General features: G+C 69.4%; 97 protein-coding genes and 1 riboswitch (1 of these 98 only partly in view). Of the genes, 38 read left to right on the top strand and 59 right to left on the bottom strand.

The features are described 5' to 3' along the window. Positions 1–256 precede the first annotated feature (256 nt). The 3 genes from rpmF to rpmG form a co-directional block, all read right to left on the bottom strand. The gene (gene rpmF / locus ACWGKS_RS06240) at positions 257–427 is read right to left on the bottom strand and encodes a 50S ribosomal protein L32 (RefSeq protein ID WP_358512398.1); all 171 of its coding nucleotides are present in this window, start codon (positions 425–427) and stop codon (positions 257–259) included. Positions 428–500: 73 nt separating this feature from the next. Then, positions 501–746, bottom strand: coding sequence for a type B 50S ribosomal protein L31 (locus ACWGKS_RS06235; protein WP_358512395.1), 246 nt, complete (start codon positions 744–746; stop codon positions 501–503). A gap of 28 nt (positions 747–774) precedes the next feature. After that, entirely contained in the window at positions 775–939 is a 165-nt protein-coding gene (gene rpmG, locus ACWGKS_RS06230) for a 50S ribosomal protein L33 (protein WP_067607916.1), read from the bottom strand. A 193-nt stretch (positions 940–1,132) separates the two neighbouring features. Between rpmG and ACWGKS_RS06225 the strand changes: the two genes are divergently transcribed. From ACWGKS_RS06225 to ACWGKS_RS06215, 3 genes are all read left to right on the top strand, one after another. Next, a complete protein-coding gene (locus ACWGKS_RS06225) occupies positions 1,133–2,761 on the top strand; it encodes a PhoX family protein (protein WP_452454903.1) in 1,629 nt (542 codons plus the stop codon). Positions 2,762–2,860: 99 nt separating this feature from the next. Continuing rightward, complete coding sequence (locus tag ACWGKS_RS06220) at positions 2,861–4,207, top strand: sensor histidine kinase (protein WP_452521938.1); 1,347 nt, start codon at positions 2,861–2,863, stop codon at positions 4,205–4,207. Next, positions 4,189–4,851: a response regulator transcription factor gene (locus tag ACWGKS_RS06215; RefSeq protein WP_452521936.1), complete on the top strand. Its 663-nt coding sequence runs from the start codon at positions 4,189–4,191 to the stop codon at positions 4,849–4,851. The genes ACWGKS_RS06220 and ACWGKS_RS06215 overlap by 19 nt, the downstream gene beginning before the upstream one ends. A gap of 90 nt (positions 4,852–4,941) precedes the next feature. On the opposite strand, the gene ACWGKS_RS06210 is transcribed toward ACWGKS_RS06215, so the two are convergent. The 7 genes from ACWGKS_RS06210 to metH all read right to left on the bottom strand — a co-directional run bounded on the left by ACWGKS_RS06210 (position 4,942) and on the right by metH (position 16,306). Next, positions 4,942–6,717 carry an ABC transporter ATP-binding protein gene (locus tag ACWGKS_RS06210; RefSeq protein WP_358512382.1) on the bottom strand — a complete coding sequence of 592 codons (1,776 nt, stop codon included), beginning with the start codon at positions 6,715–6,717 and terminating at the stop codon, positions 4,942–4,944. 48 nt (positions 6,718–6,765) lie between these two features. Then, a complete protein-coding gene (locus tag ACWGKS_RS06205; RefSeq protein ID WP_358512379.1) occupies positions 6,766–7,779 on the bottom strand; it encodes an ABC transporter permease in 1,014 nt (337 codons plus the stop codon). 95 nt (positions 7,780–7,874) lie between these two features. After that, the gene (locus ACWGKS_RS06200; RefSeq protein WP_358512376.1) at positions 7,875–9,623 is read right to left on the bottom strand and encodes an ABC transporter substrate-binding protein; all 1,749 of its coding nucleotides are present in this window, start codon (positions 9,621–9,623) and stop codon (positions 7,875–7,877) included. A gap of 98 nt (positions 9,624–9,721) precedes the next feature. Next, positions 9,722–10,759, bottom strand: a complete 1,038-nt coding sequence (locus tag ACWGKS_RS06195; protein WP_358512373.1) for an ABC transporter permease — start codon at positions 10,757–10,759, stop codon at positions 9,722–9,724. 604 nt (positions 10,760–11,363) lie between these two features. Further along, positions 11,364–11,870, bottom strand: a complete 507-nt coding sequence (locus ACWGKS_RS06190; protein WP_452521933.1) for a cellulose synthase — start codon at positions 11,868–11,870, stop codon at positions 11,364–11,366. 158 nt (positions 11,871–12,028) lie between these two features. Next, the gene (locus tag ACWGKS_RS06185; protein ID WP_452521931.1) at positions 12,029–12,745 is read right to left on the bottom strand and encodes an HAD family hydrolase; all 717 of its coding nucleotides are present in this window, start codon (positions 12,743–12,745) and stop codon (positions 12,029–12,031) included. Between the two features lie 87 nt (positions 12,746–12,832). Next, on the bottom strand, positions 12,833–16,306 hold the full coding sequence (gene metH / locus ACWGKS_RS06180; RefSeq protein ID WP_452521930.1) for a methionine synthase: 3,474 nt from the start codon (positions 16,304–16,306) through the stop codon (positions 12,833–12,835). 281 nt (positions 16,307–16,587) lie between these two features. On the opposite strand from metH, the gene ACWGKS_RS06175 reads away from it, so the two are divergent. Together ACWGKS_RS06175 and ACWGKS_RS06170 are read left to right on the top strand one after the other, a co-directional pair. Then, complete coding sequence (locus ACWGKS_RS06175; protein WP_452521928.1) at positions 16,588–17,427, top strand: PAC2 family protein; 840 nt, start codon at positions 16,588–16,590, stop codon at positions 17,425–17,427. Positions 17,428–17,702: 275 nt separating this feature from the next. Further along, a complete protein-coding gene (locus ACWGKS_RS06170) occupies positions 17,703–18,854 on the top strand; it encodes a glycosyltransferase family 4 protein (RefSeq protein ID WP_358512358.1) in 1,152 nt (383 codons plus the stop codon). A 19-nt stretch (positions 18,855–18,873) separates the two neighbouring features. Here the strand turns inward: ACWGKS_RS06170 and ACWGKS_RS06165 are convergent, their stop codons facing one another. After that, positions 18,874–19,299: an ABATE domain-containing protein gene (locus ACWGKS_RS06165; protein WP_358512355.1), complete on the bottom strand. Its 426-nt coding sequence runs from the start codon at positions 19,297–19,299 to the stop codon at positions 18,874–18,876. A 192-nt stretch (positions 19,300–19,491) separates the two neighbouring features. Between ACWGKS_RS06165 and ACWGKS_RS06160 the strand changes: the two genes are divergently transcribed. Continuing rightward, positions 19,492–20,031, top strand: a complete 540-nt coding sequence (locus ACWGKS_RS06160; RefSeq protein ID WP_358512352.1) for a nitroreductase family deazaflavin-dependent oxidoreductase — start codon at positions 19,492–19,494, stop codon at positions 20,029–20,031. A 61-nt stretch (positions 20,032–20,092) separates the two neighbouring features. Here the strand turns inward: ACWGKS_RS06160 and mshC are convergent, their stop codons facing one another. The 3 genes from mshC to ACWGKS_RS06145 all read right to left on the bottom strand — a co-directional run bounded on the left by mshC (position 20,093) and on the right by ACWGKS_RS06145 (position 22,074). Then, the gene (mshC, locus tag ACWGKS_RS06155; RefSeq protein ID WP_358512349.1) at positions 20,093–21,316 is read right to left on the bottom strand and encodes a cysteine--1-D-myo-inosityl 2-amino-2-deoxy-alpha-D-glucopyranoside ligase; all 1,224 of its coding nucleotides are present in this window, start codon (positions 21,314–21,316) and stop codon (positions 20,093–20,095) included. 98 nt (positions 21,317–21,414) lie between these two features. Further along, complete coding sequence (locus ACWGKS_RS06150) at positions 21,415–21,606, bottom strand: hypothetical protein (RefSeq protein ID WP_157091114.1); 192 nt, start codon at positions 21,604–21,606, stop codon at positions 21,415–21,417. Positions 21,607–21,759: 153 nt separating this feature from the next. Continuing rightward, positions 21,760–22,074, bottom strand: coding sequence for a hypothetical protein (locus ACWGKS_RS06145; RefSeq protein ID WP_358512346.1), 315 nt, complete (start codon positions 22,072–22,074; stop codon positions 21,760–21,762). A gap of 227 nt (positions 22,075–22,301) precedes the next feature. On the opposite strand from ACWGKS_RS06145, the gene ACWGKS_RS06140 reads away from it, so the two are divergent. After that, positions 22,302–22,427, top strand: a complete 126-nt coding sequence (locus ACWGKS_RS06140) for a hypothetical protein (protein WP_358512343.1) — start codon at positions 22,302–22,304, stop codon at positions 22,425–22,427. 45 nt (positions 22,428–22,472) lie between these two features. Here ACWGKS_RS06140 and ACWGKS_RS06135 read toward each other — a convergent pair whose 3' ends face one another. Beyond that, positions 22,473–23,303: an NRDE family protein gene (locus tag ACWGKS_RS06135; RefSeq protein ID WP_358512340.1), complete on the bottom strand. Its 831-nt coding sequence runs from the start codon at positions 23,301–23,303 to the stop codon at positions 22,473–22,475. A gap of 218 nt (positions 23,304–23,521) precedes the next feature. On the opposite strand from ACWGKS_RS06135, the gene ACWGKS_RS06130 reads away from it, so the two are divergent. The 3 genes from ACWGKS_RS06130 (at position 23,522) to ACWGKS_RS06120 (ending at position 27,754) form a co-directional block, all read left to right on the top strand. Further along, the gene (locus ACWGKS_RS06130; RefSeq protein WP_452521923.1) at positions 23,522–26,146 is read left to right on the top strand and encodes an HAD-IC family P-type ATPase; all 2,625 of its coding nucleotides are present in this window, start codon (positions 23,522–23,524) and stop codon (positions 26,144–26,146) included. A gap of 144 nt (positions 26,147–26,290) precedes the next feature. Further along, positions 26,291–26,863, top strand: a complete 573-nt coding sequence (locus tag ACWGKS_RS06125) for an NUDIX domain-containing protein (protein ID WP_452521921.1) — start codon at positions 26,291–26,293, stop codon at positions 26,861–26,863. A gap of 411 nt (positions 26,864–27,274) precedes the next feature. After that, positions 27,275–27,754 carry a nucleoside deaminase gene (locus ACWGKS_RS06120; protein ID WP_358512332.1) on the top strand — a complete coding sequence of 160 codons (480 nt, stop codon included), beginning with the start codon at positions 27,275–27,277 and terminating at the stop codon, positions 27,752–27,754. Between the two features lie 42 nt (positions 27,755–27,796). Here ACWGKS_RS06120 and ACWGKS_RS06115 read toward each other — a convergent pair whose 3' ends face one another. The 3 genes from ACWGKS_RS06115 to lnt form a co-directional block, all read right to left on the bottom strand. Then, complete coding sequence (locus ACWGKS_RS06115; RefSeq protein WP_358512329.1) at positions 27,797–28,120, bottom strand: nuclear transport factor 2 family protein; 324 nt, start codon at positions 28,118–28,120, stop codon at positions 27,797–27,799. A 144-nt stretch (positions 28,121–28,264) separates the two neighbouring features. Continuing rightward, positions 28,265–28,846 (bottom strand): FxsA family protein, encoded by a 582-nt coding sequence (locus tag ACWGKS_RS06110; protein ID WP_452454895.1) that lies wholly within the window; start codon positions 28,844–28,846, stop codon positions 28,265–28,267. A 114-nt stretch (positions 28,847–28,960) separates the two neighbouring features. Beyond that, positions 28,961–30,604 (bottom strand): apolipoprotein N-acyltransferase, encoded by a 1,644-nt coding sequence (gene lnt, locus ACWGKS_RS06105; RefSeq protein WP_358512323.1) that lies wholly within the window; start codon positions 30,602–30,604, stop codon positions 28,961–28,963. Positions 30,605–31,213: 609 nt separating this feature from the next. Between lnt and ACWGKS_RS06100 the strand changes: the two genes are divergently transcribed. Further along, a complete protein-coding gene (locus ACWGKS_RS06100; protein ID WP_358512321.1) occupies positions 31,214–32,434 on the top strand; it encodes an ABC transporter ATP-binding protein in 1,221 nt (406 codons plus the stop codon). 101 nt (positions 32,435–32,535) lie between these two features. Here ACWGKS_RS06100 and ACWGKS_RS06095 read toward each other — a convergent pair whose 3' ends face one another. Beyond that, positions 32,536–33,033, bottom strand: a complete 498-nt coding sequence (locus ACWGKS_RS06095) for a TspO/MBR family protein (RefSeq protein WP_358512318.1) — start codon at positions 33,031–33,033, stop codon at positions 32,536–32,538. 201 nt (positions 33,034–33,234) lie between these two features. Here ACWGKS_RS06095 and ACWGKS_RS06090 point away from each other — a divergent pair, with 201 nt between their 5' ends. Then, the gene (locus ACWGKS_RS06090) at positions 33,235–35,349 is read left to right on the top strand and encodes a prolyl oligopeptidase family serine peptidase (protein ID WP_358512315.1); all 2,115 of its coding nucleotides are present in this window, start codon (positions 33,235–33,237) and stop codon (positions 35,347–35,349) included. Positions 35,350–35,629: 280 nt separating this feature from the next. After that, complete coding sequence (locus tag ACWGKS_RS06085; RefSeq protein WP_358512312.1) at positions 35,630–36,832, top strand: JmjC domain-containing protein; 1,203 nt, start codon at positions 35,630–35,632, stop codon at positions 36,830–36,832. A 49-nt stretch (positions 36,833–36,881) separates the two neighbouring features. Here ACWGKS_RS06085 and ACWGKS_RS06080 read toward each other — a convergent pair whose 3' ends face one another. After that, on the bottom strand, positions 36,882–37,682 hold the full coding sequence (locus tag ACWGKS_RS06080) for a TetR/AcrR family transcriptional regulator (protein ID WP_358512309.1): 801 nt from the start codon (positions 37,680–37,682) through the stop codon (positions 36,882–36,884). Positions 37,683–37,881: 199 nt separating this feature from the next. Between ACWGKS_RS06080 and ACWGKS_RS06075 the strand changes: the two genes are divergently transcribed. Together ACWGKS_RS06075 and ACWGKS_RS06070 are read left to right on the top strand one after the other, a co-directional pair. Beyond that, positions 37,882–38,667 carry a DUF2306 domain-containing protein gene (locus ACWGKS_RS06075; RefSeq protein ID WP_358512306.1) on the top strand — a complete coding sequence of 262 codons (786 nt, stop codon included), beginning with the start codon at positions 37,882–37,884 and terminating at the stop codon, positions 38,665–38,667. Between the two features lie 181 nt (positions 38,668–38,848). Further along, positions 38,849–39,709 (top strand): (2Fe-2S)-binding protein, encoded by an 861-nt coding sequence (locus ACWGKS_RS06070; RefSeq protein ID WP_358512303.1) that lies wholly within the window; start codon positions 38,849–38,851, stop codon positions 39,707–39,709. 64 nt (positions 39,710–39,773) lie between these two features. Here ACWGKS_RS06070 and ACWGKS_RS06065 read toward each other — a convergent pair whose 3' ends face one another. The 11 genes from ACWGKS_RS06065 to ACWGKS_RS06015 form a co-directional block, all read right to left on the bottom strand. Then, positions 39,774–40,253, bottom strand: a complete 480-nt coding sequence (locus tag ACWGKS_RS06065; protein WP_358512300.1) for a hypothetical protein — start codon at positions 40,251–40,253, stop codon at positions 39,774–39,776. A 131-nt stretch (positions 40,254–40,384) separates the two neighbouring features. After that, the gene (locus tag ACWGKS_RS06060; protein ID WP_452522006.1) at positions 40,385–41,632 is read right to left on the bottom strand and encodes an MFS transporter; all 1,248 of its coding nucleotides are present in this window, start codon (positions 41,630–41,632) and stop codon (positions 40,385–40,387) included. Between the two features lie 52 nt (positions 41,633–41,684). Beyond that, a complete protein-coding gene (locus tag ACWGKS_RS06055) occupies positions 41,685–41,936 on the bottom strand; it encodes a hypothetical protein (RefSeq protein WP_358511692.1) in 252 nt (83 codons plus the stop codon). Positions 41,937–42,053: 117 nt separating this feature from the next. Then, positions 42,054–42,458, bottom strand: coding sequence for an aspartate 1-decarboxylase (panD, locus tag ACWGKS_RS06050; RefSeq protein WP_358511689.1), 405 nt, complete (start codon positions 42,456–42,458; stop codon positions 42,054–42,056). Between the two features lie 224 nt (positions 42,459–42,682). Beyond that, complete coding sequence (locus ACWGKS_RS06045) at positions 42,683–45,529, bottom strand: DEAD/DEAH box helicase (RefSeq protein WP_358511686.1); 2,847 nt, start codon at positions 45,527–45,529, stop codon at positions 42,683–42,685. A gap of 12 nt (positions 45,530–45,541) precedes the next feature. Next, on the bottom strand, positions 45,542–46,438 hold the full coding sequence (locus ACWGKS_RS06040) for a diacylglycerol/lipid kinase family protein (RefSeq protein ID WP_358511683.1): 897 nt from the start codon (positions 46,436–46,438) through the stop codon (positions 45,542–45,544). 95 nt (positions 46,439–46,533) lie between these two features. Further along, complete coding sequence (locus ACWGKS_RS06035; protein ID WP_358511680.1) at positions 46,534–46,959, bottom strand: DUF397 domain-containing protein; 426 nt, start codon at positions 46,957–46,959, stop codon at positions 46,534–46,536. 114 nt (positions 46,960–47,073) lie between these two features. Then, positions 47,074–47,913: a twin-arginine translocase subunit TatC gene (gene tatC, locus ACWGKS_RS06030; protein ID WP_358511713.1), complete on the bottom strand. Its 840-nt coding sequence runs from the start codon at positions 47,911–47,913 to the stop codon at positions 47,074–47,076. 181 nt (positions 47,914–48,094) lie between these two features. After that, entirely contained in the window at positions 48,095–48,436 is a 342-nt protein-coding gene (tatA, locus tag ACWGKS_RS06025) for a Sec-independent protein translocase subunit TatA (protein WP_358511678.1), read from the bottom strand. A gap of 66 nt (positions 48,437–48,502) precedes the next feature. Continuing rightward, the gene (locus ACWGKS_RS06020) at positions 48,503–48,688 is read right to left on the bottom strand and encodes a hypothetical protein (RefSeq protein ID WP_358511675.1); all 186 of its coding nucleotides are present in this window, start codon (positions 48,686–48,688) and stop codon (positions 48,503–48,505) included. Between the two features lie 60 nt (positions 48,689–48,748). Further along, positions 48,749–50,794, bottom strand: coding sequence for a helix-turn-helix transcriptional regulator (locus tag ACWGKS_RS06015; protein ID WP_358511672.1), 2,046 nt, complete (start codon positions 50,792–50,794; stop codon positions 48,749–48,751). Between the two features lie 96 nt (positions 50,795–50,890). Between ACWGKS_RS06015 and ACWGKS_RS06010 the strand changes: the two genes are divergently transcribed. Further along, complete coding sequence (locus ACWGKS_RS06010; protein ID WP_358511669.1) at positions 50,891–51,982, top strand: DUF3866 family protein; 1,092 nt, start codon at positions 50,891–50,893, stop codon at positions 51,980–51,982. Between the two features lie 19 nt (positions 51,983–52,001). Here ACWGKS_RS06010 and ACWGKS_RS06005 read toward each other — a convergent pair whose 3' ends face one another. The 6 genes from ACWGKS_RS06005 to ACWGKS_RS05980 form a co-directional block, all read right to left on the bottom strand. Then, on the bottom strand, positions 52,002–53,039 hold the full coding sequence (locus ACWGKS_RS06005) for a methionyl-tRNA formyltransferase (protein ID WP_358511666.1): 1,038 nt from the start codon (positions 53,037–53,039) through the stop codon (positions 52,002–52,004). 166 nt (positions 53,040–53,205) lie between these two features. Next, positions 53,206–54,309 (bottom strand): FKBP-type peptidyl-prolyl cis-trans isomerase, encoded by a 1,104-nt coding sequence (locus tag ACWGKS_RS06000; RefSeq protein WP_358511663.1) that lies wholly within the window; start codon positions 54,307–54,309, stop codon positions 53,206–53,208. A 157-nt stretch (positions 54,310–54,466) separates the two neighbouring features. Continuing rightward, positions 54,467–55,825 (bottom strand): Pup--protein ligase, encoded by a 1,359-nt coding sequence (gene pafA / locus ACWGKS_RS05995; protein WP_358511661.1) that lies wholly within the window; start codon positions 55,823–55,825, stop codon positions 54,467–54,469. 107 nt (positions 55,826–55,932) lie between these two features. After that, positions 55,933–56,709: a proteasome subunit alpha gene (prcA, locus tag ACWGKS_RS05990; protein ID WP_358511658.1), complete on the bottom strand. Its 777-nt coding sequence runs from the start codon at positions 56,707–56,709 to the stop codon at positions 55,933–55,935. An 87-nt stretch (positions 56,710–56,796) separates the two neighbouring features. Beyond that, positions 56,797–57,642, bottom strand: a complete 846-nt coding sequence (gene prcB, locus ACWGKS_RS05985) for a proteasome subunit beta (protein ID WP_358511655.1) — start codon at positions 57,640–57,642, stop codon at positions 56,797–56,799. Positions 57,643–57,824: 182 nt separating this feature from the next. Then, complete coding sequence (locus tag ACWGKS_RS05980) at positions 57,825–58,028, bottom strand: ubiquitin-like protein Pup (protein WP_304079557.1); 204 nt, start codon at positions 58,026–58,028, stop codon at positions 57,825–57,827. Between the two features lie 687 nt (positions 58,029–58,715). On the opposite strand from ACWGKS_RS05980, the gene ACWGKS_RS05975 reads away from it, so the two are divergent. Together ACWGKS_RS05975 and ACWGKS_RS05970 are read left to right on the top strand one after the other, a co-directional pair. Continuing rightward, positions 58,716–59,870 (top strand): S1 family peptidase, encoded by a 1,155-nt coding sequence (locus ACWGKS_RS05975; RefSeq protein ID WP_358511652.1) that lies wholly within the window; start codon positions 58,716–58,718, stop codon positions 59,868–59,870. Between the two features lie 509 nt (positions 59,871–60,379). Further along, positions 60,380–61,525, top strand: coding sequence for a S1 family peptidase (locus ACWGKS_RS05970; protein WP_358511649.1), 1,146 nt, complete (start codon positions 60,380–60,382; stop codon positions 61,523–61,525). A gap of 72 nt (positions 61,526–61,597) precedes the next feature. Here ACWGKS_RS05970 and dop read toward each other — a convergent pair whose 3' ends face one another. From dop to ACWGKS_RS05955, 3 genes are all read right to left on the bottom strand, one after another. Further along, positions 61,598–63,124: a depupylase/deamidase Dop gene (gene dop, locus ACWGKS_RS05965; protein WP_452521911.1), complete on the bottom strand. Its 1,527-nt coding sequence runs from the start codon at positions 63,122–63,124 to the stop codon at positions 61,598–61,600. Positions 63,125–63,403: 279 nt separating this feature from the next. Beyond that, on the bottom strand, positions 63,404–65,173 hold the full coding sequence (arc, locus tag ACWGKS_RS05960) for a proteasome ATPase (protein ID WP_358511644.1): 1,770 nt from the start codon (positions 65,171–65,173) through the stop codon (positions 63,404–63,406). A 289-nt stretch (positions 65,174–65,462) separates the two neighbouring features. Beyond that, entirely contained in the window at positions 65,463–66,416 is a 954-nt protein-coding gene (locus tag ACWGKS_RS05955) for a tRNA (adenine-N1)-methyltransferase (RefSeq protein ID WP_358511641.1), read from the bottom strand. Between the two features lie 199 nt (positions 66,417–66,615). On the opposite strand from ACWGKS_RS05955, the gene ppgK reads away from it, so the two are divergent. Next, positions 66,616–67,383, top strand: coding sequence for a polyphosphate--glucose phosphotransferase (gene ppgK / locus ACWGKS_RS05950; RefSeq protein ID WP_358511638.1), 768 nt, complete (start codon positions 66,616–66,618; stop codon positions 67,381–67,383). Further along, entirely contained in the window at positions 67,380–67,733 is a 354-nt protein-coding gene (locus ACWGKS_RS05945) for a ParB N-terminal domain-containing protein (RefSeq protein WP_358511635.1), read from the top strand. The genes ppgK and ACWGKS_RS05945 overlap by 4 nt, the downstream gene beginning before the upstream one ends. Before the next feature lie 244 nt (positions 67,734–67,977). Here the strand turns inward: ACWGKS_RS05945 and ACWGKS_RS05940 are convergent, their stop codons facing one another. Further along, positions 67,978–68,313, bottom strand: a complete 336-nt coding sequence (locus tag ACWGKS_RS05940; RefSeq protein ID WP_358511632.1) for a hypothetical protein — start codon at positions 68,311–68,313, stop codon at positions 67,978–67,980. A 165-nt stretch (positions 68,314–68,478) separates the two neighbouring features. Here ACWGKS_RS05940 and ACWGKS_RS05935 point away from each other — a divergent pair, with 165 nt between their 5' ends. After that, on the top strand, positions 68,479–69,786 hold the full coding sequence (locus ACWGKS_RS05935; protein ID WP_358511629.1) for a helix-turn-helix domain-containing protein: 1,308 nt from the start codon (positions 68,479–68,481) through the stop codon (positions 69,784–69,786). A gap of 34 nt (positions 69,787–69,820) precedes the next feature. After that, positions 69,821–70,294, top strand: coding sequence for a hypothetical protein (locus ACWGKS_RS05930; protein ID WP_358511626.1), 474 nt, complete (start codon positions 69,821–69,823; stop codon positions 70,292–70,294). Between the two features lie 92 nt (positions 70,295–70,386). Here the strand turns inward: ACWGKS_RS05930 and ACWGKS_RS05925 are convergent, their stop codons facing one another. Continuing rightward, on the bottom strand, positions 70,387–71,547 hold the full coding sequence (locus ACWGKS_RS05925; protein ID WP_358511623.1) for a site-2 protease family protein: 1,161 nt from the start codon (positions 71,545–71,547) through the stop codon (positions 70,387–70,389). A gap of 82 nt (positions 71,548–71,629) precedes the next feature. On the opposite strand from ACWGKS_RS05925, the gene ACWGKS_RS05920 reads away from it, so the two are divergent. From ACWGKS_RS05920 to ACWGKS_RS05905, 4 genes are all read left to right on the top strand, one after another. Next, positions 71,630–72,436, top strand: coding sequence for a RecB family exonuclease (locus ACWGKS_RS05920; protein ID WP_358511620.1), 807 nt, complete (start codon positions 71,630–71,632; stop codon positions 72,434–72,436). A 41-nt stretch (positions 72,437–72,477) separates the two neighbouring features. Then, entirely contained in the window at positions 72,478–73,173 is a 696-nt protein-coding gene (locus tag ACWGKS_RS05915) for a response regulator transcription factor (protein ID WP_358511617.1), read from the top strand. 183 nt (positions 73,174–73,356) lie between these two features. Then, the gene (locus ACWGKS_RS05910; RefSeq protein ID WP_358511614.1) at positions 73,357–74,784 is read left to right on the top strand and encodes a threonine/serine exporter family protein; all 1,428 of its coding nucleotides are present in this window, start codon (positions 73,357–73,359) and stop codon (positions 74,782–74,784) included. A 196-nt stretch (positions 74,785–74,980) separates the two neighbouring features. Next, entirely contained in the window at positions 74,981–75,169 is a 189-nt protein-coding gene (locus ACWGKS_RS05905; protein WP_358511611.1) for a DUF5999 family protein, read from the top strand. 146 nt (positions 75,170–75,315) lie between these two features. On the opposite strand, the gene ACWGKS_RS05900 is transcribed toward ACWGKS_RS05905, so the two are convergent. The 13 genes from ACWGKS_RS05900 to ACWGKS_RS05840 form a co-directional block, all read right to left on the bottom strand. Continuing rightward, a complete protein-coding gene (locus ACWGKS_RS05900; protein WP_358511608.1) occupies positions 75,316–76,560 on the bottom strand; it encodes a tetratricopeptide repeat protein in 1,245 nt (414 codons plus the stop codon). A gap of 214 nt (positions 76,561–76,774) precedes the next feature. Then, complete coding sequence (gcvP, locus tag ACWGKS_RS05895; RefSeq protein WP_358511710.1) at positions 76,775–79,645, bottom strand: aminomethyl-transferring glycine dehydrogenase; 2,871 nt, start codon at positions 79,643–79,645, stop codon at positions 76,775–76,777. A 122-nt stretch (positions 79,646–79,767) separates the two neighbouring features. Then, positions 79,768–79,860, bottom strand: a riboswitch (glycine riboswitch). Positions 79,861–79,987: 127 nt separating this feature from the next. Next, on the bottom strand, positions 79,988–80,476 hold the full coding sequence (locus tag ACWGKS_RS05890) for a MerR family transcriptional regulator (RefSeq protein ID WP_358511707.1): 489 nt from the start codon (positions 80,474–80,476) through the stop codon (positions 79,988–79,990). 468 nt (positions 80,477–80,944) lie between these two features. Further along, a complete protein-coding gene (locus ACWGKS_RS05885; protein WP_358511605.1) occupies positions 80,945–81,418 on the bottom strand; it encodes a bifunctional nuclease family protein in 474 nt (157 codons plus the stop codon). Positions 81,419–81,588: 170 nt separating this feature from the next. Continuing rightward, positions 81,589–82,134 carry an FHA domain-containing protein gene (locus tag ACWGKS_RS05880; RefSeq protein WP_358511602.1) on the bottom strand — a complete coding sequence of 182 codons (546 nt, stop codon included), beginning with the start codon at positions 82,132–82,134 and terminating at the stop codon, positions 81,589–81,591. Between the two features lie 607 nt (positions 82,135–82,741). Continuing rightward, positions 82,742–85,246 carry a mannose-1-phosphate guanyltransferase gene (locus tag ACWGKS_RS05875; RefSeq protein ID WP_358511704.1) on the bottom strand — a complete coding sequence of 835 codons (2,505 nt, stop codon included), beginning with the start codon at positions 85,244–85,246 and terminating at the stop codon, positions 82,742–82,744. A 212-nt stretch (positions 85,247–85,458) separates the two neighbouring features. Next, a complete protein-coding gene (locus ACWGKS_RS05870; protein WP_358511701.1) occupies positions 85,459–86,115 on the bottom strand; it encodes a CDP-alcohol phosphatidyltransferase family protein in 657 nt (218 codons plus the stop codon). Between the two features lie 226 nt (positions 86,116–86,341). Beyond that, positions 86,342–86,677, bottom strand: coding sequence for a DUF2795 domain-containing protein (locus ACWGKS_RS05865; protein ID WP_087096765.1), 336 nt, complete (start codon positions 86,675–86,677; stop codon positions 86,342–86,344). A 133-nt stretch (positions 86,678–86,810) separates the two neighbouring features. Further along, positions 86,811–88,202, bottom strand: a complete 1,392-nt coding sequence (locus ACWGKS_RS05860) for a flavin monoamine oxidase family protein (RefSeq protein WP_358511599.1) — start codon at positions 88,200–88,202, stop codon at positions 86,811–86,813. Between the two features lie 342 nt (positions 88,203–88,544). Then, positions 88,545–89,429: a PRC and DUF2382 domain-containing protein gene (locus ACWGKS_RS05855; protein WP_358511596.1), complete on the bottom strand. Its 885-nt coding sequence runs from the start codon at positions 89,427–89,429 to the stop codon at positions 88,545–88,547. Positions 89,430–89,796: 367 nt separating this feature from the next. Further along, entirely contained in the window at positions 89,797–90,594 is a 798-nt protein-coding gene (thyX, locus tag ACWGKS_RS05850; protein ID WP_358511593.1) for an FAD-dependent thymidylate synthase, read from the bottom strand. 275 nt (positions 90,595–90,869) lie between these two features. After that, positions 90,870–91,013: a GPGG-motif small membrane protein gene (locus ACWGKS_RS05845; protein WP_200816126.1), complete on the bottom strand. Its 144-nt coding sequence runs from the start codon at positions 91,011–91,013 to the stop codon at positions 90,870–90,872. Between the two features lie 143 nt (positions 91,014–91,156). Further along, on the bottom strand, positions 91,157–93,379 hold the full coding sequence (locus ACWGKS_RS05840; RefSeq protein ID WP_358511589.1) for an anthranilate synthase component I: 2,223 nt from the start codon (positions 93,377–93,379) through the stop codon (positions 91,157–91,159). Between the two features lie 351 nt (positions 93,380–93,730). Here ACWGKS_RS05840 and ACWGKS_RS05835 point away from each other — a divergent pair, with 351 nt between their 5' ends. From ACWGKS_RS05835 to ACWGKS_RS05795, 9 genes are all read left to right on the top strand, one after another. Then, positions 93,731–96,022, top strand: a complete 2,292-nt coding sequence (locus tag ACWGKS_RS05835; RefSeq protein WP_358511586.1) for a HelD family protein — start codon at positions 93,731–93,733, stop codon at positions 96,020–96,022. Between the two features lie 346 nt (positions 96,023–96,368). Continuing rightward, the gene (locus ACWGKS_RS05830; RefSeq protein ID WP_358511583.1) at positions 96,369–98,108 is read left to right on the top strand and encodes a hypothetical protein; all 1,740 of its coding nucleotides are present in this window, start codon (positions 96,369–96,371) and stop codon (positions 98,106–98,108) included. 2 nt (positions 98,109–98,110) lie between these two features. Then, positions 98,111–98,644, top strand: a complete 534-nt coding sequence (locus ACWGKS_RS05825) for a hypothetical protein (protein WP_452521902.1) — start codon at positions 98,111–98,113, stop codon at positions 98,642–98,644. Positions 98,645–98,654: 10 nt separating this feature from the next. Next, positions 98,655–99,434, top strand: a complete 780-nt coding sequence (locus tag ACWGKS_RS05820; protein WP_358511577.1) for a hypothetical protein — start codon at positions 98,655–98,657, stop codon at positions 99,432–99,434. Between the two features lie 199 nt (positions 99,435–99,633). Next, on the top strand, positions 99,634–100,116 hold the full coding sequence (locus tag ACWGKS_RS05815; RefSeq protein WP_452521900.1) for a hypothetical protein: 483 nt from the start codon (positions 99,634–99,636) through the stop codon (positions 100,114–100,116). A 301-nt stretch (positions 100,117–100,417) separates the two neighbouring features. Continuing rightward, entirely contained in the window at positions 100,418–101,467 is a 1,050-nt protein-coding gene (locus ACWGKS_RS05810) for a 2-keto-3-deoxygluconate permease (protein ID WP_358511571.1), read from the top strand. After that, positions 101,464–102,678 carry a four-carbon acid sugar kinase family protein gene (locus ACWGKS_RS05805; RefSeq protein WP_452521898.1) on the top strand — a complete coding sequence of 405 codons (1,215 nt, stop codon included), beginning with the start codon at positions 101,464–101,466 and terminating at the stop codon, positions 102,676–102,678. The genes ACWGKS_RS05810 and ACWGKS_RS05805 overlap by 4 nt, the downstream gene beginning before the upstream one ends. Further along, positions 102,675–103,706: a 4-hydroxythreonine-4-phosphate dehydrogenase PdxA gene (gene pdxA, locus ACWGKS_RS05800; RefSeq protein WP_452521896.1), complete on the top strand. Its 1,032-nt coding sequence runs from the start codon at positions 102,675–102,677 to the stop codon at positions 103,704–103,706. The genes ACWGKS_RS05805 and pdxA overlap by 4 nt, the downstream gene beginning before the upstream one ends. An 81-nt stretch (positions 103,707–103,787) precedes the next feature. Then, on the top strand, positions 103,788–104,687 hold the full coding sequence (locus ACWGKS_RS05795; protein WP_452521895.1) for a GntR family transcriptional regulator: 900 nt from the start codon (positions 103,788–103,790) through the stop codon (positions 104,685–104,687). 297 nt (positions 104,688–104,984) lie between these two features. Here the strand turns inward: ACWGKS_RS05795 and ACWGKS_RS05790 are convergent, their stop codons facing one another. The 3 genes from ACWGKS_RS05790 to ACWGKS_RS05780 form a co-directional block, all read right to left on the bottom strand. Beyond that, positions 104,985–107,264, bottom strand: a complete 2,280-nt coding sequence (locus ACWGKS_RS05790; protein WP_452521893.1) for a catalase — start codon at positions 107,262–107,264, stop codon at positions 104,985–104,987. Between the two features lie 271 nt (positions 107,265–107,535). Further along, complete coding sequence (locus ACWGKS_RS05785) at positions 107,536–108,438, bottom strand: SEC-C metal-binding domain-containing protein (RefSeq protein ID WP_452521891.1); 903 nt, start codon at positions 108,436–108,438, stop codon at positions 107,536–107,538. A gap of 214 nt (positions 108,439–108,652) precedes the next feature. Beyond that, a complete protein-coding gene (locus tag ACWGKS_RS05780; RefSeq protein ID WP_358513435.1) occupies positions 108,653–109,333 on the bottom strand; it encodes a DUF1028 domain-containing protein in 681 nt (226 codons plus the stop codon). Between the two features lie 421 nt (positions 109,334–109,754). Between ACWGKS_RS05780 and ACWGKS_RS05775 the strand changes: the two genes are divergently transcribed. Next, positions 109,755–111,608, top strand: coding sequence for a sigma factor-like helix-turn-helix DNA-binding protein (locus ACWGKS_RS05775; protein ID WP_452521889.1), 1,854 nt, complete (start codon positions 109,755–109,757; stop codon positions 111,606–111,608). A gap of 297 nt (positions 111,609–111,905) precedes the next feature. Beyond that, positions 111,906–113,126: an AI-2E family transporter gene (locus tag ACWGKS_RS05770; protein ID WP_452521887.1), complete on the top strand. Its 1,221-nt coding sequence runs from the start codon at positions 111,906–111,908 to the stop codon at positions 113,124–113,126. Between the two features lie 64 nt (positions 113,127–113,190). Here the strand turns inward: ACWGKS_RS05770 and ACWGKS_RS05765 are convergent, their stop codons facing one another. After that, on the bottom strand, positions 113,191–114,204 hold the full coding sequence (locus ACWGKS_RS05765; RefSeq protein ID WP_358513427.1) for an alpha/beta hydrolase: 1,014 nt from the start codon (positions 114,202–114,204) through the stop codon (positions 113,191–113,193). A gap of 309 nt (positions 114,205–114,513) precedes the next feature. On the opposite strand from ACWGKS_RS05765, the gene ACWGKS_RS05760 reads away from it, so the two are divergent. Continuing rightward, positions 114,514–115,343, top strand: partial view of a DUF4185 domain-containing protein gene (locus ACWGKS_RS05760; protein ID WP_358513425.1) — the 5' portion only. Its footprint extends 283 nt past the window's final position; 830 of the gene's 1,113 nt are visible here — the first part of the coding sequence; its start codon is at positions 114,514–114,516; the stop codon falls past the right edge of the window.

Below are 115,343 nucleotides of genomic sequence, written 5' to 3'. Positions count from 1 at the left end.
CGGCGAAGCCGACGAGCAGGTCGATGGGTCTGCGCGGAGCGCGGGCGGCGAATCGGCCGGGGGTGGTGGCCGAGGAGTCGGTCGGGGATGTCGTCACCCCACAAGCCTGCCCGATTCGTGGGGATGCGGTGATCAGGGGTGGGGGTGTTTCGTCGGTCGCCGGGTGGTGTGCGGGGTTCGGCGCGTGGGTCGGGGCCCGGGTGCGGGGAGCCGGGTGTGCGCCCGGGCCCCGACGGGTGGTGGACTTTCGGGTGTCCTACTCGGGCAGGGGCAGGAGTCCGCGTTCATAGGCGCGGAGCAGGTTGCGGGGGACTCGGTACTCGCGGCCCCGCAGACGCACCGTGACCAGTTCGGGGGGCGTCGCCTTCCACTGGGAGCGGCGGGTGCGGGTGTTGGCGCGCGACATCCTGCGCTTGGGTACGGCCATTGGTGCGTGCCTTTCCGTGCGGGTGGCGGGTCCGAATCGTGTCCGGGCCGCGCCGCCCGCGGATGGTTTCCCTTTACTTGCGCCCGTAGCGGCGCTGGAAGCGCTCCACCCGGCCGGCGGTGTCCACCACGCGGGCGTTGCCGGTGTAGAAGGGGTGGCTCGCGCTGGAGATCTCTACGTCGACGAGCGGGTAGGTGTTGCCGTCCTCCCATTGGATGGTCCTGTCACCGGTCACGGTGGACCTGGTGAGGAAGGCGAAGTCGGCGGCCTTGTCCCGGAAGACGACCGGTCGGTACTCGGGGTGGATTCCCTGTTTCATGCGGGCCTCTCTTCGGGGTGTGTCCGGGTCAGCGTTCCTCTCGGAACTCGACGTGGCGGCGCAGCTTGGGGTCGTACTTGCGCAGGACCAGGCGGTCGGGGGTGTTGCGGCGACTCTTACGGGTCACGTAGGTGGTCCCGGTGCCCTCGGTGGACCTGAGCTTGATGATGGGTCGTGCGTCGTTGCGTGCCATGTGGACCTCCTAGGCCGTCGATCTGCGTCAACCAAATGATAACCGTTTTCATTCCCACTCGGCGCCACGGCTTCGCACCTTCGGCCGGAAACCCGCCACGACCGCACGATCCACGCATTCGACTACTTTGCGTGATTACATCGGCACAAACCAACGAAGCCGGTGCTCGGAGTGCCCGGCGCCGAGGAGAGCCATGCCGCCCGTACACAGTCGACGCCGGTTCCTGGTGGCCACCGCGGCCATGAGCGCCCTGACCGGATCCACCCTCCTCGGTGACCTCCTCCGAGGCGGTTCTCCCGCGTCGGCCGACCCGCTCGTCGGCTCCTCCCCCACCTTCACCGAGGTTCCCGTCACCCTCGATGACGCCGTCACCGTCCCACCCGGCCACACCGCCCGTGTCCTGTTGCCCTGGGGTGCGCCCCTGCGCACCGATTCCCCCCGTTGGCGCCCCGACGCCGGGAACACCGCCGAGGAGGCGGCGCGCCAGGTCGGCACCGGCCACAGCGGGATCGGCTACCTACCCCTGCGTCCCGGACAGGCCGGAAACCGTCAGGGGCTCCTCGTAGTGACCCATTCCCAGGTCGACCGCGTGCTGCTGCGCACCGACGGAGGGCGGGCCGGCGACGCCGCCCCGACCGCCAAGGAGATGGCCTCCCTCGGCGCGACCATCGCGCGCGTCGAACTCGTCGACGGGCGTTGGCGGGTGCTGGGGGACGAACTCGACCATCGACTGACCGGCGACTCCCCCACCACCCCGAACGGACCCCTGGTCGGCCACCCCGCCCTGGACACCGGGGCCGACCCGGCCGGGGTCCTGAGCGGCCCCGGCCAGGCCACCACCCCCTGGGGAACCTGCCTGACCGCCGACGCCGCACTCGACCGGGAACTCACCCCGAACGAGGCGCGACGGTCCGGTTGGGCGGTGGAGGTCGACCCGTTCGACCCCGACTCCGCTCCCATGAAACGCACCGCCCTGGGCCGGATGGCGCACCACGGCGCCACCGTGACCGAGTCGCGCGGGCGCGCCGTGGTGTACCTGTGCGACGACTCCCACCTCTACAAGTTCGTCGGCGCCCACCCATGGCGCGAACGCCTGCGCGACCGGGCCCTCGGCCCCCTGGCCGAAGGCGCCCTGTACGCGGCACGGACGGGTTCGGACGGTTCGGGGACCTGGTCGCCCCTGGTCCACGGCGGGTCCGGGCTGGGCGAGGGCGAGGGCTTCACCGACCAGGCCGACGTTCTCCTTCGTGCCGGAGAGGCCGCCGAAGCTGTGGACGCGACGAGGCTCCGCGGGCCGGGCACGCCCGCCGTCCACCCGGCGACCGGGGCCGTGTACCTGTCCGAGGCCGACGGTCAGGGCGGCGGTCGGATCCTCTCCCTGAGCGAAGGGGCCGCCGACCACGGCGCGACCCTGTTCTCCTGGCGCGAGTCCACTCGGACCGAGGCACCCCCGGGTGGGCTGCACTGCGGTTCCGACGGCCGGCTGTGGATCCACACGGACACCACCCGGATCACCGACCCCCGAGCGTGGGAGCGCGCGGGCAACAGCGCCCTGCTGTGCGCCGACCCCGACGGCGGGCGGGCGCGGCGCTTCCTCACCGGGCCCCGCGGCTGCGCGATCGCCGGAGTGGCCGCCACCCCGGACGGGCGAACCCTGTTCGTGACGGTGCGGGGACCCGGGTCGGCCACCGAACACCTGGGCGCACCGACCGTGGACGACCCGCGCGCGGTGAGCAACTGGCCCGGGTTCGATCCGCGCGGGCGGCCGCGGTCGGCCGTGGTGGTGGTCCGCAAGGACGACGGCGGCGTCATCGGAACCTGAGCGTCCCGGCCTCGACCTCACCGGTGGTGGGGCTCGCCTGTAGTCGCAGGTGGGTCGTGCCCGCTTCACCCCGCTCCGCCGTTCCCGTAACTTGTCGGGGTGAGTACACCGGCACCGCTCCCCCGCACCACCTTGGAGGCCATGCGGAGCAAGGGCTTCCTGTGGTCGTCCTGGCCGTGGCGGGGCCTGGGTCACCTGGCCGGAACGATGGTGATGGGGCCCCTGGCCGTGTTGCTGCTGGCCCCCTTCTCGGTACCGCTGATCATGCTCGGCGAGCACGTGGAGGCGCTGGCCCGGGGAGAGCCGCAGGGGGCATGGACCCTGGCCGCCCTGTTGCTGTTCGGGGCGGTCCTGTTGCTGCTCGGCGGACCCTTCGTCGCCCTGGTGGTCGCGCCGATCGAACGGTGGCGGCTGCGCCTGGTCCACCCACCGATCGACCACGGGCACCGGGCCACCGGCCCCGGCCTGTGGCACCGGGCGCGGGTGCGCTACACCGAGGCGGCCACCTGGCGCGAGTTCGCCTACCTGCTCCTGCTGGTCCTGCTGCTGGACAACCTGACGTGGGCGCTGCTGTTCCTCTTCCCCGTCATGGGCCTGTTCCTGGTCGTCAGTCCGCTCATCCCCCTGTTCGGGGAGACCGTCACCCTCGGGTGGTGGCACTTCGAGGACCCGCTCACCGCCCTGCCCCTGGTGGCACCCGGGGCGCTCCTCTTGCTGCTCACGCCCTACGTGTGCACCCCGGCGGCGGGCGTGCACGCCCTGGTCGCACGGGTCCTGCTCGGCGGACGCGGGGAGACCGAGGAACTGCGCTCGGAACTGGTCGAGGTGACCCGTTCCCGCGCCCGCCTGGTGGACGCCTTCGAGACCGAACGCCGACGCATCGAACGCGACCTGCACGACGGTGCCCAGCAACAACTGATCTCCCTGGCGATGCGTCTGGACCTGGCCAGGATGGACGCGCCACCGGGCAGCGGGATGGAACGCACCTTGAGCGAGGTGCACGGCCAGGCCAAGGAGATCATCGGGTCGCTGCGCGAGATCGTGCACGGCATCCACCCCAAGGTGCTCAGCGACCGGGGGCTGGCCGCGGCCCTGCCGGAACTGGCCGATCGCTCCCCCGTCCCCACCCGCGTGCGCGTCGACCTACCGCGCAGGCCTCCCGCGCACCTGGAGAGCGCCGCCTACTACGTGGCCGCCGAGTCCCTCACCAACGTCGCCAAACACGCCGGGGCCACCGAGGTCCGGTTGAACACCCGATTGGAGGAGGACATCCTGGTGTTGGAGACCATCGACGACGGACGGGGCGGCGCCGACCCCGCGGGCGGCACCGGACTGACCGGTCTGGCCGACCGGGTCACCGTCGTCGGCGGCAGGATCCTGTTGTCCAGCCCACCAGGTGGTCCCACGAGATTGAGAGCGGAGTTCCCGTGTCCCCCATCCGAGTAGTCCTGGCCGAGGACGGCGCCCTGCTGCGTGAGGGTCTGTCCGACCTGCTGCGCAGGTTCGACTTCGAGGTGGTCGCGGCGGTCGGTGACGCCGAGGCGCTCAAGGCGACGGTCGCCGAGTACGCCCCCGATCTGGTGGTCACCGACATCCGGATGCCGCCCGACTTCACCGACGAGGGACTGCGCGCCGCCGTGGAGCTGCGCCGGGAACACCCGCGTCTGCCGGTGGTGGCGCTCAGCCAGTACGTGGAAGCCGGTTACGCGTCCGACCTGTTGGACTCCCACGAGGGGGTCGGTGTCGGTTACGTGCTCAAGGAACGGGTGGTGGACGTCGCCGAGTTCTCCGACGTGCTGCGTCGGGTGCACGCCGGGGGCACCGTCATCGACCCCGAGGTCGTGCGGCGACTGGTCCGGCGGCGCAGCACCCCACTGGAGCGGCTGTCCGAACGCGAACTGGAGGTGCTGGCGCTGCTGGCCCAGGGCGTCTCCAACGCCCGGATCGCCCGGGAGCTGGTGGTGTCCGAACCCACCGTGGGCAAGCACATCACCAACATCCTCGCCAAGCTCGACATTCCGCCCGAAGGGACCGACGTGGACCGTCGCGTCATGGCGGTCCTGACCTACCTGCGCGAACAGCCGGACTGAGAGGGCGACCGGACCGGGTGGGCCCACGCGAGGAGGGCGGTCACGGAACCGTGTCCATGACCGCCCTCGACGGGCATATCCCACTCGCCGTCAGGCGACCGCTCCGTCGCGCTCGGCGAAACGCTCGGCGCGCAGCCTGCGGGCCTCGTCGGGGTCCAGGACCGGGGCGGCGGTGAGCAACTGCTGGGTGTAGTCGCTCCGCGGGTTCTCGTAGACCGAGTCGCTGTCGCCCATCTCCACGACCTCGCCCTTGCGCATGACCGCGACGCGGTCACTGACCTGCCGCACGACCGCCAGATCGTGGGCCACGAAGATGTAGGTCAGACCGAAGTCGTCCTGCAACTCCGAGAGCAGACGCAGCACCTGGTCCTGCGTGGACACGTCCAGCGCGGAGACCGGCTCGTCGCAGATGATCAGCTTGGGCTTGAGGATCAGCGCGCGGGCGATGGCGATGCGCTGACGCTGACCACCGGAGAACGCGTGCGGGAACCGGTTGTAGTGGTTGGGCTCCAGGCCCACCCTCTCCAACAGGTCCTGCACCTGACCTCGGATCTTCTTGCCGTCGCGCTCACCCTGCACCTTCAGCGCGGTGCCGATGCTCTCACCGATGGTCAGGCGCGGGTTCAGCGAGGAGTAGGGGTTCTGGAACACCATCTGCACGTCGCGGCGGAGCGGTCGCAGCTCGCGCTCGCGCATGTGGGTGATGTCCTTGCCCTCGAAGTGGACCGACCCCTTCGTGGGCTCCAGCAGACGCATGATCATGCGCGAGACCGTGCTCTTGCCCGAGCCGGACTCGCCCACGATGCCGAGGGTCTCGCCCTTGTACAGGTCGAAGCTCACACCCTTGACCGCCCAGAAGTCGCTGGATCGGCCCCACATTCCCCCACGGACCTTGAAGCACTGGGCGATGTCGCGCACGCTCAGCAGCGGCTCGCTCTCGGAGGTGGCGGGGGTGAAGGCCTCGAAGTCACCGGGCTTGGTGACGGTGCCCTCGCGCTTGTCCCGATCGATACGGTCGGCGCGGTCTCGGGCACGGCGCTGGGCCCGAGAGACCTCCACACGCGGCACCGCGTCCAGCAGCGCCTGGGTGTAGGGGTGCTCGGGCTTGGAGAGGACCTTGCGCACGTCGCCGCGCTCGACGGCCTGACCGTGGCGCATCACCACGACCTCGTCCACCGAACCGGCCACGACGGCCAGGTCGTGCGAGACGAGGATGAGCGCCATGTTCAGGTCACGACGCAGCTCGTCGAGCAGGTCCAGGACCTGGGCCTGGACCGTGACGTCCAGGGCCGTGGTGGGCTCGTCCGCGAGCAGCACCTTGGGGTCGCACATCAACCCCATGGCGATCACCACGCGCTGGCGCATACCGCCGGAGAACTCGTGCGGGTAGGAGTTGATCCGCTTCTCCGGCTCGGGGATGCCGACCCGGCCCAGGGCCTCCACGGCACGCTTGCGCGCAGCGCTCTTGGAGGCCTTGGGGTTGTGCACCTGGTAGGCCTCGATGAGCTGGTTACCGATGGTGTACTGCGGGTGCAGCGACTGCATCGGGTCCTGGAAGACCATCGCGATGTCGTTGCCGCGCATCTGGCGCATCTTCTTGTCGCTCGCGGTCACCACGTTCTGCCCGGCCACCTCGATGGAACCGGTGATCTGGGCGCGGCTGCCCCGGTGCAGACCCATCAGGGCCAGCGAGGTCACGCTCTTGCCCGAACCCGACTCGCCCACGATGCCCAGGGCGCCACCGGCCGGGACCTCGAAGGACAGTCCCTTGACGGCGTGGACGTCTCCATCCATCGTCGGGAACGTCACCCGCAGGTCGTCCACGCGCACGACTGCGTCGGAGGCAGCCGATCCGGTCGAGGCCATGTCACTTTTCCTTCGGTAGAGCTGGTCTGGTGTTCACGCTGACACGCGTCACGCGGTGATCCGCACCCGCGGGTCGACGACCGGGTACAGGAGGTCGACGATCAGGTTGCACACCACGATGAACACGGCGCCCAGGAGCGTGACCCCCAGGATCACGGGCAGGTCCTTGGAGACGATCGAGTCGATCGCGTAGGCGCCCACACCGTTCAGGGAGAACACCTTCTCGGTGAGGATCGCGCCGCCCAGGACCATGCCGATGTCCAGGCCGAGGATGGTGAGGATCGGGGTGAGGGTGGGTCGCAGGGCGTGCTTGAAGATCACCTTGCGCTCGCTCAGGCCCTTGGCCCGCGCGGTGCGGATGTAGTCCTCGTTGAGCGTTTCCAGCATGCCCGCGCGAGTCTGGCGGGCGTACTGGGCGGCGTGCAGGAACGCCAGGGTGATCCAGGGCAGGAGCATGACCTGGTACCAGGCGACGGGGTCCTCGGTGAAGGGGACGTAGCGCGACACCGGGAACAGGCCCCACTGGTGGACCAGGAAGGCCAGGGCCAGCAGACCGGTGAAGTAGATGGGCAGGGACACGCCCGCGAGGGCGGCACCCATGGCCAGACGGTCGAAGATGCTGCCCTTCTTGACCGCGGAGAGGACACCGACGCCGACACCGCCGATGACCCAGATGACCGCCGCGCCCAGACCCAGGGACAGGGTGACGGGGAGACGGTCGAGGATCTGGGGCAGCACCGGAGAGTTGGTGCTGAAGGAGTAGCCCAGGCAGGGGGCCGCGCACTCGACGGTCTGACGGCCGAAGGTGAACTCCTGACCGAAGAGCAGAGTGCGGAGGAACTCCACGAACTGGACCGCGATCGGCTGGTCGAGGCCAAGGCGTTCCACGGTGGCCTGGATCGCCTCCGGGGTGGGCGCCTTGCCCACGTACATCGCCGCCATGCCCTGCGGGGTGACGCCCGCCCACCTGGGCAGGACGTAGAAGATCCAGAAGGTCACCGCGGTAACGACGACGAGAAGCAGAAGACCCGCCCCAAGGCGGCGAAGAATATAGTTCAGCATCGCAGTCGGCGGACGGGGCACCCAAGGGATCACCTCGGGTGCCCCGCCGCTCTCACCTGCCTTTTCGTACTAGTTCAGGCTGGTAGTGGGGACTGCTAGTCCCGGTCGACGCCCAGCGGCATCAGGTCGTACATCATGAACGCGGGCTGGTAGAACACGTTCGTCAGCTCGTCCGAGCGGTAGATCAGCGACTTGTCGAAGACCACCGGCAGGATGGCGGCGTTCTCCATGACGAGGGTGTCGATCTGCTCGTAGATGGCCGCGCGCTCGTCGGGGTCCTCGGTGAGCAGGGCGTCGTCCCAGAGACCGTTGATCTCGGGGTCGTCGAGCTCGGAGGTGTTGAAGTTACCGGTCTCCATGATCGCGTCGCCGTGGGTGATCTTGGAGGCGAAGCCGTAACCGCTGGGCCAGTCCGGACCCCAGCCGGAAAGGCTCAGGCCGATGTCGTTCTCACGGACGAAGTCCTGGGAACCGGCGTACTGACCGAAGAAGTCGGCCGTGGGGTAGGACTCGATGGTCACGTCGATGTTGACGCGAGCGAGGGCCTCCTTGACGGACTCCGCGGTCTGCACCTCGTTGTCGTTCTCGGCGCGGACGGCGAGCGTGGTGCTGAAACCGTCCTCCTCGCCGCAGGCATCGAGCTTGGTCTGGGCCGCGTCGAGGTCACCCTTGCCGTCCTCGGACGGGTACAGGTTCGACTCCGGGTTGGAGCCCGGGATCGCCGGCGGCAGCAGGTTGGTGGCGATGTCACCACCGGGCTCGCCGCCCCAGGCGCGCCACATGCTGTCGCGGTCGACCGCGTACATGATGGCCTGGCGGCAGGCCACGTCCTCAATGATCGGGGTGTGGATGTTCATGTAGCGCAGGGCGCCGGTGTACGGGTTGTCCAGGTTGCCCTGGACGGCCTCGTCGTCGAGCAGGGTGGAGCGCATGGCCGGGCCCACACCGGTGCCGCGAGCGTCGACGTCGATGTCGCCGTTGACCAGACGCTGGTCGATCTCGTCCTGGGCGACACCGATCTCAAGCTCGACGCGGTCCGGAAGAGCCGGACGGACATCGTCGGTCTCGGGGTCCCAGTGCTCGTTGCGCTCAAGGTGCAGCTGGACGCCGGGCTGGTAGTTCCCGTCGAACTTGTACGGACCCGAGGAGAGCACGTGCTCCTGGTAGAGCTCGCCCTTGTCGGCCTCGATCGGCACGGGGGCGGTCTGGAGCTGGGTCAGGACGTTCGGGAACTCGGAGAAGGAGTCCTTGAGGTGGAAGACCAGGGTGTGGTCGTCCGGGGTCTCGATGGAGTCGAAGCCCGCGAGCGGGTCCGAACCCTCGTAGACGTTGTGGTCGTCCTGGTCCAGGTGCGCGGCGAAGTACTGCGGGCCCAGAGAGAGCGTGCCACCGTTGAAGTTGGAGCGCGCGATGGCGTACTTGATGTCCTCGGCGACGATCTCGGAGCCGTCCTCGTACTTGAGGCCCTCCTGGATCTCGATGGTCCACTCGGTGAAGTCATCGTTGGGCTCGGGCATCGCCTTGGCCAGGTCGGGCATCAGCTCGGTCGCGGCCTCACCCGGCTCCGGGGTGAAGGACAGCAGTGTACGAGCGTAGTAGCGCTGGAAGTTCCAGCTCCACCCGTAGTAGGTGTTGCCCGGGTCGGCGGAGTCGAAGTCGGCCTCGATGGCGTACTTCAGGGTGCCACCGCTCTTGTCCGAAGCGTTGACGAGCTCGGTCGAGCCCTGGTCGAACTCGAACTCCGATTCGGCCGCGCCGCCGCCGGTGGCGGAACCGCCACAAGCGGACAGCAGCAGGGTGGCCGCCGCGCCGAGCGCGACGAAGCCGAAGGTGCGTTTCCTCAAGGAACTACCTCTCTGGGAACCTGGTGTGGGGATGATTGGACCCGCGGGTTGATCCACGCCCGCGCGGGGGGAGGATGATCGCCCCGCACGAGCGCGGGTCAATCGGAGGTCTTGGGGTCGAAGGCGTCACGGAGGCCGTCACCGAACAGGTTGAACGCGAGCACGGTGATGAAGATGGCCATACCGGGGAAGATGATGAAGTAGGGCGCCTCACGGAAGAACGGCACCGCTTCGGAGAGCATCTTGCCCCAGCTGGGAGTGGGCGGGTTGATACCGACGCCCAGGAAGCTCAGAGCCGCCTCGAACAGGATGTTCGTGGGGATCAGGAGCGTGGCGTAGACGATGACCGGCGTGATCAGGTTCGGCAGGATCTCCTTGAGGAGGATGTGCCGGTTGCCGGCGCCCAGGCTTCTGGCGGCCTCCACGAACTCCCGCTCGCGCAGGGCGAGGGTCTGACCGCGGACGATGCGCGCGATGTAGGGCCAGTTGAAGAAACCGATGATGAAGACGATGACGCCGATTCGGAGCCCGTTGCCGGTCAGCCCCAGGACCCCGTCGGGGATGACGCCGACCAGGGCGATGGCGAACAGCATCAGCGGGAAGGCCAGGAAGATGTCCATGGCCCGGCTGATGAGGGTGTCGACCCAGCCGCCCACGTAACCGGCGATGATGCCCAGGATGGTGCCCAGGGCGACGCAGACCAGGGTGGCCAGGAAGGCGACCAGCAGGGAGATCTGGGCGCCGTAGAGGATCCGGCTGAACAGGTCGCGGCCGGTCGTGGGCTCGACACCGAGCAGATGGTCGCCACTGATCCCGCCCCAACGGTCGACGCCCGCGTCGGGATTCTCGGGGTCGATGTAGGGAAGGCGTCGGCTGGGCTCGATCAGGTCCTGGTGGAACTGGGTGGGCGGATGCCCGAACCACTTGGCCAACAACGGCGCGAAGATCGCCGCCAGGATGAGCAGCACCACGACGATGCCGGAGATCATGGCGACCTTGTCGCGGCGTAGGCGCTGCCAGGCGATCTGCTTCAGGGACCGGTTGTCGGCGTCACTACGACCTTGGGTGGCCGCCGCTGCGACGTCCGCGGTGTCGGCGTCCTCCGCCGACTCAGGGACTTGCGAGGGCGCACTCATCAGGCCACCACTCTCCACTCTTGCGCTTCTGACCGAGAGGACAGAACCCACACGTGAGCACTCAGGGGGGTCGACCCTGCGAGGTCTCACGGTGGGGCCGGTCGGATCTCGACACTGGCTGGTTGGGCTTCACGCTCTGCGAGGAGGGAGGATCACCCACCCCACCGGCGCCGGATCACGGGTCCTGGATCACTTGGTGATCTTGGACACCCGGTGGCCCGTTTTGCCCTGGATGTTACACAACGACCAATTTACTCGCCTACGACGAGCTCACCGTCCAAACCAAGTCCATGTAGCTAAATCGTAACCAAAGCTAACAATGGATCTACATGGAGACTAAAGCACACAAAGTAGGACTCTACCGACCATGAGGCCTGAACAGGGGCGATGCGCCGCCACGATCCCCACACCATACGAGGAGGAACACGAGGAAGGGAACGCATAGCCGCGCACTATGCGAGATGCTATGAACCGGTAAGTAATCAGACGAATCCGGTACGTAATGGTAAAGAAATGAAAAACGGCGGCCCCGCCTCAGCGGAACCGCCTTCGTGATGCCGACCTGACCGACGCTTCGCCGATCGCGGCGTGCGTCGGCCCTGGGTCACTCGATGCCGTGCTTGCGCAGCAACGCCTCGATGTCGTCGAAGTCCTCGTCGCCACCGGACTTCTTCTGCGGTGGCGCCTTGACCTGACCGGCGGTGGGCTTGGCCGGTCCCGCCGCGGGAGCGCCCTGCCCTCCGGCCGGCGCGTCCCCGCCCTCGGAGGTCTTGTCCTTGGCCCCCGGCTGCTTCACGCCGATCCCCCGCGCCTTCATGAACCCGGAGGCCACGTACAGGATCACCATCAGCGGCACCAGCGCCACACCGGCCCACACGATCGGGTTGAACACCAGACCGGCCAGTACACCGAAGAGTCCGAGCACGAACTGCATGATGACGTTCATCAGGCCGAGCAGACCCGCCACCAGCGGGAGCATCGACCAGGCCAGGCCGCGCAACCCGAAGGCCAGGCCCTTGCGTCGCCACACGAAGAACGTGATGATCAGGCCCACCGCCGCGAGGGCCGCTCCCAAGGTGAGGCCGGAGGTCATAGTCAGTGTCTCAGGCATAGGGCCAGTCTCCCATCCCGGGCCCGAACACACATCCGGCTCATCCCCTAGGGCGGGTCACCCACCGCTCTCTCGGCGGGTACACGGCGTGCACGGGCGCGACTTCTCCTCGATTCACCACGCTACCGCGCGCCCCGCACGTCCACGGTCCGGGAGTGTCAGCGGTCGGCGACCAAGGACTCCAACCAGTCCAGGTCGACCCCGACCAGGCTGTCGCGGAACACCACGCCCTCGCGGGGCGGAACCTCGATGTGGTTCGGAATAGCGATGGTGACGCATCCGGCGTCGGCGGCCGAGGCCACCCCCACCACGGAGTCCTCCACGGCCACACACCGTCTCGGGTCCACCCCCAGGCGACGCGCGGCCCTGAGGTAGGGATCGGGGTGGGGCTTGTTGGCCTCCACCTCGTCACCGGCCACCGAGTCATCGAAGCTCTCCAGGCCGATCCCACCGATGGCGGTGGCCACCAACTCGCGTTCGGTGGAGGTCACCAACGCCACCGGAACGCCCGCCTCCGACAGCATGGTGACCAGTTCCTTGGCCCCAGGACGCAGTTCCGCGCCCTGCTCCAGTTTGGCGCGGAACCGGTCGTAGAGCCGATCGGCGACCTGTCTCGGTGTGAGGTCGGCCCCGGTCAACTCGATGATGTAACGCCCCACCGGGGTGGCGGCATTACCCACGTTGGCCAGGTGGTCCTTCTCGGTCCACACCCCGCCCAGTTCGGCGACGAGTTCCGCCTCCGACTCGTTCCACAGGTGTTCGCTCTCGATGAGGGTGCCGTCCATGTCCAACAGGACCGCCTGCAGACGGCGACCGGACTCCTGGGCGGCGGGGACTCGAAGGGACTCGGACGGTTCGGAACTCACAGTGCTCATGACTCTTCTCGACTCGTGGGTGTCGGACCCGACATGGGGAGAGGCCCCACCTGCGCCGGAACGCCGGTGGGGCCTCACCTGAGCCGGTCAGACGTTGAAGTATGTCGCCTCGGGGTGATGAATGACGATCGCGTCGGTGGCCTGTTCGGGAACAAGCTGGTACTCCTCGGACAACGTCACCCCCACCCTCTCCGGCGCCAACAGCTTCGTGATCTTGGCGCGGTCCTCCAGGTCGGGGCAGGCCCCATAACCCAGGGAGAACCGGGCGCCCCGGTAACCGAGCTTGAAGAAGGCGTCCAGCTCGGCCGGGTCCTCCCCCGCGAAGCCCAGCTCCGCGCGGACCCTGGTGTGCCAGTACTCGGCCAACGCCTCGGTCAGCTGTACGGACAGGCCGTGCAGCTCCAGGTAGTCGCGGTAGGCGTTCTTCTGGAACAACTCCGCGGTGGCCCGGCTGATCGCCGCGCCGACCGTCACCACCTGGAAGGAGACCACGTCCAACTCTCCCGACTCCTTGGGCCGGAAGAAGTCCGACAGGCACAGGTGCCGGTCGCGACGCTGACGCGGGAACGTGAAGCGGGTGCGTTCGGTGACCCCTTCGTCGTCGAGCACGACCAGGTCGTCACCCTCGCTGTAGCAAGGGTAGTGGCCGTGCACGACCGCGGCCTCCAGCAGGCCCTCGGTCTGGATCCGGTCCAACCACATCCGCATGCGCGGACGCCCCTCGGTCTCCACCAGCTCCTCGTAGGTGGGACCGTTGCCGCCTCGGGAGGCCTTCAGCCCCCACTGCCCCATGAACGTGGCTCGCTCGTCGAGGAAGGAGGCGTAGTCGGCCAGCGGGATGCCCTTGCTGATGCGGTCGCCCCAGAACGGCGGCGTGGGCACCTTGTTGGTGGTGGACACGTCACTGCGGGCGGGCATGTCCTCGGGTTCGGTGACCTTGAGGGTGGCGCCCCGCTTGACCCTGCGCTGACGCAGTTCGGGCAGTTTGGCGCCCTCCTCGCCGCGCTTGACCGCCATGAGGGTGTCCATCAGGCGCAGACCCTCGAAGGCGTCCTTGGCGTAGCGGACCTCACCGCCGAACATCTCGGCCAGGTCCTGCTCCACGTAGGAGCGGGTGAGAGCCGCGCCGCCCAACAGCACGGGGAAGTTCGCCGACATCCCCCGGGAGTTCATCTCCTCCAGGTTCTCCTTCATGACCACCGTGGACTTGACGAGCAGACCCGACATCCCGATGACGTCGGCCCGCTTCTCCTCGGCGGCCTCCAGGATCGCCGACACCGGCTGTTTGATGCCGAGGTTGACGACCTCGTAGCCGTTGTTGGACAGGATGATGTCGACGAGGTTCTTGCCGATGTCGTGGACGTCGCCCTTGACGGTCGCGAGCACGATGCGGCCCTTGCCGTCATCGTCCGTCTTCTCCATGTGCGGTTCGAGGTAGGCCACGGCCGACTTCATGACCTCGGCGGACTTGAGGACGAACGGCAGCTGCATCTGGCCGGAGCCGAACAGCTCACCGACGGTCTTCATGCCCGAGAGGAGGGTGTCGTTGACGATGGCCAGGGCCGGGCGCTCGGCCAGCGCCTCGTCCAGGTCGGCCTCGATGCCGGTGAGCTCGCCGTCGATGATGCGACGCTCCAGGCGCTCCCACAGCGGCAGCGCGGCCAGCTCCTCGGCGCGGGAGGCCTTCATGGACTGGGCGTCCACCCCGGTGAACATGTCGATGAAGGTGCCCAGCGGGTCGTAGTCGCCCTCACGCCGGTCGTAGATCATGTCGAGGGCGACCTTGAGCTGGTCCTCGGGGATCTGGTTGATCGGCAGGATCTTGGAGGCGTGCACGATCGCCGAGTCCAGACCCACCTGGACCGCCTCGTGCAGGAACGCCGAGTTCAGCACGATGCGGGCGGCCGGGTTCACGCCGAAGGACAGGTTGGACAGACCAAGGGTGGTCTGCACGTCCGGGTAACGACTCTTGAGTTCACGGATCGCTTCGAGGGTCTCGATCCCGTCCCTGCGGGTCTCCTCCTGTCCGGTGGTGATGGGGAAGGTGAGGCAATCGATGACGATGTCACCGGTGCGCATCCCCCACTCGCCGGTGAGCTGATCGATGAGACGGGAGGCCACCCGCACCTTGTGTTCGGCGGTGCGGGCCTGGCCGTTCTCGTCGATGCACAGGCCGACCACGGCGGCGCCGTGTTCGGAGGCCAACTCCATGATGCGGTCGAACCGGGTGCCGGGGCCCTCGCCGTCCTCGTAGTTGACGGAGTTGATCACCGCGCGACCGCCCATCGCCTCCAACCCGGCCTCCAGGACCGGCGGTTCGGTGGAGTCGAGCATGACCGGCAGGGTGGAGGCGGTGGCGAAGCGGGTGGCGAGCTCGTGCATGTCGGCGACGCCGTCACGACCCACGTAGTCGATGTTGAGGTCGAGGATGTGGGCGCCGTCGCGGATCTGGTCGCGGGCCAACTCCACGCAGTCGTCCCACCGCTCGGCCAGCATGGCCTCACGGAACTTCTTGGAACCGTTGGCGTTGGTGCGCTCGCCCACGGCCAGGTAACTGGCGTCCTGGCGGAACGGCACGCTCTGGTAGAGCGAGGAGACCGAGGGCTCCACCAAGGGCTTGCGGTTCTTGATCCCACGTCCCTGGACCCGCTCCACGACCTGACGCAGGTGCTCGGGGGTGGTTCCACAGCAGCCGCCGACCAAGCTGAGCCCGAACTCGGAGGTGAAGGTGTCGTGGGCGTCGGTGAGCGCCTCCGGGGAGAGGTTGTAGACCGCCCCGTTGGGCCCCAGCTCCGGCAGACCGGCGTTGGGCATGCAGGAGATGGGGATCGTGGAGTGGTGCGACAGGTAGCGCAGGTGCTCGCTCATCTCGGCCGGGCCGGTGGAGCAGTTGAGCCCGATGACGTCGATGCCCAGCGGTTCCAGCGCTGTCAGCGCGGCGCCGATCTCCGAACCCATGAGCATGGTGCCGCTGGTCTCGATGCTGACCTGGGCGATGATCGGGATGTCCTTGGCCAGTGCCTTGCGGGCCCGTTTGGCGCCCACCACCGCGGCCTTGACCTGCAGCAGGTCCTGACAGGTCTCGATGAGGATGGCGTCCGCACCACCGTCGATGAGTCCTCGTCCGGCCTGTTCGTAGTAGTCGCGCAACAGCGCGTAGGGGTTGTGTCCCAGGGTCGGTAGCCGCGTTCCGGGGCCGACGGAGCCCAGTACGTAGCGGGGTTGGTCGGCGGTGGAGTACTCGTCGGCGGTCTCACGGGCGATACGGGCGCCCGCTTCGGCGACCTCGTAGGTACGGTCCTGGATCCCGTACTCGATCAGCCCACCGAAGTTGGCGGAGAAGGTATTGGTCTCGACGCAGTCGGACCCGACCTCGAAGAAGGCGGCGTGGGTCTCCCGGATGATGTCAGGCCGGGTGAAGTTCAGGATGTCATTGCAACCCTCGTGCCCCTCGAACTGGTCGAGGTCGAGATCGTGCGCCTGCAACATGGTGCCCATCGCCCCGTCCGCAACGACCACGCGCTGGGACAGTGCTTCACGGAATGTCCGTCGATCTCTCATAATCGGCAACTCTAATCTCGGGGCCTCGTGGAACCCTGGCGAGTCGCTCGTGACGAACGGCACCGGCGGGGACCACGACGCACGACAGTGGAAGCGGCCTGGGACATCGGTGTCCTGGTCAGTCGCTGCTGCGAGGCTACCTCATCGCCTGTTTCGCCACGTGAGACCGGTGTCCCAAAGTCAGAGGCCCGAGCACCTCCCGCGAGGTCCGCGGAACGGTTTCTCGGTTCTGGCGCCACCCCATAGGGTAGGACGCGTCCGCGTTCAGGAAGGGGCCGTGCATGATCCAGCTCGACCGAGAGCTCGTCGAGCCTGTGATGGTGGCGGCGTTCGAGGGGTGGAACGACGCCGGCGAGGCGGCGAGCCTTGCCGTGGAACATCTGTCCGAGCAGTGGGACGCCCGCGAGCTGTGCTCCCTGGCTCCGGACGACTACTACGACTTCCAGGTCACCCGACCGCGCATGTCCGTGGTCGACGGGCGGCTGAGCGAGGTCGAGTGGCCCACGACCCGGGTGAGCGTGGTCCGCCCGCCCGGTTCGTCCCGCGACCTGGTCCTGGTGAGCGGCCCCGAACCCAACGTCCGATGGCGTTCCTACGCCGCCGACCTGTTGGCGATCGCCCGTGAGTTGGGCGTGCGGCGCGCGGTGCTGTTGGGTTCCCTGTTGGCCGACGCCCCGCACACCCGCCCCGTCCCGGTGACCGGCATGTCCTCCCCGCAGCAACTGGGCGAGCGCCACGGCATGGAGGCCTCCACCTACTCCGGCCCCACCGGAATCGTCGGCGTGGTGCACGAGGGGTTCAGCGCCGCGGGTATCGAGACGGTGTCGCTGTGGTCGGCCATCCCTCACTACGTGGCCCAGCCCCCGTGCCCGAAGGCGACCATGGCGTTGCTGGGCTGGGTGCAGGAGTTCACCGGGGCCCGGGTCCCGCTCGGCGAACTGCCGGAGGAGTCGGTCAAGTGGGAGGCCGGGGTCGACGACCTCACCGCCGAGGACGAGGACATCGCAGCATACGTGCGCGGCCTGGAGGAGGCCAAGGACACCGTGGAGCTTCCCGAGGCCTCCGGTGACGCCATCGCCCAGGCATTCGAGCGTTACCTGCGCCGCCACGACGACGATTGACCCCGGGGCACGCGTGGAACGACCAGCCGGACGAGCGACCTGTGAACGGCGACACGCCGGGCCCGGCCTCGCCGTTACGCGTATTTTAGCCCCCGGGCGATAGGTTCCGAGAACACGGCTCGCGGACCGGAGGTGACGCGAGTGGGGCACCCGTCGCGCCGGGGGGAACGACGGGACGTCTCCACATCCGCCCTGCCCCGATGGCGGCGCCTCCGGTTGGCCGGACCGATCATCCCTTCCTTCCGCGCGGGGAGGGAACGGGGGGTACAACACAGATGAAAATCGCCTTCGTCATCGCCAACGGCTACGCCATGGGTGGCACGGTGAGAACCGTGTACAACCTCGCCCGCGGGCTTTCCGAGCGGCACGAGGTCGAGATCGTCAGCCTGGCCCGCAGGCGCAAGGCGCCCTTCTTCAAGCTGCCCGACGGGGTGCGGCTGTGGCCTTTGCACGATCACACCACCGAGGAACCGACCCTCGGTGCCTTCGGTCGTCGACGCTGGACCCGAAGGGTGGGTTCGGTCGTGCCCGAGTCCGAACTGAAGCGCAACCAGAACTTCAGCCCCGAGGCCGTCTCGGGATTGCACCGGTACCTGCGCACCACCGACGCCGACGTGGTGATCGGTACCCGTCCCGGCATCAACCTGATGTTGGCCGCCTGGGCTCCCAAGCGTCTGTGCCTCATCGGCCAGGAACACCTCAACCTGAACGAGCACAAGCCGGACCTGGTCAAGGCGATCGAGCGGCACTACCGGAACCTGGACGGGCTGAGCGTACTCACCGAGACCGACCGGCACGCCTACCAGCGGCTGCTGGGCCCGGACACCGACTTCCTCACCGTGATCCCCAACGCCGTGGACCCGGGCGAGCCGACCCCCTCGACCCTGGACGAACCGGTGATCGCGGCCGCGGGACGCCTGTCCCCGGTCAAGCAGTACCCGAAGCTGGTGAAGGCGTTCAGCCGGGTGTCCGCCGAGCACCCCGACTGGAGCCTGCGCATCTACGGCAGTGGGGACAGGGCGAGCCAGATCGAGGAGGCCGCCATCAAGCACGGCGTCCAGGACAGCGTCAAGCTCATGGGCCAGACCCGCGACCTGACCTCGGAGCTGTCCAAGGCCTCCATCCTCGGGGTCAGCTCCAAGGTGGAGGGCTTCGGGATGACCATCGTGGAGGCCTTCTCCGTCGGGCTACCTGTGGTGAGCTTCGACTGCCCGCACGGTCCCGGAGAGATCATCGAGCACGAGCACACAGGACTGCTCGTGCCACCGCAGGACACCGAGGCGCTGGGCCGATCGCTACTTCGCCTGGTGGAGGACCGAGAGGAGCGCCACCGCATGGGCGCCCACGCCCTGGAGGCCTCCTCCCGCTACCAACTGGAGTGCGTCATCCCCCAGTGGGAGGAGTTCTTCGAACACCACCGCTCCTGAGGGACCCGAAGGACACTCCCTAGAGTCGCAGGCGGCGCCATTCCCCGCTGGCGAGGACCGCGGCCCAGGCTCCGGCGATGCGGGCCAGCCCGCGGCGGACCTCGTCGACCACGGCCGGGGCCAGCGGGGACTCGGAGTGTCCATCGGGTTCCAGGCGCACGGTCACGCGCAGCCCGTCCAGGACCTTCTGGGCCCGGGCCAGCGTCTCGGGGTCGGGTTCGGTGTCACGGTCCAAGATGGCGCGGATTCCATCGCGCAGGGTGAGGGTCTCGTCCAGGTCCGCCAGGGTGATGGGGATCGCGCCCTCGGTGACCAAGTGGTGTTCGCGCAGGAAGCCCGCGAGCTCGGCCCGGTCGCTGAGGCGACCTCCGGTGGAGACGAAGTCCGCGATGAGTTCCGCCGCGGCGCTGGGCCGCGTGGGGGTGTTGGTCGTGGTCGTGGTCATGCGCGACATCCCATCACGCGGGGGCGACCTTTGGGGGTGTTTCGGCCATGTCGTGGCCACAGGTGGACACGACGAATCCACATCGATCCCCGCATAACGGACGTCGGAGCCGGGTGCCGGCGTGGCACCCGTGCCAGAACGACCTCGCCTCACTACCATCGGGCCGTTCCGACCCCCGGCCCAGGAGGCACCATGACGCATCCACTACCGGCGCACGAGCAGGCACCGCCCGACACCCCGCTGGGGCGGTCCGTGCTGCGCACCCCGATCTGGCTGTACCGACTCGGGTTGGGCGGCCTGATGGGCGGCCGTTTCGTCCTGCTCACCCACCGGGGCCGCAGCACCGGCGAACCCCGCCAGGCGGTGTTGGAGATCCTGGACACCAACTCCGTCACCGGGGCGGTCCTGGTGGCCTCCGGGTTCGGGGACCGCGCGCAGTGGTTCCGCAACATCGCGCGCGAACCACGGGTGTTGTTCCAAGTGGGGCGGGAACGCAAGCGAGGCACCGCGGTTCCGCTGCCACCGGCGGAGTCGGGGCGGGTCCTGACCCATCAGGCGCAGAAGCACCCCGAGGCGGTCGAGGCGCTCATGCGGGCGCTGGGGCACGACGTCGACGGGGACCCGCACGTGTACGAACGGCTCGGCGCCGACCCGCGCCACGGGGTCCCTGTGGTGCGATTGCTACCCGAACAGCCGCCGGGCCCGCGCTTTCCCGATCATTGCGCGCCCTGAGGGACCGTTGACGGGTCCGGACCCTTCCGTGCCCGCCACGATCGGGCGGGCACGGAGCGGATCAGAGCTTGACGCCCAGGAGGGTGTCGACGGTGGCGCGGACCAGCGCCGGGGCACCGGTGTCGGCGCCTCCCTCCGTCAACGCGGCGGTGGCCCAGGTGTCCACCGCGGCCGATGCCGCCGGGGAGTCCAGGTCCTCGGCCAGGGCGGCGCGCACCGCGGCGAGCACGGGGGCCGCGTCGGGGCCCGCGCCCAGGGCGAAGGCGGCCCGCCAGCGCTCGGCGCGTTCGGTGGCGGCGGGCAGCTCGACATCGGTCCACTCCCACGCGTCGCGGTAGTGGTGGCCGAGCATGGCCAGGCGGATGACGGCCGGATCCACGCCCTGTCGGCGCAGCTTGGAGACGAACACGAGGTTGCCCAGTGACTTGGACATCTTCTCGCCGTTCAGACCGACCATGCCCACGTGCAGGTGGTTGTGGGCGTTGGGGCCGCCGGTGACGCAGCGGGTCTCGGCCGCGCCCATCTCGTGGTGCGGGAAGATCAGGTCGTTGCCGCCACCGTTGATGTCGAAGCCCGGGCCCAGCCGGTCCAGGGCGATCGCGCTGCACTCGATGTGCCAACCGGGTCGGCCGCGGCCCAAGGGGCTGTCCCAGGCGGGCTCGCCGGGGCGCTCGGCCTTCCACAGCAGCCAGTCGAGTGGATCCTTCTTACCGGAACGCTCGGGGTCGCCGCCGCGCTGCCCGAACAGCTCCAGCATCTGCGCGCGGTCCAGGTTTCCGATCTCGCCGAACTCCTGAGCCTTGGCCACGGAGAAGTACAGGTCGCCGTCGATCTCGTAGGCGGCACCGGTCTCCCGAATGCGTACGGCGAGTTCACTGATGAGGTCGACCGACTCCACCACGCCGACGTAGGAGGTCGGCGGGATGATCGACAGGGCCGCCATGTCCTCACGGAAGACGTCGATCTCGCGATGGGCGAGATCCCGCCAATCCACCCCGGTGGCCTTCGCGCGTTCCAGGAGCGGGTCGTCGATGTCGGTCGTGTTCTGGACGTAGTTCACGTCGTGTCCGGCGTCCCGCCAGACCCGGTTGACCAGGTCGAAGGTCAAGTACGTGAACGCGTGCCCCAGATGGGCGGCGTCGTAGGGGGTGATCCCGCAGGCGTACACGCCCGCGGTGGGACCCGGTGTGGTCGTCCGTATCCGGCCGGTCGCGGTGTCGCGGATACGCAGGGGGCCGCCGGTACCCGGCAGGGGGACGATGTCAGGCGCAGACCATGAACGCATGAGGGCAGACTATCCGCACGTCCGGTCGACGAACGCACCCATATCGGGTGGGGCCCCGGGTGATGATGACCGCAGATCGTGTGGGAATACCTCGCCGCTCACCGCTGCTGGGCGGCGAAGGGGAAGGATCCACGACCGATGAGGAGCGCGCTGAGAACGGCGGTGGCGCCACAGACCGCGGCGAGGATCTCGTTCCCCAGTCGCCAGTGCAACAGCGCTCCGCTGACGGAGACGACGTACAGCAACCAGTACGCACCCGACTCCAGATAGTGACCACTGCGGTCGGTCATGGACACCCCCCACCTGTCGGCTCGCGCCGCGACGACCGTCCGGTCCGTCACACAGAGAGACGCCTCGTCCGCACTGGCGGTTTACGTGTGCTTTAGGCGATGACTCACAGTCCCCTGGCCGCCCGCGCCCGGCGACCAGGGAGGAAGGGGTGCTCAGGGGTGGGCGGCCAATTGCAGGTCGAGGAGGTCGAGGTCCTCCGAGGCCGGGAACCCGGGGTCGTCCATCATCGCGCGCAGCCGCCGACGGACGGGCTTGGCCGGAGACCGCTCGGTCACCGGTTCGGCGGCCAGACGGCCCGTCCCGGAGCGGATCCCGGTGGGGGTGCGCATGCTCCAGAAGGTGTTGTCGGCGGCCAAGAGCAGGCCGACGGTGCCGTCGTCGTACACCCGGACCCACTGTCCCACCAGTTCGGCGGGCTCGCCCATGGGACGCAGGGCGGAAGTGGAAACGGGGCGGGCGCTCATCATGACTTGTTCCTCGAGAAGTGATCGGTGTTGACTGCTGTCTCAGAGGAGACTCTCCCGCACCTCACCTATGACGCGCTTTCGGAAAACTTCTACGAGAAGGATTCTCCTACCCGTCGACCCGGGCATGACGTCCCGCGATCGGTCGACCACCGAGGGCCCGTGAAGCGCCCCCTGTGGTTCCGCGACGGAACGTGACCGGACCCTTGGGGATGGGGCATAATGCGGCCATGGAAGACACTTTCACCCCCTTCAAGACCGGCGATGACCAGCGTTTCCGGTCCAACGCCCTCCTCGCGATCATCGCCTTCGTGACCGTGACCGTCATGGTGGCCGGGTTCTTCCTGGTCCTCTGACCGGGTGGAGCTCCACGGGAATCCGCGCCGCGGACGCGCCCGAGGTCAGGTCGGGATCATCCGCCAGGCCTCCGGCCGGTCCGGAGCGTCGGTGAAGGCGTAACGCACCCCGTCCCGGGCCAGGGCCAGCAGGGTGACCGATCCGGTCCCCCACACCTGGCCCTCGCCCAGGTCCGCGTGGGCGACGAGTCCCGACGGGTCACCCTGGTCCGGCCCCACACCCGGCGTCCTCGGCTTCGCGTGGGCGGCCTCGGTGACCAGCTCCGGCCACCGCCCCCAGATCCGCCGGACGGCCTCCTCCCCTGTGCCCGTAACGGGGGTGTCGAGTGCGGCCAGGTCGGGATCGGGGCGGGTCCGAGCGAACTCCGGCGTGTGCCGGGCGGCTCGCGGGTCGGCCGGATCCAGCCCCGTGTTGACGATGGTGGTCACCCCCGTGGGCAACGAGCGGGTGTCCGGACAACGCCCGTCCCAGCTGTGCAGCGTGGCGTGGCGCGCGTCGGCGTCCAGCAGGTGGAAGGGCGCGTACCGGGTGGGGTCCTCCCCCTCCAACGGGCCCCGGCCGCCCCTGGGATCGCGCGCACGGCGCGCGAGCGTGCGCAACGGCAGGTCGCCCCTGCTCGCCGGGTAGGCGCCCTCCCAGGGCATGCGACCGTCCCAGGGCCACCCGTTGAGCAGCGCCGCCGTTCTGGGCCCGGTGGGCTCGACGGCCAACCAGGTCCCGCCGGCGAGCCGGTCACGGCCACCGATCAGCGTGGGACGCTCGGGCCAGTGGTGGGCGGGCCCCTCCCAGGGACGCGATCGCATCTCGTCCCGCAACGCGACCACGACCAACGGTGTGGCCGCGTCCGGATCGAACCCGACGATGACGGTGCACATCCATCCCCCTGACGTCGTCTGCTCCAGGGCGAACCCCGCGAGCCCACGATGGTGGTTCCTCCCCCGCTCCGGTGGTGATCGCTCCCCCCGCGCGAGTGGGGCGCGCATCCCTTGGGATCGGGTGGCCGACTTTAGCGCCTTCCCACCGGGACTCTTCTATTCTGGGTCGTTCTACGCTCGTTCTCGTTGACAGAGGGACCGGTGGGACGGGGCGCCCGATGACGCCGTCACGGTTCCTTCGTACTTCCTTGCCCGACCAGGAGTCACGCGTGCCCGAAGAAGCAGACCCGAACCACCGGGGTCCGGCCTCCACAGCGACAGACCCGGGGCCCTCTCCGGGACCGCCGGGGTCGCCGTTGGCTCCCCCGTCCGAGCCCGGGCTCTCGCGACGGCAGGTCGCCGAACGCGTGGCCACCGGACGTACCAACGACGTCCCGGTCCGGGCGAGCCGCAGTGTCGGCCAGATCATCCGGGGCAACGTCTTCACCCGCATCAACGCGATGATCGCGGTGCTGTTCTCCATCATCGCGGTGATCGGCCCCGTCCAGGACGGCCTGTTCGCCATGGTCATCGTGATCAACACGTTCATCGGCATCGTCCAGGAACTGCGGGCCAAGCGGACCCTGGACAAGCTCGCCATCGTCAACGCCGCCCGGCCCCGGGTGGTCCGCGACGGGGCGACGGTCCGCGTGGCCACCCAGGAGATCGTCCTCGACGAGGTCCTGGAGATCGGTGTCGGTGACCAGATCGTCGTGGACGGCGAGGTGACCTGGGCCGGCGGGCTGGAGGTCGACGAGTCACTGCTGACCGGTGAGGCCGACCCGGTGCTCAAGCAGCCGGGCGACACCGTGATGTCGGGCAGCTTCGTGGTGGCGGGCACGGGCCGCTTCCGGGCGACCAAGGTGGGGCGCCACGCCTACGCGGTACGTCTGGCCGAGGAGGCGAGCCGCTTCTCCCTGGTGCGTTCGGAACTGCGTTCGGGGATCGACCTGATCCTGCGCTGGATCACCTTCGCGCTGTTCCCGATCGGCGCCCTGCTCATCTACAGCCAACTCTTCATGGGCGGCCACGTCACCCTGGACGCCGAACCCGTCAGCGGTGGGATCTCCGGTCCCCTGGCCGACGCCCTGCGCAGCATGGTGGCGGCGTTGGTGTCCATGATCCCCGAGGGGCTCATCCTGCTCACCAGCATCGCGTTCGCGGTCGGTGTGATCCGGTTGGGCCGGCACCGGTGCCTGGTACAGGAGCTACCGGCGATCGAGGGTCTGGCCCGCGTCGACGTGGTGTGCACCGACAAGACCGGCACCCTGACCGAGGTCGGGATGAGGCTCGCAGAGGTCCGCGACCTCGGCGGCACCTCCTCTGAGGCCGACGGCGAATCCGCTTCCACCCCCACCGTCGTGTTGGCGGCGCTGGCGGACAGCGACCCCGACCCCAACCCCAGCATGGCCGCGATCGCCGAGGGCCTCACCGCCCAGGGACGACCGGCCCCGGGATGGCGGGTGACGGCGCTGGCCCCGTTCTCCTCGGCGCGCAAGTGGAGCGGGGCGAGCCTGCTCGCCCCCACCGGCGAGGAACACTGGGTGCTGGGCGCGGCCGACGTCCTGGCCCCCTCGGACTCCCCCGCCGCGGCCGAGGCCGCCAGGCTGGGCGCCCAGGGGCTTCGGGTGCTGTTGCTGGCCCGGGCATCGGTACGGGTCGACGACGAGCTGGCCCCGGGCACCGTTCGTCCGGTGTCCCTGGTGGTCCTGGACCAGCGGGTGCGCGAGGACGCCGGACCGACCCTGGACTACTTCGCCGCCCAGGGCGTGGACGTCAAGATCGTCTCGGGCGACCACGCCGCCTCGGTGGGCGCCGTGGGCCGTGAGCTCTCCCTGCCCGGCGCGGACCGGCCGGTGGACGCCCGGGATCTGCCCGAGGACCCCGAGACGCTCGCGCGCGAGGTGGAGGCCTCTTCGTCGTTCGGTCGCGTGAGCCCCGAACGCAAGCGGGACATGGTGCGCGGCCTGCGCGACCGCGGGCGCACGGTGGCCATGACCGGTGACGGCGTCAACGACGTGCTCGCGCTGAAGGAGGCCGACATCGGGGTGGCGATGGGCGCGGGCAGCCCGGCGTCGCGTTCGGTGGCCCAGTTGGTGTTGTTGGACGATCGGTTCGCCGTGCTGCCGAAGGTGGTGGCCGAGGGTCGTCGGGTGATCGGCAACATCGAACGGGTGGCGAGCCTGTTCCTGACCAAGACCGTGTACACGATGACCTTGGCCATCGTCGTGGGTCTGTTGGCGGTCGCCTACCCCTTCTTCCCTCGGCACGCCACCCTGATCAACGCGGTGACGTTCGGCATCCCCTCGTTCTTCCTGGCGTTGGCGCCCAACACCGACATCGTCCGGCCGGGGTTCGTGCTGCGCACGTTGCGTCTGGCGATCCCGTCGGGGCTGGTGGCGGGGGTCGCGGCGGTGACGACGTACCTGCTGGTGCTGGGTGGGCGCACGGTGCCCGATCCCTCCGACCGCACCGCCGTGGTGATCACGCTGTGCGCGACGACGCTGTGGGTGCTGCTGTTGGTGGCCAAGCCCTATGTGTGGTGGAAGGTGGCGCTGGTCGGCTCCATGGTGGGGCTGTTGACGTTGGCCATGGTGACGCCGGTGGGTCGGTGGTTCTTCGACCTGGACGTGAGCGACCCGACCAAGGTGCTGACCGGGTTGGCCGTGGCCGGGGTGGCGATCGTGGCGATCACGGTGATCCGGGTGGTGGACGATCGGATGATGGCCAAGTCGCGGGCGGCGGCCGACGCGAGGGCCGCAGAGGAGGACGAGGCCGCCCGCGAACGCACTCCGGCCGCCTGAGCCACGTCTTCGAGGGCCCGTGACCGATCGGTCACGGGCCCTTTCCCGTTCCCGACCTGCCCTTCGGTCAGCGTGGGAACTGTTCAGCCACTTCTCTAGCGGCGATGCTGGTCACGCCCTGTGCATGCAAGGACTGGAGCGACTTTGAGCATCCCGAACACGCATATCCGCGCCGTGGTGAGCGACTACCTGGAGCGTTTCCCCAAGGAGGCCGACACGGCCGCTCCCCTGGTCCGGGCCCTGGCCGAGGGCCATGGGCCGGAATCGCCCCAAGGGTGGGGGGTCGAACACGTGACCACGGGAGCCGTGGTCCTGGACCCGTGCTGGCGGGTGCTGATGGTGCGGGACCGGGACCGTGGTCGGTGGATGTTGCCGGGCGGCCCCGTCGTCGAGACCGACGCGTCCCTGCGCGAGGCCGCGCGGGCCCGGTTGGCCGAGGTGGCGGGGCCGGTCGCGGGACAGGTGGAGGAGGCCTCCGGCGACCTGCCGCTCGACCTGGGACCAGGACCGGTGCGCGACTCCCCCGCCTCGGAGGGGTCCGAGCACCGAGGCCTCACCTTCCTGTACCTGTACCGGGCGACGGCCGCGATGATCCCGGCCGGTTCGGGAACCTTCGGCGAACTGGCCTGGCGCCCGCACACCGACGTGCCCTCGGCCCGTCTGGCGGCGAAGATCTCGCAGGCCCTGGCCACCGACCGGGCGACCGCCGGAGTCTGATCCCAAGGCCCGGGCGGCCACCGGCGGGTGGCCGCCGACCGCGTTCAGAGGTTCTTGAAGTAGCGGACGACGGGCAGCGGACCTCCCCGGCCCTCTCCTGTCGGTCGAGTTCGACGGTGGCGAACCCGGCGACCTCGTCCTCGACCACGGCCACACACACCGACTTCCCCGGCGTCCAGGTCGGCCCGCACGTCCCGGCTCTGTGTGGTGCGCCGGTCGCCGACGAGCCCGCCGTAGGGCGGTGTCCCCCAGGACTTGGGCCAGGGAGGCGTGGACGGGTTCCCAGGCCCGCGGGGAGAGGGGCACGACGGCCTCTCGGTCGTCGGGGCTGTACGGTCGGATGCTGATGTCCATGCGAGCGACCTGGCTTCGCGCGGGACCCACCGACAACGACGTTTTCCGGGGGCGTACATGGTGAACGAGACCGATCTGCGGTATCTGGAGCGTGCGGTGGAGCTGGCCGCCGAGGCGCTGGACAAGGGCGACGAACCCTTCGGGTCGGTCCTGGTGTCGGCCGCCGGCGAGGTGGTGTTCGAGGACCACAACCACGTCGCCGGTGGTGACCACACGCGACACCCGGAGTTCGCGATCGCCCGGTGGGCGGCACAGAACCTGACCCCCGAGGAGCGCGCTTCGGCGACGGTGTACACCTCCGGGGAGCACTGCCCGATGTGTTCGGCCGCGCACGCCTGGGTGGGGCTGGGCCGGATCGTGTACGCGAGTTCGTCCGCCCAGTTGACGGGGTGGCTGATGGAGTGGGCCGTGCCCGCCGGCCCGGTTCGCCCGCTGTCGGTGACCGAGGTGGCCCCGGGCGTACCCGTCGACGGCCCCGTGGAGCCCCTGGCCGACCGGGTCCGCACCCTGCAGGCCCGCTTCCACGGCCGGGTCTGACCCGGGCCGGGGCAGAGGACGCCCCCGGCCCGGGCGGGCCGGTCAACCTTCGCGGATGGTCATGCGGGTGATCGTGCCACCGTCCACCTCGAAGGTGAACGCGCTGGTTCCGTTGGCGTGGTCGGAACGCCAGTCTCCGACGACCTGGATCCCGTCGGGGGTGCCCACCACCGACTCCACGGTCAGTACGCCCTGGGATCCGATGAACTCCTGGTCGCTCCAGGTCCTGATCTCCTCGCGCCCGTTGAACTCCCGCCCCCAGTCGTCCACCACGGCGTCGTCGGCGAACAGGTCCAGGGCCCCCTGGTCCTGGGTGTTGACCCGGTCGAAGAACGTGCCCACCGGTTCGGGGATGCTCGTGCTCATGATCGTGGGTTCCTCCCTGTCGTGGCTTCTCGGGAAGGCTTCCCGTTTCCGGTGCGGTCCGGTGTCAAGGGAGGGCAAAGAACGAATTGACGGGGCCCGCCGTGGAAGGTTCCACGGCGGGCCCCGATGGTTCGTGGGACGGGCTCAGGTCTCGTCGTCGGGTTCGAAACGGCCCTGGATGACGCGACCACCCCGGGTCGGGCGGTCGGCGCTCGGGCCGGCCCCTCCCGAGGCTCCCGCAGTTGGCCCCGCCGACGGGCCGCCCGGGGTGAACCCCGGGCCGAAGGGACCACTCTGACCGGGGACGCCGACCCCTCGGGCGGTGAACTCCTCCGCCACCCGTTCCTGCATCTTCGCCATCCGACGGTTCGCCCACCCGGCGAACGCCCAGCGCAGCGCGGGTCGGGTGATCGGGGTGACCATCAGCACGCCCGCCGCCGCGGTGAGGAAGCCCGGGATGACCAGCAGGATTCCACCGGCCATGAGCATGAGGGGATCGAGCAGGCCCTTGCGCGGCTGCTCGCCGGTGCGCATGGCCTCGTCGGCCTGTTGCACGACCTCGCGGAAGGCGCGGCCGGTGTGGCGCAGCACGGCCATGCCCAGGATCATCAGCGAGACCAGCGCGGCCAGGGTCCACGGAACCCCGATCCAACCGCCGACGACGATCATCAGCCAGACTTCGACGAACGGCAGTGCCATCAACGCCAGCACCATCAGCAGCGGCATCGCGAAACCATCCTCAGGGTCGTGGTCCGGGATCGTTCGTCTCCCTGTCCAGAAGAACGTCCCCTCGGGGTGAATGGTTCCCCGGATCGGGTGTCCTCATCTTCGAGGAGGCGTTCAGGGACGGGCACGACGGGCGATCACCGCTGCGGCGATGACGGCGCCCAGGCCCAGGGCTGAGATGAGCGCCTCGGGGACGGCACCGACACGGGTGGCGACGGTGGGCCCGTCCATGGCGGTGAGCTCGGCGACGTGGAAGTCGGGTTCGGCCTCCGGTGAGCGGTAGTCCACGGTGCCGTCCGGCGCGACCACGGCGCTGATGCCGCTGGTGGAGACGACCACCGCGTTTCGGCCGTGTTCGACGGCGCGCAATTGGGTGATGGCCAACTGCTGGTCGGACTGGCCGGTGAAGTTGTAGTTGGCGTTGTTGGTGGGGATCACGATGATCTGGCCACCGGCGGCCACGGACTCGCGTACGGGCGGATCGAAGGCCACGTCGAAGCAGATCCCCACGGCCAGGGTCGTGCCACCGATGTCCAGGGCGCCGGGCTCGGTGCCGGGGACGGCGTCGGAGCTCACCTGCTCCAGCCGGGCGACGAACCGCGTGAAGAAATCACGGTAGGGGACGTACTCGCCGAACGGGACGAGGTAGCGCTTGTCGTAGTGCTCGCCCGGCCCGGTCTCCTCGTCCCACACCACGCTCTGCACGTAGCGGGTGCCGTCGTCGTTGAAGCGGCTCATGCCCCACAGCAGGGGGGCATCGACGTCGGCGGCGGCCGCGTCGATGATCTCGTCGGCCTCCTGGTCGCGGAAGGGGTCGATGTCGCTGGCGTTCTCCGGCAGCACGACCAGGTCGGGTTCGGGGTACTCCCCGGCTCGGACGGCCTCGGCTAGTTCGTGGACGCCGTCGGCGTGGTTGCGCAGCACCTGCATGCGCTCACCCAGGATGGACATCTCACCGACGTTGGGCACGTTGCCCTGGACCATGCCGACGGTGACGGTGTCGGCGGGGGCGGGGCGGCTGATCGCGGGGGCCACCAGACCACCCAGGACGATCGCCGCGCTCGTGGCCAGACCCACGGCGGGCAGCAGGACACGGGCGCGGCCGCGGGCCGCCACGGCGCGCAGGACGGTCCACACCAGCATGGCGCCGGTGAGGGCCACGGCGAAGGTCACCAGGGACGAGGATCCCAGGGCCGCGTAGCCGACGAAGGGGGTGTCGGGCTGGGCGAAGGCGAGTTTGCCCCAGGGGAAGCCTCCGAGGGGCCAGCGTGCCCGTACCGCCTCTTGGGCCACCCACAGGGCGGCGGTCCACAGCGGCCAGTAGGGCAGACGGGTGACGACGGCCAGTCCCATGGCCATGGGGAGGAAGTAGACGGTCTCGGCGGCGGCGATGGCGAGCCACACGTCGACGCCGAAGATGTCCTGCCAGCTCACCAGTGGGACCATGAGGGTGGCGCCGGCCAGGAGGCCCAGCCAGGCGGCGCGACGGGGTCGCGTGCCACCGACGGCGAGCAGGAGCAGGGCGGCGCTGAGCGGTCCGAGCCACCACAACCCGTAGGGCGGAAGCGCCAGGAGTTGGGCCAGACCGGAACCCACCGCGACCAGGGCCCGCCAGAACGGGTCGAGGCGACCCCACCGGTACCCCGGGGACAGGGGGGACCATGTGGTCGCCTCCGTCCTCGTCTCCGGAGCCGTGGCGTCCGCTGAGGATCTCTCGGGGGTCGGGGCGGTACCCGACCCCGTGTGCTCGGCAACCACGTGGGGTGCTCGCTTTCCGCTGGCCGTTGAGGGTCTGCGGTCAGCATATTGGGGGGACGCGGAAAAGGCCCGAGCCACCCTTCGGACCGGCTCCGTCCCGTCGGCGGCGAGCTCGGAAGACCGTTGTCTACTGGATGTTCGGGCCTTTTCCGGGTCCAACCCCCCGCCCGGTCGCGGTACACCGCCCCTCACCCGATCCCAACCGCACCTGGCGCGTGGTGCAGCGTCCAATCGGACGAGTGGGGGCCGCACAACCGGTCCGTCCAGTGCTGGACTGGTCGTTAGGTTACCCAGAGTCCCCGACCTGTTGTCTCAATCTGGAGACCGTGTCGTGGTCGCCGTTTCGAGTGACGGGAGGGGGAATCAGTGATGAACCGTCGGACAGGCTAACGCACCTGGGGCCGACACGCCAGCCGGTCACCGATGGTTTGCACATGACCGCAATCAGATCGAAATAACACTTCCTATGGACATTCCGATCAGGATCCTGTCTGATGTGATCAGCGAAACGACCTGATTCGATCAATTTCGAACATCAGGTCGGCGCGGGGATCACCGGCCACGTGATCCCCTCACCATTGGATATGCCACACCGAGCAGGAGAGTGCCATGGCGGAGATCGTCCTCGAAGGCATCGACAAGATCTACGGCGGCGACGTCAAGGCCGTCGACGACCTGAACCTTCGGATCGAGGACGGCGAGTTCATGGTGCTCGTCGGCCCCTCCGGCTGCGGTAAGTCCACGGCGCTGCGCATGATCGCCGGCCTGGAGGAGATCTCCGCCGGCACCCTGGTCATCGGTGACGAGATCGTCAACGACCGTCCGCCGAAGGACCGCGACATCGCGATGGTCTTCCAGAACTACGCGCTCTACCCGCACATGACCGTCGAACAGAACCTCGCCTTCGGTCTGAAGCTGCGCAAGGTCGCCAAGTCCGAGATCGCCCGCCGCGTCGGCGACGCCGCCGAGATGCTCGGCCTGGAGCCCTACCTCAAGCGCAAGCCGGGCGCCCTCTCCGGTGGTCAGCGCCAGCGTGTGGCCATGGGCCGCGCCATCGTGCGCGAGCCGCGCGCCTTCCTCATGGACGAGCCGCTGTCCAACCTGGACGCGAAGCTGCGCGTGCAGATGCGCGCCTCCCTCAACCAGCTCCACGAGCGTCTCGGTGTCACCACCGTGTACGTCACCCACGACCAGGTCGAGGCGATGACCCTCGGCGACCGGGTCGCGGTGCTGCGCGACGGCCGACTCCAGCAGGTCGACACGCCCAAGCGCCTGTTCGACTCCCCCGTCAACCTGTTCGTGGCCGGCTTCATCGGTTCCCCCTCGATGAACTTCGTCAACGCCGAGTTCAAGCGCGACGGCGACCGCGCCGTGCTGGCCTTCGCCGACCACGAGCTGCCCGTCCCCGACTCGATCCTGGACGCGCGACCGGGCCTGAAGGACTACCTGGGCCGGTCGCTGATCCTGGGCATCCGCCCCTCCGACTTCTCCGACGCCGAGTTCGACGGCAACGACGCCCCGCGTCTGGAGGTCACCGCCAACGTCACGGAGGAGCTGGGCACCGAGATCAACGTGATCTTCGGGGTCGACGCCCCTCCGGTGCGCCACGAGGACGCCACCGCCCTGGCCAAGGACGCCGCCGGCGACGACGAGGAGAGCGCCGAGGCCGCCCTGCCCCTGAATGACAACCGTACGCAGTTCACCGCCCGTGTGAGCCCGCGCAGCAACGTCAGGCCGGGCGTCACCATCAGCCTGTCGGTCGACGTCAGCCAGCTGCACTTCTTCGACGAGGTCAGTGGTCTGGCCATCGGGCACCCCGACAACGTCTGAGACCGCCGGTACCGGTGAGCGGCACGCCCACCGGCATCCAAGACACGAGTCGTGGCCGGCGCCCCGATCCCCCGGGGCGCCGGCCACACCCGTTCCGGCTTCTAGTTCAGCAGCCGGATCGCCAGGGTGAGCGCGGTGGCGAACAGGACCCACGCCAGGTAGGGGACGAGCAACCACATCGCCACCCGGCTGTGTCGCCGGGCCGCCCAGGTCGTCAGGGCCACCGCCACCGCGAGCATCGAGATGTCGACCAGCGCCAGGTCGATCAGTCCGAACCCGAAGAACAGCGGGGTCCAGGCGGCGTTCAACAGCAGTTGGACCGCGAACAGGGTGAGGAAGAGCGCCGAGCCGTCGGCGCCGGCCGCCCGCCACACCAGCCAGCCCGCGACGGCGATCACGACGTAGAGCGCGGTCCAGACCGGACCGAACAACCATGAGGGCGGGGCCCAGGCCGGCAGCTCCAGACCGGCGTAGACGGCACCGGATCCGGTGGCCGCGGTGCTTCCGACCAGCGCGGTGGCCAGCACGGCGGCGGCGAAACAGAGGGCTCCCACCACACTTCCGACAGTGGTGGGTTCCGACGTGGTCCTGCGCTCCATGGGTTCCTTCCCGAAGCGGGGGGCGGACTTCCTCGATCGTTCTCCAGTGGACTTCTCCAGAGTCCTACCCACTCGACCGCTCCTCGGAGGGGTGGTTCGAGCAGGCCCCGACGACAAACCTTCCTCTTGGGTGACAATCCGACCACCCGGGGGTCAGGTATCTGGTGCTTGACCGTCGTGTCGGCCCGCTTGAAACATGTGATGGTGCGTAACCGAACCCCCGGAGCCGCCCTCGCCCCCGATCCGGCGTCGGTCGTGGACACCCTGCATGGTCGTCCCGTCCCCGACCCCTATCGGTGGTTGGAGTCCGCGGACAGCCCGGAAACACTCCGTTGGTTGGAGGAGCGCGCCCGCGAGTACGAGCGCGAGGCCGTGGGCTGGCCCCTGCGCGAACGCCTGGCCGACCGGATCCGAGAGCTGGTCGCCACCGACCTGTGGAGCGTTCCGACGCACCGCCCCGGGGCGGTGTTCGCCACGCTGCGTCCGTCCGGAGGCGAGCACCCGAGGTTGGTGGTCCTGCCCGACCCCTCCGACCAGACCTCCGACCCTTCCGCCCCCGTCACCCCGCGCACCGTCTACGACCCCTGCGCGGAGGACCCGACCGGGCGCACCACCCTGGACGCCTGGGAGCCCGGTCCCGACGGCACGTTGGTCGCCCTGCAGACCTCCACCGGCGGGGTGGAGCACGGCCGGCTGCGCGTGGTCCGGGTGGCCGACGGCACCCCCGTGGGTCCGGTCGTGCCCCGCGTGCGCTACTCGCACGTGGCGTGGCTACCGGCGGACGAGCGCTCCTTCTTCTACGTCCGCCGCGACGGTGCCCAGGGCGTGCGCGGGGTGTGGCTGCGCCGGGTGAGCGACGGCACGGAGACCCTGGTGCACGCCTGCACCGGGCCGGGAACCGTCCCGGGGGTGAAGGTGCTGGACGGGCGTTGGCTGCTGGTGACCGAGAGCCACGGGACCGGGCATCGCACCGACCTGTGGTTGGCCGACCTGACCGCCGGGTCCCCGCGCCGACCCGACCTGCGCCCCCTCCAGGTGGGGCACGAGGCCGAGACCGAGGTGCGCGCGGGCCCCGACGGGCTGCTGTACCTGCGCACCACCCTGGGCGCTCCCAGGCGCCGTGTCTGCGTGGTCGACCCGGAGCGCCCCCTACCCGAGCACTGGCACGAGGTGGTCGCCGAGGACCCCGGTGCGACCCTGGACGCGTTCTGTCCCCAGCCGGGCGTCGACGGCGCGGAACCGGCCGTGCTGGTGGTGCGCACCCGGTTGGGGATCAGCGAGGTCACCGCGCACGACGCGGTCTCCGGGGCGCTGCGGTATCGGGTGGAGCCGCCCGGGGAGGGCATGGTGTCCACCCCCGTTCCCTCCCCCGACGGCTCGGTGTACCTGGGCTACGCGGACGTGTCCACCCAGCAGCGGGTGCTGCGACTGGCGCCGGGCGAACGCGTGCCCGTCCCCTGGCCGCCCGGCACCGGTCGGGCGGCGCCCTCCCCGAGGGTGGAACGCACCGTGGTGTGGTGCCGCTCCCAGGACGGCACCCGGGTTCCGGTCACCGTCTTCGACGCCTCCGACGGCTCCGGGCGGCGTCCGCTGCTGCTGCACGCCTACGGGGGGTTCGGCCGTCCCCGCCAGTTCGGGTTCGGCGCCACCGTGTTGGCCTGGCTGCTCAGCGGCGGCCGCTACGCGGTGGCCCACGTGCGCGGCGGCGGTGACGCCGGACGACGCTGGCACCTGGACGGGTCGGGCCGTAACAAACCACGGGCGGTCCAGGACCTGGTGGCCGCCGCCGACCACCTGGTCGAGACCCGGTGGTGCGCCCGGGACCAGTTGTGCCTGTCGGGCGGATCCGCCGGAGGGCTGCTCGTGCTCGCCGCGACCACCGCCAGACCCGACCTGTGCGCGGCGGTGATCGCCTCGGCCCCGCTCGCCGACATGGCCCGCTTCGAACGCATGGGGCTGGGCCGGATGTGGACGCGCGAGTTCGGCAGCGCGACCGACCCCGAAGACTTCGCCGCCCTCATGTCCTACTCCCCCTACCACCGGGCCCTGGAGAGCGCGCGCCGCACCCCGGGGCTGGGCCACCCCGCCGTGCTGCTCACCGGGTTCGCCGGGGACACCCGGACCGACGCCGCCCACCCGCGCAAGATGTGCGCGGCGCTACTCGCCACGGGTCGGTACGAACAAGGGCGTCCACCCGCCCTGCTGCGATACGAGCGCGACGTGGGACACGGTCCACGCTCGGTCGGCAGGGCCATAGCGCTGGCCGCGGACGCCCACGCGTTCGCGGCGCACCGGACGGGGCTGACCGGCTGCTGAGAGGCACCGGGACGGCCCTGGTCAAGAGGAATCGAACACTTCCACAGAAAGCGAGGTGCGGTATGGACCCCATCGAGGTCGAGGTCGAGGACCTGGCGGAGGTGACCTCCCGCGACATCACCGCGGGCGGCGACAATGACGGTACCGACTCCAGCTCCGACTTCATCTGATCAGGTCCGCCCGGCCCGGCCTACTCTTCCAGCCGGGCCGGGCGGGTCCCCCGCTCGCCCTTGGTGTCCGCGCGCCCAGAATCGTCTCCCCTCCCGTCGAAAGGACCGCCGTGACCGAGCCCGGCCGCCTGTTCAGCCAAGCCCTGTGCGACGTCGTGGGCCGCGACGCCCTGACCACCCGCCTGTCCGAGGAGTTCGTCTTCACCGACCTGGGCGAGGACGCCGTACGTTCGCTGTTCACCCTGGAGGACCTCAACCACGTGCTGGCCGCGTGCGCGCCCGAGCCGCCGCGGTTGCGGCTGCACCGGGAGGGCTCCCCGGTTCCGTTGGACCGCTACACCGAGACCGGCACCGCCTCACGCGAGGCCCGCCGGATCGTGCGCCCGGAGGCGTTGTACAAGGAGCTGCGGGGCGGTTCCAGCCTGGTTCTGGACGGGGTGGACCGGATGCATCCGGCGGTGGGCGCGGCCGCCGACGACCTGATGCGGCTGGTGCGCGAACGCGCGCAGGCCAACCTGTACCTGATCTGGGGCGACTCGCGCGGGTTCGACACCCACTGGGACGACCACGACACGATGATCGTGCAGCTGGCGGGGTCCAAGCACTGGCAGGTGCACGGCCCGGGTACCCGGCCGTTCCCGATGAAGAACGACACCGATCACACCCACACCCCGCCGCGCGACGCCGAGGGGCTACCGCACCAGGTGTGGGAGGGCGTGCTGCGGCCGGGGCAGGTGCTCCACGTGCCGCGCGGGTGGTGGCACACGGTGACCGGCAACGGTGAGATGAGCATGCATCTGACCTTCGGGTTCACCCGGGCGACCGGGATCGACTGGGCGGAGGCGTTGGTGCGCCGGCTCTTCGAGGAGGAGCCGTTCCGGCGCGACCTGCCGCGCTTCGCCGACCCGGAAACGCGCCGAAAGCACCGGCACGAGCTGACGGCCCGGCTGACGGAGCTGGCGGAGGAGGCGGACCTGGACGCCTTCCTGGCCGAACGGGACGCGCGCTTCCCACGCAGGACGTCGTTCTCGCTGCCCTGGCCGGTGGAGGACGTGGTGCCCGGCCCGAAGGCACGGGTGGGGTTCGTGCCGATCCTGCCACCGCCGATGGAACGTGAGGGTGACAAGGTCGCCCTCACGGTCGCGGGCAAGCGGTACCGGCTGCCGGCGGTCACCGAACCGGTGCTGGAGACGCTCGCCGAACACCGTGAGCTGACCGTGGCGGAGCTGGCCGCGGCGGCGGGTGTGGAGGTGGGTTCGTGTGGCCGGGTGGTGGCCGCGTTGGTCCGCCACCACCTGGTTCTGGTGCGTTGAGGGCGGCCGGGGTGTGGCATCCGCGTGCGGGTGCCGCACCCCGGCCCTGTCAGGCTCCGCCGGTGGTGCCGCGGGCGCGCACGTAGGACTCGATGCCGTCGAGTACCCGTCGGATTCCGAAGTCCAGTTCGTGGGTGGGCTCCCCCGCCCTTTCGGTGGCCTGGGCCGTGGGCTGTGGCTCCAGCACCTGTTCATGGAGCATGAGGGCGATGGTGGGGAACTCCTCCTCGGTGACCACCCTGCGCAGGCCCCGGCTGTAGTCGCGTTCGACCTCGGTCAGGGTGTTGCCCGTGGTTCGCGCGGCATCGGCCATTTCGGTCTCCAGCCGCACGTTCTCGCGCAGTGCCGCCGAGAGCAGCATGAGCATCTGGACCGCCTCCCCCACGTCCAGGCCCGAGCCCACCAGTTCGCGTAGCCCCGCCTCCATCCAGCGCAGACCGTTGGGGCCGCCGGGTGGTCCGGAGAAGGCGACCCGCACCACCCAGGAGCGGTGACGGTAGAGCTCCAGGACGCTGTGGCACCACTCCTCCAGTCCGGCACGCCAGTCACCGTCGGCGCGGGGCCCGGGGGGAGCCCCTTCCATCGCGGCGTCGAGCATCAGGACGAGCAGGTCCTCCTTGCTGTCCACGTGTCGGTACAGCGACATCGTCGTGTAGCCCAATTCCTTGGACACGCGCTGCATGGAGACGGCCTCGATGCCCTCGGCGTCGGCGACGTCGAGGGCCGCGCGGATCACGACCTCTCGGCTGAGCCTGGGTTTGGGGCCGCGCCTTCGAGGTGGGGAGTCCAGCCCCCAGAGCAGTTCCACGTCCCGCGCCATCCGGCTTTTGGGCGCGTCCTCTGTCGTCATGGGCCACCAGTCGTCGGGTTCGTCGTTGACACCATCCTAGAACTGTGTATTGAATACACTTATCAGTATGCGGCATACACAGTTCAGGGAGCGCACGCCATGAGCCCAAAACCCCTTGGCGTTCCCCGTCACCATGCTCTCGACCGGATTCTCGCCCGCGGACCCCGCGAGCACCCGAACATCCCAAGGAGACCCGACGATGGCACCCACCCCATCGACCCGCACGACCACACCGCCATCCCGGCGACGCCCGCCCGCGTCACCCGCTCCGTGGTGGCGCCGGCCCTGGATCCTGCCGTTGGCCCTGTTCAGCGTCACGTTCCTGCTCTACTCCGTTCCGCCCTACCTGAGCCTGGACCCGGCCGACTCACGACTTCCCTTACCGGAGAGCCCCTCCTGGTACTTCCCGATGCTCCTCACCCACATCTTCGGCGGAACGCTGCTGACGCTGCTGGTGATCCTCCAGGTGTGGCCATGGCTGCGCACCCGTCATCCGGCCGTGCACCGCTGGAGCGGGCGGGTGTACGTCTGGTCGGGGGTCCCCCTGGTCGGGGTTCCGGCGCTGCTCATCGCGCCGTTCAGCGGCACCGGCGGAAGCGCCCAGATCGGCAACACCGTGTGGGCGGTGTTGTGGCTGACCTTCACACTCTTGGGCTATGTCATGGCTCGACGACGGCGTTTCGCCGAACACCGCGAGTGGATGCTGCGCAGCTTCGCCCTCATCTACGGCATCGCGTTCAACCGCGTGCTCCTCATCGTCTTGATGATGATCATGTCGCCGCGTCTGGAAACGGTCTATGGCGGGGACCTCGACGCCTTGGGGCTGGACGTGGGCACGGCGTCGGGCTTCCTATCGTGGGTCCTGCCGCTGCTCTTCGTGGAGTGGTGGCTCAAGTACCGCCGCCGTCCTCGGCGCGAGCGCGGCCCGACACCGCGAGCCGATCTCGTCCGCCCCGGCGGCCGGAACCACCCACCCGGCCCCTGAACTGGGAACTCTGGTCCCACCTTTGGGCAAACTCGGGTCGCCGAGGATTGCTACCGCGACTTTCGTTAGGGTAGCCTCACTTCATAGGCGCAGATGTACCCGGCCCCGGTGGTAGCTGCGACCACGGCTTCCCCCGGACGAGACTTCGGCTTTCATCTTGCGACGAAGGGCAGGTTCCGCGGTGACCCAAGATCCGCTCAACGCGATCCGCGCCGTCAGTACACGGCTCAAGTTCGCGCCGCTGCCCGAGATCGTCGACTTCGAGACCCTCCAGCGGCGGCCGTTCGACGGCACCCAGTGCCACAGCGTCACGTCGATGGCCGCCGAGGGTTGGCTGCCCGTGCTGTTCGACAAGTTGCGTACCGAACACGGGCCCGGACACCGGCTGCCCGCCGCCACCAACTTCCTCCGGGTCACCCTGCGCGAGCCCCTCTTCCTGGTGGCGTCCTCGCTGTACCTGACCGGTCGCGCGCCCCTGCTCGACCCGGACACGCTACGTCTGCCGTGGGACACCGCCGAGGCCCGCTTTCGCACCCCGATCGTGGTCGACACCCACATGGTGGTCCTGCCCGACGACCCTGCCGCCGACCACCCCACCACCGTGGTCGCCCGCGACGAGGACGAACAGCTGCGGCTGACCGCCGAGGCGCTGTTCGCCACCCTCGAACCGCTCATCGACGCCCTGCAGGAGCACTCCCGGGCGGGCAAACGCACCCTGTGGGGCTGGGTCATGGACACCCTGCACTTCTACATGCTCAACCCGGCGCGCTACCTGGGACGGGACGCCGAACAGGCCTGGGACCTGGCCACCCGGCTGGGCGACGCGGTGATCGAGGCCGGCGCCATCACCCGCAAGCGGCCCCGCCTGTTCCCCTTCGCCCCGGGTCACCCCCGCGGCACCTGGGCGGTACGAGGCACCTGCTGCTTCGACTACAAGGGCGACCCCGAACACGGCTACTGCACGACGTGTCCGCTCAAGTGCGACAGCGAACGGAAGGAGGACCTGTCGGAGTGGCTGCGCGACCCCGCGCTGGCGCCCTGATCGGACCTTCGTGACCGCGGCCCGTCCCCGCCCTTCGGGGGGACGGGCGCTTCACGTTCCCGGCTCAAAGGAACGGGGCGGCCTCCACCGGGCCGACACCGTCCGGGGCGGGGGCCGTCGAATCGTCGGCCGCCGCGCTGAAGAGCAGCACCGACGCGCATCCGCCCAGGAGCAGGAGCAACAGGAGCAGCACGCCACAGCCGATTCCCAGGATCCTGCCCCAAGGTGTCGGCCGGACCGGTGGCGGCCCGGTCCCGGGGACGTAACCACCGGCGTTGCCGTAGTCGACCGGGCCACTGGGGTAATCGCCATAGCCGGGGGCGTAGCCGGCCTGTTCGGGTCCGGCCCACTCGGGGCCGCTGGGCCCCTGGGACAACTCCCCCGGCTCACCGGACCCTTCGGGTGTTCGGCGCGGCGGCTCCCCCGGTGGCCCATCACCGTCCCCCATCGGGTCTCCCGGCCGCCATTCCTCCGGCGGACGGTGGTTCACCGGATCCCGCTCCGGCCCCTGTCCCGGCCCGTCCCCGGGCTCCCGCTCACTCACTGAGAACACCCCTTCGTCCAACGAAGGTCGGCCCACCCATCGACGGTGGGCGCCCCGAATCCGCAGATTAACCGGGCGCGGGCGCGGGACGGGGAGGTTCGCGGGGTGTTTCCGGTAAAGGTCCGGGTGTCTCACCCACGGCCGGTCGCCCGCGCACGGATCGCGAGGACGAACACGGGGAGCGTGAACAGGGCGGCGAACAGGTTGAGCCCACCGAAACCGGCCACCGACAACACCACCCCGGACAGGGCGCCGGCGCCCGCCCCGCCCAGGTTCATCACCAGGTCGCTGAAGCCCTGCGCCGGGGGGCGGATCTCCGCCGAGAGCGACTCGGCCAACAGCGCGCTGCCCGCCACCAGCGATCCAGACCAGCCCAACCCCAACAGCACCAGGCCGATGGTCACCTGAACCTCGTCGTGCCCGGCCGTACCCGAGACCACGGCGGACACCAACAGCACCCCCTGCCCCACCAACATCACCGGGACACGACCGAAGCGGTCGGAGAGCCAGCCCACCACCGGTGAGAGCGCGTACATGCCGGCGATGTGCAGGGAGATCGTGAGTCCCACGACGGTGAGCGCGGACCCGTGATGGCTCATGTGGACCGGGGTCATCGTCATGACGCCGACCATCACGGCGTGCCCGGCCACGATCCCCACCACGGCCAACAGCGCCGAGGGGCTGCGACCGATCGCCCGTACCCCCTCGACCATGGTCGAGGAGGGGGACTTCGCACCGTTGACTGAATGGTCGGCGGTGGCCATCCGCAGCGGGTCGGGGCGCAGCAACACCGCGATGAGCGCGGCACCGCCCAGGAAACCCACCGTGGTGAGCAGCACCGGGCCCAGAAGTTCGCTCAACCCCAGCGCCCGGGCCAGACCTCCGGTCGGCCCGATGAGATTGGGGCCCACCACCGCGCCCACGGTGGTCGCCCACACCACGACCGACAGATCACGGCCGCGCGTACGTTCGGTGGCCAGGTCCGCGGCGGCGTGCCGGGACTGCAGGTTGGTGGCCGTACCCGCACCGACCAACATCATCCCCGCCAGGAACAGCGGGAACACGCTCCACACCGTGGCACCGATGACCACGAACCCGCCCAGGGCACCCAGCAGCCAACCCAGCGTCAACCCCGGGCGACGCCCTCGCCGCGCGGCGGTACCCGCCAACGGCAACGCGAACACGGCCGCGCCCAGGGTGATCATGGTCGTCGCCATCCCCGACCAGGTATCCGAACCGCTCAGGTCCAAGGCGATGAGCGCACCCACCGCGAGCATGGCACCCATGCCGATGCCGCCGACGACCTGTGCCGCCATGAGGACCAGGACCGTACGCCGCTGGATCCTGGCACGCTCCGACGCCCCCCGAGTGGTTTCCATGGACACGTGGCAAACTCCCCGATTCATCCCGTTAATGGACGAATCGTAGCCCTCATCGCACCGGGTGGGCGCGGCCGTAGCGCCAGCGGAGGAAATCGTGCTCGCGTTCGACGTAGCGCATCTCCGCGTACAGGCGGTCGGGCTCCTCGGCGTCGATCACCACACCGCCCTCCGGGATGACCGGCCAACACGCGAACGCCCAGAAGCGGCGGGTGTAGACGCCCCAAACGACGACCCACGCACCCTGCTTCTGCCACTCGATGTGTTCGGCGACCAGGCGCCGATCCTCGTCCCGCTCATCCATGCCGCCACAGGGCATACCCGAGACCGGGACACACCGATCCGGCCGGAATCGGCCATCCCGAGGGGGTTGCCATCACCCGGTCACGGGACACCCGTGTCGAGCACGGGCGTTGGGAGGTCAGCGACCGGCGACCTGGTCGCTACCGGGGACCGGCTCGGCCGGGTCGTTGCCCAGCGCGACGATCCTGTTGTCGCCGTCCACGTGCACGATGTGCTGGACGTGCTCGGCGCGCTCCTTCTCGTCGACCTGGGCGTAGCCGATGATGATGACGAGGTCGCCCGGGTTCACCAGGTGGGCGGCCGCGCCGTTGATCCCGATCACGCCGCTGCCGCGCTCGCCCACCAGGGCGTAGGTGACCAGGCGGTTTCCGTTGTCGATGTCGACGATGTGCACCTGCTCGCCGTCGACGATGTCGGCGGCCTCCATCAGGTCGGCGTCGATGGTGATCGAACCCACGTAGTGCAGGTCGGCCTGGGTGACCGTGGCCCGGTGGATCTTGCCGTTCATGAGGGTGCGCAGCACAGCTCAAGCCTCGTTTCAGGGTTTCTCGCGAAAACTACAGGCCCCTCGCGGGGTCCCGTGCCCTCCCATGATGACGCCCCCCGTGCACCGCTTCGTCCACCGGGGCACCACTACGAGCACCAACATCCGGTTCGTGAACGATGTTCCACTTCTTGGGCCGGGCGTGGCCGGGCTCCCCGTCGGGAACCCGGCCATGGCGGTCATCACGTGTCGTGGCCCCTCGATCAGTTGAGCGAGGAGTAGGCCACCACACCGCGCCGCACCAGGTCGGTGGCCTTGCGCGCGTTGGAGCGCAACCCGGGGTCACCGGAGGCGGCGGAGATCTGCCCGAGCATGTCCACCAGCATCTTGGCGGTGCGCACGAAGTCGCCCGCCGTCATGTCGGACCCGCGCAGGATGGCGTCGAGCCGGTCCCCGCGAGCCCACCGATGGGCGGTCCACACGAAACCCAGGTCGGGTCGACGCAGGAACGACACCCGGTGCCGGGACTCCACCTCGTTGAGGTCACCCCACAGCCGCACCATCTCGTCCAGGGTCTCCTCCACCCGCCCCTCGGGCAGACGCGGGTAGGGGTCGTCGTTGCGGCGCGCCTCATAGACCAGGGCGGCGGCACAGGCGGCCAACTCCTCCGGGTCGAGGTCGTCCCACAACCCGCGGCGCAGGCACTCGGCCACCAGCAGGTCCAGATCGGAGTAGATCTTGGCCAGCCGCCCCCCGTCGTCGGAGATCTCGTCGCCCGACAGGTAGTCCAGGTCCTCCAGTACCCCGCACACCCGGTCGAAGGTGCGGGAGATGACGTGCGATCGCCCCTCCACACGCCGGCGCAGCGCCTCGGCGTCCTTCTCGGTGCGCATGTGGCGTTCGGCCCACCGGGCGTGGTCCTCGCGTTCCGCGCACCCGTGGCAGGGGTGTTCTCGCAATTGCGCGCGCAACCGCTTGACCTCGGCGTCCTCCCGATCACCCCGGCTGCCGCCACGCTCATAGGTGGGCTCGGTGCCCTGCTCCTTGAGCTTGTTGCGCAGCGTGGAGGCCAGGTCCTGGCGCGAACGCGGAGACCGCGCGGAGAACGACTTGGGGATACGCATGCGCCCGGAGGCCTTGACCGGAATCGGGAAGTCACTGGAGTTGATCCGCTTGACCTGCTTGTCCACGGTCAGCACCAGGGGCGCCGGAAGGTCGTGCCTCAGGCCGGGGTCCAGCACCACGGCGTGCCCGGAGTAGCGCCCCGAGGGGATACGGATGATGTCACCGGGCCGGAGCATCTCCAGGCTCTCCAGGGCCTCCTCACGGCGGCGCGAGGACCGGTTCTTGGCCAACATGGACTCACGGTCGCTCAACGCCCGACGCAGCGAGGCGTACTCCATGAAGTCGCCCAGGTGGCACTCGGCGGCCTTGGCGTACCCCTCCAAGGCCTCCTCGTGCTTGCGCAGCTTCTTGACCAGACCCACCACGGCACGATCGGCCTGGAACTGGGCGAAGGAGGCCTCCAGCATGTTGCGGCTGCGTTGGCGACCCACCTGCCCGACCAGGTTCACCGCCATGTTGTAGGAGGGCTGGAAGCTCGAGTTGAGCGGGTAGGTGCGCGTGCCCGCCAGCCCCGCGACGGTCTCGGGGTCGGTCCCGGCCTGCCAGACCACGACCGCGTGCCCCTCCACGTCGATGCCACGACGCCCGGCCCGCCCGGTGAGCTGCGTGTACTCACCAGGGGTGAGCATCGCGTGCGTCTCACCGTTCCACTTGTCGAGCTTTTCGATGACCACGCTGCGCGCGGGCATGTTGATGCCCAAAGCCAGGGTCTCGGTGGCGAACACCGCGCGGATCAGACCCTGGGAGAACAGGTGCTCCACGACCTCCTTGAAGGTGGGCAGCATGCCCGCGTGGTGGGCGGCCACACCCGATTCCAGGGCGCGCAGCCAGCCCTCGAAGCCGAGCACGGTCAGGTCGGCGCGCGGGATGTCGGCGCAGCGCGACTCGGCGTACTCGCGGATGTGGTCGGCCTCCTCGGGCGTGGTCAGGACCAACCCCGAGGCCACACACTGCCGGACGGCGTCGTCGCACCCCGCCCGGCTGAAGACGAAGTCGATGGCCGGCAACAGCCCCTGGGCGTCCAACTCCTCGATGATCATGGGTCTGCTGGGCGGCGCGAACCGGGTGCGCGGGCGGATGTTGCCCCGGGCCCGCGACTGCGGGTGGCGGCGACGGTCGGCCAGTTGGGTGGTGCGCGCGTCGTCCTCCGCGGCCCGGGTCAGGAACGGGTTGATGTGCAGGGTCTGCCCGCCCACCTTGATCTCGCGGGGCCGCTCGTGCTGGGAGCGTCGGCGTTCGCGCTTGCGCTTGGAACGTCCGCCACCGCCCCGCTCGTCCTCATCGGATCCGGTGGACTCCACCTCGGTGTCGACGAACAGGTCGTGCAGACGCTTGCCGACCATCATGTGCTGCCACAGCGGCACGGGACGCTTCTCGTCGACGATGACGGTGGTGTCGCCGCGCACCTGCTGGAGCCACTCGCCGAACTCCTCGGCGTTGCTGACCGTGGCGGACAGTGCGACCATGCGCACCGACTCGGGCAGGTGGATGATCACCTCCTCCCAGACCGCGCCGCGGAAGCGGTCGGCGAGGTAGTGCACCTCGTCCATGACCACGTACGCGAGCCCGCCCAGGGTGGATGAGGACTCATACAGCATGTTGCGCAGCACCTCGGTGGTCATCACCACCACCGGTGCCTCACCGTTGACGCTGTTGTCCCCGGTCAGCAACCCGACCTGCTCGTTGCCGTAGCGCTTGACCAGGTCGTTGTACTTCTGGTTGGACAGGGCCTTGATGGGGGTGGTGTAGAAGCACTTGGTGCCCTCCGCGAGGGCGCGGTGCACGGCGTACTCTCCGACCACCGTCTTGCCCGAACCGGTGGGAGCGGCGACCAGCACCCCATGGCCGTTCTCCAGCGCCTTACAGGCCTTGATCTGGAAGGGGTCGAACTCGAAGCCGTAGAGAGCCTGGAAGGCCTCGATGGCGGCGCTGGACGCGCCCTGCCGCCGACGGAAGGCGGCGTACCGCTCAGCGTGACTACTCATAGACCTCTCAGCCTATGAGGTCGGGTCCAACATCTCGACCGCTTTCGGCACCACTTCGCACTTCAGTGTCGGCGCGCCCATGCGTTCACCGTCGGCGTAGGCCGCCCCGGCGTCACCACGGATGGTGACGCTCGCCCCGCGTTCGAGGCGCACCTCGTCCAGCTCCATGTGGCTTCCGTTGAACACCCGGGGGAACTGTCGGATGAAACGGCCCTTGGACCCCTCGCGCATGAGGACCACGTCGAGTAGTCCATCGTCGGGTTCGGCCCCCGCGCACACCTTCAGGCCACCACCGTAGGAGTCGGTGTTGCCGACCGCGACGAGCATCCCGGGTTCGGCGATGGTGCGACCGTCGATGTCGATCTCGAAGTCGATGGGACGGAAGGTGCGCAGCTCGGCGACGATACCGATCAGGTAGCCGAGGCGGCCCACCCCGAACCGGAAGTTGTTCACCCGCTCGTTGACCCGGGCGTCGAAACCACAGGCCAGGACGCTCAGGTAGTAGCGCCGGGTCCCATCCGCCAGGGTCAGGCGGACCACGTCGCTGGGACGGGTGCGTCCGGCCAGGATCGCCTGGGCCATCCCGCGTGCGGTGGCGCGGCCGGTACCGAAGGCGCGGGCGATGTCGTTGCCGGTGCCCGCGGGGACCACCGCCAGTGGCACACCACTGCCCACCACCCCCTGCAGGGCCTGGTGGACCAGACCGTCACCGCCCACCGCCACCAACGCGTCGGGGCGATCGGAGACGGCCAACCGGGCCAGACGCCTGCTGTCGGCGGCCGAGCGGCCCGTGTAGACGTGCACGCGGGCGCCGGACGCGCGCAGGGCCTCCTTGAGCCGCACCGCGAGAACGGCGGAGCGACGACGACCGGAGGCCGGGTTGACCAGAAGTGCGATGTGAGGGGACATGACCGGGTCCTTAACTACCCACGGTGCGGGGATTCGAGGGCGTGCGGGTCGGTGAGGTTCCCGCACACCCTCAACGCCCGGGTCTGCGGGCCGGTTCAGGCGTCCTCGGTCGTGGACCCCTGGGCGGCTTCCTCACGTTGGCGGCGATGGTACTCCTCCAGCGCCTTGGGGGTCAGCAGCGGGGAGGGCACCCAGGTGGCCTCCGCCTGACCCTGCCCGCGCTGGATCTCGACCTCCTCCTCGGAGAGGTACTCCTCGGGGATGTCGAACTCGCCATCGCGGGCCCCCAGTACGAAGGCCTCCCACTCGGCGGGGGTGAAGAACAAGGTGCCCTTCTGTGGCGACTTCCCGTCACGGACGGCGCGGAACCCGTCGTCGAACTCGGCGACCTCCACGATCGCCTCGGAGTCCGGGTTCGACAGGGAGGAGCGCAACCACACCGCGTCGGTGGTGTCGTGCCACTTCTCGTTCCCCATGGCCTCGGGTGGGAGATCCCGCTTGGCCTCGGTCTGCTCGCTCATCAACACTTCCCGGCTTCCCGCGTCCGATTCGGTGTGCAGGGACGACGAGGAAGTCGTCCCGCCCCGAACCCTAGCGTGTGGGAGACCCTCCCACACCCGCTTCGCGACGACCGCTCAGTCGCCCTTGCCCGAACCCTTGCCCGAGTCGGAGTCCTCGAGTTCGTCCAGGTCGGAGGGCTGGTCGTCCAGATCGGAGATCTCGTCGTCGCCCAGCTCCGAGGTGGGGTCCCGGCGCTTGCGACGACGATCGTTGAAGAAGCAGAACAACTCGGCGATCTCGAACAGGACCACCAGCGGAACGGCCAGGGCCAGCATGGAGATGGGCTCGGCCGGCGTGACGACCGCGGCGACCAGGAACGAGCTGAAGATGATGACCCGACGCCACTTGGCGATGGCCTCGTGGGAGAGTATGCCGACGATGTTGAGCAGCACCACCAGCAACGGCATGACGAAGCCGAGGCCGAACATGCCCATCATGATGAGCATGTAGTCGAGGTACTCACCGATGGTCAGGTAGGGGTCGGCGTCCTCGGGCAGGAACCCGAAGAGCATCTGCAGGGCCAGCGCGGTGATCATGTAGGCCAGGGCGGCGCCGGCGACGAACAGCGCGCCGGCCAACGGGGCGAAGATGTAGGCGTACTTCTTCTCGCTGCCGTGCAGGGCGGGGGCCACGAACGCCCACAGCTGGTAGAGCCACAGTGGGGCCGTGGCCAGCGCGCCGACGAACAGCCAGATCTTGAAGGCCACGAAGAAGGCGTCGAAGGGGCCGGTCACGATGAGGGAACAGCCGCCGCCCTCGACCACCTGTGAGGCGGGCAGGGAACAGTACGGCTTGGTGAGGAAATCCCAGATCTGGTCGTAGAAGACGAAGCCGAGCACCGCGCCCAGACCCAGGATGAGCAGTACCTTGGCCAACCTGTTGCGTAGTTCGCGGAGGTGGTCCATGAGCGGCATCCGGGCCTCCGGGTTGACCGCTCTGCTTCGGGACCTCATCGTGGGGTCACTCTCTTCTCATCCGGGTCCGCGCACCGCGGACTCCCCTGATACAGACGCGGAGCGCGGTGCCCCGAGGGCACCGCGCCGACAGGTTCGGGCCGTGGCCGCGCGCGACCCCGAACAGGTGGAACCGGCGACTCTACTGGTTGTAGGTCTGGTTGCTGGGTTCGCCGGACTCGTTGACGATGCGCTGGCCGGGAGGAAGCTGCGGGTAGCCCTGCTGCTGATTCTGCTGCGGGGCGGCGTCGGCACGAGAGGTCTGGGCCTGGCCCTGGCCCTGCTGTGCCTGTCGACCGTCCTGACCGTCGGCCTGTTCCTGTTCCTCGTTGTTCTCCTCATCGGCCAGGCCCTTGCTCTCGGCCTTGAGGATGCGGGCACTACGTCCCAGGGAACGGGCCAGGTCCGGGAGCTTCTTGGCTCCGAACAGCAAGATGGCAAGGATCACCAGGATGGCGATGGTAGGTCCGTTGAACGGTCCCATGGTTCTACCTCTCTGTGGGGCGCGACCAAGCGCCTTCGATGGTACGCGCGTCCGAGCCTTCGGTCATCATCGCCGTGACCCCTCACGTCGGACACGCTCACGCAGGTCAGCGCTGCTCGCCTGGTACCCGCCCGCCGCCCGTGTCACCTTTTCGGACAGCACGACGGCCTCGCGTCGGACCTTCACCAGAAGGAATCCGACGACGAGCACACCGACCAGAACCAGGCCGAAAAGGACAGCGAGGGCGATCACGAACTCACCATATCCTTTTCCGGAAGACCTACACCTCGACCCCCTGTGAACAGGTGGGCGTCACTCCGAGGACGAATCGATCTCGACCAGGTCGGGGGAGGTTTGCCCCCTCTGATAAAGATTCAAGGCCCGTTCGGCCTCCGCGCGCACTTCCCGCGCCAGACCCTCGGGAGCCACCACGCGCCCCCGTGACCCCAACGACAACACCAGTCGCGCCACCCACGCCGGCGCCGGGGTCCGCAGCGTGGCGCGCACCCCGCCGTCGGCCAATTCGGTGACCGACTCGCACGCGTAGTCCTCGGTGACCCAACGCGCCGACGGGTCCAGGTCCAACACGACCAGGGCATCGCGTTCGGAACGCTGGAGCACACCCTTGGACAGGTCACGGCGGCCCACACCCTCGGGCACCTCGGCCGCATAGGGCAGCACGGTCAGTTCCAGCACCCGGTCCAACCGGAACAGGCGCACGTCCTCACGCAGGTGGCAGTAACCCTCCAGGAACGGCTTGCCGTCCTGGACCACCAGACCCATCGGATCCACGTCACGTTCGGTGACCTGGTCCAGGTATCCGGACAGGTAGCGCAGATGCAGGCGCTGACCCGCCTCCAAGGCCTGGGAACAGCGCCGATGGGTCTGCGCCACCTGCTCGTCCATCTCCACCCGCACCTGGACGGCGTCGGCGAGCGCGCCCACCGCGCTGCCGGCCGCCCCGCGCAGCTTCTCCCCCACGCGCTTGAGCGCGCCGTCCTCCACGCCCTGGGCCACGGGCAACTCCTCCAACAACGACAGGCCCACGACCAGGCTGGCGGCCTCGTCCGCGGTCAGGCGCAGCGGCTGGGCCAGGGTGTCGGCGTTGGCGATGATGATCTCCCCGGTCTCCTTGGCCGCCTCCAGGTCCACGTCGATGAGGTCGCCGGGGGTGTAGCCGGGCAGACCGCACATCCACAGCAGGCTCAGGTCCTGGACCACCTGCTTCTCGCTGAGACCGAAGTGGCGGGCCACCTCCGGCACACGCACGTCGCGGCCCAGCGCGTAGGGCACCAACATCAGCAACCGACGCAGTTGGTCCGCCGAGCGCGGGCCGCGGGCCGGGGCGTCCTCCTCCTCGGTCTCCCGCACGGGTTCGGCCTCGGCCCGGGCCCGGCGGATCACCCCCGACATGTGGGCGGCCAACGCCTCGCGGGCCTGCTCTGGCTCGACGACCTCGGCCCGGGCACCCTGGGCGGCCACCCGACCGACCAGCGTGTCGGTATCGGTGTAGGGCAGGGTGAGGGTGTCCCACACCGGCCCGGCGGCCTCCCGTTCACCGGGGACCACGCGCAGGGCACTGCGGCGCAGGGCGTGCGCGGAGTCGACGAGCACCCGCACGGTGGCGGCGTGGTCGGGGTCGGGCCGCTGCGAGGAGACCACCGAACGCAGGTCCACACCCTCGGGCACCTCGACGTCGGGACCGGTGCGCACCACCGTCACCTGTCCCTGGATGCGTCCGAGTCGGAAGACCCGGCGAGCCTCGCGCAGCCGGTCGTGACCGACCACGTACCAGTGGCCGTCCTGGTTGACCACGCCCCACGGTTCGACCTCGCGACGCACCGCTTCGGTCTGGCCGGGCCGGCGGTAGGAGAAGACCACCGGCCGGCGGTCACGGATCGCCTGCCAGACGGGCCCGAAGGCGGGTTCGTCGGTGCGCATGGTCGGGGTCAGCCCGGGCGCGGCCTCCGCGTCCACCGGCACCCCGGCCGAACGGAGCTTGAACAGGGCGTTGGCGGCGGCCTCGCCCAGGGAGGCGTGCCGCCAGGCACGGGCCGCCAGACCCAACACCAGCGCCTCGTCCGGCCGTAGCTCGATCTCGGACAACTCATAGTCCGACCGCGAGATCCGATAGCCCTCCTCGCCGCTGAAGGCGTCACCGGTGCCCACCTGGATCGGGATACCGCTGTCGCGCAGTTCTCGCTTGTCGCGTTCGAACATGCGCTTGAACGCCGACTCGGTCTCGGCCTCCGCGTACCCCTGGACGGTCGCCCGGATCTCCTGGGCCGTCAGGTGGCGCCGGGTGGACAACAGGCAGATGACCAGGTTGAGCTGTCGTTCGGTCTTCCTGCGCGACATCGTCGCCACTCCTTCACCCTGGGATGATGCGCCGGGCGGGGCCGCGAGGGCGCGTCCTCCCACCTTCGGTTCAGCACTGACGGTACCGTGCCGACCATGATCCGGTGGCGTCGTGGCCAAGTGCGTTCACTCCTGCCCTCCTGGACCGGGGTCCACGTGTGCGCGGTCGATCTGGCCACCGGCCCCGACACCGCTCCCCCGTCCACCTGCCGAGCCCTGGCCTACACCGATCTGGTCGGTGAACCACGCGTGGGCGATGAGGTGCTACTCAACACCGGTGCCCTCGACCTTGGGCTGGGCACCGGCGGGTACGCGCTGGTGGTGGCCCTGCCCGACCGCCTACCCGCCGATCGGGAGGGCCCCGGCCACCTGGTCAAGGCCCGTTACACCCCGCTCCAGGCCACCGTCCAAGGCGCCGACGAACAGGGATCACCCCACCACGAGACACTGCGTACCGCTCGGGGGGTCGACGGAATGCCGGTGGTGGTCGCCGACCTGCACTCGTCGCTACCGGCCGTGCTGGCGGGGGTACGCGCCGAACGTCCCCGCGCCCGGGTCGTCAACGTGATGCTGGACGGCGGCGCGCTACCGGCGATGTTCTCTCAGAACCTGGGCACGCTGCGCGAGGACGGCCTCCTGGCGGGCTGTGTGACCACCGGCCAGGCGTTCGGCGGCGACCTGGAGACGGCCACCGTGCACTCGGGCCTGCTGGCGGCCAGGCACGTCCTGGGGGCGGACGTCACCGTGGTGTGCCAGGGACCGGGCAACCTGGGCACCGGAACCCCCTGGGGCTTCTCGGGTGTGGCCTGCGGCGAGGCCGTCAACGCCGTCGCGGCCCTGGGCGGCCTGCCCGTGGCCGCCCTGCGGGTCAGCGAGGCAGACCCGCGTCCCCGTCACCACGGGGTCTCCCACCACAGTCTGACGGCCTACGGCAAGGTCGCCCTGGCCCCCGCCGACGTGGTCGTACCCGTCCTTCCCGGAGAGTTCGGGGAGAGGGTACGCGGCCAGGCCTGGCCCCTCGGCGAGCGGCACACACTGGTGGAGGTCTCCACGACCGGACTGGAGGGCGAACTGCTCTCGTCGCCGGTGAGACCGTCGACGATGGGGCGCGGCCTGGAACAGGACCCGGCCGCCTTCCTGAGCGCGGCGGCGGCCGGACGGTACGCCGCCACCCTCCTGGCCCCCTGAACGACCGCGCACCCACCCTTCAACGATCGACGGTCCTGGGCAGCCACGTGGCGGGACGCCGGTGTTCGGCGTCGCCGTTACCGGGCACCGGAGTGCGACGGGTGGCCGCGAGCATGTGCTCGGACGGAGCGTCGAAGTACCTCCCGGGCCGGAACATGGCCAGGGAGGCCGGGTCGGCCACGACCCCCTCGTCCACGCTCACCAGCTCCGGCACGAACACGGCACCGTCCCCACACGTCACCCCCCATTTCCTGCCGGGACCGGCGGAGACGATCTGCCCGGGATCGCCGCCCACCGCCTCGGTGGACAACTCCCCCGAATGGAAGGTGATGAGCGCGCCCCCGAACATCGCGAACGCCCCCGGGTAGGGGGCCGCCAACGCCCGCACCATCCGGTCCACGTCGCGCCCGGCGGCGGCCAGGTCCAGGTGTCCGTCACTGGGACGACGACGGGGCCACACCGACACGTGTCCGGTCTGGGGACGTCGAGGAGCACGCCCCTCCAACAGGGCGTCCAGGTTGCGCACGATCAGTTCGGCCTGCAAACGCCCCACCCGCTCGTACAGGCCGGTGGCGGTGGCGTCGGCGGCCACCTCGAAACGGATCCGATCCACGATGTCACCGGCCTCGACCTCACGGGCCAGGTGGAACAGGGTCACCGCGCTGGCCCGCATGTCGCGCAGGATCGTCCAGGGAATGGGCGCACGTCCGCGCCCCACCGGCAACGGGGAGGGATGCATGCCCACGGCGCCCAACGGAAGCGAGGCCAGAACCTCCTCCTGGACCAGTTGCGACCACCCGGCCACCACCATCAGGTCGATGTGGTGCGAGGCCAGGGCGTCACGCGCCTCATCACCGTTGACGTCGGCCACGCGCAGGTGCGGCAGGTCCAGTCGACGGGTCACGGACTCGTAGTCGACATAGCCGCAACGGTGCGCCAACTCGGCAGGATAGGACACCACCAGATCCGGTGGACGCCCCTGGGCACAGAGTTCCTCCAACGCCGGCACCCCCAGGCGCAGACCGGACACATAGCAGAACCGCCGTCCCTCCGGCATGGCTCCCCCTCGCCAGAAATCACTCAGGGTGACGACTCTACGCAGCGATCGCCCCACTCCCCCGCAGATGTGCCCACCCCGCGTGTCAGGACCCCGAACACGACGACGCCCCCGCCGGATGACGGGGGCGTCGCAGCGCGAACGAACCGCGGGTACGTCGGGGCGGTTACTCCTCCTCGGAGGCCTCTTCGTCCTCGGCCTGGGCCTCGGGGTCGGCCGCCTCACCCTCGGCGCCCTCCGCCGGCTCGGGCGGCGGCGGGTTGTCGTAGGCGCCCAGGACGTCGATCACGAAGACCAGGGTGCCCACGGGACCGCCCATCGCCTCCTCCTCGGTCTCGCCGTAGGCCATGGAACCGGGGACGACCAGCATCAGGCGGTCACCGACGTTGGCTCCGACGATGCCCTCGTCCCAGCCCTCGATCACCGCGCCGTCACCGATGGTGGTGTCGAAGGGCGCGCCACCGCGATCCCAGGTGGAGTCGAAGACCTGGTGACCGCCATCCTCCTCGGGGTCCCAGCGCACACCCGTGTACTGGGCGATGACCTGCTGCCCCTCCTCAACCTCGGGGCCCTCGCCCTCGATGAGCGGGACGACCTCCAGGTCCTCGGGGGCGTCGCCCTCGGGGACCTCGATCTCGGGGCGGCTGTGGCCGTCCTGGGTGACCGTGGGCAGACCGTCGCCACCGTCGGTGACCGGCTCGCCCGGCACCACGGCACCCTGGGCGTAGCGGTCCATCACGTCGATGACGAGCACGCTGGCGCCCTCGGGAACCTCCTGGCCCATGCCCTGGGCCTGCTCGATCTCCTCCGGGGTCAACGGCGGGAACACGTACACCGCACGGCTGCCGAGCGGCTGGCTCACCAGCGTCTCGGTGATGTACTCGGGCATCTCGTTCATGCGTACGAGGTCGGGGGCACCGGACTCGTAGCTGGACTGGCCCTCCATCGCCTCGCCCTCGCCCGGGGCCGTCCACTGGTATTGGGCGACGTTGGCGACCACCAGGTCGTCCGCGCCCACCAGGACGTCCTCCCCCGAGCCCTTGCTGACGACGCCGGAGATCTCCTCCTCCGGAGGTTCCGCGTCGGGGAAGGTGATCTGCGGTTCCTCACCGACCTCGCCGGTGACGTCGGGCAGCCGCGGGTCCAGCTCCTCCGCGTTCATGCGCAGGAAGGCGGGAGTCTTCCAATCCTCCGGGATCGATCCGCAGCTTGAGACCACCAAGGCGATGGCGGTCAGTGGCACCGCGAGAGCGGCGGCACGTCGGTGCATGGGTCACAACCTCTGATTTCCGGCTCAGGACAGGCTCACACTACCGAAAAGCACAAGTCCGGCCACCCCTGGGAATGCACCGAAGGTCACGGGCCCCGTCGGGTGGCGCCGCGCACCTCCCGCCGGGGCCCGGATCGACCGTTCGGAGTCCGTCCGCTCACATGCCGGCGATCAGCTTCTCCACCCGCTCGTCCACCGACTTGAACGGGTCCTTGCACAGCACGGTCCGCTGCGCCTGATCGTTGAGTTTGAGGTGCACCCAGTCCACGGTGAAGTCGCGGCGTTGTTCCTGGGCTCTGCGGATGAACTCGCCCCTCAACCGCGCCCTGGTGGTCTGCGGTGGCACCGACTTGGCCTCGAAGATCTTCAGGTCGTTCACCACCCGATCCATCTGGCCGCGGTTCTGCATCAGGTAGAACAGGCCGCGATCGCGGTGGATGTCGTGGTAGGTCAGATCCAGCTGGGCCACCCGGGGCGAGGACAGCGACAGGTCGTGTTTGTCCCGGTAACGCTCCAACAGCAGGTACTTGGTGACCCAGTCGATCTCCCGAGAGACCATCTCCAGGTTCTGGGTCTCCACCGCCTCCAGGGTGCGCTGCCACAGGTCCAGGACCCGCTTGCCCACGGCGTCGGTGCCGTGCCGATCCACGTAGCTCTGTACCTTCTCCAGGTACTCGCGCTGGATCTCCAGGGCACTGGCCTCGCGCCCGTTGGCCAGACGCACCTTGCGCCGCCCCGTCATGTCGTGGCTGACCTCGCGAATGGCCCGGATGGGGTTCTCCAGGGTGTAGTCGCGCATGACCACACCGGCTTCGATCATCTGCAGCACCAGGTGGGTGGCGCCCAGCTTGAGCAGGGTGGTGGTCTCGCTCATGTTGGAGTCGCCCACGATGACGTGCAGGCGCCGGAAGCGTTCGGCGTCGGCGTGGGGCTCATCGCGGGTGTTGATGATGGGCCGCGAGCGGGTGGTGGCCGAGGAGACACCCTCCCAGATGTGCTCGGCGCGCTGGCTCACGCAGTACAGGGCGCCCCGAGGCGTCTGCAGGACCTTGCCGGCGCCACAGATGATCTGCCGCGTGACCAGGAAGGGGATGAGCACGTCGGCCAGGCGCCCGAACTCCCCGTGCCGACCCACGAGGTAGTTCTCGTGACAGCCGTAGGAGTTGCCCGCCGAGTCGGTGTTGTTCTTGAACAGGTAGATGTCGCCGGCGATGCCCTCCTCGTGCAGGCGCTGCTCGGCGTCGATCTGCAGCCCCTCCAGGATGCGTTCGCCGGCCTTGTCGTGGGCCACCAGGTCCAGGAGGCTGTCGCACTCGGGGGTGGCGTACTCGGGGTGGCTTCCCACGTCCAGGTACAGACGGGCCCCGTTGCGCAGGAACACGTTGCTGCTGCGTCCCCAGGAGACCACCCGTCGGAAGAGGTAGCGGGCGACCTCGTCCGGCGACAGGCGGCGCTGTCCCCGGAAGGTGCACGTGACCCCGTACTCGTTCTCCAGCCCGAAGATCCGTCGTTCCACGCGGCCTCACCAACTTCCGTCACCGGGGTGCCGACGACGGGGCCACGTCGTCCACACCCGCCCGGCCGGTGCGGCGCCCCGGTGGCGCCGCACCGTCGTCCCTAGCTTCAGTCCTGGTCGGCCTCGTCCCCACCGGCGCTCGTGTCCTCGGAGGCGTCCGTGCTCGTGGCGGCCTTCGTGGTGGCACCTCGCTTGCCCTCCTCGATGAGGGAGGTCAGGCGGTCACCGTGGATGCGACGGAACTTGCGGTGCTGTCGGGAGCGGTCCAGCACGGCGACCTCCAGGTTGGTGGCCTCCAGCTCACGCTCCTCCCCGTTCTCGTGCGCCAGCGCGTGGGTGGCGGCGTTGAGCGCCGCGCTGAGCGGGGCCCTCGCGTCGAAGCGGTCCTTGAGCTGGTTGGACACGTGCTCGGAGGAGCCGCCCACCGCGACGAAGCCCTGTTCGTCGACGATCGACCCGTCGAAGGTGATGCGGTAGATCTCGTCGTCGTCCGCGGTGTCGCCGACCTCCGCGACGACGATCTCGACCTCCCACGGCTTGAGGCTCTCACTGAAGACGGTGCCCAGGGTCTGGGCGTAGATGTTGGCGAGCTGGCGTCCGCTGACGTCACGACGGTCGAACTGGTACCCGCGAACGTCGGCGAAACGGACGCCCATCAGGCGTAGGTTCTCGAACTCGGGGTAGCGCCCGACCGCGGCGAAGCCGATGCGGTCGTAGAGCTCACTGATCTTGTGCAGGGTGCGGGACATGTTGTCCGCCACCAAGAGGATGCCGCCTTCGTACTGCAGGACGACGGCACTGCGGCCGCGCGCGATCCCTTTGCGCGCGTAGTCCGCCTTGTCCTTCATCTGCTGTTCGGGGGCGACGTAGAAGGGCATCGACACCGCGGATCGTTTCCTTACCTGGTCGGGAGAGGTCTGGTGGTGAGGGGCGCCCGGCCCGGATCGGCCGGGCCGGTCATGGCCCGCCGGTCAGTCGAGCCGGGCCCTTGGTCCGTCGGGGTGGACGGAGCGTCCCTGGACCACCTCCGTGGCCAAACGGGCGACCTCTTCGCCGGAGATACGGCGGTGGCCGTCCTCGGTGATGACGTCGACCAGGGGGAAGATCCCCCGATGCAGGTCGGGTCCGCCGGTGGCGGAGTCCTCGTCCGCGGCGTCGTAGAGCGACTCCAGGGCGACCTTGATCGCTGTCGTCTCGTCCAGGTCGTCGCGATAGAGCTTCTTGATGGAGCCCTTGGCGAAGACCGAGCCGGAGCCGATGGAGTGGTAGCGCTGCTCCTCGTAGCGTCCACCGACCGCGTCGTAGCTGAAGACCCGGCCTTCCTCGGTGACCTCGTCGAAGCCCACCAGCAGGGGGACTACGACGAATCCCTGCATGGCCATGCCCAGATTGCCCCGGACCATCTGGGCGAGCTTGTTGGCCTTACCCTCAAGGGAGAGGGAGCGACCCTCCAGCTTCTCGTAGTGTTCCAGCTCCACCTGGTACAGGCGGGCCAGTTCGATACCGATCCCGGCCGAGCCCGCGATGGCCACCGCGGAGAACTCGTCGGTCCGGTAGAGCTTGTCCATGTCCCGGTTGGCGATGACGTTGCCCTGTGTCGCCCTGCGGTCACCGGCCAGCAGGACACCCCCGGGGAAGGTCATGGCGACGATGGTCGTCGCGTCCGGGGTGAGGTGTTCGGTGACCCCTCCGGCGGCGTCCAGATGCCTTCCGGGCAGCAACTCGGGGTTGACCGCCCGGAGGAACTCGGTGAAGGACGAAGTACCCGCACTCATGAAAGCGGCCGGCATCCGTCCGCCCTCGAACCCTTCGAACACGCGACTCCCTCCACTGGCGCCCCACCCCGTCTCGGGGGCGGATGGGGCGCCTGCTCATCCGTTTGTTGTCGGCCTGCACGTCGGCCGGGCTTTCCCACCCCGGCCGACGTGTCGACCCTAACCCTGTGCGCCCGGGGGCCACCGGCTCCCGTGTGCGCTGTCAGCGAACCGTCCGATGACGGTCACTGACCGCCCTTCTGCACGAACTGCCGCACGAAGTCCTCGGCGTTGCTCTCCAGAACGTCGTCGATCTCGTCGAGGATGTCGTCGACGTCCTCATCCAACTGTTCGTCGCGTTCCTTGGCCTCCGCGGCGCCCTCGGTCTCCTCGACCTCTTCGTCGCGGCGGGTGCCGTGCTTCTGGCCGCCGGTGTCCTTCGTCGCCATTGCAACCTCCCGTTCGGAGCTCTCGCCCTTATCTTGGCCCAACGACCCCCGACTCAACCCCGTTCCCCGGGCCCGATACCCGCTAGTTACCTCTGGGCTCGGCGTCATCACCGCGCGTGCGCGCGAGAGGCGAACGGGTGCGGTCGGGTGCTCACGAATTCGACGCCGTCACGGGGTCGGGCGTGTCCCCGGGGTCGACCCCCCGCACGCCCACGAAGATCGTTTTCGCGACATGCGCACATGTATTCGCCTTGCGAACATGATCTTCACCCAGGACGGCGGCCTGACCACGCGGGTTACGTCTACGTGTCCGAACCATCGCTACTGGTACGCGGTTTCAGTGTCCGGATCCGGCCAACATGTATCCCTTGACTTACCGGCGAGTTTCTGATTCACATCCGATCTCTTCGGAAAAGTCAAGGTCAGATGGGTCGCCTCCCGATGACCAGAACTTCAAGACATCCGGTCATCGGATGACCCCTTTGTCCGCTCGCTGAAGTATCAGCTTTCCGGGGTTCCAGTTGTCCAAGATGTGCACTTATGGTGGGGAACCGTTTACCGAGTGTCTCGGTGAACGGAAGGGACCCGCCCCCATCGGGGTCCCGCCTCGGAGCGCATCGTCCACCCCCGAGCGGACGAGGCGCCTTCCGAGACCCCGCCCCATTCCCCCTAGGAGAGTAGGGATCAATGCGACCCTCCCCCGTTATCTCCGCGATCGGCACGGGAGCGCTGGCCTTCGGGCTGTCGCTCTCCGTGGCCCCGGGCGCCGGAGCCGCGACCGTGCCGACCGAGCCCGTCACGCAGGACGACTCGGTGTCCACCATGGAAGAAGCGCTTGAGCGCGACTTCGGCCTCACCCCGTTCGAGGCCGAGGAACTGCTCGACGCCCAGGCGGCCGCCTTCGGCCTGGACGAGGCCGCGGCCGACGCCGCGGGTGACGCCTACGCGGGCTCGGTGTTCGACACCGACACCCTGGAGCTGACCGTCCTGGTGACGGACACCTCCGCCGTGTCGGACGTCGAGGCCGCCGGAGCCGAGGCCGAAGTGGTCTCATACGGCACCGAGGGCCTGGCCGAGATCATGGACGAGCTCGACGCGGCCGGCACCCAGCCCGGCGTCGTCGGCTGGTACCCCGACGTCACTTCCGACACGGTCGTGATCGAGGCCCTCGATGGCGACGACGCACAGAGCCTCATCGAGGCCGCGGGCGTGGACGCCTCCGCCGTGGAGGTGCGCGGCACCTCCGAGCAGCCGCAGCTGTTCGCCGACATCGTCGGTGGAGACGCGTACTACATGGGCGGCGGCCGCTGCTCCATCGGGTTCGCCGCCACCGACGCCTCCGGCGGCGACGGCTTCGTGACCGCCGGTCACTGCGGCACCGTCGGCACCTCCGCCGAGAGCGAGGACGGTTCCGGCTCGGGCACCTTCGCCGAGTCGGTCTTCCCCGGCAACGACGGGGCGTACGTGTCGGCGAGCTCCAACTGGACCGTCACCAACCTGGTCAACATGTACAGCGCGGGTGACACCCAGACGGTGGCCGGTTCCGCTCAGGCCCCGGTCGGCTCGGCCGTGTGCCGTTCGGGTTCGACCACCGGTTGGCACTGCGGGACCATCGAGGCCCGCGGCCAGACGGTGAGCTACCCCGAGGGCACCGTCAACGACCTGACCCGCACCGATGTCTGCGCCGAGCCGGGTGACTCCGGTGGCTCGTTCATCAGTGACGACCAGGCCCAGGGCATGACCTCTGGCGGCTCGGGCAACTGCACCAGTGGTGGTACGACGTACTACCAGGAGGTCGGCCCGGTGCTCAGCTCGTGGAACCTCTCGCTGGTGACCGGATAGCTCCATCCGTCCGGCATCGCACCGACGCCCCCGTCCGCTTTCCAGCGGGCGGGGGCGTCTTTCGTTTCCAGGTGTCCGTATCCGGCCACCACCGATACCCGGCCGGCTCTCATCGAGTGCACGACCATCCGCACCCCGCACGCCCTGGGCACGCCCGTGACCAGAACGGTTACGGGAGTGTGTCCGATCGGCCACGACCGGTACCCGATACCGGCGTCCGTATGTGGCCATTTTGCCCCTCTTGTGGAATAACGACCATTTCGGTCTGTGACCGGCCGCCTGCGGTGATCCTGACGTGGCGCCGTGGACCGCGACTGACAGCGACCGGAACCGCCCCATCACCCCATCACCGGATTTCGTCTTGAATGCTTTTCCCGCCTGACGCTCTTTCCCTCGCCAAAACGTGCACTTATGGTTGGGCATTGTTTACCGGATGTCTCGGTGAACAACGGCGACCGAAGCGACTCGGTCACCGATCCCCCGCAAATCCCCCAAGGAGAGTAGGGACCATGCGACCCTCCCCCGTTGTCTCCGCCATAGGCACCGGAGCCCTGGCCTTCGGTCTGGCCCTGGGCACCACCCCCGCTGCCGCGACTCCCACCGCACCCGTCCCCCAGTCCCCCGACGCCGAGGCCACCACCATGGCCGAGGCCCTCCAGCGCGACCTTGGCCTGTCCCCGTCCCAGGCCGACGAACTGCTCGACGCCCAGGCCGAATCGTTCGAGATCGACGCCGCCGCCACCGAGGCCGCGGCCGAGGCCTACGGCGGCTCCATCTTCGACACCGAAGCCCTCGAACTGACCGTCCTGGTCACCGACGCCTCCGCCGTGGACGCGGTCGAGGCCGCCGGCGCCCGGGCCGAGGTCGTCACCCACGGCATCGAGGGTCTGGAGGAGATCGTCGACGAACTCAACGCCTCCCAGGCCGACTCGGGCGTCGTGGGTTGGTACCCCGACATCGCCGGCGACACGGTCGTCCTGGAGGTCTTGGAGGGTTCCGAGGCCGACGTGGACGCCCTCCTCGCCGACTCCGGTGTCGACTCCGCCGACGTCACGGTGCAGACCACCACCGAACAGCCCGAGCTGTACGCCGACATCGTCGGTGGTCTGGCCTACACCATGGGCGGACGTTGCTCGGTCGGTTTCGCCGCCACCAACTCCTCCGGCCAGCCCGGCTTCGTCACCGCCGGCCACTGCGGAAGCGTCGGCACCGCCGTCAGCATCGGCAACGGTCGGGGAGTCTTCGAGCGCTCCATCTTCCCCGGCAACGACGCCGCCTTCGTCCGCGGCACCTCCAACTTCACCCTGACCAACCTGGTCAGCCGCTACAACAGCGGCGGACACGCCACCGTGAGCGGCTCCAGCGCGGCCGCGATCGGCTCCCAGGTCTGCCGCTCCGGCTCCACCACCGGCTGGCACTGCGGCACCATCCAGGCCCGCAACCAGACGGTGAACTACCCACAGGGCACCGTTCAGGCCCTGACCCGCACCAACGTGTGCGCCGAACCCGGTGACTCCGGTGGTTCCTTCATCTCCGGAAGCCAGGCGCAGGGCGTCACCTCCGGTGGTTCGGGCAACTGCTCCTTCGGTGGCACCACCTACTACCAGGAGGTCAACCCCATGCTCAACACCTGGGGCCTGACCCTGCGGACCTGATCCGTCTCCTACACCGCACAAGACGTCCCCGTCCGCTTTCGCGCGGGCGGGGACGTCCGCTTTCGCGCGGGGTCAGTCCCCGCGTTTACCGCCGCCCAGTACCGCGACCAGGTCCTCGGCGGTGTCCGCGGCGGCCAGCAGGGCACCCACGTGCTCCTTGGTGCCCCGCCGCGGGTCCAGGGTCGGCACCCGCTGCAACGAGTCGTGACCGGGCAGATCGAAGATGACCGAGTCCCAGGAGGCCGCCGCCACCGAGTCGGCGTACTTGGCCAGACAACGACCACGGAAGTAGGCGCGCGTGTCCTCCGGCGGTTCGGTGATCGCCCGGGTCACCTCCGGCTCCTCCAACAACCGACGGACCCGCCCACGAGCCGCCAACCGGTTGTACAGGCCCCGGTCCTGGCGCACGTCCGAGTACTGCAGATCCACCATCTGCAACCGCGGGCTCGACCACTCCAGGCCATCACGCGAGCGATAGCCCTCCAACAGCTTGAGCTTGGCCACCCAGTCCAACCGGTCGGCCAGGTCCATCGGATCCCGCCCGAGCCCGGTCAGCACCGTCTCCCACTGGTCCAGCACGTCGGCGGTGTCGGGGTCCACGTCCGTGCCGTATCGCTCCTCCACGTACTTGCGCGCCTGGTCCAGGTACTCGCCCTGCAACTCCAGGGCGGTCATCCGCCGCCCGTCGCGCAACCGCACCCGGTGCGTCAGCCCCGGGTCGTGGGAGATCTCCCGCAGGTCCGCCACCGACGTCTCCAACGACAGGTCCTCCTGCAAGAACCCGTCCTCGATCATCGACAGCACCAGCGCGGTGGTCCCCATCTTCAGGTAGGTGGAGAGCTCGCTCATGTTGGCGTCACCGATGATCACGTGCAGACGCCGGTACCGGTCCGGGTCCGCGTGCGGTTCGTCCCGTGTGTTGATGATGGGACGCTTCAGGGTCGTCTCCAACCCCACCTCGACCTCGAAGAAGTCGGCGCGCTGGGAGAGCTGGAAGCCGCTGCCGTTCCCATCCGAACCGATGCCGACCTTGCCGGCCCCGCACATCACCTGCCTGGACACGAAGAAGGGGATGAGGTGGCGGACGATGTCCCCGAAGGGCGTCGACCGGTTCATCAGATAGTTCTCGTGGCACCCGTAGGAGGCGCCCTTGTTGTCGGTGTTGTTCTTGTACAGCTGGATCGGTTCGATGCCGGGCGTGGAACCGGCCCGCGCCGCGGCATCGGCCATGACCCGCTCCCCGGCCTTGTCCCACAGCACCGCGTCACGCGGATTGGTGACCTCGGGGGCCGAGTACTCCGGGTGGGCATGGTCCACATACAGCCGCGCGCCGTTGGTGAGGATGACGTTGGCCAACCCCAGGTCCTCGTCGGTCAACTGGGTGGGGTCGGCCACCTCTCGCGCCAGGTCGAAGCCGCGCGCGTCCCGTAGCGGGTTCTCCTCCTCGAAGTCCCAACGTGCTCGCCGGGCCCGCGCCGCCGAGGCGGCAAGGTAGGCGTTGACCACCTGGGTGGAGGTGACCATCGCGTTGGCCCCGGGGTTTCCCGGCACGGAGATCCCGTATTCGGTCTCGATACCCATAATCCGCCGCACACTCATGATGAGAGGTTATCCGCCCGGGCGGCCTCTTGAACGCTTCCGCGCCAATTGTGGCCTAAGCGCCGTCTTCCCGGGCGTTTCCAAAGACCTCCACCCGGCGTGTCCGCACAGGTCATGGAGCCTTTCGGCGGATTCGCCATAAAGTGACGACGGGGCGCGCGCAAAACACCGGACCGCGCCCCGGTAAGGGGCGAAGGTCCCGCAATCGCGCGCGTAGGGGCCCGCCGGAGAAAGACCTCCGGCGGGCCCCGAGGCGGTACGTGACCGCGGCGAGCGTTCTTACAGGTACTGGCCGGTGTTGGCGACCGTGTCGATGGATCGGCCCGAGTCGGAGCCCGTCTTGCCGGTGATGAGCGTACGGATGTACACGATCCGCTCGCCCTTCTTGCCGGAGATGCGCGCCCAGTCGTCCGGGTTGGTGGTGTTGGGCAGGTCCTCGTTCTCACTGAACTCGTCGACGCAGGCCTGCATCAGGTGCGAGACCCTGATGCCCCTGGACCGGCTGTCGATGAAGTCCTTGATCGCCATCTTCTTGGCCCGCGAGACGATGTTCTCGATCATCGCGCCGGAGTTGAAGTCCTTGAAGTACAGGACCTCCTTGTCCCCATTGGCGTAGGTGACCTCCAAGAAGCGGTTCTCCTCGCCCTCGGTGTACATCCGTTCCACGACCCGCTGGATCATGGCGTCCACCGTGGCCTTGCTGGAACCACCGTGCTCGGCCAGGTCCTCCTCGTGCAGCGGCAACTCCTCGGTGATGTACTTGGCGAAGATGTCGCGGGCCGCCTCGGCGTCGGGCCGCTCGATCTTGATCTTGACGTCCAAACGGCCGGGCCGCAGGATCGCCGGGTCGATCATGTCCTCGCGGTTGGAGGCGCCGATGACGATGACGTTCTCCAACCCCTCGACACCGTCGATCTCACTGAGCATCTGCGGGACGATCGTGTTCTCCACGTCGGAGGACACACCCGAACCACGTGTGCGGAAGATCGAGTCCATCTCGTCGAAGAACACGATGACGGGGGTTCCCTCGGAGGCCTTCTCCCTGGCCCTTTGGAAGACCAGGCGGATGTGCCGCTCGGTCTCACCCACGTACTTGTTCAGCAGCTCCGGACCCTTGATGTTAAGGAAGAAGCTCTTGCCGACGTCCTTGCCGGTGCGCTCGGCGACCTGCTTGGCCAACGAGTTCGCGACCGCCTTGGCGATGAGCGTCTTACCGCACCCGGGCGGCCCGTACAGCAGCACACCCTTGGGCGGGCGCAACCGGTGCTCGAAGAACAACTCCTTGTACAGGTAGGGCAACTCGACCGCGTCGCGGATCATCTCGATCTGTCCCGACAGACCACCGACGTCGCTGTAGGCGATGTCGGGGACCTCTTCGAGGATGAGCTCCTCGACCTCGGACTTGGGGATGCGCTCGTACACGTAACCCGACCGGGACTCCAACAGCAGTGAGTCCCCGGCCCTGATCGGCTCGTCGCGCAGCGGCTCCGCCAACCGCACGATCCGCTCATCGTCGTGATGCGAGATCACCAGGGCGCGTTCGCCGTCCTCAAGGACCTCCTTGAGCATGACGACTTCGCCGACGGTCTCGAACGACTCCACCTCGACGACGTTGAACGCCTCGTTGAGCATGACCTCTTGGCCCGGGCGCAACGCGTCCAGATCCACGGATGGACTGACGTTGACCCGCATCTTGCGGCCATTGGTGAAGATCTCGACGGTCTCGTCCTCGCGCGACCCAAGGTAGACACCGAAGCCCGACGGTGGCTGCGCCAGCCGATCGACCTCCTCCTTGAGTGCCACGATCTGCTCGCGCGCCTCCTTCAGTGTGGAGACGAGCCGTTCGTTCTGCCCGTTGGCGGCGGCCAGGTTGGCCTGGGCCTCCCGCAACCGCTCTTCCAACAGACGCACATGTCGGGGCGAGTCGGCGAGCTTACGCCGAACCACGCTGAGTTCCTTTTCCATGTAGGAGACCTGAGCCGTGAGTTCAGCGACTTCACGGTCCTGGTCGTTTTGACGCTCGTCTTCGCGCTCGGCCACGTCCGCCACCTCCCTATGAGAAGGACGACTACTCGGGAACCTACCTACCCCTGCCCCTTTCCTAACCTCCCAGCTTCGAGGAGTGTCCTGGGCCTCACTTTCACACCTGGCGTCCACGCAGGTCATGGCCGCAGCGGATGACCCGACGTAATGAGAAAGTAACCTCCGTGGCGGGGGTCGGGCAAGTGCATTCCAGACGTTTCCCCAGGCTTGGGCGGCGATAACACCACTTCGCGAAAAACAACGAAGCCCGCCCCGGACCATGTCCGGAAACGGGCTTTCACGAGTACCGAGAACGCTACTCGGCGGGTCGATCCGTCTCCTTCTCGGGCATGTCGGACACACCCTCGGCGGAACCGGCCGTGCCCTTGGCACCGGCCGCCCGAGCGGCCTCGTAGTCCTTGCCATAGGCGCCCTTGGCCGGACGACGACGCCGCTCGGGCGCCGCCACACCGTCGGCCAGACGACGCGCCACCACCAGGAAACCGGTGTGACCGATCATCCGGTGGTCCGGACGCACCGCCAACCCCTCCACGTGCCAGGTCCGCAACATGGTCTCCCACGAACGCGGCTCGTAGAACCGCTCGTCCTCACGCAGCTCCTCCACCACACGGGACAGCTGGGTCGTGGTGGCCACGTAGCAGCACACCAACCCACCGGGGATCAGGGCCTTGGCGACCGCGTCCAGGCACTCCCAAGGCGCCAACATGTCCAGGAACACCCGGTCCACGTCGGTCTCGTCGAGTTCCTCGACCAGGTCGCCCACGGTCAGCCGCCACGCCGGGTGCGGACCACCGTGGAAGTTCTCCACGTTCTTGCGAGCGATCTCGGCGAAGTCGGCCCGCCGCTCATAGGAGTGCACCATGCCCTTTTCCCCGACCGCGCGCAGCAGCCAGTTGGACATCGCACCCGAGCCCGCGCCCGCCTCCACCACGCGCGCGCCCGGGAAGATGTCGGCCTCCACCAGGACCTGGGCCGCGTCCTTGGGGTAGACGATGGTCGCCCCGCGCTTCATGGACAGCGTGTAGTCGATGAGCAGGGGGCGCAGGGCCACATAGGCCGTGCCGGTGTTGGAGACGACCACGCTGCCCTCGGGTTCACCGATGAGATCGTCGTGGTCGACCTTGCCCTTGTGCGAGTGGAAGGCGCCACCCTCACGCAGGGTGATCGTGTGCATGCGACCCTTGGGGTCGGTCAACTGCACGGTGTCGCCATCGGTGAAGGGGCCGCGGCGGCCATGGATACCGGTCAACGTCGCTCTCGTCTTCCCACATCGCGTTCGGGTCGGGCAGTCGTCCAGCGTATCGGCCTCCGGCACCGCGCCGAACCGTCCGGCGCGCCGACCACATCCGCCCCTTCGGCGTGCGAAACCCGACGCCGTTGGGCAGTATCAGGCATGTGGCCCGGCCACCGACCCCGACAGCACACGAGGACCACGGGAGACACCACCCATGTCACAGCCGAACACGGGCTTGGGAATCGACATCGGCGGCAGCGGCATCAAAGGTGCCCCCGTCGACCTGGACTCAGGTGAGTTCCTCCACGAACGGCACAAGGTGCTCACCCCCGAGGACTCGGGGCCCCAGGCCGTCGCCGACATCGTCTCGCGGATCGCCGACCACTTCCCCGAGACCGTGCGCGGTCCCGTGGGCGTCACCTTTCCGGGAGTGGTGCAGAACGGCACGGTCCACACCGCCGCCAACCTGGACAAGGCCTGGGTGGGCACCGACGCCCGTGCCCTGTTCACCGAAGCCGTGGGACGCCCCGTCCGGGTCCTCAACGACGCCGACGCCGCCGCCCTGGCCGAGGCCCGCTACGGCGCGGCCAAGGGCGTGCGCGGCACCGTCCTGATGACCACCCTGGGCACCGGCATCGGATCCGCCCTGGTCGTGGACGGCCGTCTGGTGCCCAACACCGAATTCGGGCACCTGGAGATCGACGGCCACGACGCCGAGTCACGGGCCTCCTCCGGCGCCAAGGAACGCGACGGCCTCTCCTACCCCGAGTGGGCGAACGAGCGCCTACAGCGCTACTACCGGGTGATCGAGGACCTGGTGTGGCCGGACCTGATCGTGGTGGGCGGCGGGGTGAGCCGCAAGGCCCACAAGTTCCTGCCCCTGCTCGACATCCGCACCCCGATCGTGCCCGCCGTCCTGCGCAACACGGCGGGCATCGTGGGCGCCACCCTGGCCGCCGCCCAAGGCCTGGAGGTGCCGTGACCCCCTCCCCCACGACGCCACTCCCCACGGCCCTGGTGACGCGCTACCGGGCCGTGGACCGCGAGGTCGTGGGTTCGGCCCTGCTGGACACACCACGCCACCTGGACGCTTTGACGGCCGACATCGCCCGACACGGAATCCGCACCCCACTACGACTGGGTTTCAACCCCGCCTTCGGCACGCTCGACGGCAACCACCGGATCGCCGTGGCCCTACGCCTGGGGCTGGATTCGGTACCGGTCACCTTGATCAGGACACCTGCGCTGCCGCGACCGGAGCACGCACGGACCATGAACGTCCACGACCTGGGTGTCCTACTACGGGCTTGGGACAACAGGACCCGTCCCTGAAGCCGGGGAAGGGAAAGGGGCGCCTGGCGAATTCGTGGGGACGGCACCGCCAGGCGCCCGGGGGTGGAGGCGGCCGCCCCGGTCACGCTCCGGAGCGGGTGATTCGGGTGTCGGGCGGGTTCGGAGCCCGCACAGAGGGAGAAACGGGTTCGGGCCACCACCCGAACACCACCCCACACCCGGGGTCGCACCGCTGTACGACCCGTCCAGCCACGTGAGACCTCTCCCACGTGAGTCTTCTACGTCAGCCGCCCTCGGCGGCCGACATGACGCCCATGATCCTGCGGGCGGCGTCGGAGGTCCGTGAGGCCGGAGAGAGCGGAACCCCGGGCAGGACCGCCGCGGTCCCCTCCTGGAGCGACCAGCGCATCCACCACCACAGGTCCCCCCGGTGGGGACGCAGCACCGCACGCCGACCCTGCGCGATCGGCCCGGCGTGCACGATCCCGCACACCCCGTCCTCCCACGCGTCGATCCCACGTGAACGCAGCTCGTCCGCCATACCCCGCAGCGCCAAGGACGCCGGACCATCATGGTCCGACACACCCGGGCTCTCCGCCGGCGACGTCCGCACCGTCACGTGTTCTCCTTCCTCACGGCCCCGGCGACCACCGCCGCCGGACCCAACGACAAGTTCACTCTGCCCCATGCCGAAGGGCCCGCATGACCAGTATGCGGATCACGCATCACACCTTCTTTTTCACACATAGCCACCAAGACGAGCCGAGATCCCTAACCTGGGCTCATGCCTCAACCAGACGGCCTTCCCCAGGACCTGTGGACCCGACCCCGCGTGGCCGACGCCCTCGCCGAATGCGACATGCCGACGGTCATCGAAAGCGTGCGCACCGCACGCGGCTGGTCCCAGGGCGACCTCGCGCGGGAACTCACCTACTCACAGAGTTGGGTCTCCCGAGTGGTCAACGGCCAGCAGTCGCTCACCATCAGCCAGGTCCAGGACCTGGCACGGCGACTCGACATCCCGTTGCACCTGATCCGCTTCGGCGGAGAAACAGTGAAGGAGGGTCCCACCACCAAGGCGATACCTCCCACCAGACGTCGCGACTTCGGAAAGGCCGTCGCCGCCGGCGGACTCCTGGCCTCCACCGCGCGACCCATCGTCGGACCGGAGGTCCACCACGGCATCGACGAGGACACCGCACCCTCCCTGCGGGCCATCACCGGCGGCCAACGACGCATGGACGCGACCTCGCCCGCGCGCCACCTGCTGCCCGGCGCGATCGCGCATGTGCACCTGGCCGAGCAGATGCTCGCGAACGCGCGCGTGACGCCCTTCCACACCGAACTCAGCGCCGCGGCGAGCGAAGCCTCCGGGTTCGCCGCCTGGCTCAACGCCGACCTCGGCGACATGGGATCGGCCCGCATGCACTACCGCACCGCCGTCGTACGCGCCCGCCAGGCCGGCATGCGCCTGCTCGACGTCTACATGCTCGGCTCCCTGGCCTCCTTCGAGATCGAGACCGCCGAGGATCCCGAACTCGGACTGGGGCTGGTCCAAGAGGCCGAACACGTCCTGGGACCCGACTCCCACCCCACCGCCCGCGCCTGGCTGGCCTGCGTCGGCGCCCTCGCCCACGCCGGCATCGGCGACCGCGCCTCCGCCGCGAACGCCATCCGCCGCGCCGAACGCGACGTCCACCGTCCCGACAACGCCCGACCGCCCTGGCCCTGGGTGTTCGCCTTCGACGAGGCCAAGGTCGCCGGCTACCGCGCCCTGGTGGGCGTACGCCTGCGCACCCCGCACGAGGCACGCGCCGCCTTCGCAGACGCCGTCGCCCCGCCCTCCCGCAACGTCAAGCAGTCCGCGGTGCTCAAGGTCGAACTGGCCTCCGCCCACGCCGAGGCCGGAGACATCGACGAGGCCTTCCGCCTGGCCCAGGAGGCCCTCGACACCGGGGTGCGCTTCGCCTCCGAACGCGTCGTGGCCCGCGTGCGTTCCTTCCGCCGGCGCTACCGCGGCCCCCACGCCGACCGTGTCAACGAACTCGACACCCGTCTCGCCGCCCTCGTTACCGGCCTCCCCAGTGGGTAGAAACGCGGCGAAAGCGAACGAACTGGGAGGTCATGTGATCCGCATCGGCATCACCGGGCACCGCAACCTGACCCCTGACGTGAACGAACACGTCGCCGCGCTGGTCAAGGACCATCTGGAGCCCTACGGACACGCCATGGTGGGCCTGTCCTGCCTCGCCGACGGCGCCGACTCCCTCTTCGCCGAGGCCGTCCTGGACGCCGGAGCCCCCCTGGAGGCCGTCATCCCCGCCGCCGGCTACCGCTCGGCGCTACCCGCCCGACACCACCCCGTCTACGACCGGCTCCTGGCCCGCTCCGTCCTGGTCCACGAACTACCGCACGCCGTCTCCGACCCCCACTCCCACATGGCCGCGGGTCGTCTCCTCGTCGAACAGAGCGACCGGCTCATCGCCGTCTGGGACGGACTACCCGCCCGCGGCCCCGGCGGCACCGCCGACGTGGTCGCCTACGCCCGGGCCCTGAGCCGCCCCGTCATCGTCCTGTGGCCCCAAGGCGCCCGTCGCTGACCCCACGGCGAAAAACCGACACCACTCCCGGCGCGGCGAGGCGAGGTGCCGTGCCGAACGCCGCGACGGGGTGAACCTCGGCCGTGGCGGACCTAGGTCCGCTCCCGTCCCGCCATCGCCGCGTTCACGTCCGAGGCCCGGATCACCCCGAACACCCCACCGTCCTCGGCCACCACCAGGTACTCCGGCAACCGGTGCCGGGTGAGTTCGGTCAAGAGCTCCTCACCCTCCAGCCCCACCGACACCACCGAATTCCCGGTCAACGCCCGGGACACGTCCGAGACCGGCACCCAGGCCCGCCGCGCCTTCGAGATCGCCTCGTCCGCGGTGGGATGGACCACCGCGATCGGCGTGCCCCCGGAGTCGGTCACCACCACCGCCTCCGTGCCCGCCTCCCGAGCACGCACGTCCACCTGCGCCAGCGGCAGGTCCGCGGGCACCACCACGGCCCGGCGCGCCAGGTCCCGGGCGCGCAGCCCCGGGACACGGGCCCGCACCCGCGCGTTGCGCAGGGCCTCCGTGGCGCCCATCCACATGAACCCGGCCAGCACCACACCCCACACGATGGCCCACGGACCCGGAGTGCCACCCGCGCTCCACGCGAACAGGAACGGCAAGGCCGCCACCACCAACGCCAGTACCCGACCGCCCCAGGCCGCCACCACGCTCCCGGTGTGCGGGCGCCCGGTCAGCTTCCACACCCCGGCGCGCAACAGACGACCACCGTCCAACGGCAACCCGGGCAACAGGTTGAACACACCCACCAACAGGTTCGCGATCCACAACTGGAACATCAGTTCACCGGGGATGCTGAACGGGTCCGCCAACAACGCCAACCCGAACGCGCCCCCCGCCAACACCAGCGACAACAACGGCCCCGAGAAGGCGATCCAGAACTCCTTGCCTGGGGTGGGCGCCTCCCGATCGATCTCCGAGACCCCGCCCAGCACGTAAAGGACGATCCGCCGCACCGGCAACCCGTACGAACGCGCCACCACCGAGTGCGCCAACTCGTGCACCAGCACCGAGGCGTACAACAGGATCGCGAAGACGAACGCCAACAGGTACGCCGAGGGCCCCAACGCCAACCGGGTCTGGACGATGCCCCCATAGACCAGGGTGATCAGCACCGCCACGATCCACCACGACGACGTCACGTACACCGGAACGCCGAACGGCCGTCCGAGCAGTAACCCCGCCTTCCGGGAACGGGATTCGGGCCGGGTCTCGGAGGATTCACTGCCGTTGCTCACAGGCCCCACACTATGACCCCACCGGCGACGGGTCCCACCACACCCGCCCCCACCGGGCGCCGGCTCTCATAGGCTGGCGGGTATGACCACCGTGCCGACGCTGCCGAGCGCCCTGTCGCCCTCGCGAGCATCCGACTTCCTCCAGTGCCCGCTACTGTTCCGCTTCCGCGCCATCGACCGCCTCCCCGAGGCCCCCAGCGCCGCCGCGCTGCGCGGCACCCTGGTCCACGCCTGCCTGGAACGTCTGTACGAACTCCCCGCCGAAACCCGCACCACGCGCACCGCGCTCGGCCTCGTCGACCCCCAGTGGAAGAAGATCCGCGACAAGAAGCCCGACGTCGCCGACCACCTCTTCCCCGAAGGAGAGGGCCTCGACGACTGGCTCCAGTCTTCCCGCGACCTCGTCCAGCGCTACTTCGACCTGGAGAACCCCGCCAACCTCGAACCGCGCGAACGCGAGATGCGCCTAGAGGTGTCCCTGCCCACCGGCCTGCGCCTGCGCGGCTACGTCGACCGCCTCGACGTCGCACCCGATGACCGGATCCGTGTCGTCGACTACAAGACCGGCAAGTCGCCCCACCCCCGCTTCGAGGACAAGGCCAAGTTCCAGATCTTCTTCTACGCCGTCATGATCTGGCGTGACCTCGGCGTGGTCCCCGCCCGGCTCCAACTCATGTACCTGGGCGACGGCTCCGTGCGCTGGTACGACCCCACCCAGGAGGAACTCGTCGCGGCCGAGGCCGAGATCGGTGACATCTGGGCGCGCATCGAGGCCGCCGGACGCGCGGGACGCTGGGAACCCAAGCGCAGCAAGCTCTGCGGGTGGTGCGAACACCAGGCCCTGTGCCCCGAGTTCGGTGGCACCCCGCCCCCGCTCCCCACCGCCTGAACCGACCCCGGCACTCCACCCCATACGGCAGAATCGGCCCCGTGCCCGTCTCAGTCCTGTTGGTCGACGACCAACCCCTCGTCCGTGCCGGCTTCCGCATGATCCTCGAATCCGTACCCCACCTGTCCGTGGTGGGCGAGGCCTCCGACGGCCGCGAGGCCGCACGAGCCGTGCGAAGCCTGCTCCCCGACATCGTCCTCATGGACATCCGCATGCCCGGCGTCGACGGGATCCAGGCCACCCGCGAGATCGTCGAGTGGGCCAAGGGCCTCGGGCACGGGGTACGCGTCCTGGCCCTGACCACCTTCGACCTGGACGAGTACGCCGTCGAAGCCCTGCGCGCCGGCGCCTCCGGCTTCCTGCTCAAGGACGTCCCGCCCACCGACCTGATCGCCGCCATCGACCTGGTCGCCGACGGTTCCTCCGTGGTCTCCCCCACCGTCCTGCGCCGTCTCCTGGACCGTTTCGTCCCCCTGATGCCCGCCCCCGAGTCCGAGACCGAACCCGAAACCGACCCCCTCACCAATCGCGAACATGAGGTGTTGGCACTGGTCGCCCGCGGCCGATCCAACTCCGAGATCGCCGGCCACCTCTTCCTCGGCGAGACCACCGTCAAGTCCCACGTGGGCAGCATCCTCACCAAACTGGAACTGCGCGACCGGGTCCAGGCCGTCGTGTATGCCTATGAGAACGGCCTGGTCACCCCGGGCGGGGACCCACCGCAGGCCGCCAGGTGACGGCGCGTCGACCGTAGAGCACGACCGCGGGCGTTGACAGGATGGCCGGGGTGATCGAACTCACCGGCGCCATCCGACCCGGAAGGGCGAACCCCGCCGTTGGGTACGGCGTCCCCTTGGTGGCCATCAAAAGCCGAACGCCACCACGGGGCGCGGACGAAGAGGGGGAGACGGAGCACAGTCATGCCGAGCAAGCGGGGGCGGTCGGGGCCGCCGAGCGAGGAGATCATGCTCAGCCGGATGCGCGACTGGCGCGCCGAGCACGAGCGTGAGTTGACCCCGGACAACCTCGACGACGAGGACACCAACCTTCCCGACGCGCGAGCCATCAACCTGGTCCTGCGCGTGGGCGAACTGATGCTGGCCAGCGGGGAGAGCACCGAAGCGGTCAGCGAGGCCATGCTGAGCCTGTCGATCGCCTTCGACCTGCCCCGTTCGGAGGTGTCGGTCACCTTCACCACCATCTCCCTGTCCACCCACCCGGGCGGCGACAGTCCACCGGTGACCGGCGAACGCGTGGTGCGTCGCCGTACCCTCGACTACTTCCGCGTCAACGAGCTGCACACCCTGGTCCAGCAGGCCGCCCTCGGGCTGTTGGAGCTGGAGGACGCCGCGGCCAGGCTGGAGCAGATCCGGCGAGCCCCCATGCCCTACCCGAACTGGTTGATCGCGGTGGGCTTCGGACTCATCGCCTCCAGCGCCAGCCTCATGGTGGGCGGTGGTCTGATAGTGGCCACCGTGGCGTTCATGGCCACCGTGCTGGGCGACCGCACATCGGTGTTCCTCGCCAACCGCGGTGTGGCGGAGTTCTACCAGATGGTCGCCGCCGCCACCGTGGCCGCCTCCATCGGCGTGGGCCTGTTGTGGGTGAGCACCTCACTCGACCTCGGCCTCCAGGCGGGCGCCATCATCACCGGTAACATCATGGCGCTGTTGCCCGGTCGTCCCCTGGTCTCCAGTCTCCAGGACGGCATCAGCGGCAGTTACGTCTCCGCCGCGGCACGCCTGTTGGAGACCTTCTTCACGCTGGGCGCGATCGTCTCGGGTGTGGGCGCGGTGGCCTACACGGCGGTGCGTCTGGGCGTGAACATGGACCTGGAGAACCTGCCGGCGGCGGGCACCACCCTGGACGTCGCGGTGCTGGTGGGCGCCGCCGGCATCGCCATGGCCTTCGCCATCTCACTGGCGGTACCACCCAGGATGCTCCCCAGCATCGGCGTCATGGGCGTCATGATCTGGGTGACCTACGCGGGGCTGCGTTCACTGGTGGACGTTCCCCCGGTGGTGGGCACCGTGGTGGGCGCGGTCGCCGTGGGCGTGGTCGGGCACTGGCTGGCCCGTCGCACCAGACGACCGGTCCTGCCCTACCTGATCCCCTCGATCGCCCCACTACTGCCGGGCAGCATCCTCTACCGGGGCCTGATCGAGATGACCCAGGGCACGGCCGTGGCGGGGATGCTCAGTCTCGCCGAGGCCATCACGGTGGCGCTCGCGCTGGGCGCCGGGGTCAACCTCGGTGGCGAACTGGTCCGGGCCTTCCAGCGCGGTGGTCTGGCGGGTGCGGGGATGCGCAGTCGTCCGGCCGCCCGACGCACACGCGGCGGTTACTGATTCCCCGTGGGCGTGTCCGGGTTCGGACACGCCCACGACATTTCGGGGAGAACCTGCTCGCCGGGGCGGGAGTCTCACCTGTTGAGAGCGAACAACAGCAGAGCGGCACCTTTGTCATCGGCCTGAAACGACAACATCATGTGATGTCAGCCACTACTGTTGGCCTCAACCGGCACACGACCGAAAGGGTCCATCCATGTGCAGCCACAAGCCTTCCTGTCCCACCGCCGAGGAAACCGACCGCGAGGCGGCCCGCGTCGTCTCCAGCCACCCCGAACAGGGATGGAGTCTGCTCTGCAACGGCGTCGTCCTCTTCGACGACACCGGTGAACTCCTCCCCGACGGGGCGGTCGTGGCCCCGCACCGCCCCCGCGCCGCGGCCTGAAGCGACCGACCACCGGTCCTCGACCGGCACCCGGCCACGATTTCCACCGACCTCGTGGCCCCCACCGAATGTCCGATCCCCTGATCCCTCGACCTCTCCCGCCCGGGAACCGCGAAATCCCGGGCGGTGACGTGTGCGCGAACCGGTCAGGGACCGTCCGGCCAACCCTGGGGGAGCACGTCCTCCCCCATCGCCTCCGCGAGCCGACGCCGGAAGTCCGCGTGAACGTCCGGGCCCCACACCAGTTCGCTCGGGGCTCGCAGGGCCTGCTCCATGGCGGCGCGCAGCGCGGCCGGGCGTGACTCGCCCTCCACCACCGGCACCGCCAACAGGGCGTGCATCTGAGTCACCGTCGCGAAGAGCTCCCCGGCGAGCACGGACGCGCTGGAGGTCGCCACGGCCTCCTCCAGGTACCCCTCCCACCAGGGTTCGGGCGTCTCCTCACCGTCCTCGTCCCCGGCTTGGGCGAAGGAGCGGCGCAGCCGCCACCGCACTTCTTCGGCGGTCTCCGTGTCCCGGCTCTCCAACCCGGTACGCCAGGCCCGGGCCGCCTCGTCCGGTTCGCCCCGCAGGACCAACAGACCGGCCAGAAGCTCCACCGCGGCGCCCGAGGTGCGCGCCCGCGGGTGCGCCCCCTCGTCGGCGGTGCCCGGCTCGGCGACCCCGGCGACGTCGGAGATGGCCCGCTCCAGGTGGGTGGCGGCGCGCAACAGGCGCAGACCCGGGTCGTCTCCCACCGCCAGACCGCGCTCGACCGCCACGGAGGCGCCCTCCACCTGTCCTCGGTCCAACAGGCGCCCCGCCAGGTCCCTGGCGGCGTCCTGGACCGTGGTGGCGTGCAGACGGCTCATCGGTTCGCCTTCGGGCGGCAGTTCCAGCGCGGCCTCCCAGTGCTCCTCCGCCTCGGTGTGCTCACCCCGCGTTTCGGCCTCTCGCGCCAACCCGTAGCGGGCCACCGCGCCGTAGGCCGCGCCACCCGATCCCAGCAGCCGTTCCCACACCCGGGCGGCCTCACCGTGCGAGCCCTCCTGCTCCAGGGACAGCGCCAGGTGGTAGGCGGCTCGTGGCGCGTAACGCGCGTCCCCGGTGGACAGCGCCCGACGGGCGGCCTCACGCGCGGCGGCCAGGTCGCCGCGCTGGTCTTGGACCACGGCCAGCCCCAACAGGGCCCGTGCCCGCACCCTGGGATGCGGGTCGGCCGTGACCGCCTGCTGGTAGAGCTTGGCGGCGCGTTTGAGGTGCCCGTTCTCGGCCAGGTCGCGGGCCCGATCGCACAGGTCGGCGGCGTCCCCGCCACCGGTTCCGGTGTCCTCGACGTCTTCGGGGTCGATGGCCTGGGGCTGCGGGTCCGAGGGTCCAGGGCGTGCGGAAGATCCGGACGTCGTGGTCATGGTGTGCGACTTTCCGTGGGGGCGAGGATCACGCGGTGGGCGGCGCGAGTGTTCTGCTCGCCGTAACTCTAACCTGCCGGTCGATGACGAGAGCTGCGCCCTGGTAGTGGATGTCGCGTGTCGCCCCACCCGAAGCGATGCCTTTACGTTGTAGATTCGCTATGGTCCGAAAAGAGCGGAGCGCCGACCGAAGCCGACACCCCGCTCACCACCCTCAGAGCTCGAAGGCCTCCGGCGGCGGGCAGGAGCAGACCAGGTTGCGGTCACCGTAGGCCTGGTCGATCCGACCGACCGGCGGCCAGTACTTGTCCTGGCGCAGCGACGGCAGCGGGTAGGCGGCTTCGGAGCGCGTGTAGCCGCGGCCCCACTCGTCGGCGGTCAGCGCCTCCGCGGTGTGCGGAGCGCCCCACAGCGGGTTGTCCTCGGCGCCCCACTCCCCCTTGGCCACCTTATCGATCTCACCGCGGATGGCGATCATCGCCTGGATGAACCGCTCCAACTCGGCGAGATTCTCGCTCTCGGTCGGCTCCACCATGAGCGTGCCGTTGACCGGGAAGGACATGGTCGGCGCGTGGAAGCCGTAGTCCATCAGCCGCTTGGCGACGTCCTCGTTGCTGATGCCACTGGTCTTCTGCAACGGACGGATGTCGATGATGCACTCATGCGCCACCAGTCCGCCCGCACCGGTGTACAGGACCGGGTAGTAGGGCTCCAGGCGCTTGGCGATGTAGTTGGCCGAGAGCACCGCGGTCTCGGTGGCCGAACGCAGCCCCTTCTCCCCCATCATGCGCACGTACGCCCAGGAGATCGGCAGGATGCCCGCCGAACCGAACGGCGCCGCCGAGACGGGACCGACCCCGGTGTGCGGGCCGGCCTCCGGCTGGCCCGGGTGGTTGGGCAGGAAGCCCGCCAGGTGCGAACGAACCGCGACCGGACCCACGCCCGGGCCGCCGCCGCCGTGCGGGATGCAGAAGGTCTTGTGCAGGTTCAGGTGGCTGACGTCGGCGCCGAACTCGCCCGGCTTGGCCCAACCCACCAGGGCGTTCAGGTTGGCCCCGTCGACGTAGACCTGGCCTCCGGCCTCGTGCACCAGGCGGCACACCTCGGTGATGGTGTCCTCGTACACACCCGCGGTGGAGGGGTAGGTGACCATGATGGCCGCCAGCTCCTCGCGGTGCTTGTCGGTCTTGGCGCGCAGGTCGTCCAGGTCGACGTTGCCGTCGTCGTCACAGGCCACCACGGACACACGCATGCCCGCCATGACGGCGCTGGCGGCGTTGGTGCCGTGCGCCGAACTGGGGATCAGGCACACGTCCCGGTGGGCCTGCCCGCGCGAGCGGTGGTAGCCGCGGATGGCGAGCAGGCCGGCGAGCTCACCTTGGGAACCGGCGTTGGGCTGTAGGGACACCGCGTCGTAGCCGGTGACCTCGACCAGCCAGGCCTCCAGGTCGCGGATGAGCGCCACGCTGCCGGCCGCCTGGTCCATCGGGGCGAACGGGTGCAGCCCGGCGAACTCGGGCCAGGTGATGGGCTCCATCTCGGCGGTGGCGTTGAGCTTCATGGTGCACGAGCCCAGCGGGATCATCGTGCGGTCCAGCGCCAGGTCCCGGTCGGCCAGACGGCGCATGTAACGCAGCAACGAGGTCTCACTGCGGTGGGTGTTGAAGACCTCGTGGGTGAGGTAGTCGACGCCGCGCGTCAGGTCCGCGGGCAGGCGGTCGGCGGACTCGTCCACCGTCACCGGGCCGCGCTCGGCACCACGGTCGGCCTCGCCGAAGGCGGCCAGGACCTTGCCCAGGGTGTCCACGCCGGTGGTCTCGTCCACGCTCAGACCGACCGTGTGCTGGTCGGTGGCGAGCAGGTTGACGCCGGACTCCAGTGCCCGCTCCACGACGCGGTCGGCGCTGGGCACGCGCACGCGCAGGGTGTCGAAGTACGCGCCGTGGACGACCTCGAAGCCGCGCTTGGTGAGCGCGTCGGCCAGGGACGCGGTGCGGGTGTGCACCTGACGGGCGATGGCCCGCAGCCCGTCGGGGCCATGGTAGACGGCGTACATGCCGGCCATGATCGCCAGCAGTACCTGGGCGGTGCAGATGTTGCTGGTGGCCTTCTCCCGACGAATGTGCTGTTCACGGGTCTGCAGGGCCAGACGGTAGGCGGGTCTGCCGACGTTGTCGACGGACACCCCGACCAGACGACCGGGCAGCTGCCGGCGCAGCTTCTCGCCCACGGACATGTAACCGGCGTGCGGGCCGCCGAAGCCGAGCGGCACACCGAAGCGCTGGGTGGAACCCACCGCGATGTCCGCGCCCAGTTCACCGGGGCTGCGCAGCAGGGTCAGGGCGAGGATGTCGGCGGCGACCACGGCCAGCGCGCCGCGCTCGTGCGCCTGCTCGATGACCGCGCTCGGGTCGCGGACCACACCGCTGGAGGCCGGGTACTGGACCAGGACTCCGAAGGCCTCGCCCTCGGGCAGGCCCTTGGTCAGGTCGGCGACGACGACCTCGATGTCCAGGGGCTCGGCGCGGGTGCGCAACACCTGCAGGGTCTGCGGGAAGACGTCGGCGTCCACGACGAAGACGTCGCTCTTGACCTTGGAGGCGCGTCGGGCCAGGGTCATGGCCTCGGCCGCGGCGGTCGCCTCGTCCAACAGCGAGGCGCCGGTGATGGGCAGACCGGTCAGGTCCGAGACCGCGGTCTGGAAGTTGAGGAGGGCCTCCAACCGGCCTTGGGAGATCTCCGGTTGGTAGGGCGTGTACGCGGTGTACCAGGCCGGGTTCTCCATGATGTTGCGCAGGATGACCGGCGGGGTGAGCGTGTCGTAGTAGCCCAGGCCGATGAGTGTGGTGTGGGGGCGGTTGCGACCGGCCAACTCCCGCAGCTCGGCCAGGGCCTCGGCCTCTCCCGCGGCCTCGGGCAGGGCCAGCGGGGCGCTCTGCCCGGGGCCGGTGAGGATGGACTCGGGCACGGCGGCGCTCATGAGCTCGGTCGTGGAGCCGTAGCCCACGGTCTTGAGCATCTCCGCCGTCTCGGTGGGCGTGGGGCCGATGTGCCGGTCGGCGAAGACCCGGGCGGGTGCGCCCATGGTCGAGGCGTTCGACGGGTCAGTCACGGAGACCTCCTGGTGACAGGGCCGATTCGATCGGCGGTGTTCCTCACGGTCTCCCCCTCTGTCACCGGGCACGACGATGCCGGCTCCAGAGCGGCCTCCTTCGCGCGGTCCATGGTGCCTGAGAGGTTACTGGGGAGTATTGCCCCGTCGGCGCCCCGTAGCGTCGGGGTCTCTCCCGCGCGATATCAAAAGCCTGCTGACGCTCTGTACATGTATCCAAGCAGGGAGAAATGTCGGTTTTCACCCCTGTTGTGGTTACGAAGGTACTCGATCGGACTCCGGAACGAGGAGCCAGGGCACACCTTCGTACCGCTCTCAACCGGTACGGCGTTCACGTCGCCGACGGGCCAGTTCGTCGACGGGTCGGGGGTCCGGGGTGGGAAGGTCGGAACGGGCCTCGGCCGGGACGACCCCCAGCGCCTCCTCCAGCTCACGGGCCACGTTCGCCAACGCCAACCCGAACATGCCCTGGCCCCGCTGCATGAGGTCGACGACCTCGTCGGGGGAGGTGCACTCGTAGACGCTCACACCGTCGCTCATCAGGGTGATGCGGGCCAACTCCCCGGCGGGACGGCCGCGCAGGTGGTCGACGGCCGTGCGGATCTGCTGCAGGGAGATCCCGGTGTCCAGGAGACGCTTGGCCACCTTCAGCATCAGGATGTCCGGAAGACTGTACAGCGGGGCGTTTTCGGCTCCTGTGCGCACGCTCGGCTCCACCAGGCCGGTTCTGGCCCAGTAGTCGAGCTGTCGATAGGTGATCCCGGCGGCCGTACACGCCGCTGGGCCCCGATACCCGACGTCCATAGGCAGCGCCATCACGTCCTCTTCGCACAGTAGGCCCTGCTGCCCCGCTAGCCGCAGCGCAGACCGCCTGTCATGGGGATCCCGCTTGCCGCTCGCTACCGCCACGCCGACCTCCGGCTTCTCGTCCCACGGCGGCATCGACAGGGGAAGGTCCACTCAGGGAATGGGCGCGCCGCAGGTTCCACAGCACTGACGGTAGGGCGACGCCAAGGCAGCGTCAACGAAGCCGCCCGGCGCGTCGCCAAGTACGCGCGGTGACGGCTCCGACCCACCCGTACGTCCGATGCCCCGAGGAGACCGGGCCTTTTCGGTTGTGGTCGCCGCGTCCATTCCCTCATCCCAATCTACCACTGACCCCGATAATGAAGTCGCAGGTCACAGCCGTGTCCTCGGCCTCATGGGCCGATGGGCCCGCTCGGGCAAGGAAGAGGGGCCCACGCCGTGCGCGGGCCCCGCCCTTGCGATCTCTCAGGTACTGCGTCGACCGAAGTCCTCGGGCGAGATGTTGTCCAGGAACTCCCGGAACGCCTCGACCTGGTCCTCCTGCTCGTCGGGTATCGGCATCCCCGCCTCGTCGATCACGTCCTCGTGCGCGTAGATCGGGGTTCCGGTCCGCAGGGCCAGGGCAATGGAGTCGGAGGGTCGTGCACTGACCTCGACACCATTGCTGAAGACCAGTTCGGCGTAGAAGATGCCATCGCTCAGCCCCGTGATCCGTACCGTTTCCAGGCCGGTCTCCAGGGCGTCGAGCACGTCCCGAAACAGGTCGTGCGTGAGAGGTCGGGCGGGCGCGACCCCCTGTTGGGCCAAGGCGATGGCGGTGGCCTCCACCCCGCCGATCCAGATCGGCAGGTAGCGGTCACCCTCGGATTCCTTGAGCAGGACAATCGGTTGGTTCGAAGGCATCTCAACCCGGACGCCGACGACCTCCATGTGCTTCACAGCGTCTCCGTCCCACGAGTCGTCATGCCGGCTGGGCGCTCGTCCCTGCTCCCCCGTCGGATCAGGACCCGAGGGCGAAATCGGCACCCTTCGTTACAAAGCTCTCCGGAGGTGGAGGGCCGCAAACCTCTTCGGCCCTCCCACCCCCGTCGACCGTGGTCACCGATCCGTCATCGGCGGGGCTTGGTCAGCAGGATCATCCGGAACTTGCCGATCTGGATCTCGTCCCCACCACCCAGCTCGGCCTCGTCCACCGGTTCCCGGTTGACGTAGGTGCCGTTGAGACTACCGACGTCACGGACCCCGAACCCGTTACCCCTGCGGAAGAACTCCACGTGGCGTCGGGAGACGGTGACGTCGTCCAAGAAGATGTCGCTGTTGGGGTGGCGCCCGGCGGTGGTCACGTCGCTGTCCAGCAGGAAACGACTTCCGGCGTTGGGGCCACGGCGGACCACGAGTAGCGCGGTGCCCGGGGGCAACGCATCGGCACTGGCGGGGTCGTCGCCGCCGAGATCCTCACCCGCTTCCTCATCCTCCAGGGCCTGTATCCCGGAGATGGAGATGGTGGAGGTGACGTCCCCTCCACCGGACTCCCCGCCCGTGTTGGACGGCGGATTCTGCTGGTCGGCCCTGCGGAGGGGAGTTCCACAGTGGGAGCAGAAACGGGCATCATCCGCAACGGCGTGACCGCACTGCGTGCAGTAAACGCTCGACATAGGTCGGCTCGGCCTCCTACCGCACGGGGCGGTGCTTGATTCGGCTGATCGGTGGCGCGTTCCGGCTCGCCGGACGGACACTGTGCCCGCTCAACGTCCGGAACACGGTGAGACGTTCCGCTTTCGCGGCAACGGATCGTCCCACACGGTCGGTCGCTAGGTCTCATCCCCTATGTTCTGCCCCTTGTCACCCCGACGGACGTCCGCCGTTGCCGGAACCCCTTGTGTCGATGGTGACGAGATGCTTCAGGGAACACTCGACTTTAAACCATATCCCTGTCCAGACAGGGTTTCGCTCCCCCGTGGCCCGCCGCGCGGCCCCGTGACACGGGCGTGCGACGGACTCGATGGAGGCGGCACCCGGGGCACCGCCACACCGGACCTCGGAAGAGATCAACGCCTGTTCTGGGGCAGATGCCCGTCCGAGGGGTTTGGTTCTGTTGAACGCGGAGTGGATTTTCGTCGGCCTCCCGACCGTGGATTGACCTGGGATTCCGCTCGATTCGTCCGCTCGACCGCCCTGCCGGGCGATTTTTCCCCACCGACGGACGGACCGAAGCACGTGGGCGTGGACGGCCACCGCCGCCCACGCCCACGACCTGCCATTTCAGCCCTCCGCACGCTCCACGACGGAGGCCCATTCGTCCAACAGAGCCTGAGCCTTGTCCGAATCAGGACCTTCGGCCCAAAGATGGGTGACGGCTTCGGCGGTGTCCGGGAGGACCAGCGCCCAGCTTCCGTCCGACTCGATCACGCGCACGCCGTCGGTGGTGTCCAGTTCCCGGTCCTGCGCGGCCTCCACGACCGCGCGCATGACGCTGCCCTTGACCGCCCATGGGGTGGGCACCGAACGGCGCAACAGGTGCGCCTGAGGGATCGCCCGATCGATCTCCACGATCGGGCGACGGGTCCGCGCCACCAGACCCAGCAGCCGCACGAACGCGGCGATGCCGTCACTGGTGGAGCTGAACTCGGGGAGGACGAACCCGCCCCGGCCGTCACCGGCGAAGATGATGGCGTCACCCTCGGCACGGACCGCCTTGGTGAGCTCGTGGGTGGCGGTGGCCGTCCAACGCACCTCGACACCGTGGGCACCGGCCACGCGCTCGGCCACCCTGGTGGTGGTCACCGGCAGCGCCACCTTGCCCGCACCGCGTTCGGCGGCCACCAGGTCCAGCACCACCAACAACGCGCGGTCGTCGTCGATCAGCTCGCCGTTCTCGTCCACGATGGACAGGCGTTCGGCGACCGGGTCGAAACGCACACCGAAGTCCGCCCCCGAACCCGACACCAACTCGCCCAGACGTTCCAGGTCGCGCATCTTCCTGGCGACCGTGTCGGTGGGCGAGGCCTCGTCCAGGCGGTTGTTGACGGTGAGCACGTCCACGCCGATCCGTCCCAGCAGCGAGGGCAGGATGAGCGAACCCGTGCCGCCCGCGCAGTCCACGACCACCTTCAGCTCCGCCTCGGCCACCCCGGAGGTGTCCACGGACCGTAGGAGGTCGTGGGAGTAGTTCTCGATGTTGCGGGCGGCGAAGGTCAGCTCGCCGATCTCCCCGGGGAACGCGCGCCGGTACTCGGCTCGGGAGAAGACCCGGTCGAGTTTGCGCTGGGCGCCCGGCGACAGGTCGGCCCCCTCACCGTCCAGGAAGATGATGTCGACCGACTCGGGGTCGCCCGGACTGGTGCGCACGACGATGCCGCCGCTGACGCCGCTCTGGGAGGTGTGGAAGCGCGCCACCGGCAGCGGCACCACCTCCAGGTCGCGCACCTCGATGGCGGTCGCGGTGAGCGCGCTGATGATGGCCCTCTTGAGCGTGCGCGCGGCGCGCGAGACGTCGCGGGAGGTCGTGACCATCGCACCCTTCTTCAGGGTGGTGGCGTAGGCGTTGGCCAACCGGACCGCGAGTTCGGGGGTGATCTCGACGTTGATCAGGCCGGACACACCACGGGGACCGAACAGGGAGCGTTGCCCCCGTGACTCCCAGACGACGTTGGTGCTGACCACCGCCCCGGCCTCGATGGTCTTGAACGGGTAGACCTTGACGTCGTTGTGCAGGTAGGCCTCGGACTCGATGACGCAGTCCTCACCGATGACCGCGCCCTCCTCGATCCGCACCGCCGCCATGACGTCGGTGTTCTTGCCGATCACGGTGCCGCGCAGGTTGGCGCCGCGGCCGATGAACACGTTGTCGTGGAGCACGGTGCGGTGGGCGAAGGCCTCCGCGCGGACCACGGCGTTGCTGCCGACCACGGTGTACTCGCGCAGTTCCGCGCCGGCCTCGACCTTGGCGTAGTCGCCGATGTAGAGCGGTCCCTTGAGTACGGCCTCGGAGCTGACCTCGGAGCCCTCGCCCACCCACACGCCCGGGGAGACCTCGAAGCCGTCGATGTCGACGTCCACCTTGCCCGAGAGCACGTCGGCCTGGGCGCTCAGGTAGCTCTCGTGGGTGCCCACGTCCTCCCAGTAGCCGTCGGCGACGTACCCGTAGATGGGTTCGCCCTCGGCCAGGAGTTCGGGGAACACGTCACCGGACCAGTCGACCACCTCTCCGGTGGCGACTCTCTCCAACACCTCCGGTTCCATGATGTAGATGCCGGTGTTGACGGTGTCGGAGAAGACCTGTCCCCAGGTAGGTTTTTCCAGGAAACGCTGGATGCGGCCCTGCTCGTCGACGATGATGATGCCGAACTCCAGCGGGTTGGGGACCCGCTTCAGGGCGATGGTGAGCTTGGCGCCGCGTTCACGGTGGAAGCGGAGCATGTCGGTGAGGTCGATGTCGGTGAGCGCGTCACCGGAGATGACGATGAACGGCTCGCCGCGCAGGTGTTCCTCGGCGTTCTTGACGCTGCCGGCGGTCCCGAGGGGGACCTCCTCGGCGACGTAGTGGAGCTTCATGCCGAGCTCTTCGCCGTCACCGAAGTAGTTGCGGATGAGCGTGGCCAGGAACTGGACGGTGACGACCGTCTCGGTGAATCCGTGCTTGCGCAGTAGGCGCAGCACGTGCTCCATGATGGGCTTGTTGACCACCGGTAGGAGCGGTTTGGGTTGGTTGGCCGTCATCGGGCGCAGGCGAGTGCCCTCGCCGCCCGCCATCACGACGGCCTTCATCGGAGGCGTGGTGGTCCCGGGCCCTTCGTTGGGTGTGGTCATCCCCGATCCCCCCGAACGGCTTGGCCGTGGGGGGCGATGGGGGATGTGCGTTCTTCGGAGCGCGCACCGGCGCGCGCGGTGGGACATGTTCTCATGACGGAGACGACACTCCCTTTCGATCCGACAGGACTCAGGTGAGCCGGCCCGTCGGTGTCACGGATCAGGCCCCGTTACCGTTCCGTGAACCTGCCGTGCCCCTCGTCGCTGTCCGGGTCTCCCGTTCTCACACCCTCGTGATCAGCGCGTTCGGCACGGCGGGACTGTCCGATCAGGCGTAGTCCCTGTACGGCGTAGAGCAATCCGGCCCACCAATAAAGAGCCGTTCCCCAGAGCGCGAACGCCCAACCTACAATTTTGGCCACATCTCCCACGATGGACGCGTACTCGGCCACGAACAACAACGGGAACGAGTACAACAGGCACAGGGTGGCGGCCTTGCCCGCGAAGTTCACCGGAAGCGGCCCGTAGCCGAAGTGGCGCAGCAGCGGCAGGGCGCCGAGGATGAGGACGTCTCGCAGGACCAGGATGGCCATCAGCCACCACGGCACGATCCCACGGATGACCAGTCCCAGCAGCGCCGCGAAGATGTAGAGCCGGTCGGCGGCCGGGTCGAGGAACTGACCCAACTTGGAGGCCTGGTTCCAGGCTCGGGCGATCTTGCCGTCCAGCCAGTCGCTGAGCCCGGCGAAGGCGAGCACGAGCAGTGCCCACCAGTCGGCCTCGGGTCCCAGGATGAGCCACAGGAACAGCGGAACACCCAACAACCGGAGCATGCTCAACAGGTTGGGAACCGTCCAGATGCGGTCGGTGACCACCGGGCCGGCCACACTGCCCCCCGCCTCGTGTCTGCCTTCTTGCGCGGATCGCCCCATGGCGACCACGATAACGGGCGGGATCTTCCGTTCCCACCGCAGCGCGCTCCGTCGATGTCCCGTGACCCGGCGAAACGGCCGCCCGCCAATCGTAGCCTGTACGGACCCACCTTCCGGTTCGGGCTCTTCTCCCGGCGAACGCGTCAGCGGGTGCGGCGGCGGCCCCGCCGCCCCGGCCCGCTCAGGACTTACGGTTCTCCCCGGTCTCCTCTTCGATCGGGTTCACCGGCCCGGTGTCCTTCATCGTCTCGGAAAGACCGGGTTTGGTGTGTTCCCGCCGCTGCTGGGCCCGATCGGACTCCTTGCGCGCGTCCGTGTCGGACTCGTCCATGGGCACCGACCGCAGGACGTCGTCGGGTCGGTCGTAGTCGACCGGAGGCATCGCCCTCAATGCCCTCATGATCTCGTCGTCGGCCCCCAGAGAAGCAGCCCGGTCCAGGATCCGTTCCTTGTCCGCGGGAAAGGGCACCTGGCCCAGAATCGTCTTCAGACCCTCGACACCGTGTTCGGTCCCCATCGTGGCTCCCCGTTTCCTGTTCGATGAATGACACCGCCGACCCCGCACACACGACTTCCCTGGTCAAAGGGGTGCGCGGCCCGTGAAAACGCACTACCCGCCCGTCACCGGGCACAACCTCCCGCCGAGGGGATCAGTCCAGGGACAGGATGCGCTCGGCCTCCCGCAGCCCCGACAGCAACGCGCCGTGCACCGTGGCGCTGTGCTCGACGACGGTGGCCTCCCCCGCGAAGAACACGCGTTCCCCGATCGGGTCGCTCAACGCGATCCGGTCCTGGTCACCGGAGCCGACCGCGGTGAAGGAGAACCCTCCTCGCGCGAACGGGTCGTCCATCCAGTGCGTCAGGTAGTGGTCCACCGGGTCCGGCGCCTTCTTGAACATGCCCCGCAGCGACTCCATGGCGTGCTCGACCACCTCGGCGTCGTCCTTGCCGGCCAGGAAGCGCGCCGCGTTGCCGCCGTTGCGACAGACCAGGACCGGCACGCCGAACACGTTCTGTCCCGAGTACCAGTGGAACCAGGTTCCCTCCTCGGTCCCCAGGTGCACGATCACCTCGGCGTCGCCCCAGAAGACCTCGTCGAAGCGCAGGAACAGCTTCTCCAAGCGGCCGTTGCCCAGGCTCTCCAACGACTCGCGCTTGTCCTGGGGCAGTGGCGGCTCGAAGTCGACCTGGCCGGCCTGCAGGACCCCCAGCGGCAGGGTCACCAGGACGCGGTCGGCGGTGAGGGTCTCCTCTCCGCCGGGGGTGTCCACCCGGACCCGGACGCCGTCCTCGCCGTGGTCCACCGACGACACGACGTGCTCGAAGCGCACGTCCAACCCTCGGGCCAGGTGGTCGGTGAGTCGGCCCATCCCGTCGGGGAAGACGACGTCGTCACCGCTGAACTCGTGAGCGGCGGAGACCGCCGTGAAGGCGATCTCCTCGGCGTCGGCCCCGTGTTCGGCCTCGGCGATGCGGTGCACGATCTCCGCTGCGTCGCGGGCGCGCGCGCGGACCAGGTTGACGTCGTAGAGGGCGTGGTCGATGCCCTGCTCCATGGACTCCTCCCGGCCGGCGCCGACCGTGGTCCAGTACATGTGCTCGTGGAGGAGGTTGACGTCCTCCATGTTGCGCCGGTGTCGGTCGAAGAGGAGGCGGCGCCCCTTGGGGTCGTAGGCGGTCTCGGTGGCACGGTTGAAGGTCGCCGTACGCGCGCCGGCCTCCCGGACCAGGCGGGAGAGCGGATTGTTCTCCTCCCCCCGCATCCAGGAGGCGCCGACGTCCAGGGTCGCTCCGCCCCAGGTGCGCACGGAGTGGATCCGTCCGCCGGTGCGGGCACGGGCCTCCAGTACGGTGACCCGCTCCCCCTGTTCGGCGAGTCGGTCGGCGGCCGCCAGTCCGGACATGCCGGCCCCCAGGACGAGGGTGTGTCCGCGGCCGGGTTCGGCGTCACGACCACGCGGCTCGGGTTCGGCGTCGCGCCCGGCCGTCTCCTCGCCGGTGACCTCTTCTCGGGCGCTCTCCCCGTTCACGTCCTCGGTCATCGTGTTCCCCCTGCTCCTGTCGGCGGCCGACAGATGCGAGCCTAAGCTCACGTCCGGCTCCGACCTGGGAGGACACCCCGACAGGGCTCGGGTGGGCGATCGGTGAAGGGGTGACGGTGGCCGGCGCTCTCCACCGGCCACCGTTCGAGAGGTACCCCCTCCCCGAGGCGGCGGGCCTCAGGGAAGGACTGACCAGGAGGTGTCGTCCGTCCCCGACACCCCTCGTTCAGAAAACCTAGTGCGCAAGGCTTTCGGTTTCCTTTCGTCCCTCCGGTACCGGGCCCCGCACGAAAAGGGTGCGCCGGGCGCCCGAAGGCACCCGGCGCACGATGGCGCTCGCGATCACCTGGGGCCGGAGGGCGAAGTGCCGTCCTCGTCCTCACCCTCGATCTCGAACCGCTCCTTGCGAAGCTCGCCCTCGACGTGCTCCTCGCGGGTGACGTCGCGCTTTCGAACGTGGATCTCCTCCACCGGCACGTTCTGCTTGGAGACCACCGGACGCTCCTCGTAGAGCGTGAAGGTCTGCTCACCCTCCTCCAGGTCGCCTTCGTCGGTCACCTGGGAGGGGTCGGTGATCGGCCGGCGCTCCACCTCCAACTCGTCGTGGTGCACCGGGACGGTCTCGTCGAAGCGCTCGACGTCCACGTGTCGGCGCATCCGCGCCTGTCCGCTCTCTCGGCGTTCGACGCCGATTTCCACCTGCTCCTCGTGCCGGATCAGCGAGACGTCCTCGGCCTCGGGGTCGACCGGACCACCGAGGCGTTCGCCCGAACGGGCACGGCCGACCGTGTCACCCTCCTCGGTCCAGGAGTCGGTCTCCCGGCCCATGGCCTCGTCGGTCCCGTGGCGCCTCTCACCCATGGGCGGCGTCCCGGTCATGTCGTCGGTCTCTCCCCCGCTCTGTCGGGGCACACCACCGTGCTTGGCGAAGTAGTCGCGGACGATGGCCTCGTCCTCGGGCTCGACGTGACGGTCGGCCTCCACCTGCGGAGCGTCCTTGACCGTCGCCTTGTCGTAGGGGATCTGGATGTCCTCGGCCATCGGTCGGGCCCCCTGGAGCGGCACCAGGGTCTCCTTCATTCCGAAGAGTCCGGTGTGGACCGAGACCCAACTGGGTTCTCCCGTGCGGTCGTCCAGGAAGACCTGCTTGATCTTCCCGATGTTGTTGCCTTCGGGGTCGAGTACTTGGTGCCCGATGAGGTTCTCCGGTACAAGTTCGCTGGTCACTGCGCAACCCCTTCCTGGTTCGTGGGAGGCGGGGCTGTTCGCCTTCCGTTCGCCCTCGCCTCCTACCCACGCCGGACACCCCTACGAATGCTCCCACCAGGACTTATGCGAGATCCAACCGAATCCGTGCTCGCTATTGGCGCGGCCCGGGAATCATTGGCCCATTCCCGAGGCCCCCTTGACCCTTTCGGGACGAAGTGGACACGGACCGGCACCGAAAAGCGGTGATCTTGCTACCAGAAGCGAAAAAGGTGCCTTTTTCGCTTCTGGTAGCAAGATCACCGCAGGATGGCCGGCCTGGACGCCTGATGGGCACAAAGGAGCCCGCCCCGGGCAGAGGCCGGGGCGGGCGGTCATGGGAGGTCGGTCAGACCTTGCGCCACTGGGGCACCCAGGCGCCGTCCTCGACGACGTAGTCGCCGAACAGCGCGGGGGCCTCCTCCTTCAGTGTCTCACCGATGAGGTGGAAAAGCAGGCGAATCTCCTCTTCCGCACCGGGAGCGGTGCGGGCCTCCAGGGTGTGCCGCAGGGTGCGCACGTTGGCGGTCCACACCAGACCGGTGGCCACGCCCTCGGGGGCGAAGCGACGCATGAACGACGTCTTGTGCTTCTTCTCGGCGAACTTCACGCCCTCGTCGTCCAGACCGAAGTGTTCGGCCATCCAGAACTGGAACTCCTCCATCTGCTGGAGCATCGCCGTGGCGCGCTCCATCAGCTCCGGGTCCTCCTCGGCCCAGTCCGGGAACCAGAACGGCAGGTCGGTCAGGCGCACGAAGCGCAGCGACTCCTGGGAGACGGCGACGCCGGGGCGGTGACGGATGAGTTCGTGGGTGAGCACACGCGAGACGTTGTGCAGCACGAAGCTGAAGCTGATGTGTTCGAGCACCGAACCGTGCAGGCTGGCCAACAGGTTGCCCAGGTACTGGTCCTGGTCCTTGCGCACCCGGGTGACGTTGGGGTTGAGCCCCGGCTCCCAGGAGCGATAGCACAGTCGCCCGGCGAACTCGGCGAGGTTCTGGGAGTCGTTGAGGTGTGCATCGAGTTCACCCCGGTCGAACCGCTCGATCCACGCCTCTCCTCCGACCTCCTTGAGGTAGTCGGTGATGGCGTCGTAGTCCACCTGCGGACGTGCGACCAGGCGGACCTGGGGATCGACCTTCTTCACAGCACCCTCTCCTAGCAACTCCCCCGACCCATGGCACGCTTCGATCCCGTCACCCGGGGATCTGATCGGGGAACGGTACACGCGATGGGGTTGGGCCGATTCGGCCTCCCACGAGGGTACACGTCCGACCCGGGGGTAGGACCTGCCTCCCGTGCGAGGGTGTGGACACGGCCGAGGGATCGGGTGTCCGACCACGCTCGTGCGCGTGTCGGACACCCGATCCCTTGGCCGGTTTCATCGTGGAACAGTGCTCGCTGGAAGGGTTCGGTCGCTCGTTAGAGGCCGAGGACGAAACCGCCGGGCGAGAGGATCACTCCGACGACGATGAGAACGATGCCCCAGAGGAGCTGCCCGCGCAGGAGGCCCATCACGCCGGCGACGATGAGGATGATTCCGAGGATCAGCAGCAAAATACTCATACCAACCCCCTGTCCGGTAACAGTTTGATCAAACCAGCCCCACGGGGGTTGCATTTCACTTCTTCAAGTCGTCCCAGGTGAGAAGGCCCGCGTGGGACGAGATCCGTCCCACGCGAACGCCCGTGTCTCAACCGTTGAAGGCCTCAACCCGCCTCACGGGCGAGTTCCAGGGCGCGGGAGACGATGCCCTCGCCGACCGCCGCGGTGAGGATGGACTCGGGGTGGAACTGCACGGCGTACCAGCGCGCCGCACGGTCCTCGATCGCCATGACGACCGGGGGCTCCCCCTCCTCCCCGTCCAGAACGGCGGTCACCTCGAAGTGCTTCACCGCCTCGGGCACCGTGTAGGTCGAGTGGTAGCGGGCCGCCTGGAATCGGCCGTCCTCACCTTGGCCGGCCAACAGGTCCCCGCCCAAGACCTCGACCCGGCCGGGCTTGCCGTGCACGGGGGCGTCCAAGGTGCTCAGCTCACCGCCGGCGTGTTCGACCATGCCCTGCAGACCCAGGCACACACCGAACACGGGCAGTCCGCGGGTCGCCAGGGCGTCGAGCAGGTCGCTCATGGCGAAGTCCACGGGCAGACCGGGCCCGGGCGAGAGGACGACCAGGTCGGGGGCGAACCGGTCCAGCAGGGCGTGGTCGAACCCGTAGCGGACGGTGGTGACCTCGGCGCCGTGGCGGCGCACGTAGTCGGCCAGGGTGTTGACGAAGGAGTCCTCGTGGTCGACCAGCAGAACACGCATGCCGGCGCCCGGCAGCGGAGCGGGCTCGGGTTCCTCGACGACCGGCGACGGCTGCGATTCCCGGGCGTGCTGCTCCTCACCCTGGGCGAGGGTCTCCATCAGGGCGCGGGCCTTGAGGAAGGTCTCCTTTTCCTCGGCCTCGGGGTCGGAGTCGTACAGCAGGGTCGCGCCGACCCGCACCGCAGCCACCCCGTCACGGATGTGGGCGGTGCGCAGGGTGAGCCCGGTGTTCATCGAACCGTCGAAGTTGAGCACGCCGACGGCCCCGCCGTACCAGCGGCGAGGGCTGGTCTCGTGCTGTTCGATGAAGCGCATCGCCCAGGTCTTGGGCGCGCCGGTGACGGTGACCGCCCACATGTGGGTGAGGAAGGCGTCCAGTGCGTCGAACTCCTTGCGCAGGGTGCCCTCGATGTGGTCGACGGTGTGGATCAGGCGTGAGTACATCTCGATCTGCCGCCGGCCGATCACCTTGACGCTGCCCGGCTCGCACACCCGTGACTTGTCGTTGCGGTCCACGTCGGTGCACATGGTCAGCTCGGACTTCTCCTTGACCGAGGAGAGCAGTTCCTGGATGTTCTCGGCGTCACCCAGGGCGTCATCGCCGCGGCGGATGGTGCCGGAGATGGGGCAGGTCTCCACCCGCTGACCGGTTCCGGGTTCGCCGCTGACCCGTACGAACATCTCAGGGGAGGCGCCCACCAGGTATTCGCCCTCCCCCAGGTTGAAGAAGAACTCGTAGGGGGCGGGGTTGCGCTCGCGCAGGTTCTCGTAGAAGCGGGCCGGGGAGGAGCAGCGGGCGTAGGTCCGGTGTCCTGGCACCACCTCGAACAGGTCGCCGCGACGGAAGCGCTTCTTGGCCTCGGCCACGATCTCGGCGTAGGAGCCGGGTTCGGGCCCCGCGGGCACCTCGGTGGCCACCACCGGCGGGGTGGGTTCGGTGGTCCGGGGCAGGCCCTCGGTGGTGGCCTCGGGCCGATCGCCCTGGGCCGGGACGGTGAACTCGTAGGTGTAGCGCACGCAGGTCTCGCGCTTGCGGTCGCGGACCACGATGGCGTCGGGCAGGTGCAGGACCAGGTCGCGGTCGCCGGGGTCGCGGTCGATGTGCCGTTCGATGTGTTCGAACTGGAAGGCGAGGTCGTACCCGAAGGCGCCGTAGAGGCCGAGGTTGGTGTCCTCGGGGCTGCGCAGGGCGTCCAGGAGGGCGCGCACGGCGGTGAAGACGCTGGGCCGGCGGCTGCGTTCCTCCTCGGTGAAGAACTCCCCCGGGTCGGCTTCGGGCACGGTCACGGTGACCTGGTCGGGGCCGGCGGCCACGGCCTCGCCGGCGGTGCGCAGCGCCTGGTCCACGACGGGGAGCAGGACGCGGCCCCGCTCGTTGAGGGCGGTGGCGGTGACCCGTCGCCCTCGGGTGGCGACCTCCAGACAGGGGTCGACGTAGCCCAGGTGCCAGCGGTCGTAGCGGCCGGGGTACTCCATTCCCGAGGAGAGCACACCGCCTCGGCGGAACTCGACGGAGCTGACGAGTTCGGTGAGGATCTCGGGGTCGCACGGGGTGGCGCCGCGGTGGACCCTCACCCCGGCGGGGGTGCTGTAAGTGCTGTTCTGGGCGTCGCTGGGCTTCACGGCCGGTCCTTCGGGGCGCTCTACGGTCGGGTGGTCATCACCGGCCGGGGTCGCCTCGAAAGCAGAAAACGACCGCCGGTCCGGGCGGTCGCTGTTCGTTGAATGCGAACTGATCGGTGCGCCGCCTAGGTGCGGCGCCACCACTGTCCGTTGATCGGTTCGGTTCGCATGGGGCCGAGTGTAGCGGCTGTGACGAGCCGGTGGGACGGGGACACGAAAAAACCCTCGCCCGTGATGGGTGAGGGTGGCGTGCGCGAAGGGGTGGCCGAGGAGGGAGCGCCTCTGTTAGAGTTCTCTATCCATCCGCAAAAATAGAGCTATTCGCTAACTTCTCACCGCAAGGATAGCAGCTTGAACAAAGACCGTCAAGATGGTCCTTCCGTCACGGCGACGGAGGCCGCGGCGATCGCCACCGAGCAGGAACGCGTCACCACGATGTACGAGCGCCTGGACGTGCTGCGCGCCCGGGCCGGCGAGCGGTTGGCCGCCGTCCATCTCCAGGAGGACCGCTCCGGCTACGCCGCGATCGTGGAACGGGAGACGCGTGCCCAGGAACAGGCCCTGCGCGGCGCACAGCTGAACGCGGTGGAGGAGGGCCTGTGCTTCGGCCGGATCGACCTCGCCCACTCCGACGGGGACACCGAGGCCCGGTACGTGGGCCGGATCGGCCTGCGCGACGGCGAGTACGAGACCATCCTCGTGGACTGGCGCGCCCCGGCCGCCCGCCCCTTCTACGCCGCCACCCCGGGCGCGCCCGAGGGGATCACCCGCCGCCGCCACCTGCGGATCCGTCGCCGCACGGTGATCGGCCTGGACGACGAGGTGTTCGACCCCGACGGTCTCAGCGATGGCGACCGGCGGCAACTGGTCGGCGAGGCCGCGCTGTTGGCCTCGCTCGATCGCGGCCGGACCGGTCGGATGGGCGACATCGTCGCCACCATCCAGGCCGAACAGGACCGGGTCATCCGCTCCGCCCTGTCCGGGGTGTTGGTGGTCCAGGGCGGGCCGGGCACCGGCAAGACCGTGGCGGCCCTGCACCGAGCCGCCTACCTGCTCTACACCCACCGCGCGGTCCTGGAACGGCGCGGTGTGCTGGTGGTGGGCCCCAACCCGGCGTTCCTGCGCTACATCGGCGACGTGCTGCCCTCCCTGGGCGAGACCGACGTGGTGATGCGCACCGTGGGCGAACTCCTGCCCGGGGTGGAGGCCACCGCGCGCGAGGGCCACGACGTCGCCGCGATCAAGGGGTCCGTGGCCATGGCGGACTTCGTGCGCGCCGCGATCGACGACCGACGGCGCACCCCATCGCGGGCGTTCGGCGAGGAGGACCTGCGGGTGAGGACCGACGCCGGCGACCTCGTGGTCCCCGGGCCGGTGTGCGAGGGGGTCCTGACCACCGCCCGGGGCCTGCGGCTGTCGCACAACGTGGCCCGCAAGTACGTGGTCACCACCCTGCTCACCGAACTCGCCCGCGCCGAGGCCACCCTGCTGGGCCGCCCGGTGGTCGAGGAGGACCTGCCCTTCATCGGCGAACGCCTCTGGCACGAGGACCCCGTCCGGTGGGCGTTGGACGCCCTGTGGCCGGACCTGACCCCGGGGCGGCTGCTCGGTGAGTTGTTCGCCGACCACGAGGCCCTGGCCCGGGTGGCGACCGCGTCCAAGGTGCCCGATGCCACCACCCTGTACCGCCCTAACGGGTCCCCGTGGACGGTGGAGGACGTCCCCCTGCTGGACGAGGCCGCCGAGCTCCTGGGCCACGACGACAGCGCCGAACGCGCTCGCGATCGGCGGGAGGAGGCCGAGCGCGCCGAGGCCGAACGCTACGCCCAGGGGGTGCTGGAGTTCACCGGCCTGGCCGAACAGGAACTCTTGGGGCTGGACGCCGCGTCCCTGGCCGACCGTCACCGGGCTTCGGGGCCGGCGACGACCACCGCGGACCGGGCCGGGGCGGACCGGGCCTGGACCTACGGACACGTCATCGTCGACGAGGCCCAGGAGTTGTCGTCCATGGCCTGGCGGTCGATCATGCGCCGGGTCCCCACCCGTTCCCTGACGGTGGTGGGTGACGTGGCCCAGACCGGCAGCGCCGCGGGCACCTCCTCGTGGACCGCCGCGCTCGAACCGTACGCCCGCGACAAGGTGCACGTGGAGACGCTGCGGGTCAACTACCGAACGCCCGCGCCGATCATGGCGGTCGCCGCCGACGTGCTGCGCGTGGCCGCCCCGGACCAGGAGGTGCCCGAGTCGGTGCGCGAGGACGGGGACCCACCCCGGGCCGTGCGGCTCACCGAGGACCTGTCCGGGCTGCCCGCCCTGGTGGCCGAGGAGACCGAGGCGATCGTGGAGGGACGGGTCGCCGTCATCACCTCCGAGGCCTCCCTCGTGGAGGTGGCCGAGGCCCTGCCCGGAGCGGGCCGCCCCCAACGGCGTCGGGACGAGGAGGCGGCGCCCGTGGTGGTGCTGTCGGCCACCGAGTCCAAGGGGTTGGAGTTCGACTCGGTGATCGTGGTGCGCCCCGAGGAGGTGCTCCACGGGCCCCGCGGCGCCAACGACCTGTACGTGGCCGTCACCCGCGCCACCCGCCGGTTGACCGTGGCCCACGACCGAGAACTGCCGAGTCTCCTTTCCCGATTGCGCGACTGAGGTGATCCGAGCACGTGGTCGGGCTGGAATAGGCGATGTCCCATCCCGGCCACCAAAGGATTCCCCCGCTGAATTCCCCCCTTCACCCCTGATCGAACACGCGCCCCGCACGCACCCCCACCCGAAGAAGAACCGCTTCACCCACATGAGCACTCACCAGGACCATCGGCACCCGAAGGGCGGACGAAGAACACCATGAATCCACTCAAGTTCCCCAAAAAGGCAAACATACACATTTCGATTTTCGCCCCAGAGAATTACTCCGTTCGATGTCCGATCCCCCAATCCGCGCCCTATAATTCTGGTTCATTCCCGCGGAAGAAAACTTCTCTGGACGAAGGGAAGAATGGAAGCACCGAACCAGACCCTCCACGGCCATGACGCCTCCCCCACCCCGGAAGCACCGTCCTCCCCCTTTCCTCCCGTCGACACCGCTCCGCACCGTCGCAGTGAGGCCACCCGATTGCTCAGCGCGGGCACCTACCTCGACCCCGCGTTCCGGGACACCGTCATCACCGAGCTGGTCGAGCACCCCGAACGATTGGTTCCGCCCTCCCTGGGCTACGACGCCTCGACCGTCCTCGGACACGCCCTGCGGGCCCGGAACCTGGATCTGGGGAGCGCCGTCCTGATCCTGCTGATCTGGGTGACCGGCCTGACGATCATCACGCTGAGTCTCCCGGTCACGAACTGGAACCTGAGCCTGGACCCGGACCAGGCCGGGCCCGGCCTGGGCGGCGCCCTGCTGATCTCGCTGATGCTCTTCACCGTGGCGAGCCTGCTCTCCTTGGCCCGACGCTCCCCGTACGGACAGGGCCGGTCCGCCCTGGTGGTCGACGGCTCGGGCAATCCACCGACCGGACGATTCGCCAGGTTCCGCTTCGGGATCCTGCCCCTCTCCACCTGGTTCTTGATGGCCCTCTCGGCGTACGTGATCCTGTCGACCTTCGTCACGGAGAAGATCGTCGAGGGCCTGGTGGTCCTGTCCCTACCGGCGCTGCTGCTCCTGGTGGGGGCCTGGCACCGAAGCGCGATCTCCAGGATCTTGTGGACGGAGCTGTCCCGCGACCGGTTCACCGGGTTCCCCCCGGACACCTCCCATACGCCGTTCGCCTCCCGACGCGCGAGGATCCTGGCGGCGATCGAGACCGAGCAGTTCTCTCCCCTGGCCCTGTACAACGCGGACGAGCCGTTCCTGGGCGCCGGGGTGCCGCGCAAACCCTGGTCCCTGACCCTGGAACTGAGGCCGCGGCCCGGCCAGGCGACCGCCCCCGGGCGCCTGTCCGGCCGCCGGGTGCTCGACCTCATCATCCCCCGGCTGGCCGAACTCACCGAACGCACCACTCGCACCAGCCAGGACCGGCTCAACGAACTGGAACTGCGGGAGTGCGTCTTCCTGCCGAGCGACCTGCCCGAGGATCTGCGCCGCGCCACCCTGCCCTACCGGGCCACCGACGTGCACGCGCACCTGGCGGAGGCCACCGGGGAAGGCGCCGAACAGCGACGGCACTTCCTGCGCATCCGAGTGGGCGGCTGGCAGGAGGAGGTCGTCACCACCGTCTTCTTGCGCGTGCACACCCAGGGCGACCTCCTCGTGCTGGAGGTACTGCCCTACGTGCTGGCCCCACCGCGGTCGAGTTTCCACCAGGTGGACGACCTCACCGAACGTTCGATCCGGCTACGGATGTCGACGCTGGCGGCCGGCCCGGCGGTGACGGTCGCCACCCTGTTCTCCGGGTTCAACGCCCTGCGTTCCTGGACGCGCGAAGGGTGGCGTGCCACATCCCACCTTCCCCTGGAGGGGCCTCGGGTCAGCATCCGGGAGGTGGGGGCGCGCGAGACCTGGTCGATGTTCCAGGAGATGGACATCAACCGCTACGTCACCACCATTCAGGACCGCATCACCTCCGGTACCCACCAGGCCCTCGCAGAGGCCGGCTACATGACCGACGAGTTCCAACAACAGGTGGTCAACGTCGGTGGCGGTGGCGTGTTCGTCGGTGGGTCCATGGCCGGATCGATCGCCACCGGAAGCGGAGCCCGGGCCAACACCGCCGACGCGCCCCCTCACACGGACCAGGAGTAGAGATGACGAGTACCAACGACGACAACGACCGGACCGGCACGGGCTCGGTCTTCATCGGAGGGTCGGTGCGTGGTGGAGCGTTCTCCACCGGTACCGGAGGCGACGCCCGAACCTCGGTTCCGGTGGGACGAGACGACGTGCCGCCTCGACCCGACCGACAGGTCGCTCCCGCGCCGGCCGGGGACCACTCCGCCGGTTCGGTGGTCATCGGCGGCGACGCCGAGGGCGTGTCCATCGCCACCGGTGAGAACAGCACGGCGCGAACCGACGTCACGCCCGACGACGAGCGGTTCCAGGAGCTCCTGGAGCAGATCCGGTTGTTGCGCGGGCAACTGCCCCTGCTCGCCGACACCTCCGAAGTGACCGTGGTCGACGCCGAACTGGCCGAGGCCGAGCTCGCGATCACCCAGAGCGGCAGCGCCGACCAAGGGCTGTTGCGCCGACTGTGGGAGCGGTTGGCCCCGGGGAACACGGCTCTGGGCGCCCTGGCCTCCGCGGTCACACTGGCGGACATGGCGCGACGTCTACTGACTTGAGGAAGGACCGATGTCGAAGAACCTGCGTTGGGACGCCGAACGGCAGCGTTGGGTCTCCTTCCCAGAGCCCTCGGGTGGAGCCGTCTCCGTTCGGTCGGTGTCCGCCTATCCGGTCCGATCGTTCACGGTCCTTGGGTTCTTGATCGTCCTGATGCTGACCGCGATATTCGTCCTCCCCGACGACGATGACGAGGACGACAAGGACGAGCAGAGCGTCTCCGCCGGGACCTCCGAACCCGAGGAGAACCCCCCGCCCTCCCCTCCCGATGACGTGCCCACCCTGGGCGCGGACGAAGGCGCGGACGAAGGTGGGGGCGAGGAGGATCCCGCACCCGACGGCTACAGCGTTTGGGAGGACCATCAGGGTTTCCTCCTGCACGTGCCCGAGCGTTGGAGCCGTGAGGAGGAGCCGCCCGAGGATGGCGTCTTCAAGGTCTTCTTCACCCCGGACGCTCGACGTCACTTCATCCAGGTCAGGTCCTTCGGACCCGACGTCACCTCCCCCGGGCGGGCGCTGGACCGGTTGGAGCACGAGGCGGGGTCCCGTCCCGAGTTCGATCGGGAGGACCAGGACACGGAAGAGGGCCAGGAGGTGGACGAGGTGCTCTCCTACCGCTACGAGCACGACGTGCATGGTCCCTTCCAGGTGTTCGCGCGCGCTCTCCTCGGTGAGGACGGCGAGGTGTACGCGATCCTGTCCGCCGGTCCCGAACCGGAGTACAACGGTGTCCACGGCCGTTTCGTGGGGAGCGCCTATTCCTTTCGTGCGGTCGGGGACGACCGGTTCTGATCACGACCCTGGTAGTGCCGTACCGATAGGTTCGAGCAGGGCCGCCATACCGGGGCAACGGAGGCCCGTGGGGTCAGGGATTCTTTCATTCACTCGTCAGCCGTTTCGGGGAGAAGCGAACTCATCCGGCCCGGGGCGGGGATCTGCGGCACCCTTGGGTCACGTTTCCCACCCAACGCGCGAAGGAGCGGAGCGACCCGTGCCCGTCGAACCACTCCCACTCCCCCGACCCGTCACCGGCGTGTTCGTCCGGCAGATCGTCCAGACCGCCTGTCCAGGTCATTTCGCCCTGGTGTGGCTGGACGCCGAACCACTTCCCGAGGATGTCCCGGCTCCCGGCTCCGTGGCGTTCGTCGACGACCTGCCCACCGAGTGCCACGAAGCCCGTCGGCGTACCGATGCCCCGATCCCCAGCGAATTCGTCACGGCGTTCGAGAACGGGTTCCGGGAGGGGTGGCGACTGCGCGGACGCGGAACGCCTCCGTACACCGTGCGCGTCCTGTTGCGTGACGCCGTCTGGCACGACGTCGACTCCAATCGGTGGGGTTTCGAGCAGGCGGGTCGGTGTGCCGCCGGTGAGGTTCTGGACTGTGTCCGCGAAGGGAGGGCGCCCCGACAGGCGGGACGCCCTCGCCGTCCCGACCGTCCCATCCCGCCCATGCCGCGCCTTCGCGCCCGCTGAGCCCAGCGGAGACCTTCAGCGCGCCGAGGGGGAAGCGCAGCACTTCCCGTACTCGCGCCCCGAACCACGCCGGCAGGCCCGTCCGCCTTCCGATGGCCGGGCGCCGCGGACGGATCCGTCCGATTCACATTGTTCGAAATGCCCTTCCCATCGGGGATCCGAGCGTCGGAGGGCCCTCTTCGGCGTGCCCGGATGTGAGTAGGGGGTGGCGCGGAACAAAATTGTACGTACACTCTGTACGGACAATATGTGACCCGGCCCCGAGACTCGCCGCCCGAGGGGCCCTTTCGAACGGACACTCATGCGTGACGACCACGGGTCGGTGGTTCCCCTCTACCACTGGCTGAACAAGATCCCCGGCGGAACCATGCTGGTCCCGCTGGTGTTGGGATCGATCCTGGGCACCTTCGCCCCGGGCGCGCTCGACATCGGCAGCTTCACCACCGCGCTGTTCAAGGACAGCGCCATGCCGCTCATCGCCCTGCTGATCTTCGCGACCGGCACCCAGGTCACCCTCCGCACCAGTGGCCCCGTCCTGGCCACCACCGGTGTGGTCCTCTTGGGCAAGAGCGTCGTGCCCGGCCTGCTCATCATCGCCCTGGCCATGGCCACCGGCCCCGAGGGGATCCTCGGTGTGTCGATCCTGGCGATGATCGCCGCCGCCACCAACGCCAACGGCGGCCTGTGGCTGGCCATCACCGGCCAGTACGGGCGCACCAAGGACCGCGGCGCCTACATCGCCGGCGCGGTCAACGACGGCCCGTTCTTCGCGCTGCTGTTCATCGGCGCCTCCGGGCTCGGTCAGATCCCCTTCATGACCCTGCTCGCCGCGATCCTGCCGTTCCTGCTGGGCGTGGTGATCGGCAACGTGGACGCCAAGTGGCGCGAGGTGCTCAAGCCCGTGCCCGGCATTGTCATCCCGTTCTTCGCCTTCGCCCTGGGCACCGGTATCGACCTGGGCGACGTCGTCCGCGGCGGTCTCGGCGGCATCGTCATGGGCGTGGTGATCGTCCTGTTCACCGGCGGACTGGTCTACCTGGGGTACCGCTTCCTGCTGCGTCGCGGTGGTGAGTCCGGCGTCGGGTTCGCCGCCGGGACCACCTCGGGCAACGCCGTGGCCACCCCGGCCATCGTCGCCGCCGCCGACCCGTCCTTCGCCGCCTACGTCGGCACCGCCACCTCCCAGGTCGCCGCGAGCGTGCTGGTGACCGCCCTGCTCGCGCCGCTGGTCACCACCTGGGCACTGCGCCGCGCCGGCGCCCGGCCCGCCGAGGCCGAGCGGGCCGAACAGGCCGCACTCGACGGGGCCGAGAGTCCCACGGACACCGTCACGAAGGGGGACCGGTCATGAGCGCCACCGCTCACGACGCGTCATCCGCGCCGCACATCGCCGTGGTCGCCGACGACCTCACCGGCGCGGGCGACACCGCCGTGCAGTTCGTGCGCGCCGGTTGGCGCACCGAACTCCAGTTGGCCGCGGCCCACGCCACCGCCGACGTCGTCGCCGTGACCACCGACTCCCGGGCCCTGCCCGACGAGCAGGCGGCGGCGACGGCCTCCGCCGAGGTTCGTCGACTGCGCGAGGCCGGTACGAGGCTGCTCTACAAGAAGGTCGACTCCACGCTGCGCGGCCCCATCCGGGCCGAGATCGACGGCGTCCTGGCGGCCTGGCACCCGGGTTCGGTCGCGGTGGTCTGCACGGCGTTCCCCGCCAACGGTCGTATCGTCCGTGACGGGGTCCTGTTGGTGGACGGTGTGGAGGTGCACCGCACCGCCGTGGGCACCGACCCCGTCTCCCCGGTGACCGAGAGCCGCGTCGCCGAACTGTTGGGCGCTCGGCACGTGCGCCTGACCGGGACCGACCCCGAGCAGGACGCCGAACGGCTGCGCGCCGCCGGACCGGTCGCGGTGGTCGACGCCGAAAGCGACGAGGACCTCGCCCGGATCGCCGCGGCCATCACGCTCCTGGGCGACCGGGTCGTCCCGGTCGGTTCGGCCGGTCTGGCGACACGGCTCGCCGAGTCCTGGCGTCCGGTCCGCGAGCCCGCACCCGCACTGGTGGTGGTCACCTCGCTGCACCAGGCCGCACGCGGTCAGGTGCACGAGTTGGTCGTGGACGAGTGGACCCGGGTGGAGCAGCCCACGACCATAGACCTGGGCGACGACCAGGCGTGGCGGGCCTGGTCCGACAAGGTCGTGGCCGGGTTCGATCCCGCCTGCCCGCACACCGCGCTGGTCGCGCCCGACGACCGTGACGGTGGCCTGTCCCCCGCTCTCGTGGCACGCCGGTTCGGCGAGCTGGCGGCGCGCGTGGCCGAGCGGCACCCACTGTCCGGTTTCGTCGTCACCGGAGGCGACGGCGCCCGAGCCCTCACCGAGGCGCTGCGGGCACGTTCCATCACCCTGACCGGAGAGGTCGCCCCCGGTATCCCGCTGGGCACCCTCACCGGAGGCCCACACGAGGGGCACTCCATCGTCACCAAGGCCGGGGGCTTCGGTAGTCCCAACGCCCTCATCGAGGCCGCCGACGCGGTCCGCCACACGAAAGGCACCCACGCATGAGCCACCGCCCCACCCTCGCGGTCACCCTCGGCGACGTCGCCGGAATCGGTCCGGAGATCACCGCCAAGGCACTCCTGCACCACCCGGAGGTCCGCGAGTACTCCCGACCGGTGGTCGTCGGTGACTTCGACGCGCTGCGCAACGCCGTCACCGCGGTGGGCGGCGACCCCTTGGCGGTCAACCCGGTCGAGTCTCCCGCCGACGCGGCCGACGACCCCTCGGTGATCGACATCGTGCAGACCGGCCCCTCCCTGGGCCACGTCCCGACCGGTGAGCTGAGCGCCGAGGCCGGCGACGGGGCCGCCCGGTTCGTGATCGAGGCGGTCGACCTGGCCAAGCGCGGCCTGGTCGAGGGCATCGTCACCCCGCCGCTGAACAAGGCCGCCATGCACCTGGGCGGGCACGACTGGCCGGGCCACACCGAACTGCTCGCCCACGAGTTCGGGGTGCGCGACTACAGCCTCGTGCTGTCCGCCGGGGAGCTGTCCTTCTTCCACCTGACCACGCACGTGTCGCTGCGACGGGCTATCCAGGACGTCACCCCGGAGCGCACCCTTGAGGTGCTGCGGCTGATGAACGCCTTCGCCCGCGCGCAGGGCTCCCCGGACGAACCCATCGGCGTGGCCGGACTCAACCCGCACGCGGGCGAGAACCGGCTGTTCGGCGACGAGGACGCCGACGTCCTCGCGCCGGCGATCGAGCTCGCCCGCGCCGAGGGCATCAACGCCCACGGACCGATCCCCGCCGACGCCCTCATCCCGGCGGCGGTTCGCGGAAACTGGAAGCTGGTGGCGGTCTGCTACCACGACCAGGGACACGCGCCGTTCAAGGCGGTCTACGGCGACGACGGGGTCAACATCACCGCGGGGCTGCCCGTGGTGCGGGTGTCGGTGGACCACGGCACCGCCTTCGACATCGCCGGGCAGGGGATCGCCCGTGAGGCGAGCCTGGTGTTGGCGCTGCGTCGGGCCGCCGAACTCGCCCCGGGCTGGGGCCACGTCTGGCGGGCCACGCGCTCCGAGGCCTGACCCCGGGGCCGCACCGCGCTCCGCGTCCCGTCGCGGAGGCCACCCGTTCAGCGAGCGGGTGGCCTCCGCGCACTGCCTAGAATGGCCGTCATGCCTGTCGACCGCTCCGACCCGCGCCCACTGCACTCCCAGGTGTCGGACGTGCTGCGCGCGCAGATCCAGGACCATACGATCGCCCCCGGGGAGACCCTGCCCAGCGAGGCCGCCCTGCGCGAACGCTTCGGTGTCTCGCGCAGCGTCGTGCGTCAGGCGCTGTCGACCCTGGAGGACGAGGGTGTGGTCCGTCGCCCGCACGGTCGGGCGGCGGTCGCCGCGGTACGCGCCGAACACCACCGTCTCGTGCAGCGGGTGACCGGCCTGTTCGACCAGTTCTCCGCCGAGGGGCTCGCCCTCTCCACGAAGGTGGTCTCCCTCGACCCGGTGCGTTCGGGGGTGCCCTCCGCCGAGGAACACCTGGGCACGCGTTCCCTGCTCCGTCTGGAGCGGGTGCGTTCGGTGGACGGGGACCCCCTGTCCTACGTGCGCACCTGGCTGCCCGCGGACCGGTTCGCCGGGCTGGACGCCGAGATGCTCACCGACTCCTCACTGCACCGGCTCATGGAGTCGTACTTCGGCGTGGTGCCCTCCGGTGGCCGACGCCAGATTCGGGCGGTCCCCGCCGACCCGGGGATCGCCAGGGAGCTCGGTGTGGCCGAGAACTCCCCGCTGCTGCTCTTGGAGGGCGGTACCTTCGACCGGTCCGGTACCCCGCTGGAGTGGTTCGAGAGTTGGCACCGGTCGGACCGGGTGGTCTTCGACATCGAGGCCGCAGGGTCCACCGAACAGGTGAACATCGCGCCGGGGCCGTCCCTGGCCCGTCCCGACCGGGGCCGTGCCCAGACCCTGGACACGGGCACGGACAAGGGCACGGACACGGGGTTGGACCGAGCGCTGTCCCTCGTCGACGAGCTGCGCTCCGAACTGGACCGCCTGCGCGACTGAGAGCACGAAGTGCACCCGTGCACGTGCTCCTTTGCTCTCGCCCCCGTGAGGAGACGGGAGGAGGTGCGCCACGAGAGCCTGGCGTTCGCCATTCGGTCTTCTCGCACCAGGGTTTTGTGAACCCGCCGCCAAAAGAAATCCGGCACCGAATTCACCTGCGACGATATCGCAGGAACCGTCCGTGATCGGCGGGCCCTGTGCCCCAAGCCCCGTACGAGCTCGTTGCCAGATAGGGCCACCAGGACTGTGGTCCCCGCGGAGCGTTCACTCCACGGGGACCACAGCGTCCACCCCCGGTCAGGCGTGAGTGGGGAACCGGTCCCAGACCCGGTGCCGTCCGAGCAGGTCGACGACCTCTCGCAGGATGGTCCCGCCCTGGTCGCCCACGACCACACCGAGTGACTCCACGGGAACCCCCGCCGCGTCGAGCGCCGGCCGGGCCACGTTCAGGGCGCCCAGCGCCTTGGCGTGCCGGTAGGCCTCGTTGAGCATGAGCGACACCCGCGGATCGACGGCGGTGTCGGCGCCTCCGGTCCACGCCTTGCCGTCACGGGACGGGTTGGCGTCGTCCCCCGCGGCGGGGAGCCCCGCCACGATCAACGCGTCGAACTCGATGGACCGGGCGGTGGCGAAGCTGCGCTGCACGGTGATCGGGTCATCGCCCGAGGCGCCGAGCGTCCCACCGGTGGGGCCGACCACGAGCGGCACCATGCCCCCGTCGAAGATCTCGTCCCTGAGTGCGCGGACCACGTCCAGGTCCGATCCATCGTCGGCGATGACGCCGATCACCCGCCCCTTGGTCGGCCACGTGCCGCCCAACTGTGAGAGCGCGGGACTGGGCGCGGGCGATTCGAGTTCCCGGGTGGCCTTGGGCGCCGGGAGTCCGAGTCCGCCCGCCACCTGCTCGCACAGGTAGGGGTCGACCTCGGCGAGCGCGCGTAGGGTGCGTTCCTTGATCGCGTCCTCGTAGCACTTGCCGAGTTCGAAGGTGAACGCGGAGATGGTGTGCTCCCGCTCGACCGACGACAGGCTCAACCAGAAGAGGCGTGGCTGGCTGAAGTGGTCGGCGAAGGATTCCGGCGCCTCTCGGACCCGCCGGGAGGCCTCCACCCGCGCGGGGACCTCGACGTACCCGCCCTCTTCGGCGCCGGCGAAGAAGGGGCAGCCGCCGTCCAGGCTGTTGGGCTTGTACGGAGCGACCCCCTCGTGCACCGCCGTCTGGTGCATGCCATCGCGCAGCATGTCGTTGACGGGCGCGTGCGTACGGTTGATCGGCACCTGCGCGAAGTTGGGCCCGCCCAGTCGGGTGAGCTGGGTGTCCAGGTAGGAGAACAGGCGCCCGGCCAGCAGCGGGTCGTCGGTGACGTCGATGCCGGGCACCAGGTGGCCCGGGTGGAAGGCGACCTGCTCGGTCTCGGCGAAGTAGTTGGACGGGTTGGCGTTCAGCGTGAGCAGGCCGATCGGCTGGACCGGCGCCAGCTCCTCGGGAACGATCTTGGTCGGGTCCAGCAGGTCGATGCCCTCGAAGGTCTGGTCGGGCGTGTCCGGGAAGGTCTGGATGCCCAGCTCCCACTCCGGGTAGGCGCCCGCCTCGATCGCGTCGGCCAGGTCCCTGCGGTGGAAGTCGGGGTCGGCGCCGGCGACGAGCTGCGCCTCCTCCCAGACCAGGGAGTGCACACCCGCCTTGGGCTTCCAGTGGAACTTGACCAGGGTGGTCTCGCCACCTTCGTTGACCAACCGCCACGTGTGGACGCCGAAGCCCTCCATGGTCCGGTACGAGCGCGGGATGCCGCGGTCGGCCATGAACCAGATGGTGTGGTGCAACGCCTCGGTGTGCAGGGACAGGAAGTCCCAGAAGCTGTCGTGCGCGCTCTGGGCCTGGGGGATCTCCCGGTCCGGGTGCGGCTTGACCGAGTGGACGACGTCGGGGAACTTGATGGCGTCCTGGATGAAGAACACCGGGATGTTGTTGCCGACCAGGTCGTAGACGCCCTCGGAGGTGTAGAACTTGGTGGCGAAGCCGCGGGTGTCGCGTGCGGTGTCCATCGACCCCCGGGAACCGGCAACCGTGGAGAACCGCGTGAACGTCGGGGTCTCCACGTCCTTGCGCAGGAAGGCGGCCTTGGTGACGCTTGTGGCCGTCCCGTACCCCTTGAACACACCGTGGGCGCCGGCTCCACGGGCGTGCACCACACGTTCGGGGATGCGCTCGTGGTCGAAGTGCATGATCTTCTCCCGCAGGTGGTGGTCCTGCAGGAGCACCGGACCGCGGGGGCCCGCCTTGAGCGAGTGGTCGGAGTCGGGCAGCCGTGTGCCCTGGGCGTTGGTCAGGTAGGCGCTCTCCTGGGAGCGCGAGTCGGCCAGACCCTCCACCGGGCGGCCCGTCGCCGTGTACGAGGCCGGCTTGTCCTGGTCGGGTTTGGGCGGCAGGGGCGCCCGCGGTTCGGTCGGCTCCTCCAGGGACGGAGGCTGCTCGGTCGGGCGGCCGGGGATGTCCGCGGCGGGGTCCTTCTCCTCCGAGACCGCCTCCGCGACCTTGTCGACCGCCGCCTTGATCGGGTTGGTTTCCTTGGCCATGGCTCTCCCTCACGCGTACGGGTTGCCGACGCGCGTCGATATGACACACGGCTACAGCCCATGACTTTCGGTTGCGTCGCACACGCTCCGCTACCCGATGGTGAGTCGGCTGACGCATGAGTCCCACGAATCACGCGAACCTATACCCGGGTTTTGCCCGAGCCGGTGGCCGCGAGGTCGGCCGGCCCCTGGACCAGGTCACCCCCGTCCGACGGGACGCGCCGCTCACCGGTACCTGCCCGCTCGCGCCCATGGCGGCGGCGTCGACCGGTCAGCGCGCGGAAGGGGATCCGCAGCACTTCTTGTACTTGCGGCCCGAACCGCACCAGCAGGGCCGATTGCGCTCCGGTGGCCAGGCGACCACGCGGTCCTCGGGCAGGGTGCGCGCCCACGCGTTCCGTGTCTCCTCCGCCGCCGGGTCGAGTCCGTGCTCGCCCGCGTAGGCGTCGATCTCCGCCTGCTCGGCCAGAACGATCCGTTGCCCGTTCCCGCCTTCGCGCAGCGCGCGTTCGAACCCCGAGTAGTGTTCCCGGGCCCGTCCGACGACCACCACCCGGGCGTCGGGGGCCTCCTCGACGGGTTCCTCCAGCAGACCCATCTCCTCCTCCAAGGAGGGGCCGGCCCCATCCGCCGCGCGCACCGCGCGATCGTGTTCGTCCGCGGGCAGCCCCAGTCGTTCACGCACCCGCGCGCGGCCCATCAGCGGCAACAAACCCACGGGATCCATGCGCTCCAGCAGTTCCACCGGCTCGGCGAGGATGCTGCGACAGGCGATGTTGTAGCAGTACAGGGCACGATCCAGGTCCCCGTCGGCGGCGAACTCGTCGGCGAGCACCGCCGCCATGGGCCGGCCCAGCACCCCCGGGCTCATCAGTTCGTCGATGAGTCCGTCGGCCTCCGCCACCGCGCCCTGGGAGCGGAGCAGGCCCGCCAACATGTGGGTGGCGTACTGGCGGTAGTCGGGTTCGGGGGCGTGTTCGCGCAGCAGGTCGAGCACCCGACGGGCCAGGTCGGGGCGGCGCTCGCGCATCTCGGCCGCGGCGCCCAGGAGGATGTCCCCCGTCTGGTCGGGGGTCTGGGCCAGGTCGTCGAGCAGGTGCTGGGGCAGATCCATGTCGAGGATGGCCGCCACCAGCCGAGGTGAGAGCGGGGCCGAGTAGGCAGGTTCGGTCATCCCACCAGGCTAGGGCGTGTTCCGCGAATACGTACCCTGCTGCACGGCGCCCCAGCGGCACCGTCACAGCGTTCTCATCAGTCGACAGCCAAACCCGGGCTGACTCCTTCTTCGGCCTTGTGCCGGCACCACTGGATGCGCCGCTCGCGACGGGCAGCATCCACGGAACACGCCCTAGAAGCCCCCGGCACGTGGCCGACCTCACGCCGCCCGGTCATTCGTGGAGCCGCTCGAAGGAGCCGCCCGGGTCGGCCCTGGTGGGCAGGGCCGCCACGAACGGCAGCAGCTCCCGCCGGGCCACGCCGTGCACCCTGCGCAGTTCGGCGACCGGGTCTGGGTGTTCGTCCACCCGCAGGTCCAGGTAGGGGTAGGGGTTGCCCATGTGCACGTACAAGGCGGCGCTCTGCCTGCCCCTGCGGTCGCCTCCGGCGGCCTGCCCCGCCTCCAGGGCGCTGAGCAGCCGTTCGTCGAAGGTGAGGTCCGACTTCGTCGACCAGGCGTGGACCATCGCGTCGAGGGTGTCCGCGCCGGTCAGGATGTTGCCCGCCACCGCGAAGCCGTCCCCGGTCCGGTGACCGCACCAGGGGTGGGTCATGGTTCCGGTGTGCGCGGCCGAGCGGCCTTGCCGGTCCACCACGACCACCTGACGCGAGTCGGGGTCGGGGTCCTTGGCCAGTGCCCCCTCCAACGCCTCCGCCGCGGGGCGTGAACCCAACAGTTCCAGGGCGTCCACCCCCAACAGCGGGTTGATGAGCGCCTGTGTGGCGACGGCGCCGAAGTCCGCGTGCGCGAACACCGTCAACGCTCCGATCGCCGGCATCCGGCTGCTGATCGCCACCCCGCACGCGCCGCTGCTTCGATCGTGGGCGACGATCGTGAAGGTGCCCGCGTACAACAACGTTCCGTTCCTCCCACACCCCGGCCGACCAGGTCCTCGGCTCACCGAGGATCGTACCGATCGGGGTGGCGGTCCCGGTCGTCGGGGACGAGGATCCGGGCCGCGGACGGGCGAAGGCGCGGCCGGAGCGCTTCCGTGGTTCCCGCATGGATCCGAGGCCGACCCGCGAATCCTGTCCGATGCCGTAACCGTTGGCTTCGGGCGGACCGAAAACGGGCGGGGAAACGCCGCCGAACCGCTCGTTTAACATGTCGTCCATGGACCGAATCACCTACGTGGAACGAAGGCGGCACCCCGGCAACCGCTATGCGTATCCCGCATAACCCCGTCCCGGGTGACGCGCGCGTGGGAGGAACGTGTGATGTTCCCACCTCACGAACCGTCATCTCCCGATCCCCCGACCACGGAAAGGTCGCCCTTGTCCAGGTCCCTCGACATCCGTCTCGCCCACCTCGTCCCACCCCTCGACGACACCTGCGAGGAATCCGTCCGGCAGGCCCTGGGACATCCCGACCTCTTCGAGGAACACTGGTGGCGGCAGGTGACCCTGCCCCGGGCCCTGCACACCGTCGGCCCCGACCACCTGGCCACCGGCCTGGCCCACCTCACCCTGGATCACTGGGAGGATCTCGCCCTGGGCGAGATCATGCCCGCGCTCTACCTCACCGGTGAGCACCCCGACGTCCTGGCCACCCACCCGCACGAGTGGCCCGACCCCGAGGGCGCCCACAAGTACCTGCACGACCTGTACCTGACGGCGCTGGACCACCTGCCGTGGGAGGCCCCTCCCACCGGCCCCGGTACCGGCCCCCTCTTCACCGAGATCGAGGGGTGGTTCGCCACCGCCGATCCCCGACGCCGCGCCGTGGCCGGCCGCCGGGTCCTCACCCTGGACTCCGAGACCCTGGACACCCTCGGCTCACGCTTCGGGGTCACCCGCGAACGCATCCGGCAGATCCACAAGCAGGTCGCCCAGGAGGTGCGCTCCCGACTCAAGGGCGCACGAGGCGCACGCACCGCCGCGCACCTGCCCGAACTGTCGAGGAACCTGGGTGTGGCCACCCCGCTCGACGCCTTCTGGGACCTGTCCCCCGAGTACCCCGACGTCCTCCCCTCCCTCGACCTGCGCGTGGGCGAGGTCCTGTTGAGGCTGCTGCCCGGCCACCGGGTCGTCGACGGCTGGATCACCTCCGAGGAGTCCACGGCCCTGGTCAAAAGGCTCACCGAGGAACTGGCCGAGCGGACCGTGATCCCCTTGGAGGAGGCCGAACGCGTGCCCCTCGAAGGCGGCGTCCCCCAAGAGCACGCCCTGGGGTGGCTGTCCACGCTGCCGCACGCGCGGGTGATGGACGGCCACCTCGTGCGTTGGGGCCGAAACCTCCCCGACAAGGCCTTCGCCGTGCTGACCGCCGTCGGACGCCCCCTGCACTTCGACGAACTCCTCGAACGGGTCGGCACCGGCTTCAACGAATCCGGTTTCCGGGAACGCGTCCACGGCGACGAACGCATCATGCGCCGAGACCGACGGCTGTTCGGACTCCGTGCCTGGGGCGGCAGGGAATACCTCGGCCTGGAGGAGACGATGCGCCGTCAACTGGTCGAGGCGGGCGGTGAGATGCCCGTGGGCACGCTCATCGAACGCATCACCGACTGGTTCGACATCACCGAGAATTCGATCCGCGCCATGGCAGCGGGCAGCGAGTTCACCCGCCCCCGCCCCGGCTGGGTGGCCCTACCGGGTCTCGTGGCGGCGCGGACCCCCTATCGGCCCCGGCGGGTGGTCGAGCGGACCCGGCGCTGCTTCCGCGACACCGAGGGGTCGTGGTGGCTTCGGGTGGAGCTCAACGGCGAACACCTGCGCGGGTCGGGCTTTCCGATCCCCAGCGGTTTCGCCGTGAGCGTGGGGATGGGTCCGGGTTGCCGCCTGCCGGTGCGCATCGGTGATCGCCCCTCCATAGCGGCGTGGAAGAACCAGCCGTTGATGAACTCGATCCGCCCCCTGCTCCTGGTCGAGGACGCCCGGGTCGGCGACCACGCCTTCATCACCCTCACCGAGGGACGGGTGCTGTGCCGGCTCCACAAGGCGGACGCCGTCCCCGACGATCCCTTCGCCGCCGCCCTGTACCTGGCCGGGCGTTCGCTCACCGACGGTCTGTCCTCCCTGATCCATGCCGTCGGTCTGCCCGAGGACGCCGAAGCGCCCGAGCTCATGGCCCACCTGACCGACCGCGGCGACCAGGACCTGCTCACCCTCCTGACCCCGCACCTTTGACGTCCCCCGGGGGAAGGACGCCCGCGCCCCTCCCCCGGACGTCCATTCGCCCTCCCCCGGGGCCCCGCCCCTCACCTCCCGCGCAACCTCCCACGCACCCCTCCCGTGCACCGGTGGGCCCCTCGCACGCCCTCGGTGTCGGTACGGTGGACCTCGTTCTGCCGAAGAACGACGTCGGCGCCCCGCGCCGAGGTCGGCGAAGGACCACCGAGCGCGCCCCCGTGCTCCAGGGCCGGTTTCCCCTCACCGTCCGGCAAGGGTCCCGCCGTACCGAGTCCACAGTGAGGAAGATCCCGCGTGTCCACCAGCCCCTCCCCACCCCGTGCCCCGCGCCACGACCGCGGCGGCGGCATGCCCCGGTGGCTGCCCCGCGCCATGCTGCTGGCCCTGTGGATCGTCATGGCCTTCGGTGTCGGGCTGTGGCTGTTCCTCAAGCTGCAGAACCTCTTCATGCTGTTGTTGATCTCCCTGTTCCTGGCCCTGGCCCTGGAACCGGCGGTCAACTGGCTGCACCGGCACCGCTGGCCGCGCGGACCCGCGACCGGGGCGGTGATGCTGGTGGTGCTGGTGGTGGCCGTCGTGTTCTTCAGCATGCTCGGTTCCATGCTCATCGGTCAGGTCCTGGCCTTCGTCTCCGAGGTCCCGTCGATGGTCCGGGCCGCCCTGAGGTGGGTCAACGGCACGTTCGACACCTCCTACTCCCCCACCACGCTGCTCAACGAGGTCTCCAGCGTCAGCGGACTCATCGAGCAGTACGCCACCGGCATCGCCAACAACGTGTGGGGAGCCGGAACGACCCTTCTGGTGCTGCTGTTCAACGCGCTGACGGTCGCGCTGTTCACCTTCTACCTGTGCTCGGACGGCCCGCGTTTTCGCCGGGTGATCTGTTCGGTCCTGCCCCCGCGCACCCAGCGCGAGGTACTGCGGGCCTGGGAGATCGCCGTGGCCAAGACCGGCGGCTTCCTGTACTCCCGCGCGCTGTTGGCGTTGATCTGCGGTGCCGCGCACTACGTGGTGCTGATCCTGTTGGACGTGCCCTTCGCCTTCGCGCTGGCGCTGTGGATCGGGGTGCTGTCCCAATTCATCCCGACCGTGGGCACCTACATCGGCGGCGCGGTCCCGGTGCTGGTGGCGCTGGTCGAGGGTGTGTGGCCGGCGGTGTGGATGTTGGTGTTCGTCATCGTCTACCAGCAGTTCGAGAACTACCTGCTGCAACCGCGGATCACCGCCAAGACCCTGGACATGCATCCCGCCGTGGCCTTCGGTTCGGTCCTGGCGGGCGTGGCCGTGCTGGGCGCTCCGGGCGCGCTGCTCGCGTTGCCGATCGGCGCGAGCCTTCAGGCGTTCCTGGGCACCTACATCCGGCGCTACGAGGTCGCCGAGCACCCGCTGTTGCCGGCCAGGGCCGTGGCGGATGACGATCCCGGGCGGGCCGAGGACGAGACCGAGGCCGAGGACGGTGGGGTCCCCGACTCGTCCTCCGAGGGAACCGATCGGGATCCGGGCGCACGGGACTGACCGCGCCCGGTCGGGGCCGCGCCCGTGCCCCCGACCGGACGTGTCCCGACCGGCGCGATCCTCTCTACCCCGCCGAGCGAAGCCGTTCGATCATGCCGTCGAGGTCGCGCCGCACCAGGTCGGGGCGGACGAAGTGGCCGCCGTCCGGCTCGTGCGAGTCGTGCGGGATGCCCGCCTCGTCCAGGGCGGCACGGAACTCCCGCTGCCCGGCCAGCACCTGCTCCTCGTTCATCCGGTCGAACAGGTCGAAGCGCTCGGGGCTGTTCCCCGCGACCAGGAAGACGCGCTTGCCCCGGTAACGCTCGATGTTCTCCACCGCGTTGTCGGCGCTGACCCGGGCCTCGTCCCACGGCGCCCCGTAGACCATGCCGCCACCGAGCTCGAAGGCGGCGGAGGTGAAGTTCGCCCAGTGGGTGACCACCCCGAGGTCGCGGCGCGTGCTGGCCGGTCCCGAGTAGGAGCTCACCGAGGCGAAGTGGCCGTAGTACTTGGCCGCGTACTTGAGCGCTCCGAAGCCGCCCATCGAGAAACCCGCCACGGCGCGGCCGTCGAACTCGGCGTGCGTGCGGAAGTTCGCGTCGACCCAGGGCAGGACCTGGTTCATGTGGAAGGTCTCCCAGTTGCGCGGACCCACGTTGGAGGTGACCGGGTTGGAGTACCACCCGCAGGGCCCGCCGTCGGGCATCACGATGATGATCTGCTTGTCCTGGGAGAGTTCGCGGATTCCGGTGCGGTCCCAGCTGATGAAGTCCGAGCCGGGGCCGCCGCCGTGCAGTAGGTACAGGACCGGGTAGGTGCGGCCGTCGTCCCGGTAGCCGTCCGGTACGAGGACGTTGACGCCGGGGTTCCAGCCGATCTCGTCGGTCTCGAAGCGGTAGTACCACATGCGGGGGTCGTCCTCGTTGTGGTCCACGAGGCGCAGCCCTGCGTGGTCTGGGGCGGGCAGGTTCCGGGTGACCGGTTCGGCGTGGGCCGCCGAGGTCGAGGCGAAGAGGCCGCCGGAGGTGACGGCCAGTCCGAGGGAGAGTCCGCCGACGCTCTTGAGGAGGGCGCGCCGGTTCGGGGGGTTCGAGCTCAAGACGACTCCTGGGGTGCGGGGGCCGGCCACCTCTTCGTGGCCGCCGCCTCAGTGAAACAGGAGGACGCGGCGAGCACACCGGGGCTTCGGATAACGGATCAGTTAATTTTCGACCAACGAGCCCGCAAATCATGTTGGTTTCCTACTTCTCCTGCCGACCCCCGCGAACAGCGCGCCACCGTCGGGTTTCGCGCGCGAACCGGTCCGTGACGGCTCCGCGGGCGCCCCACCGGCCCCGTTTCCTCTGGTTGACACCACATCCGCGGCTGTCGATCCTGACCGTTCGACCACTCGCACGTAGGAGTGACCATGATCGACCCCCGCACCCCTCGTCCCCCGCAGATCGACCGGTCCACGTTCCTTCGCACCTCCGCCGGCGCCCTCCTGGGGTCCGGACTCCTGCTCGGCACGGGCTCCCCCGCCGGCGCCGACGAAGCCTCCTCCCGCCAAGCCCTGGAGGTCACCAAGATCGGCGACCTCACCGGCCCCGGCCTGACCACGCGCTTTCGCATGGAGGCCACCGACCTGGGCATCCCGGTCCGCACCCCCGACGGGCGGATGCTCTTCGTCTTCGGCGACAGCTTCGAGGGCGCCACCGTCGGCGGCGGTTGGTGGCGCTCCCCCACCGCCCTGTACTCCACGACCACCGACCTCGACGCCGGTGTCCAGTGGTCGGGCGCGGTCGGGGGTGAGGCCGCCGAGCAACTGTGGCACTACGACCACGACAACCCGGTCTTCACCACCGTCCTGCCCTCCGACGTCATCACCATCGGCGACACCATGTACCTGCACGCCATGGTCAACAACGGCCTGGGCAACGTGGTGTGGACGGAGATCTGGCGCTCCGACGACTCCGGCGCGACCTGGACGCACACCGACGCGCACTTCGACGCCCACCTGCACGACGGCTTGTTCCAGCTGCTCACCTGGGCAGAGGGCGACGACGGATACGTCTACGTCTACTCCACCTCCTTCGACCGCAGCCGGCCGATCATCATGCACCGGGTCCCCACGGCGGCCATCGCCGACCCGGCCGCATACGAGCCCTGGGGGTACCGCGAGGGCGTGTGGGGCTGGGGCAACCCGCCCACCCCGATCCTCGACGGCGCGTTCGGGGAGATGTGTCTGCGCCCGATGGC

The organism is Nocardiopsis sp. NPDC055879 (assembly GCF_053615935.1).
Note: the sequence above shows the minus strand (reverse complement) of the source record. Positions and strands in the feature narration are given on the sequence as shown.

Bases quoted from the DNA above. Each gene is read 5' to 3' on its own strand.
- rpmF (WP_358512398.1), bottom strand. From the start codon at position 427: ATGGCCGTACCCAAGCGCAGGATGTCGCGCGCCAACACCCGCACCCGC.
- ACWGKS_RS06235 (WP_358512395.1), bottom strand. From the start codon at position 746: ATGAAACAGGGAATCCACCCCGAGTACCGACCGGTCGTCTTCCGGGAC.
- rpmG (WP_067607916.1), bottom strand. From the start codon at position 939: ATGGCACGCAACGACGCACGACCCATCATCAAGCTCAGGTCCACCGAG.
- ACWGKS_RS06225 (WP_452454903.1), top strand. From the start codon at position 1,133: ATGCCGCCCGTACACAGTCGACGCCGGTTCCTGGTGGCCACCGCGGCC.
- ACWGKS_RS06210 (WP_358512382.1), bottom strand. From the start codon at position 6,717: ATGGCCTCGACCGGATCGGCTGCCTCCGACGCAGTCGTGCGCGTGGAC.
- ACWGKS_RS06205 (WP_358512379.1), bottom strand. From the start codon at position 7,779: ATGCTGAACTATATTCTTCGCCGCCTTGGGGCGGGTCTTCTGCTTCTC.
- ACWGKS_RS06195 (WP_358512373.1), bottom strand. From the start codon at position 10,759: ATGAGTGCGCCCTCGCAAGTCCCTGAGTCGGCGGAGGACGCCGACACC.
- ACWGKS_RS06190 (WP_452521933.1), bottom strand. From the start codon at position 11,870: ATGCCTGAGACACTGACTATGACCTCCGGCCTCACCTTGGGAGCGGCC.
- ACWGKS_RS06185 (WP_452521931.1), bottom strand. From the start codon at position 12,745: ATGAGCACTGTGAGTTCCGAACCGTCCGAGTCCCTTCGAGTCCCCGCC.
- metH (WP_452521930.1), bottom strand. From the start codon at position 16,306: ATGAGAGATCGACGGACATTCCGTGAAGCACTGTCCCAGCGCGTGGTC.
- ACWGKS_RS06175 (WP_452521928.1), top strand. From the start codon at position 16,588: ATGATCCAGCTCGACCGAGAGCTCGTCGAGCCTGTGATGGTGGCGGCG.
- ACWGKS_RS06170 (WP_358512358.1), top strand. From the start codon at position 17,703: ATGAAAATCGCCTTCGTCATCGCCAACGGCTACGCCATGGGTGGCACG.
- ACWGKS_RS06165 (WP_358512355.1), bottom strand. From the start codon at position 19,299: ATGACCACGACCACGACCAACACCCCCACGCGGCCCAGCGCCGCGGCG.
- ACWGKS_RS06160 (WP_358512352.1), top strand. From the start codon at position 19,492: ATGACGCATCCACTACCGGCGCACGAGCAGGCACCGCCCGACACCCCG.
- mshC (WP_358512349.1), bottom strand. From the start codon at position 21,316: ATGCGTTCATGGTCTGCGCCTGACATCGTCCCCCTGCCGGGTACCGGC.
- ACWGKS_RS06150 (WP_157091114.1), bottom strand. From the start codon at position 21,606: ATGACCGACCGCAGTGGTCACTATCTGGAGTCGGGTGCGTACTGGTTG.
- ACWGKS_RS06145 (WP_358512346.1), bottom strand. From the start codon at position 22,074: ATGATGAGCGCCCGCCCCGTTTCCACTTCCGCCCTGCGTCCCATGGGC.
- ACWGKS_RS06140 (WP_358512343.1), top strand. From the start codon at position 22,302: ATGGAAGACACTTTCACCCCCTTCAAGACCGGCGATGACCAGCGTTTC.
- ACWGKS_RS06135 (WP_358512340.1), bottom strand. From the start codon at position 23,303: ATGTGCACCGTCATCGTCGGGTTCGATCCGGACGCGGCCACACCGTTG.
- ACWGKS_RS06130 (WP_452521923.1), top strand. From the start codon at position 23,522: ATGACGCCGTCACGGTTCCTTCGTACTTCCTTGCCCGACCAGGAGTCA.
- ACWGKS_RS06120 (WP_358512332.1), top strand. From the start codon at position 27,275: ATGGTGAACGAGACCGATCTGCGGTATCTGGAGCGTGCGGTGGAGCTG.
- ACWGKS_RS06115 (WP_358512329.1), bottom strand. From the start codon at position 28,120: ATGAGCACGAGCATCCCCGAACCGGTGGGCACGTTCTTCGACCGGGTC.
- ACWGKS_RS06110 (WP_452454895.1), bottom strand. From the start codon at position 28,846: ATGCCGCTGCTGATGGTGCTGGCGTTGATGGCACTGCCGTTCGTCGAA.
- ACWGKS_RS06100 (WP_358512321.1), top strand. From the start codon at position 31,214: ATGGCGGAGATCGTCCTCGAAGGCATCGACAAGATCTACGGCGGCGAC.
- ACWGKS_RS06095 (WP_358512318.1), bottom strand. From the start codon at position 33,033: ATGGAGCGCAGGACCACGTCGGAACCCACCACTGTCGGAAGTGTGGTG.
- ACWGKS_RS06090 (WP_358512315.1), top strand. From the start codon at position 33,235: ATGGTGCGTAACCGAACCCCCGGAGCCGCCCTCGCCCCCGATCCGGCG.
- ACWGKS_RS06080 (WP_358512309.1), bottom strand. From the start codon at position 37,682: ATGACGACAGAGGACGCGCCCAAAAGCCGGATGGCGCGGGACGTGGAA.
- ACWGKS_RS06075 (WP_358512306.1), top strand. From the start codon at position 37,882: ATGGCACCCACCCCATCGACCCGCACGACCACACCGCCATCCCGGCGA.
- ACWGKS_RS06060 (WP_452522006.1), bottom strand. From the start codon at position 41,632: ATGGAAACCACTCGGGGGGCGTCGGAGCGTGCCAGGATCCAGCGGCGT.
- ACWGKS_RS06055 (WP_358511692.1), bottom strand. From the start codon at position 41,936: ATGGATGAGCGGGACGAGGATCGGCGCCTGGTCGCCGAACACATCGAG.
- ACWGKS_RS06045 (WP_358511686.1), bottom strand. From the start codon at position 45,529: ATGAGTAGTCACGCTGAGCGGTACGCCGCCTTCCGTCGGCGGCAGGGC.
- ACWGKS_RS06040 (WP_358511683.1), bottom strand. From the start codon at position 46,438: ATGTCCCCTCACATCGCACTTCTGGTCAACCCGGCCTCCGGTCGTCGT.
- ACWGKS_RS06035 (WP_358511680.1), bottom strand. From the start codon at position 46,959: ATGAGCGAGCAGACCGAGGCCAAGCGGGATCTCCCACCCGAGGCCATG.
- tatC (WP_358511713.1), bottom strand. From the start codon at position 47,913: ATGCCGCTCATGGACCACCTCCGCGAACTACGCAACAGGTTGGCCAAG.
- tatA (WP_358511678.1), bottom strand. From the start codon at position 48,436: ATGGGACCGTTCAACGGACCTACCATCGCCATCCTGGTGATCCTTGCC.
- ACWGKS_RS06015 (WP_358511672.1), bottom strand. From the start codon at position 50,794: ATGTCGCGCAGGAAGACCGAACGACAGCTCAACCTGGTCATCTGCCTG.
- ACWGKS_RS06010 (WP_358511669.1), top strand. From the start codon at position 50,891: ATGATCCGGTGGCGTCGTGGCCAAGTGCGTTCACTCCTGCCCTCCTGG.
- ACWGKS_RS06005 (WP_358511666.1), bottom strand. From the start codon at position 53,039: ATGCCGGAGGGACGGCGGTTCTGCTATGTGTCCGGTCTGCGCCTGGGG.
- ACWGKS_RS06000 (WP_358511663.1), bottom strand. From the start codon at position 54,309: ATGCACCGACGTGCCGCCGCTCTCGCGGTGCCACTGACCGCCATCGCC.
- ACWGKS_RS05980 (WP_304079557.1), bottom strand. From the start codon at position 58,028: ATGGCGACGAAGGACACCGGCGGCCAGAAGCACGGCACCCGCCGCGAC.
- ACWGKS_RS05975 (WP_358511652.1), top strand. From the start codon at position 58,716: ATGCGACCCTCCCCCGTTATCTCCGCGATCGGCACGGGAGCGCTGGCC.
- ACWGKS_RS05970 (WP_358511649.1), top strand. From the start codon at position 60,380: ATGCGACCCTCCCCCGTTGTCTCCGCCATAGGCACCGGAGCCCTGGCC.
- dop (WP_452521911.1), bottom strand. From the start codon at position 63,124: ATGAGTGTGCGGCGGATTATGGGTATCGAGACCGAATACGGGATCTCC.
- ppgK (WP_358511638.1), top strand. From the start codon at position 66,616: ATGTCACAGCCGAACACGGGCTTGGGAATCGACATCGGCGGCAGCGGC.
- ACWGKS_RS05935 (WP_358511629.1), top strand. From the start codon at position 68,479: ATGCCTCAACCAGACGGCCTTCCCCAGGACCTGTGGACCCGACCCCGC.
- ACWGKS_RS05920 (WP_358511620.1), top strand. From the start codon at position 71,630: ATGACCACCGTGCCGACGCTGCCGAGCGCCCTGTCGCCCTCGCGAGCA.
- ACWGKS_RS05910 (WP_358511614.1), top strand. From the start codon at position 73,357: ATGCCGAGCAAGCGGGGGCGGTCGGGGCCGCCGAGCGAGGAGATCATG.
- ACWGKS_RS05905 (WP_358511611.1), top strand. From the start codon at position 74,981: ATGTGCAGCCACAAGCCTTCCTGTCCCACCGCCGAGGAAACCGACCGC.
- ACWGKS_RS05900 (WP_358511608.1), bottom strand. From the start codon at position 76,560: ATGACCACGACGTCCGGATCTTCCGCACGCCCTGGACCCTCGGACCCG.
- gcvP (WP_358511710.1), bottom strand. From the start codon at position 79,645: ATGGGCGCACCCGCCCGGGTCTTCGCCGACCGGCACATCGGCCCCACG.
- ACWGKS_RS05890 (WP_358511707.1), bottom strand. From the start codon at position 80,476: ATGGACGTCGGGTATCGGGGCCCAGCGGCGTGTACGGCCGCCGGGATC.
- ACWGKS_RS05880 (WP_358511602.1), bottom strand. From the start codon at position 82,134: ATGTCGAGCGTTTACTGCACGCAGTGCGGTCACGCCGTTGCGGATGAT.
- ACWGKS_RS05875 (WP_358511704.1), bottom strand. From the start codon at position 85,246: ATGAAGGCCGTCGTGATGGCGGGCGGCGAGGGCACTCGCCTGCGCCCG.
- ACWGKS_RS05865 (WP_087096765.1), bottom strand. From the start codon at position 86,677: ATGGGGACCGAACACGGTGTCGAGGGTCTGAAGACGATTCTGGGCCAG.
- ACWGKS_RS05860 (WP_358511599.1), bottom strand. From the start codon at position 88,202: ATGACCGAGGACGTGAACGGGGAGAGCGCCCGAGAAGAGGTCACCGGC.
- ACWGKS_RS05845 (WP_200816126.1), bottom strand. From the start codon at position 91,013: ATGAGTATTTTGCTGCTGATCCTCGGAATCATCCTCATCGTCGCCGGC.
- ACWGKS_RS05830 (WP_358511583.1), top strand. From the start codon at position 96,369: ATGGAAGCACCGAACCAGACCCTCCACGGCCATGACGCCTCCCCCACC.
- ACWGKS_RS05825 (WP_452521902.1), top strand. From the start codon at position 98,111: ATGACGAGTACCAACGACGACAACGACCGGACCGGCACGGGCTCGGTC.
- ACWGKS_RS05820 (WP_358511577.1), top strand. From the start codon at position 98,655: ATGTCGAAGAACCTGCGTTGGGACGCCGAACGGCAGCGTTGGGTCTCC.
- ACWGKS_RS05810 (WP_358511571.1), top strand. From the start codon at position 100,418: ATGCGTGACGACCACGGGTCGGTGGTTCCCCTCTACCACTGGCTGAAC.
- ACWGKS_RS05805 (WP_452521898.1), top strand. From the start codon at position 101,464: ATGAGCGCCACCGCTCACGACGCGTCATCCGCGCCGCACATCGCCGTG.
- pdxA (WP_452521896.1), top strand. From the start codon at position 102,675: ATGAGCCACCGCCCCACCCTCGCGGTCACCCTCGGCGACGTCGCCGGA.
- ACWGKS_RS05795 (WP_452521895.1), top strand. From the start codon at position 103,788: ATGGCCGTCATGCCTGTCGACCGCTCCGACCCGCGCCCACTGCACTCC.
- ACWGKS_RS05790 (WP_452521893.1), bottom strand. From the start codon at position 107,264: ATGGCCAAGGAAACCAACCCGATCAAGGCGGCGGTCGACAAGGTCGCG.
- ACWGKS_RS05785 (WP_452521891.1), bottom strand. From the start codon at position 108,438: ATGACCGAACCTGCCTACTCGGCCCCGCTCTCACCTCGGCTGGTGGCG.